The sequence below is a fragment of the Peptostreptococcus sp. D1 genome, assembly GCF_900112955.1.
Lineage (GTDB): Bacteria > Bacillota > Clostridia > Peptostreptococcales > Peptostreptococcaceae > Peptostreptococcus.
Genome location: NZ_FONP01000002.1, coordinates 1 through 114990, shown reverse-complemented (window position 1 = coordinate 114990; position 114990 = coordinate 1). Strand labels below are relative to the sequence as shown.

At 35.1% G+C, this 114990-nt stretch carries 125 protein-coding genes and 8 pseudogenes (1 of these 133 only partly in view); 102 read left to right on the top strand and 31 right to left on the bottom strand.

What is annotated here, in order from left to right:
• The 15 genes and pseudogenes from BM120_RS11095 to BM120_RS03100 all read right to left on the bottom strand — a co-directional run.
• Positions 1-400: the 5' portion of an XF1762 family protein gene (locus BM120_RS11095; protein WP_091993216.1), read on the bottom strand. 41 nt of this gene lie to the left of the window's left edge; the window shows 400 of its 441 coding nt (coding positions 1-400); it begins with the start codon at positions 398-400; its stop codon lies beyond the left edge, outside the window.
• Positions 394-1131 carry a phosphoadenosine phosphosulfate reductase domain-containing protein gene (locus tag BM120_RS03160; protein ID WP_330389327.1) on the bottom strand — a complete coding sequence of 246 codons (738 nt, stop codon included), beginning with the start codon at positions 1129-1131 and terminating at the stop codon, positions 394-396. The genes BM120_RS11095 and BM120_RS03160 overlap by 7 nt, the downstream gene beginning before the upstream one ends.
• Positions 1132-1151: 20 nt before the next feature.
• The gene (locus tag BM120_RS03155; protein ID WP_442956746.1) at positions 1152-3263 is read right to left on the bottom strand and encodes a C40 family peptidase; all 2112 of its coding nucleotides are present in this window, start codon (positions 3261-3263) and stop codon (positions 1152-1154) included.
• Entirely contained in the window at positions 3260-4210 is a 951-nt protein-coding gene (locus tag BM120_RS03150; RefSeq protein WP_091993215.1) for a DNA-methyltransferase, read from the bottom strand. Before BM120_RS03150 ends, BM120_RS03155 begins: the two co-directional genes overlap by 4 nt.
• Positions 4207-6642, bottom strand: coding sequence for a VirB4-like conjugal transfer ATPase, CD1110 family (locus tag BM120_RS03145; protein WP_091993213.1), 2436 nt, complete (start codon positions 6640-6642; stop codon positions 4207-4209). The genes BM120_RS03150 and BM120_RS03145 overlap by 4 nt, the downstream gene beginning before the upstream one ends.
• Positions 6590-6994: a PrgI family protein gene (locus BM120_RS03140; RefSeq protein ID WP_091993212.1), complete on the bottom strand. Its 405-nt coding sequence runs from the start codon at positions 6992-6994 to the stop codon at positions 6590-6592. Before BM120_RS03140 ends, BM120_RS03145 begins: the two co-directional genes overlap by 53 nt.
• Before the next feature lie 40 nt (positions 6995-7034).
• Positions 7035-7904: a VirB6/TrbL-like conjugal transfer protein, CD1112 family gene (locus BM120_RS03135; RefSeq protein WP_091993210.1), complete on the bottom strand. Its 870-nt coding sequence runs from the start codon at positions 7902-7904 to the stop codon at positions 7035-7037.
• 16 nt (positions 7905-7920) lie between these two features.
• Positions 7921-8019, bottom strand: a pseudogene (locus BM120_RS03130) (Maff2 family mobile element protein); the annotation flags it as partial.
• Positions 8020-8170: 151 nt separating this feature from the next.
• Positions 8171-10030 carry a group II intron reverse transcriptase/maturase gene (gene ltrA, locus BM120_RS03125; RefSeq protein WP_091993207.1) on the bottom strand — a complete coding sequence of 620 codons (1860 nt, stop codon included), beginning with the start codon at positions 10028-10030 and terminating at the stop codon, positions 8171-8173.
• 721 nt (positions 10031-10751) lie between these two features.
• Positions 10752-11054 (bottom strand): Maff2 family mobile element protein, encoded by a 303-nt coding sequence (locus BM120_RS11375; protein WP_442956749.1) that lies wholly within the window; start codon positions 11052-11054, stop codon positions 10752-10754.
• Between the two features lie 74 nt (positions 11055-11128).
• A complete protein-coding gene (locus BM120_RS10835; protein WP_177187361.1) occupies positions 11129-11299 on the bottom strand; it encodes a hypothetical protein in 171 nt (56 codons plus the stop codon).
• Entirely contained in the window at positions 11296-13083 is a 1788-nt protein-coding gene (locus BM120_RS03115; protein ID WP_091993205.1) for a VirD4-like conjugal transfer protein, CD1115 family, read from the bottom strand. Before BM120_RS03115 ends, BM120_RS10835 begins: the two co-directional genes overlap by 4 nt.
• Positions 13080-13565, bottom strand: a complete 486-nt coding sequence (locus BM120_RS03110) for a PcfB family protein (RefSeq protein WP_091993203.1) — start codon at positions 13563-13565, stop codon at positions 13080-13082. The genes BM120_RS03115 and BM120_RS03110 overlap by 4 nt, the downstream gene beginning before the upstream one ends.
• Positions 13566-13660: 95 nt before the next feature.
• The gene (locus tag BM120_RS03105; RefSeq protein WP_091993201.1) at positions 13661-13873 is read right to left on the bottom strand and encodes a DUF5348 domain-containing protein; all 213 of its coding nucleotides are present in this window, start codon (positions 13871-13873) and stop codon (positions 13661-13663) included.
• Between the two features lie 14 nt (positions 13874-13887).
• Positions 13888-14814 (bottom strand): DUF6017 domain-containing protein, encoded by a 927-nt coding sequence (locus BM120_RS03100; RefSeq protein WP_091993200.1) that lies wholly within the window; start codon positions 14812-14814, stop codon positions 13888-13890.
• Positions 14815-15130: 316 nt separating this feature from the next.
• Between BM120_RS03100 and BM120_RS11200 the strand changes: the two are divergent.
• From BM120_RS11200 to BM120_RS02985, 27 genes and pseudogenes are all read left to right on the top strand, one after another.
• Positions 15131-15406, top strand: a pseudogene (locus BM120_RS11200) (recombinase family protein); the annotation flags it as partial.
• Positions 15407-16615 (top strand): recombinase family protein, encoded by a 1209-nt coding sequence (locus tag BM120_RS03095; RefSeq protein ID WP_330389343.1) that lies wholly within the window; start codon positions 15407-15409, stop codon positions 16613-16615.
• Between the two features lies 1 nt (position 16616).
• Positions 16617-18134 (top strand): recombinase family protein, encoded by a 1518-nt coding sequence (locus BM120_RS03090; protein WP_091993198.1) that lies wholly within the window; start codon positions 16617-16619, stop codon positions 18132-18134.
• Positions 18135-18305: 171 nt separating this feature from the next.
• Positions 18306-19322, top strand: a complete 1017-nt coding sequence (locus tag BM120_RS03085) for a Fic family protein (protein WP_330389325.1) — start codon at positions 18306-18308, stop codon at positions 19320-19322.
• 121 nt (positions 19323-19443) lie between these two features.
• Positions 19444-19809: pseudogene (locus BM120_RS11195) on the top strand (ATP-binding cassette domain-containing protein); the annotation flags it as partial.
• Positions 19783-21450: an ATP-binding cassette domain-containing protein gene (locus BM120_RS03080; protein ID WP_278335326.1), complete on the top strand. Its 1668-nt coding sequence runs from the start codon at positions 19783-19785 to the stop codon at positions 21448-21450. The pseudogene BM120_RS11195 and the gene BM120_RS03080, both read left to right, overlap by 27 nt.
• Positions 21451-21468: 18 nt before the next feature.
• Positions 21469-22050, top strand: a complete 582-nt coding sequence (locus BM120_RS03075) for an MptD family putative ECF transporter S component (protein ID WP_091993194.1) — start codon at positions 21469-21471, stop codon at positions 22048-22050.
• A gap of 9 nt (positions 22051-22059) precedes the next feature.
• The gene (locus BM120_RS03070; RefSeq protein WP_091993192.1) at positions 22060-23781 is read left to right on the top strand and encodes an ABC transporter ATP-binding protein; all 1722 of its coding nucleotides are present in this window, start codon (positions 22060-22062) and stop codon (positions 23779-23781) included.
• A gap of 14 nt (positions 23782-23795) precedes the next feature.
• Positions 23796-25526: an ABC transporter ATP-binding protein gene (locus BM120_RS03065; protein ID WP_091993190.1), complete on the top strand. Its 1731-nt coding sequence runs from the start codon at positions 23796-23798 to the stop codon at positions 25524-25526.
• Between the two features lie 233 nt (positions 25527-25759).
• Entirely contained in the window at positions 25760-26176 is a 417-nt protein-coding gene (locus BM120_RS03060) for a sigma factor-like helix-turn-helix DNA-binding protein (protein ID WP_091993188.1), read from the top strand.
• Positions 26177-26415: 239 nt separating this feature from the next.
• Complete coding sequence (locus tag BM120_RS03055) at positions 26416-27426, top strand: DUF6076 domain-containing protein (protein ID WP_091993186.1); 1011 nt, start codon at positions 26416-26418, stop codon at positions 27424-27426.
• A gap of 68 nt (positions 27427-27494) precedes the next feature.
• Positions 27495-27686 carry a hypothetical protein gene (locus BM120_RS03050; protein ID WP_091993184.1) on the top strand — a complete coding sequence of 64 codons (192 nt, stop codon included), beginning with the start codon at positions 27495-27497 and terminating at the stop codon, positions 27684-27686.
• Positions 27687-28144: 458 nt separating this feature from the next.
• On the top strand, positions 28145-28675 hold the full coding sequence (locus BM120_RS03045; RefSeq protein WP_207645689.1) for a sigma-70 family RNA polymerase sigma factor: 531 nt from the start codon (positions 28145-28147) through the stop codon (positions 28673-28675).
• A gap of 122 nt (positions 28676-28797) precedes the next feature.
• Entirely contained in the window at positions 28798-28974 is a 177-nt protein-coding gene (locus BM120_RS10830) for a hypothetical protein (RefSeq protein WP_177187360.1), read from the top strand.
• Positions 28937-29245, top strand: coding sequence for a hypothetical protein (locus tag BM120_RS03040; RefSeq protein WP_091993182.1), 309 nt, complete (start codon positions 28937-28939; stop codon positions 29243-29245). The genes BM120_RS10830 and BM120_RS03040 overlap by 38 nt, the downstream gene beginning before the upstream one ends.
• The gene (locus BM120_RS03035; protein WP_091993180.1) at positions 29235-30359 is read left to right on the top strand and encodes a DUF2800 domain-containing protein; all 1125 of its coding nucleotides are present in this window, start codon (positions 29235-29237) and stop codon (positions 30357-30359) included. Before BM120_RS03040 ends, BM120_RS03035 begins: the two co-directional genes overlap by 11 nt.
• A gap of 4 nt (positions 30360-30363) precedes the next feature.
• Complete coding sequence (locus BM120_RS03030) at positions 30364-30936, top strand: DUF2815 family protein (RefSeq protein ID WP_091993179.1); 573 nt, start codon at positions 30364-30366, stop codon at positions 30934-30936.
• 150 nt (positions 30937-31086) lie between these two features.
• Entirely contained in the window at positions 31087-31611 is a 525-nt protein-coding gene (locus BM120_RS03025; protein WP_091993177.1) for an NUMOD4 motif-containing HNH endonuclease, read from the top strand.
• A complete protein-coding gene (locus BM120_RS11280; RefSeq protein WP_330389323.1) occupies positions 31599-32135 on the top strand; it encodes a hypothetical protein in 537 nt (178 codons plus the stop codon). Before BM120_RS03025 ends, BM120_RS11280 begins: the two co-directional genes overlap by 13 nt.
• 48 nt (positions 32136-32183) lie before the next feature.
• On the top strand, positions 32184-33590 hold the full coding sequence (locus BM120_RS03020; RefSeq protein ID WP_330389322.1) for a DNA polymerase: 1407 nt from the start codon (positions 32184-32186) through the stop codon (positions 33588-33590).
• 142 nt (positions 33591-33732) lie between these two features.
• Positions 33733-33951: a hypothetical protein gene (locus BM120_RS03015; protein ID WP_091993175.1), complete on the top strand. Its 219-nt coding sequence runs from the start codon at positions 33733-33735 to the stop codon at positions 33949-33951.
• Positions 33938-34315, top strand: a complete 378-nt coding sequence (locus BM120_RS03010; protein WP_091993174.1) for a DUF7768 domain-containing protein — start codon at positions 33938-33940, stop codon at positions 34313-34315. Before BM120_RS03015 ends, BM120_RS03010 begins: the two co-directional genes overlap by 14 nt.
• On the top strand, positions 34284-36635 hold the full coding sequence (locus BM120_RS03005; protein ID WP_091993172.1) for a virulence-associated E family protein: 2352 nt from the start codon (positions 34284-34286) through the stop codon (positions 36633-36635). Before BM120_RS03010 ends, BM120_RS03005 begins: the two co-directional genes overlap by 32 nt.
• A 267-nt stretch (positions 36636-36902) precedes the next feature.
• Positions 36903-37175, top strand: a complete 273-nt coding sequence (locus BM120_RS03000; RefSeq protein WP_091993170.1) for a VRR-NUC domain-containing protein — start codon at positions 36903-36905, stop codon at positions 37173-37175.
• Positions 37165-38529 carry a DEAD/DEAH box helicase gene (locus BM120_RS02995; RefSeq protein WP_091993168.1) on the top strand — a complete coding sequence of 455 codons (1365 nt, stop codon included), beginning with the start codon at positions 37165-37167 and terminating at the stop codon, positions 38527-38529. Before BM120_RS03000 ends, BM120_RS02995 begins: the two co-directional genes overlap by 11 nt.
• A gap of 56 nt (positions 38530-38585) precedes the next feature.
• Positions 38586-39014, top strand: a complete 429-nt coding sequence (locus BM120_RS02990) for a DUF1492 domain-containing protein (protein ID WP_091993166.1) — start codon at positions 38586-38588, stop codon at positions 39012-39014.
• 152 nt (positions 39015-39166) lie between these two features.
• Positions 39167-39526: an HNH endonuclease gene (locus BM120_RS02985; protein WP_091993164.1), complete on the top strand. Its 360-nt coding sequence runs from the start codon at positions 39167-39169 to the stop codon at positions 39524-39526.
• A 16-nt stretch (positions 39527-39542) separates the two neighbouring features.
• Here the strand turns inward: BM120_RS02985 and BM120_RS02980 are convergent, their stop codons facing one another.
• Together BM120_RS02980 and BM120_RS02975 are read right to left on the bottom strand one after the other, a co-directional pair.
• The gene (locus BM120_RS02980; protein WP_091993162.1) at positions 39543-39860 is read right to left on the bottom strand and encodes a type II toxin-antitoxin system RelE/ParE family toxin; all 318 of its coding nucleotides are present in this window, start codon (positions 39858-39860) and stop codon (positions 39543-39545) included.
• Entirely contained in the window at positions 39841-40113 is a 273-nt protein-coding gene (locus BM120_RS02975; protein WP_091993161.1) for a type II toxin-antitoxin system Phd/YefM family antitoxin, read from the bottom strand. The genes BM120_RS02980 and BM120_RS02975 overlap by 20 nt, the downstream gene beginning before the upstream one ends.
• Positions 40114-40296: 183 nt before the next feature.
• Here BM120_RS02975 and BM120_RS02970 point away from each other — a divergent pair, with 183 nt between their 5' ends.
• The 20 genes and pseudogenes from BM120_RS02970 to BM120_RS11260 all read left to right on the top strand — a co-directional run bounded on the left by BM120_RS02970 (position 40297) and on the right by BM120_RS11260 (position 52451).
• Complete coding sequence (locus BM120_RS02970; protein WP_330389320.1) at positions 40297-40875, top strand: P27 family phage terminase small subunit; 579 nt, start codon at positions 40297-40299, stop codon at positions 40873-40875.
• A gap of 3 nt (positions 40876-40878) precedes the next feature.
• Positions 40879-41661: an S-adenosylmethionine synthetase N-terminal domain-containing protein gene (locus tag BM120_RS02965; RefSeq protein WP_091993158.1), complete on the top strand. Its 783-nt coding sequence runs from the start codon at positions 40879-40881 to the stop codon at positions 41659-41661.
• Between the two features lie 12 nt (positions 41662-41673).
• Positions 41674-42936: a site-specific DNA-methyltransferase gene (locus tag BM120_RS02960; RefSeq protein WP_091993156.1), complete on the top strand. Its 1263-nt coding sequence runs from the start codon at positions 41674-41676 to the stop codon at positions 42934-42936.
• On the top strand, positions 42917-44407 hold the full coding sequence (locus BM120_RS02955; protein WP_091993154.1) for a DNA cytosine methyltransferase: 1491 nt from the start codon (positions 42917-42919) through the stop codon (positions 44405-44407). Before BM120_RS02960 ends, BM120_RS02955 begins: the two co-directional genes overlap by 20 nt.
• A 74-nt stretch (positions 44408-44481) precedes the next feature.
• Positions 44482-45138, top strand: coding sequence for a virulence protein (locus tag BM120_RS02950; RefSeq protein ID WP_091993153.1), 657 nt, complete (start codon positions 44482-44484; stop codon positions 45136-45138).
• Positions 45122-45256: a DUF4314 domain-containing protein gene (locus tag BM120_RS11370; RefSeq protein ID WP_442956745.1), complete on the top strand. Its 135-nt coding sequence runs from the start codon at positions 45122-45124 to the stop codon at positions 45254-45256. Before BM120_RS02950 ends, BM120_RS11370 begins: the two co-directional genes overlap by 17 nt.
• Before the next feature lie 13 nt (positions 45257-45269).
• Positions 45270-45350, top strand: a complete 81-nt coding sequence (locus BM120_RS11365) for a DUF4314 domain-containing protein (protein ID WP_442956748.1) — start codon at positions 45270-45272, stop codon at positions 45348-45350.
• Complete coding sequence (locus BM120_RS02940; protein WP_091993151.1) at positions 45340-45513, top strand: DUF5049 domain-containing protein; 174 nt, start codon at positions 45340-45342, stop codon at positions 45511-45513. The genes BM120_RS11365 and BM120_RS02940 overlap by 11 nt, the downstream gene beginning before the upstream one ends.
• Positions 45514-45667: 154 nt before the next feature.
• Entirely contained in the window at positions 45668-45913 is a 246-nt protein-coding gene (locus BM120_RS02935) for a hypothetical protein (protein ID WP_091993149.1), read from the top strand.
• Position 45914: 1 nt separating this feature from the next.
• Positions 45915-46193 (top strand): Nmad4 family putative nucleotide modification protein, encoded by a 279-nt coding sequence (locus BM120_RS02930; RefSeq protein ID WP_091993148.1) that lies wholly within the window; start codon positions 45915-45917, stop codon positions 46191-46193.
• 86 nt (positions 46194-46279) lie between these two features.
• On the top strand, positions 46280-46576 hold the full coding sequence (locus BM120_RS11360; protein WP_442956744.1) for a hypothetical protein: 297 nt from the start codon (positions 46280-46282) through the stop codon (positions 46574-46576).
• Positions 46577-46600: 24 nt separating this feature from the next.
• Positions 46601-46933, top strand: a pseudogene (locus tag BM120_RS11355) (terminase large subunit domain-containing protein); the annotation flags it as partial.
• Positions 46916-47872: a terminase large subunit gene (locus BM120_RS11350; protein ID WP_442956747.1), complete on the top strand. Its 957-nt coding sequence runs from the start codon at positions 46916-46918 to the stop codon at positions 47870-47872. The pseudogene BM120_RS11355 and the gene BM120_RS11350, both read left to right, overlap by 18 nt.
• A gap of 17 nt (positions 47873-47889) precedes the next feature.
• On the top strand, positions 47890-48531 hold the full coding sequence (locus tag BM120_RS02920; RefSeq protein ID WP_242941546.1) for a type IV toxin-antitoxin system AbiEi family antitoxin domain-containing protein: 642 nt from the start codon (positions 47890-47892) through the stop codon (positions 48529-48531).
• On the top strand, positions 48524-49357 hold the full coding sequence (locus tag BM120_RS02915) for a nucleotidyl transferase AbiEii/AbiGii toxin family protein (protein ID WP_091993145.1): 834 nt from the start codon (positions 48524-48526) through the stop codon (positions 49355-49357). Before BM120_RS02920 ends, BM120_RS02915 begins: the two co-directional genes overlap by 8 nt.
• 121 nt (positions 49358-49478) lie before the next feature.
• On the top strand, positions 49479-49826 hold the full coding sequence (locus tag BM120_RS02910) for a phage portal protein (RefSeq protein ID WP_207645688.1): 348 nt from the start codon (positions 49479-49481) through the stop codon (positions 49824-49826).
• A 72-nt stretch (positions 49827-49898) separates the two neighbouring features.
• Positions 49899-50327 (top strand): ATP-binding cassette domain-containing protein, encoded by a 429-nt coding sequence (locus BM120_RS11275; RefSeq protein ID WP_330389318.1) that lies wholly within the window; start codon positions 49899-49901, stop codon positions 50325-50327.
• Positions 50328-50334: 7 nt separating this feature from the next.
• Positions 50335-50703 (top strand): ATP-binding cassette domain-containing protein, encoded by a 369-nt coding sequence (locus BM120_RS11270; RefSeq protein WP_330389317.1) that lies wholly within the window; start codon positions 50335-50337, stop codon positions 50701-50703.
• Positions 50703-51455, top strand: coding sequence for an ABC transporter transmembrane domain-containing protein (locus BM120_RS11265; RefSeq protein WP_330389316.1), 753 nt, complete (start codon positions 50703-50705; stop codon positions 51453-51455). The genes BM120_RS11270 and BM120_RS11265 overlap by 1 nt, the downstream gene beginning before the upstream one ends.
• Positions 51456-52451, top strand: coding sequence for an ABC transporter ATP-binding protein (locus BM120_RS11260; RefSeq protein ID WP_330389315.1), 996 nt, complete (start codon positions 51456-51458; stop codon positions 52449-52451).
• 390 nt (positions 52452-52841) lie between these two features.
• Here BM120_RS11260 and BM120_RS11090 read toward each other — a convergent pair.
• Positions 52842-52976 (bottom strand): annotated as a pseudogene (locus BM120_RS11090) (IS256 family transposase); the annotation flags it as partial.
• A gap of 203 nt (positions 52977-53179) precedes the next feature.
• Positions 53180-54199, bottom strand: a pseudogene (locus tag BM120_RS02895) (PDDEXK nuclease domain-containing protein).
• A 281-nt stretch (positions 54200-54480) separates the two neighbouring features.
• Here BM120_RS02895 and BM120_RS02890 point away from each other — a divergent pair.
• From BM120_RS02890 to BM120_RS02865, 5 genes and pseudogenes are all read left to right on the top strand, one after another.
• On the top strand, positions 54481-55242 hold the full coding sequence (locus tag BM120_RS02890; RefSeq protein WP_242941545.1) for a transposase: 762 nt from the start codon (positions 54481-54483) through the stop codon (positions 55240-55242).
• A gap of 544 nt (positions 55243-55786) precedes the next feature.
• Positions 55787-55944, top strand: a pseudogene (locus BM120_RS11345) (CD1845 family protein); the annotation flags it as partial.
• A 187-nt stretch (positions 55945-56131) separates the two neighbouring features.
• Positions 56132-56647 carry a hypothetical protein gene (locus tag BM120_RS02880; protein ID WP_091993143.1) on the top strand — a complete coding sequence of 172 codons (516 nt, stop codon included), beginning with the start codon at positions 56132-56134 and terminating at the stop codon, positions 56645-56647.
• Between the two features lie 13 nt (positions 56648-56660).
• Positions 56661-56882, top strand: coding sequence for a hypothetical protein (locus tag BM120_RS02875; protein WP_091993381.1), 222 nt, complete (start codon positions 56661-56663; stop codon positions 56880-56882).
• Between the two features lie 655 nt (positions 56883-57537).
• Complete coding sequence (locus tag BM120_RS02865) at positions 57538-57735, top strand: hypothetical protein (RefSeq protein WP_091993139.1); 198 nt, start codon at positions 57538-57540, stop codon at positions 57733-57735.
• Here the strand turns inward: BM120_RS02865 and BM120_RS02860 are convergent.
• Complete coding sequence (locus BM120_RS02860; RefSeq protein WP_091993137.1) at positions 57730-58773, bottom strand: hypothetical protein; 1044 nt, start codon at positions 58771-58773, stop codon at positions 57730-57732. The genes BM120_RS02865 and BM120_RS02860 overlap by 6 nt on opposite strands.
• 467 nt (positions 58774-59240) lie before the next feature.
• Here BM120_RS02860 and BM120_RS02855 point away from each other — a divergent pair, with 467 nt between their 5' ends.
• The 12 genes and pseudogenes from BM120_RS02855 (at position 59241) to BM120_RS11190 (ending at position 67500) form a co-directional block, all read left to right on the top strand.
• Positions 59241-59723, top strand: coding sequence for a GNAT family N-acetyltransferase (locus BM120_RS02855; protein WP_177187359.1), 483 nt, complete (start codon positions 59241-59243; stop codon positions 59721-59723).
• 73 nt (positions 59724-59796) lie between these two features.
• Positions 59797-60083 (top strand): annotated as a pseudogene (locus BM120_RS02850) (MobA/MobL family protein); the annotation flags it as partial.
• Between the two features lie 126 nt (positions 60084-60209).
• Positions 60210-60371 (top strand): hypothetical protein, encoded by a 162-nt coding sequence (locus tag BM120_RS10825; protein WP_177187358.1) that lies wholly within the window; start codon positions 60210-60212, stop codon positions 60369-60371.
• Positions 60372-61100: 729 nt separating this feature from the next.
• On the top strand, positions 61101-62129 hold the full coding sequence (locus BM120_RS02845) for an Ig-like domain-containing protein (protein WP_091993132.1): 1029 nt from the start codon (positions 61101-61103) through the stop codon (positions 62127-62129).
• Complete coding sequence (locus tag BM120_RS02840) at positions 62093-64246, top strand: Cna B-type domain-containing protein (RefSeq protein ID WP_330389341.1); 2154 nt, start codon at positions 62093-62095, stop codon at positions 64244-64246. Before BM120_RS02845 ends, BM120_RS02840 begins: the two co-directional genes overlap by 37 nt.
• A 325-nt stretch (positions 64247-64571) precedes the next feature.
• Positions 64572-64829, top strand: coding sequence for a TetR/AcrR family transcriptional regulator (locus BM120_RS11085; RefSeq protein WP_242941544.1), 258 nt, complete (start codon positions 64572-64574; stop codon positions 64827-64829).
• A 130-nt stretch (positions 64830-64959) separates the two neighbouring features.
• Positions 64960-65190, top strand: coding sequence for a hypothetical protein (locus BM120_RS11080; RefSeq protein ID WP_242941543.1), 231 nt, complete (start codon positions 64960-64962; stop codon positions 65188-65190).
• A gap of 11 nt (positions 65191-65201) precedes the next feature.
• Positions 65202-65366, top strand: a complete 165-nt coding sequence (locus tag BM120_RS11075; RefSeq protein ID WP_242941542.1) for a hypothetical protein — start codon at positions 65202-65204, stop codon at positions 65364-65366.
• 42 nt (positions 65367-65408) lie between these two features.
• Positions 65409-65588, top strand: a complete 180-nt coding sequence (locus tag BM120_RS11070) for a hypothetical protein (RefSeq protein ID WP_242941541.1) — start codon at positions 65409-65411, stop codon at positions 65586-65588.
• A gap of 13 nt (positions 65589-65601) precedes the next feature.
• The gene (locus BM120_RS11065) at positions 65602-65973 is read left to right on the top strand and encodes an ATP-binding cassette domain-containing protein (protein WP_242941540.1); all 372 of its coding nucleotides are present in this window, start codon (positions 65602-65604) and stop codon (positions 65971-65973) included.
• Positions 65974-66059: 86 nt separating this feature from the next.
• Positions 66060-66893 carry a class I SAM-dependent methyltransferase gene (locus BM120_RS02825; RefSeq protein WP_177187357.1) on the top strand — a complete coding sequence of 278 codons (834 nt, stop codon included), beginning with the start codon at positions 66060-66062 and terminating at the stop codon, positions 66891-66893.
• 481 nt (positions 66894-67374) lie between these two features.
• Positions 67375-67500 carry a hypothetical protein gene (locus BM120_RS11190; protein WP_278335318.1) on the top strand — a complete coding sequence of 42 codons (126 nt, stop codon included), beginning with the start codon at positions 67375-67377 and terminating at the stop codon, positions 67498-67500.
• On the opposite strand, the gene BM120_RS02820 is transcribed toward BM120_RS11190, so the two are convergent.
• Positions 67484-68638, bottom strand: a complete 1155-nt coding sequence (locus BM120_RS02820; protein WP_091993127.1) for a double-cubane-cluster-containing anaerobic reductase — start codon at positions 68636-68638, stop codon at positions 67484-67486. The two genes, BM120_RS11190 and BM120_RS02820, sit on opposite strands and share 17 nt — an antisense overlap.
• Positions 68639-68964: 326 nt before the next feature.
• Between BM120_RS02820 and BM120_RS02815 the strand changes: the two genes are divergently transcribed.
• Positions 68965-70032 carry a uroporphyrinogen decarboxylase family protein gene (locus tag BM120_RS02815; RefSeq protein ID WP_091993125.1) on the top strand — a complete coding sequence of 356 codons (1068 nt, stop codon included), beginning with the start codon at positions 68965-68967 and terminating at the stop codon, positions 70030-70032.
• Positions 70033-70154: 122 nt separating this feature from the next.
• Here the strand turns inward: BM120_RS02815 and BM120_RS11340 are convergent, their stop codons facing one another.
• Both BM120_RS11340 and BM120_RS02805 read right to left on the bottom strand, forming a co-directional pair.
• Complete coding sequence (locus BM120_RS11340; protein ID WP_242941539.1) at positions 70155-70448, bottom strand: ABC transporter permease family protein; 294 nt, start codon at positions 70446-70448, stop codon at positions 70155-70157.
• Positions 70449-70841: 393 nt separating this feature from the next.
• Positions 70842-72029, bottom strand: a complete 1188-nt coding sequence (locus BM120_RS02805) for a CaiB/BaiF CoA transferase family protein (protein ID WP_091993120.1) — start codon at positions 72027-72029, stop codon at positions 70842-70844.
• Between the two features lie 274 nt (positions 72030-72303).
• On the opposite strand from BM120_RS02805, the gene BM120_RS02800 reads away from it, so the two are divergent.
• Positions 72304-72774 (top strand): pyridoxamine 5'-phosphate oxidase family protein, encoded by a 471-nt coding sequence (locus BM120_RS02800; protein WP_091993117.1) that lies wholly within the window; start codon positions 72304-72306, stop codon positions 72772-72774.
• Positions 72775-72882: 108 nt separating this feature from the next.
• On the opposite strand, the gene acpS is transcribed toward BM120_RS02800, so the two are convergent.
• Positions 72883-73260, bottom strand: a complete 378-nt coding sequence (gene acpS / locus BM120_RS02795) for a holo-ACP synthase (protein ID WP_091993115.1) — start codon at positions 73258-73260, stop codon at positions 72883-72885.
• Between the two features lie 280 nt (positions 73261-73540).
• Here acpS and BM120_RS02790 point away from each other — a divergent pair, with 280 nt between their 5' ends.
• The 25 genes from BM120_RS02790 to BM120_RS02670 all read left to right on the top strand — a co-directional run bounded on the left by BM120_RS02790 (position 73541) and on the right by BM120_RS02670 (position 95553).
• Complete coding sequence (locus BM120_RS02790; protein ID WP_091993113.1) at positions 73541-74353, top strand: transketolase; 813 nt, start codon at positions 73541-73543, stop codon at positions 74351-74353.
• A gap of 11 nt (positions 74354-74364) precedes the next feature.
• On the top strand, positions 74365-75303 hold the full coding sequence (locus BM120_RS02785; RefSeq protein WP_091993379.1) for a transketolase family protein: 939 nt from the start codon (positions 74365-74367) through the stop codon (positions 75301-75303).
• A 14-nt stretch (positions 75304-75317) separates the two neighbouring features.
• Positions 75318-76481: a S41 family peptidase gene (locus tag BM120_RS02780; protein WP_091993111.1), complete on the top strand. Its 1164-nt coding sequence runs from the start codon at positions 75318-75320 to the stop codon at positions 76479-76481.
• A gap of 59 nt (positions 76482-76540) precedes the next feature.
• The gene (cobT, locus tag BM120_RS02775; protein WP_091993109.1) at positions 76541-77596 is read left to right on the top strand and encodes a nicotinate-nucleotide--dimethylbenzimidazole phosphoribosyltransferase; all 1056 of its coding nucleotides are present in this window, start codon (positions 76541-76543) and stop codon (positions 77594-77596) included.
• Positions 77597-77618: 22 nt separating this feature from the next.
• The gene (locus BM120_RS02770) at positions 77619-78209 is read left to right on the top strand and encodes a bifunctional adenosylcobinamide kinase/adenosylcobinamide-phosphate guanylyltransferase (protein ID WP_091993107.1); all 591 of its coding nucleotides are present in this window, start codon (positions 77619-77621) and stop codon (positions 78207-78209) included.
• Positions 78210-78223: 14 nt separating this feature from the next.
• Positions 78224-78997 (top strand): adenosylcobinamide-GDP ribazoletransferase, encoded by a 774-nt coding sequence (gene cobS, locus BM120_RS02765; RefSeq protein WP_091993105.1) that lies wholly within the window; start codon positions 78224-78226, stop codon positions 78995-78997.
• 29 nt (positions 78998-79026) lie between these two features.
• Positions 79027-79671 carry a histidine phosphatase family protein gene (locus BM120_RS02760; protein WP_091993103.1) on the top strand — a complete coding sequence of 215 codons (645 nt, stop codon included), beginning with the start codon at positions 79027-79029 and terminating at the stop codon, positions 79669-79671.
• Positions 79672-79686: 15 nt separating this feature from the next.
• Entirely contained in the window at positions 79687-80538 is an 852-nt protein-coding gene (locus BM120_RS02755) for a cobyric acid synthase (protein ID WP_091993101.1), read from the top strand.
• Between the two features lie 82 nt (positions 80539-80620).
• Positions 80621-82006, top strand: coding sequence for a cobyrinic acid a,c-diamide synthase CobB (locus BM120_RS02750; protein ID WP_091993099.1), 1386 nt, complete (start codon positions 80621-80623; stop codon positions 82004-82006).
• Positions 82007-82017: 11 nt separating this feature from the next.
• Complete coding sequence (gene cbiB / locus BM120_RS02745; RefSeq protein WP_091993097.1) at positions 82018-82992, top strand: adenosylcobinamide-phosphate synthase CbiB; 975 nt, start codon at positions 82018-82020, stop codon at positions 82990-82992.
• The gene (locus tag BM120_RS02740; RefSeq protein ID WP_091993095.1) at positions 82989-84077 is read left to right on the top strand and encodes a pyridoxal phosphate-dependent aminotransferase; all 1089 of its coding nucleotides are present in this window, start codon (positions 82989-82991) and stop codon (positions 84075-84077) included. Before cbiB ends, BM120_RS02740 begins: the two co-directional genes overlap by 4 nt.
• Positions 84077-84991 carry a GHMP family kinase ATP-binding protein gene (locus BM120_RS02735; RefSeq protein WP_091993093.1) on the top strand — a complete coding sequence of 305 codons (915 nt, stop codon included), beginning with the start codon at positions 84077-84079 and terminating at the stop codon, positions 84989-84991. Before BM120_RS02740 ends, BM120_RS02735 begins: the two co-directional genes overlap by 1 nt.
• On the top strand, positions 84966-85607 hold the full coding sequence (locus tag BM120_RS02730; protein WP_091993092.1) for a cobalt-precorrin-8 methylmutase: 642 nt from the start codon (positions 84966-84968) through the stop codon (positions 85605-85607). The genes BM120_RS02735 and BM120_RS02730 overlap by 26 nt, the downstream gene beginning before the upstream one ends.
• 116 nt (positions 85608-85723) lie before the next feature.
• Entirely contained in the window at positions 85724-86875 is a 1152-nt protein-coding gene (gene cbiD / locus BM120_RS02725; RefSeq protein ID WP_091993090.1) for a cobalt-precorrin-5B (C(1))-methyltransferase CbiD, read from the top strand.
• A gap of 22 nt (positions 86876-86897) precedes the next feature.
• Positions 86898-87536 carry a precorrin-6y C5,15-methyltransferase (decarboxylating) subunit CbiE gene (gene cbiE, locus BM120_RS02720; protein ID WP_091993088.1) on the top strand — a complete coding sequence of 213 codons (639 nt, stop codon included), beginning with the start codon at positions 86898-86900 and terminating at the stop codon, positions 87534-87536.
• A 30-nt stretch (positions 87537-87566) separates the two neighbouring features.
• On the top strand, positions 87567-88124 hold the full coding sequence (locus BM120_RS02715; RefSeq protein WP_091993087.1) for a decarboxylating cobalt-precorrin-6B (C(15))-methyltransferase: 558 nt from the start codon (positions 87567-87569) through the stop codon (positions 88122-88124).
• Positions 88125-88148: 24 nt separating this feature from the next.
• Entirely contained in the window at positions 88149-88901 is a 753-nt protein-coding gene (locus BM120_RS02710) for a cobalt-precorrin-4 methyltransferase (RefSeq protein WP_091993085.1), read from the top strand.
• A 15-nt stretch (positions 88902-88916) separates the two neighbouring features.
• A complete protein-coding gene (locus tag BM120_RS02705; protein WP_091993083.1) occupies positions 88917-90008 on the top strand; it encodes a cobalt-precorrin 5A hydrolase in 1092 nt (363 codons plus the stop codon).
• A 2-nt stretch (positions 90009-90010) separates the two neighbouring features.
• Positions 90011-90739, top strand: coding sequence for a precorrin-3B C(17)-methyltransferase (gene cobJ, locus BM120_RS02700; RefSeq protein WP_091993081.1), 729 nt, complete (start codon positions 90011-90013; stop codon positions 90737-90739).
• Positions 90736-91500 (top strand): precorrin-6A reductase, encoded by a 765-nt coding sequence (gene cobK, locus BM120_RS02695; protein WP_091993079.1) that lies wholly within the window; start codon positions 90736-90738, stop codon positions 91498-91500. Before cobJ ends, cobK begins: the two co-directional genes overlap by 4 nt.
• 40 nt (positions 91501-91540) lie before the next feature.
• Positions 91541-93127, top strand: coding sequence for a cobalt-factor II C(20)-methyltransferase (locus tag BM120_RS02690; RefSeq protein WP_091993077.1), 1587 nt, complete (start codon positions 91541-91543; stop codon positions 93125-93127).
• A gap of 230 nt (positions 93128-93357) precedes the next feature.
• On the top strand, positions 93358-93768 hold the full coding sequence (locus tag BM120_RS02685) for a universal stress protein (protein WP_091993075.1): 411 nt from the start codon (positions 93358-93360) through the stop codon (positions 93766-93768).
• Positions 93769-94144: 376 nt separating this feature from the next.
• Positions 94145-94690 carry a rubrerythrin gene (rbr, locus tag BM120_RS02680; RefSeq protein ID WP_091993073.1) on the top strand — a complete coding sequence of 182 codons (546 nt, stop codon included), beginning with the start codon at positions 94145-94147 and terminating at the stop codon, positions 94688-94690.
• A gap of 30 nt (positions 94691-94720) precedes the next feature.
• Positions 94721-95119, top strand: coding sequence for a Fur family transcriptional regulator (locus BM120_RS02675; RefSeq protein ID WP_091993071.1), 399 nt, complete (start codon positions 94721-94723; stop codon positions 95117-95119).
• 47 nt (positions 95120-95166) lie between these two features.
• Complete coding sequence (locus BM120_RS02670) at positions 95167-95553, top strand: desulfoferrodoxin family protein (RefSeq protein WP_091993069.1); 387 nt, start codon at positions 95167-95169, stop codon at positions 95551-95553.
• A 185-nt stretch (positions 95554-95738) separates the two neighbouring features.
• Here the strand turns inward: BM120_RS02670 and BM120_RS02665 are convergent, their stop codons facing one another.
• Positions 95739-96869 carry a DEAD/DEAH box helicase gene (locus BM120_RS02665; RefSeq protein ID WP_091993068.1) on the bottom strand — a complete coding sequence of 377 codons (1131 nt, stop codon included), beginning with the start codon at positions 96867-96869 and terminating at the stop codon, positions 95739-95741.
• A gap of 365 nt (positions 96870-97234) precedes the next feature.
• Between BM120_RS02665 and nifV the strand changes: the two genes are divergently transcribed.
• Genes nifV through BM120_RS02650 form a run of 3 tightly spaced genes read left to right on the top strand, consistent with a single transcriptional unit; the run spans position 97235 to position 101436 of the window.
• Positions 97235-98407, top strand: coding sequence for a homocitrate synthase (gene nifV, locus BM120_RS02660; RefSeq protein ID WP_091993066.1), 1173 nt, complete (start codon positions 97235-97237; stop codon positions 98405-98407).
• Between the two features lie 43 nt (positions 98408-98450).
• A complete protein-coding gene (locus BM120_RS02655) occupies positions 98451-100391 on the top strand; it encodes an aconitate hydratase (protein WP_091993065.1) in 1941 nt (646 codons plus the stop codon).
• A 1-nt stretch (position 100392) separates the two neighbouring features.
• The gene (locus tag BM120_RS02650) at positions 100393-101436 is read left to right on the top strand and encodes an isocitrate/isopropylmalate dehydrogenase family protein (RefSeq protein ID WP_091993378.1); all 1044 of its coding nucleotides are present in this window, start codon (positions 100393-100395) and stop codon (positions 101434-101436) included.
• A 229-nt stretch (positions 101437-101665) separates the two neighbouring features.
• Here BM120_RS02650 and BM120_RS02645 read toward each other — a convergent pair whose 3' ends face one another.
• A complete protein-coding gene (locus tag BM120_RS02645; protein WP_091993063.1) occupies positions 101666-102301 on the bottom strand; it encodes a Maf family protein in 636 nt (211 codons plus the stop codon).
• Between the two features lie 136 nt (positions 102302-102437).
• Between BM120_RS02645 and BM120_RS02640 the strand changes: the two genes are divergently transcribed.
• The 5 genes from BM120_RS02640 (at position 102438) to BM120_RS02620 (ending at position 107850) form a co-directional block, all read left to right on the top strand.
• On the top strand, positions 102438-103388 hold the full coding sequence (locus BM120_RS02640; RefSeq protein WP_091993061.1) for a putative ABC transporter permease: 951 nt from the start codon (positions 102438-102440) through the stop codon (positions 103386-103388).
• A gap of 144 nt (positions 103389-103532) precedes the next feature.
• On the top strand, positions 103533-104750 hold the full coding sequence (locus tag BM120_RS02635; RefSeq protein ID WP_091993059.1) for a carboxylate--amine ligase: 1218 nt from the start codon (positions 103533-103535) through the stop codon (positions 104748-104750).
• Between the two features lie 16 nt (positions 104751-104766).
• The gene (locus BM120_RS02630; protein ID WP_091993057.1) at positions 104767-105468 is read left to right on the top strand and encodes a cysteate racemase; all 702 of its coding nucleotides are present in this window, start codon (positions 104767-104769) and stop codon (positions 105466-105468) included.
• 9 nt (positions 105469-105477) lie between these two features.
• Positions 105478-106974, top strand: a complete 1497-nt coding sequence (locus BM120_RS02625) for a UDP-N-acetylmuramoyl-L-alanyl-D-glutamate--2,6-diaminopimelate ligase (protein ID WP_091993055.1) — start codon at positions 105478-105480, stop codon at positions 106972-106974.
• Between the two features lie 168 nt (positions 106975-107142).
• Positions 107143-107850 carry a B3/B4 domain-containing protein gene (locus BM120_RS02620; RefSeq protein WP_091993053.1) on the top strand — a complete coding sequence of 236 codons (708 nt, stop codon included), beginning with the start codon at positions 107143-107145 and terminating at the stop codon, positions 107848-107850.
• Positions 107851-108040: 190 nt separating this feature from the next.
• On the opposite strand, the gene BM120_RS02615 is transcribed toward BM120_RS02620, so the two are convergent.
• The 4 genes from BM120_RS02615 to BM120_RS11060 all read right to left on the bottom strand — a co-directional run bounded on the left by BM120_RS02615 (position 108041) and on the right by BM120_RS11060 (position 110605).
• Complete coding sequence (locus BM120_RS02615; protein ID WP_091993052.1) at positions 108041-108616, bottom strand: HdeD family acid-resistance protein; 576 nt, start codon at positions 108614-108616, stop codon at positions 108041-108043.
• A gap of 110 nt (positions 108617-108726) precedes the next feature.
• Positions 108727-110094: a hypothetical protein gene (locus tag BM120_RS02610; protein ID WP_091993050.1), complete on the bottom strand. Its 1368-nt coding sequence runs from the start codon at positions 110092-110094 to the stop codon at positions 108727-108729.
• 17 nt (positions 110095-110111) lie between these two features.
• Complete coding sequence (locus tag BM120_RS02605; protein ID WP_242941551.1) at positions 110112-110453, bottom strand: RNA polymerase sigma factor; 342 nt, start codon at positions 110451-110453, stop codon at positions 110112-110114.
• A complete protein-coding gene (locus tag BM120_RS11060) occupies positions 110426-110605 on the bottom strand; it encodes an RNA polymerase sigma factor (RefSeq protein WP_242941538.1) in 180 nt (59 codons plus the stop codon). The genes BM120_RS02605 and BM120_RS11060 overlap by 28 nt, the downstream gene beginning before the upstream one ends.
• 328 nt (positions 110606-110933) lie before the next feature.
• Here BM120_RS11060 and ychF point away from each other — a divergent pair, with 328 nt between their 5' ends.
• The 3 genes from ychF to BM120_RS02590 all read left to right on the top strand — a co-directional run bounded on the left by ychF (position 110934) and on the right by BM120_RS02590 (position 113948).
• The gene (gene ychF / locus BM120_RS02600) at positions 110934-112031 is read left to right on the top strand and encodes a redox-regulated ATPase YchF (protein WP_091993048.1); all 1098 of its coding nucleotides are present in this window, start codon (positions 110934-110936) and stop codon (positions 112029-112031) included.
• A gap of 68 nt (positions 112032-112099) precedes the next feature.
• The gene (locus BM120_RS02595) at positions 112100-113251 is read left to right on the top strand and encodes a cell wall-binding repeat-containing protein (RefSeq protein ID WP_091993046.1); all 1152 of its coding nucleotides are present in this window, start codon (positions 112100-112102) and stop codon (positions 113249-113251) included.
• Between the two features lie 157 nt (positions 113252-113408).
• Positions 113409-113948, top strand: coding sequence for a rhodanese-like domain-containing protein (locus BM120_RS02590; RefSeq protein WP_091993044.1), 540 nt, complete (start codon positions 113409-113411; stop codon positions 113946-113948).
• A 68-nt stretch (positions 113949-114016) separates the two neighbouring features.
• Here BM120_RS02590 and BM120_RS02585 read toward each other — a convergent pair whose 3' ends face one another.
• Positions 114017-114742 carry a DUF5714 domain-containing protein gene (locus BM120_RS02585; protein ID WP_091993042.1) on the bottom strand — a complete coding sequence of 242 codons (726 nt, stop codon included), beginning with the start codon at positions 114740-114742 and terminating at the stop codon, positions 114017-114019.
• Positions 114743-114990: the final 248 nt, after the last annotated feature.

The following is a 114990-nucleotide window of genomic DNA, read 5'->3' as shown; positions in this document are numbered from 1 at the left end:
AAAGGTCTGTTGTGGGCTTCCTGCTGCCCGTCCAACGCTTGCCGCCCGCAAGTCCGGCACACGTCCACCCGGCGGCGCGTAAGCTCGCGCCATTTTCGGTGTCAAGCGTATAGGTGATGATTTTCCGATAGCCCATAGCCCGCGCTGCCCGCCATGCTGCGGCATAAAGCATACTGCAAGCGTTTTTTGTCCCGTCTGTGCATAGACGGTTGACTTCAAGGGTCTGTCCGTCGTCAAGGTAGCGGCTAACAGGCCGCCCCACAATGGCAACGCCCACAAGCTGCCTGTCTGCGGTACAGCCAATAGAAAACTTGTGCCCGGTAACGGGCTTATGGTGGCGGTGGTACTGCGCGACAAAAGCATTTGCTTCCGCAAGCGAAACAGGCGTAAGGGTCAGCATGGGGTTTCCTCTCCGTAACGCTCTTTCCATGAATAGCCGCGCCCCAAGCCTTTAACGCTTTTGAGATATGGCATAGCATTTTCTTCAAGGGCAATCGCCCGGTGGAGCAAGTCGGGATAGCGTTCTTTCAATGCTAAAATCTCTTGACGCTTCATGCTCGGACAGAAAAAGCAGGACGATTTTCCCGGCTGCGGCAAGCCTGCCGCTTCAATTTGCCGGATACAATCGTTCCTGCTCCAATGCCATTCTTCAATTAGGGGGTAGCGGTTGTTGTACTTTTTATCGGTTTCGTTGTACTTGCGGGAGTGTTCATAGCGTTTCAATTCCCCCGCGTCATAGCCGATAAAACGAGTGATTTTTTCACCTTGCCGCCATACCTCGCGGCAAGGTGGGTAATTGTTGCAAAACTTTTCCTGCGGTGCGATTTTGTGCTTGTGTGAACAACGCTTATATCCGTATGCAATCGACGGGAGCGTATGAGAGCGCAAGCACTCGGTTTCAAGTGAAAAGCGGTTGCCGTTACGGTCAACCGCTTTCACAACTGTAATTTTTGGCATACCGCGTTCTGCAAGCCATTTTTCCATAACCTCTATGAATTGATAGGTATGGGGGTGTTCCGCGCCTGTGTCAGCGAAAGTGATAAGGTCAACGGGAATGTTGTTTTTGTGTAGCCCAATAAGTAAGGCGGCACTATTTGTCCCGCCGCCAAAAGAAACAATGTTGATAAACATACCTCCTGTTCAAAAAATAGTTAGTTCCAATTCATCAGCCCATAGCCGCGAATAAGGCTGCTCCCAAGCGGGTAGCTCTTGATTTTGCAGGCGTCGCCGGAATTGCCCTCGACGGTATAGACGCGCTCCCCGTCGGTGCCTATCACAATCCCTACATGGTCTGCGTCGCCCGAATTATCCCAATCAAAGAAAATCGCGTCGCCGGGGGCTATGTTCTCATAGTTCCTGTCGCCCCATTGCCCGCGTGAGGTAAACCAGGGCATACCCTGTGAAGTGCAGGCGGCAAAGCGCGGCTCGGATAATCCCGCCTGTCCGTAGCACCAGGACACGAAACAAGCGCACCACTCCACGCGGTAATCAAAGCCGTACCAGCTCCAATAGGGCTGCCCGCCCACGTTGCCGACTTGCGACTTCGCTATATCCACAAGGGCGGTGTTGCCGGGGCGTGTGCCGTTTACAAACTGTACGCCACTTAAATCCTCGGACGGTGTTCCGTCAGACGTGCCGCCGCCGAATATCAGCGGCTTGTTTCCGCTTGTCTGCAAGTACACCCGGTACATTTCAAGCTGCTCCGGCGTCAAAAGCTCCGGCGCAAATGAGGATATGGGGGTATTCGTCAGCTTCACGTTGAGAATGTAGTAGTTGTAGGGTACTTCAACCTCGTAGGTGTCGCTGTGGGTATTCCCGTCCTCATCCGTCCATGTGTCGGTACGGGTTTCCGTCCGATAGCGCACCTCAACCGTTTCCGTTATGGATAGGGTGTACTGCTTATCAAAGACGCGGTTTAATTCTGCCTGTGCGCTCTGCGGGGTGTAGGTCTGCAAAAGGGCGGTGAGATAGGACGCTAATTCATGGGGGTTATGCCCGATATTCGCAAGGTCGTAGCGGTATTCGTCATAGCCCGGATAATCGCGCTCGATATTGTTAATCCGGCTTTGCAGCGCGGTTTCCTTTGCCGCATAGCTGTTTTCCACCGCCACAAGGTCGCTGTCCTCCGACGTGTAAGACGTTCCAATCACGCCGTTTAACGTGCCGGAAAACATAGCCCCACAAGAGGACAAGCCGGAAGCAATCATAATGAACAGCAGCAGCGCGGCAACGGCGATACATACGCCCGCCGGGTGCCGCGCCACAAATGCCGCCGCCTGTCTTGTCTTTTCGGCGGTTTTCTTCGCCGCCTTGCGGGTGTTCTCGGCTGCTTTCTTCGCGGTCTTTACGCCGCCCGTTTTCGCCGCCTTTGCATACTGCCGCTTGATTTGCTGCTTCTGCCAAAAGCGGGAAACGGGGTTGCTTGCAAGCTGCGGGTTGTCGGCAAGGGTCTTATGGTACTGAAAATTGACGTTTGCCTTGAACGCCGCTTTTTCTGCCTTTGCCGCTGCCCGGTAGGGTTTGAGCTTATGGCTGCGGTAGCCCTGTTTCACTTTCCGCGCCCCGTATTTTGCGCCGCGCTCCGCTAATTCCTCGGCTTTGTGCGCCCCCTCCACGCCGGAATTGTCCTTTTCCACCGAATGTATCTTGTTGTGGACGAAAACGCCGACCTCCTGCGCGGGGCGGGATAACGGATTTTTGTGGGGATTGCCGGGTATGGGCTTTTCCTTTTCCTCAAAGCGTAAACGGGTCTTGCTCTTGCCTGTGGCTTCGTCAAAGGTGCGTTCGGTGGTAAGGGTTTTCTTTTTGGGGATAGCCGCCTTTGCAGCGTCCAAGCGGTCGGCGGCTCTGTCGGATTTCTTGATATACTTTTCAAGCTCCGGGGTATTTCGTTCCTCGTCGGTGAATTGCAGCCGGGAAGTTTTGGTCTGCGCGGTGGCTTCCTGCTGCGCCCGCCGCGCCGCTTTTTTCGACGCTTTGCGGGTCTGCGCTGCGTCCAAACGCTCAAAAACACGCTCGGCGGTGGCGGCGTCCTGCTTTGGGGCAAGCCCCGGCGCATGGGGCAGCGGGGCGGCGTCGGACGGTACGCCTTGAAGCTGCGCGGCGTCCTGTGCGGCTTGCTGCTCCGGGGTTTTCAGAAAATCCGCGTCCTGCTCCCGTTTGCTCACGCGCTGGGCGGTTTCCTGTGTTTCGTTTACTTCAATCAGCCCGTTGCGGCTCATTTTCTGCGTGATTTTGTCGCGGGGCTTTAGTGGGTCTTTCAAGTGTTCTCACCTCCAATCCGCGCCCTTGCAAGGGCGCAATACCCGGCGTTCAGTTCAATGCCGATATAGCGGCGGTCAAGGCTTTTCGCCGCAAGCCCCGTTGTGCCGCTTCCAAAAAACGGGTCAAGCACAACGCCGCCCTGCGGACAGCCCGCCAAAATGCACGTTTCCGCTAACTTCGGCGGGAACGCCGCGAAATGCCCGCCCTTGTAGGGAACGGTGTTAATCAGCCAAACGTCCCGCTTGTTCCGCATGGTGGGGATAAGGGCGTCGTCGTAATAGCCGCCGTTTCTCGCCCTGTTGATACCCTGCACCTTGCCCTGTCCGGGCACTTCATCAGCGTACTTTGTATTTGCGCCCCGCCCCTTGCGGTACCGCGCCGCCGTTGTGGGGGCTATCGGCTCGGCAATGGCGGCGGCGTCATAGTAGTAGTGCTTTGATTTCGTAAGCAGGAAAATGTGTTCATAGCAGCGGGTCGGGCGGTCTTTGACGCTTTCGGGCATGGGGTTGTCCTTTTGCCAGATAATATCGCTGCGTAAATACCACCCGTCCCGGCGCAAGGCAAAGGCAAGCAGCCACGGAATACCGATTAAATCCTTTTGCTTGCAGCCCTGCGCCCTGTGGTTGAGGGAAACTTGCTGCCCGTTCCTGCCTTTCGGGTTTTTCGGGTCAAAGTGATTGCCCTTGCTGCCTGTGCCGCAATAGGTGTCCGCGATATTCAGCCAAAAGGTACCGTCAGAACGCAAAACGCGGTGAAGCTCATGGAAAACCGCCACAAGGCTTTTGATGTACTGCTCCGGCGTTTCCTCCCGCCCAATCTGCGCGTCAAGCCCGTAGTCCCGCAAGCCGTAGTAGGGCGGCGACGTAACGCAAGAGTGGACGCTTTCGGTGGGAAGCTCCCGCAAGGCACAAAGGGCGTCCCGGTTGATAATGGTATCTGTCATCATACGCCGCCCACTTCCTCCGGCTTCGTCGTCATTACCTTGTAAAGCTCGGTGTTCTGCGGGAAACGGTCTACAAAGGGCAGCACCACGTTTCCGTAGAAGATAAGCCCCTCGCCCGCTTCGGTGTGGGTAACATACTTCATCTGCTGCGGCGAAATGTTAAGCTGCTTTGCAAGGATAGCCCGGTCGCCGGCGGCTTGATTGAGCATGAGGACAAAATCGCTGTTCTCAAAGATGTTTTCCACCTCGCGGCTCGCCAAAAGGTCTTTGACGTTTTGGGTTATGGCTGTGGGTATGCCGCCCCATTTTCTAAAACGCTTCCAAATCTCAACGGAATAGGCGGCGGTCTGTTCCTCTTTCAAAAGCAAATGAAACTCGTCCATGTAGTAGCGCGTCGCTTTTTTCTCGGCGCGGTTGACCGTTACCCTGTTCCATACCTGGTCTTGCACAATGAGCATACCAAGTTTTTTAAGCTGCTTCCCAAGCTGCTTAATGTCAAAGCAGACAAGGCGGTTTTCAAGCTCCACGTTGGTACGGTGGTTAAAGACGTTCAAACTGCCGGAAACGTAAAGCTCCAACGCCGCCGCGATCCGCGCCGCTTCCGGCTCCGGCTGCTTCAATAGCTCGTCGTAAAGGTCGCCCAAGATAGGCATTTTCGCCGGGTCGGGGTCTGCCAAAAACGGGCGGTAGACGTTGCGGACAGCCCTATCAATGACGGTCTTATCGACGGGCTGCAAGCCCTCCTTGCCGCCAATGACAAGCTCGCAAAGGGAAAGGATAAAGTCGCTTTTGAGTGCTAACGGGTTGTCGTCCTCGCTGTAATTGAGGTTAATATCCATAGGGTTTACATACTGCGGCTTCCCGTCAATGCCCTTGCCCGTAGGGGATAGGCGTATCACTTGCCCGTTCAGCCGCTGCACAAGGGAAAAATACTCGGCTTCCGGGTCGCAAATGATGATGTCGTCGTCGGTGATTAAGAAAGCGTTTGTCATTTCCCGCTTTGCCGCAAAGGATTTTCCGCTTCCCGGCGTCCCCAAGATAAGCCCGTTCGGGTTTTTCAGCCGCTTGCGGTCGCATAGTATCATGTTGCTGCTTAAAGCGTTCAAGCCGTAATACAACGCCGCGCCCGCTTGAAAAAGCTCCTGTGTGATAAAGGGGATAAAAATAGCGGTGCTTGAAGTCGTCAAGCCCCTTTGAATGGGGATTAGGTTTTCCCCGATAGGTACGCTCGACAGTAAGCCCGCTTCCTGCTGATAGTCAAGGCGCGTGAGGGCGCAATTATATTTCTGCGCGATACCCGCCGCTGCGAAAATGTCATTTTCAAGTTTCCGCTTCGTGTCTGCCATGTTCACCACAAGGAACGTGAGGATAAACATTCGCTCGTTGCGGCTCTGTAAATCCTGCAAGAGATTTTTCGCTTCGCTGCCGAATGTGGCAAGGTCGGACGGGATTATATCCATGTCGTAGCCGCTGCGGACAGCCTTTTTCTGCTCCTCAATCTTCATTTTGTCGAGGTCGGTTATCTTGCGCTTGATAGTCTTGATTGCTTCGGTCTGGTCGATACTGCGGATATGCAGATTGACGATAACGCCCGTTTCAAGGTCGAGAATATCCGCAAGCATACGGTCGTTAAGCTCCGGCGCAAGGATTTCAAGGAAGCTCGCCGCGCCGATTTTGCGCCCCATGCGGAATGTGCGCCCGTCGCCAAAGCGGAACGAGGACGGGGCGATAAAATCCTTTGTGGTAAGCCCCGCCGGGGTAAGCAAGTCCCAAGAGAAATGGAACGGCTCGCCCTCCGGGTGGAATACGCCATGCAGGGTTTTCAAGCGGTCATAGCCCGTCATGGGGCGGGCGGACACGCCCAAAACCTTAAAATTGTTGAGTATGTCGGTTTCGATACGGGCAAGCCGCGCCTTTGCCGCGTTCAGATTATCCGCTTCGATACTGAACGTGATGTACTTTGACTTCACAAGCCCGTTGTTGCCCTTTGCAAGCTGTGTTTTGAGCATATCCGCGTACTCGGCGCGAATGGTATTAAATGCGTCGTCCTGCGCGGGGATTTCGATTGCCTTTTCCGCTTCGCCGTTTCGCGCCCCTTGATTGATGAAAGAGAGCTGGACGCTAACGGTAGCGTCAAAGTAGTTGAGAAAGTCGCACCAGTTTTCAAAGATAGCCGTTTTGTCGTCTGCCTGTGCAAGCTGATAGTTGATGTCCTCAAAGGCTACGCTTTTGCTGTATTTCCTTTCCGACACCCTGCAAATCCCGTCGGGGTACATCTGCAAGTAGGGTATGGTCTGCTGCGCGGTATGCGCCTTTCCGTCGCCCTTTGCCTGCCTAATAAGGGCGGCAATCTGTTTCTTCTCGGCGCGGGTGAGCTTTCGTTTAGCCCCTGCGGGTGCGGCTTCCCGCGCCTTTTTGTTTTGTGCCTTTGACAATAGCTGATACCTCCTTTTCAAGTTTTCGTTGCCGTTCCAAAACGGTATAGAAGTTGTCCGTCTGATAGGGTCGTTCTTTCCGTCGGACAAACTTTGTCTGAATGATGTTTTTAATCAGCGTTTCAAGGGGCTGTCCATGCTTTTCATACATAGCAAAGAGGAAGCAGGGCAGCATGACAAGTATCATCACAAACGCCGCAACGCTCGTCCCCGCGCTGTCTTTGAGTAAAAAGAATAGCGGCAATCCCAAAAGGAGAGCCGCCGCAAAGCAGATGATTTGTCTTTTGGTAAGGTTTAATGCAACCTTTGTCTTAACCTTTGATAGGTCTTTCGGTACGGGTACATACGCCAAGTAAAAACCTCCTTTCCGCGCTCTATGTGCGCCCGCCCATTTAGTGGGCGTTAAAAATTGACTTCGCCAACGCGCCGGATTTGAACAGGGAAAAACAGAGGATAACGGTATAGGCTGCAAGGGAAAAAATCGCGCTGTGCAGATTGTCCGCTATTATCATGTCGTTCACAAGTACGGCGTAAATGCCGACGCATATCATTATGAGGAAGCCTTGAAAACCAAGGGCGAAAAGCCCCTTTAGGTAGTTGTTCCCAAGCTGCCCCCATTCCCGGTTTGTCATTGTGGCGAATGGGATAGGTGAAACGGAGCAGTATAGGTAAATCTCAATCATACGCCCGTACAGAATAACCGTTATCAGTACGGACATGATTTTCATGCACAAGCTCACAAGGCTTGTTTCAAGCATGAGTAAGAGTAGTTCGGGGATTTCCATATTGTTTAGTCCGTCCTGCATGGAAGCGAGGGCGGCGGCAACATCAATGTTCGTGTTGCCGCCGATTACCCCCGCCGCACCCGATACGACGTGCTGTGCCATATCGAACACCGCCATAGTTATATCAAAGGTATGCGTTACGATAAACACCGCAACAGCCGCCTTGAAAAACCACTTAAAGAACATGAACGTATCAACGTCGTGCATATTGTTCTTTTCCGTTACCATGCTGATTAGCTCGTAGCATAGCACATAGGTAATGACAAGCCCCGCAATGGGTACTATCACATTTTCCGAAAGGGTCTGTATCATGGAAAAGATGTTAGCGTTCCACCCTTGCGGGGTTTGCCCTACCTCGGCGGCGATTGTGCCGACTTTTTCGTTTACGTCCCCGAACATAGTTGACAGATTACCGTTGATAGCTCCGATTAAGATACCTTTTATCCATTCGTTAATCGCGTCAAGTATGCTCTGCATAGGACATTACCGCCGCTTAACCGAACAGGCCGGAAAGCAGGGGAACAAGGATAAGCCCAATCAAGGCAACGCCGCCGCCCGCCATAAGCTGCTTCATGCCCTGCGATTTAGCCCCCGATAGTGATAGGTAATCCTTTGATATTATCTCCGGATTTTCCCCCACTTCACACCGTGCATGCGACTTTCACCGCACACGGCGTTCCATCACAAGAAAGATTTTCACGTTTTAACTAAGACTTACACACTTCGTAACAAATTATTTTTCTCTAAATTAGTGGCAATCCTGCCATTTTTCTAAGCTTATTACATTTCTCAATCTGCTTGACTGTTAAGCCAAGCTCTTTTATATATTTTTGGATTGTATCTTCTTTTGTTGCATGGATAAGTATATGAACTGCTTCTGTAACAAGAATTAAGTTGCTATAACTGTCTGTACCGCCTTGTTCAAGCGGTATCTTGTGATGGCAATGTATATCGTTTGGTGTAAGTTTTACACCTGTCACTCCACATCTGCCATATTGAGCTGCAAAGAGCGAGATTCTGTTGTCTGCAAACTCTATACTTTTATCAAGCACAGGGTGTTTCATTAACCAAACAAGAGTGTCTACATCAATTTGTAGATTTTTATGAATAAAAGCTCTACCCTTTACAGTGTATTTATTTACAACCTTTTTCTTGTGTTTTGCGTCCTTTGTCCTGATATATCCCACTGGAATTAGCGGATGTCCATTAAGGAAGCGAAGCTGTTTACTTTTTCCATATTTTTCTTTGATAAATCCTTTGTTTAGTGTTCCACTGATTTTAATATCCAGTCTGTTGTTCATCTGTTTTTTAATGTGAAAGGCTATTTTAGCAAAGTCCAAACTCACATTTGTTGCTATTTGGTAATAATTATGCAAGCCTGAAACAGTGGCATTATACTTAGCTATTGCTTTGTACTGCTCCTTTTCATTTGCAGGTCTTTTTATATCCGCAACACATTTAGAAATATTTTCTTTTGCCTTTTTCAGTGCCTTATCACTTATATGCGACTGTACAACAAACTTTTTGCCTTTTGGTTTAACCTTAAGCTTGAATCCTAAGAACTCCGAATACCTTTGTTTTAGATTTGTTATTTTAGATTTTTCTTCACTTACATTTAGTTTTAATCTGTCTTGCAACCATTTTGTAACTGCCTGATAGGTTCTTTTTGCATCGTAGTAATTACGGCAAAATATCTTAAAATCATCAGCATACCTTACAATGTATATTTCTTTTAGGTTGCTTGTTCTTAAAGCTCTGTAGGTATGGCTTTTTATTTCTGTTCCTTGACTGTTCGTTCTCTGTTTATATGGATAATGCGTGGGCATTGTCAGCCATTGAGATGAAACCCACCAATCTAATTCGTTCAAGACCACATTAGATAGTAGCGGTGATAATATTCCGCCTTGTGATGTTCCCTTTGTTGGTGTAATTACCTTTTTATCGGGCATAACAATATCTGCTTTCAGCATTTCCTTAATGATACAAAGTAACTTTTTATCTTGGATTCCCAAATTCCAAAGCTGCCTTATGAGCTTTGTATGATATACGTTATCGAAAAATCCTTGTATATCAATATCGACCGCATAATGTAAGTGCTGTATCTGCATTAGTCTTGCACATTCTGCGATAGCGTGTTCCGTACTCCTGTTAGGTCGAAACCCATAGGAGCTGTCATGAAACTTGGCTTCGCATATCGGCTCTAATATTTGCAAGATACATTGTTGTACGATTCTGTCTACAATAGTCGGTATTCCTAAAGGTCTTATTTTCCCGTTAGGCTTTCGTATTTCCACTCTCTTTACAGGGCGTGGTTTATACCAATGAAACTGTTTTTGTATGAGAGAAATGTATTTTTCTTCATTTAGCCTTGATAGATGTTTTATTGTTCTGCCATCTACCCCGGCTGTATGACTGCCTTTGTTCCCTTTGATACTACGATAGGCAAGTTTAATATTTTCTCTTGAAGTTATCAACTCCATTAAATTTGAAAATACTTTATTCTTACTGCTATCTTCATATAAATCATCAAGGACTTTTTGCAAGTCATAGTATTCCGTATAACGGATTTTGCTTTGTTTCAGTGTTTGTTTCGAAGTGGACACAGTCACCATCTCCTTTCGGATTTGATTTTCTTTGTCATACTCGAAGCTGTGTTTGTCTTAATTTCAGTTCTTTTACTTTCCTGTGACTGGTGGCTATCCCTCCACGAACTTATTATTTTCGCTTCATAGGTACTATGCCACCGCTTTCACCAAGATAAAGAACGGTTATATGCTGTTTTTACAGTCATTTTCCCATTCAACACTTCATTAGCATTAGACTGCTTCCATGCTCTTGGCTTACCACGTTCCGACAATCTTATCTTTGAATACGTTTAGGTTCTTCCTCTAAGCCTGTGTTTAGTTTTCACCATATCGCCTGTAACGATATATGGATTTTCATAACAACCATTCTTACTCATCCACAAACACCCCATCTTTGATGGGAATTGCCGTTAGGCAAATTCAAACGTTTAGACTTGTACATTCGGAAGTACGTCAGTGCTTTGGTATGCACATTCTCACCATGCGTATTCGACACCCGGCATATAGGTAGCACCGTCCACCTCTGAACAGCTTTCGTGTCTGATGTTAATATCAGTCTTACGGCTACTCTCTGCCGACTTCACCGAGCTTTTGACAATGAAATAGTCTAATATTCATTGCCAATCGGAGTATCAGTGTAGGCATTTCAGGGCGTTACCCCTTCATTCTACCTATCAGATTGCCAGTTCTCCTAAGTTTTGAACTTTTAGTTCTTCGACTTAGTGCATAAGCTTTTCACTTATGAACGTGTCGCACGATTGTCGTTGCCGTAGCCCTCAAGCAAGTTGATAACTCCCCAAATGCCAAGCCCCGCCCCAAGAGCGATAACGAGTGTCTGCAAAACGTCTACTGCCGAATTAAAAAAATCCATTAAATGACCTCTCTTTCTGCCGCTTTTGCGGCTGTCAAAATTGTTTGATTTTGTTTTTGGATATGAAAAAAGCCGCCCATGTTCGGCGGCTTGTGTCCCCGCGCTGCGTAGCTGCTGCGCGGCGGTATTCAGTTGTGAAAGGGTACGGCTCCCGGTAGGGGCGCGTACCATGTAGCCCACGTTTACGGTTTTGATTGCTTCATCACCCCCTTTGTGGCTCTGCGGATAGGAAAAGCGCGGACAAGTCAAACGCCTGTCTGCGCCCTTTGCTGCTCATAATATCTGCCGTAAGCGTCTACAAAACGCCGGATTACGGCTTGCCGCCGTTCTTCCTGCCGCCGCGCTTCTGCGACAAGCTCCCGTATCGTCCACGCAAGCCGCTGTTGTTCCTTTTTCTTCTTGATACGCTTATTCATGGCGCGTCCTCCTGCAAATCTGTTTCGTCGATTTCGTAATAGTCAAAAACGGTGTCCGGCTTGATGATTACCGGGCGGCGCTGCCGCTTTAGAAACTGTTCAATGTCAAAGGTATGTTTCTTGTCAAAATCGGAAAGGTACTTGTATTTCGGGTGCCGGGTGATGTCAAACTTATCCGAAAAGAACGGGCGAACGCCGCGCAACTGCAAAATGCACTTGCCCCCGTCCATTACGGCGATTTCGTCCTGCGACATGAGTTCTTTCCCCAACTTCTGATAGTTCAGCCCATGGGAAACGTCCCGCCCCCGGTTTTCAGAAGTGTTGAAGCTGTCAATTGTTTCTTTCCCCAAAACCTCCGATATTTCTTTGAGCGTCGTTTTTTCCTTGCCGCCCAAAAACAGCGTCGTATCGCAATTCCCAATGATTGTGTCGGCGTTTTCCTTGTAGATTGCCTTTAACTGGCTCTGCGCCTGCACCACCAAGCAAGCGGAAATTTCCCTACTTCGGAATACGCTTATAAGCCTTTCGAGATTAGGGATTGTGATATTGGCTACCTCGTCAAGCAGACAACGCACATGGACGGGAAGCCGCCCGCCGTATTCATCATCTGCCTTTGTGCAAAGCAGATTGAAAAGCTGCGATACTATCATAGCCGTAACGAAGTCAAAGGTACTGTCCGTATCACTCGTGATGATGAACAACGCCGTTTTCCTGTCGCCCAACGTGTCAAGCTCCAATTCGTCGCTTTCCATAAGCTCCCGTAGCTCCTTAATGTCAAAGGGGGCAAGCCGCGCCCCGCAAGAAATGAGGATAGAGGAACGGGTCTTGCCCGCGCTTAATAGAAACTTTTTGTACTGCTTCACCGCGAAATGCTCCGGGTCTTTTTCCTCCAAGCGTTCAAACATGAGGTCAACGGGGCTTTGAAACTCGCTGTCGTCCTCGCGGGCTTCCGACGCATTTATCATTTCAAGCAGCGTCGTAAAGTTCTTTTCCGCTTCCGGGGCTTCATAGTGGATATATCCGATTAAGGCGCAATAAAAGAGCCGTTCGGCTTTCACCCAAAAATCCTCCCCGCTTTTTTCCCCGCTGCCTTTGGTGTTGGCAATCAGGGTGTTTACGAGCTTCAAAATGTCCTTTTCGTCGCGGATATACGAAAAGGGGTTGTATTTCATGCTCTTTTTGAAGTTAATCGTATTGAGTACCTTTATCCGATACCCGCCGCGCTGCAAGAGCTTTCCGCACTCGATTAAAACCGTTCCTTTCGGGTCGGTAACAACATAGCTGCTGTGCATTTGCATAAGGTTAGGCTTGACGAAAAACCTTGTCTTGCCGCTTCCGCTGCCGCCGATTACAAGCACGTTTTTGTTTCTCGCATACTTCGGCTGCTTCGGGCGGCTGTTCATCATCAGCCGTTCGGTCTGCGTGAGCAGCACGTTATTTTCAAATGCGGGGTCGATATACGGCTTTATGTCCTCGGCGTTGCCCCACCGCGCCGAGCCGTATTCAACGCCCTTGCGGTATTTCTTCGCGTTCTTGCCTTTCACATAGACAATCAGCCGGATAAGCACCGCGCCCGCAATGCCGACGAGTAAATCAACGGGGTTGAAGCTCGGCGCAAGTGAGGAAAAGGCGGCGGCGAAACCGTCCCCAAGATGTAATATCTTGCCGGATAAATCCATACCCGGCGACAGACGTACCGCCTGTGCCGCTTTACCAAAGAGATAGACAAAGAGCAGATAGGGGATATTCGGAAGCAGCAGCTTTTTTACGTTTACGCTTTTCATAGCTCGATACCCCCTCTTGTCTGATTTTTTACCTTGACGCGCTCGGCGTTAAGCTGCTTCGCCGTTTCCCTAAAGGCGGCTAACGCCTTGCGGATTGAGGGCTTCTTATCCTGTGTCAGCTTCTTTGCGCTAAACTCCTTAAAGGCTGCGGTCAAAACGTCGGCGTCGCGCCCCTTGAAAAATACGAGATAGCGGGGCGGCGTTTCGGTTGTGTCCTTTTTCAGCGCAAAATCAACGCCGTACTTCTTCGCCGTACTCTCAAAGGCTTTGATATTGTCGTCGGTGATTTCGATATTGGAAACGCCCGCGTTCTGCTTCATAAGCTGCTTTAAGGTCTGTTTGCCTTTGGGTACCGCCTGTTTATCAAGCTGCTTTTTTGCCTGTGCAAGCAGCTTTTTCATGGCGGCTTGTAAAAGTGCCGCCGTTAATTTCGTTGCCTTTATGGATATGGCAACTACTTTTTCGTTGACTTCATCTTGCATTTACCGTCCTCCTTTCGCGGTTTGGTGATAGCTGTTAGGGTGGTACGCCGCTTCTGGGCGCAAAAATAGGGCGTCCGTTCTTCACGTCGCCCCGCTTAAATCCGCACCCGCAAGCCGTTCAAATCCTCGGCGCGGATACCGACGAGATACCAGTTTTCGCCCATTTCAATGCGGGTCGGCTTCCACTTGCCGCCTGTGAACACGTCGAAACACTCCCCGCAATGCAAGCCGCCGTAGTAGTCGGCAATGTCAAAACGAATGTCGTAGCGGTCGGTGGTTTCATCAAAAATCAAAGCTCCCTGTTTCATGGTCTGCACTCCTTTCAGATTTTGCCCGTCGCCATATCGTGAGCGACAAGGGAAGTGTAATAGTTGCCGATAGTGGACGGGGCGTTGAACAGCACCGCCCGTAGGTACTGCTTGATGTTGCGGACTTTCGTTGTGTTTTCCCGCATACAATCAAGCACAAAGCGGATATGTTCGCTATCCAGCTTCATAAACTTTGCCTTTACAAGCTCGGCGGGGTAGTCGTCCCCGGCGATACGGATTGTTTTACGCGCTGTGCATACCGTTTCAAGCATGAGGTCTACAATCTCGTCTATGCGGTCTTTATCCAAGCGGTTTTCCCGCAAGAGAAAATCATACTCGATATTGTCCTTGATGATTTCCCGGTATATCTCTACTGCGCTTTGTGTCGCCGCTTCTGTTCCTTTCCGTTCCGGCGGCTCTGCCGCGTCCTCGTCGTAAGGCAGGGGGTTAGGGGAATGGATAGGAATGGAATGGGTACTTGATAAATCCGTATTTGATTTTTCTTTTTTTGGTAGGTCAGTTCTTGATATATCTTTATTTAATTGCGTTGGATTTTCCGTCGTCGGGTTATCCGTCGTCGGATTTTCCAATATCGGATTGCCCGTTGTTGGATTTTCCAATATCGGCTTATCCAATGGCGGCGGGGTCTGCGGCTGCTCATAAATGGTGTACTCAATAGCGGTCATTTTGCCTTTGTCGTCGCGTCCTTGCTGCCGCATGATATATCCGGCTTTTTCAAGCTCCCAAACGGCGGTACGGATAGCGTCGATACTTTCCTTGTTGATGTGGGATAGCCCCGCAAGGGTATAGTCCCAATCCTCCGGCAAGGACAGCATTTGCGATAGTAAGCCTTTCGCTTTTAGCGTCAGCTCCTTGTTGCGTAGGTGGTGGTTGCTCATTACGGTATAGCCCTTGTTTCGTTCCACCCGGAAAACTGCCATAGCTTCATCAACTCCTTTGCTGTGGATTTGTTATGCAGTAGAACGGCGATTTTGAGGGAAAAGGTATATTCCCCTTGCCCGGTCAAAACCGCGCCCGCAAAGCCGCATGATACAAGGCTTTTTTTTGCTCTACTGCGTAACATGAGGGCATAAAAATAGCGGCGTTCCTATCTTCCCGTAAGGGAATTAGTAAACGCCGCCTGTGTGCGTATTCTGTTTTAGTACATTCCTTGCTTGTCCGCTATCTGGAAAACCTTGATTTTTCCTGTGTTTTCAAAAGTAACGCTATCTCACTTCATTATTTAAAAGACCCGGATTTCTTGAAATGATGGAAGATGTAAGAATAGGAAGAATAAATTGTATCATCGTAAAAGATATGTCAAGATTTGGAAGGGAATATTTAGAAATTTCAAACTATATAGAAAAAGTATTTCCATTTTTAGAGGTAAGATTTATTTCCGTAAATGACAACCTTGATACCAAGGATGGTATAAAATCGGATAAGAGTTATGAAATAGCAATAAAAAATATCTTCAATGATTTATATGCCAAAGATATTTCAAAGAAAGTAAAAGCCTCAAAAGAAGTAAAAATGAAACAAGGGTCTTTTATAGGAGCTATGGCTCCGTATGGCTATAAGGTGGAGATAATTGATCGAAAAAGAGTTCTGGTGATAGATGAAAAAGTAGCAGATGTAGTAAGGCTTATGTTTCATTTAGCAAGTCAATGCAAATCCAATATACAAATAGCAAGAGAATTGACTAAAATATATACGACACCTGCTGAATATAAGAGAACAGGAGATGTTTTTAAGGATAAAGAACATGAAAAACAATGGGACATTTCTTATATATCTAAAATGCTTTCTGATGAAGTGTATATAGGAAATTTAACCCAAAGGATATATTCAAATAGGCATAATCCAATGAAAAAAAGTAAGTTTCGTGATAAAAAAGAGTGGATTGTAAAAGAGAATACTCATGAAGCGATTATTTCAAGGGGAGTATTTGATGAGGTAAAGAAAATAAAAGAGGAAAACCTAGGATCACTGCCTTATTATTCGCTAAAAAACATCATAAAAGACGGAAAAGAAAATGTCAGAGTAAAAATTCAAAGAGATCATAACAAAGAAGGAAAGTATGATGGACTCATAAGATGTAGTATTTGCGGGAGAAATTTGAAAAAACAATATGGATCAAGGGGAATTAAAGTTAATGATGAAATTTGCTATTGCTATTATTGTAAAGGCATAGATAGGTTAAATTTAGAAAAATCTCATGTCAGAATTTATGAAACGGATCTGGATAGAATTTTACTTGATACTTTAAAACGACTATTTTTAAGTTTTTATCAAGAGGATAAAGGACTACGCCTTAAAACTTATTTGGAGAAGGTAAGTGCTGAAAAGATAAATCAAATTTCTCTAAAAACAGATACAAATAATAAAAAGATTGATGCTCTTAGAGTTAAATTGCAGGAACAATACGAAAATTATGTTAAGGGCGACGTTCTTTTAAGTGAATTTAAAAAGGAAAGCAATAAAATAGACAGACAGATAAAAACAATAAAAAATGAATTGAAAATCTTGGATGATAAAAAAAGAAATGTGAAGAAAAGAAAAAAGGAACTTAAAAAATTCATAGAAGCTCTATTTTGCTGCTTAGAGGATAAGAGTATAGATGTGGATAAAGAACTGGTTGATACTCTAATTAGTCATATAGAAATCTCAAAATATAAGCAAGTAACCATATACTTTAAATTTAACCTTGATAAAGATATGGAGAAACAGTTGGAGGTATAGAATGAATAGAATAGCTATTTATCTGAGACTTTCAGAGGAAGATTATAAAAAAACGGATGAAAGTATAAGCATAGTAAATCAGAGAGATTATATAAGAAGTTACATTGAAAATGAGAACTCGCTGAAGGACAGTGAAATAGAAGAATATATAGATGATGGATATTCTGCTACTAATACAAACAGACCTTCATTTTTAAGACTTGTTGATGATATAAAGAATGGTAGAGTAGGAACTATAATCGTAAAGGATATGTCGAGGTTTTCAAGAGATTATATTTTGCTTGGAGATTATTTGAGTAATATATTCCCGTTTTTAAAAATACGATTTATTGCTATCAATGATAATTATGATTCCATAAATGAAAATGGAAACGGAATAGATACAGATACACAATTTAAAACTTTGTATTATGATTTATTCAGTAAGGAATTATCTGAGAAGGTGAGAGGCGCTGTTAAACAAATCAAATCACAAGGAAAGAATACGAACTGGGCAGCACCTTTTGGATACATTAAAGATCCTGAAGATAAATATCATATTATTATTGATAAAAAGACAGCTTTTATAGTTAAAGAAGCCTTTGACTTGTTGTTAAAAGGGCATTCTTGCATTCAAATTGCCAATATATTTAATGAAAAAGGCTATATCACTCGCTCTGAACGAAAAGAAGAACTTAAACTTTCGGATTATACCGGAAATTTGGCTACTGGAAGTAAAGTAAAGAAAAGAGTTTGGACAAATCCATCTATATCTCAGCTTACAAGTAATGAACTGTATACAGGTGATTATGTATACAATAAATACAGAGAAACTAAAATAGGTGGAAGAAAAAAATTTTTACTTCCTGAAGAAGAGTGGAAGATAATACCTAACACTCATGAAGCAATTATTTCCAGAGAAGTATTTGATAAGGTAAAAAGAATAAAAGAAAAACGAAGTTTTGGAGGATACACAGGAAAGAAAAATCGTTCTATTTTTTCTAATAAGATTTTTTGTAAAGAATGTGGCAGACATATGAGTTTTCGATGTGACAGTAGACAAAAGAAGAATTCTGATAAAATATGTAAGTACAAAAGTTATTATTGTAATTTATGTAAAGCTGAAAAAACACCAAACAATATCAAAGAGAAAGATATTATTGAACTTATAAAACCTAAATTAAAAGAGTTTAAGATTCAAAACACATTAAAAAAAGACAATATAGATTATGAGAAAGAAAAAGAAGATATTCTAAAGGAAATATCTATATTAAACAGTAATTTACAAAATATTTATGAAAACTACAAAAAGAAAAATATTTCAAAAGATGAGTATTTAAAGGAAAAAACTCTTATCCAAGATAAAAAGATATTATTGGAGAGTAAGTTGGAAGAATTGAAGTCAGAGAAGATTGATTCAAGGAAAGAAACGGATATTGCCATCTTAGATGAAGAAGATTTGCTTAAGGCTTATGTGGACTCTTCAATTGATAAAATAATCGCATCAAGAACTGGAAAAATAGAGATTGTAGAGATATAGATGGATAGTATTAAAAGTAACTCATAATCTCGCCAACTTTAATTTTAATACGCCAAAATGAAAATAATGGCGAGATTATTCTCGCCACTATTGATTTTTCGTAGCCAAATATGATATAATGGCTATGAAAAAGGAGGTGATGTTTTGAGGAAATTTAATTATTTAAAACTTATGAAGCTATCTTTACCCGTTAATATATATCATACTATTGCAAAGATTCATGAATATAAGGGAAAGCAGGAACTCTATGTAGAAAATTATCCGGACATTTTAGAGAAGATGATAGATGTTGCTAAAATACAAAGTACAAAGTCTTCCAATGCTATTGAAGGAATTTATACCAATGATGCAAGACTTAAGGAACTGATGAATAAAAAGACAGAACCTAAAAACAGAAATGAAGAAGAAATTGCAGGATATAGACATGTGCTTGATATTATCCATGAAAATTATGCCTATATAGAATTTAATAAAAATGACATCTTAACACTTCATAATCAGTTATATTCTTATTCCTATATAAATAATAAGGGGAAATTTAAGACTATGGATAACACCATTGTAGAAGTAGATGCTTTAGGAAATAAAAAAATACGATTTCAGCCGGTAAGTAGCTTTGAAACGGAACATTACTTTGATGAAATGGTGGAGGCTTATAATAAAGCGATGAAAGCAAATATTCCACCACTAATTCTAATACCTGCACTTATACATGATTTCTTATGTATCCATCCCTTTGATGATGGTAATGGAAGAATGAGTAGGATACTGACACTTCTTTTACTTTATAAGTTCGGTTATTTTGTTGGAAGGTATATCAGTATAGAAATGCTCATTGAAGAAACCAAAGACTCTTATTATGAAGAATTACAGAACTCCAGTGAAAAATGGCATACCGGAGAAAATGATGAACTTCCATTCATAAAGTATATGCTAGGGGTTTTCTTAAAAGCATATAAAGAATGTGATGACAGATTTAACCTCATTGGAAAAGAAAAATTGACTTCACCTGAAAGAGTATTTTCTGTTATTCAAAAATCATTAGAGCCACTTTCCAAAAAAGATATTATGATTCTTTGTCCAAATATATCACAAAGGACTATAGAACGAGCCCTAAAAGAATTACAGGACAATGAAAAGATAAAACAGGTAGGCAGTGGTCGTTCAACAAAATATGTAAAGATTTAAACTCTAGGTAAAAAAAGTAAAATAGCTAGAATAAAAAGCACTTAAAAATGAGTAAAATTAACCTCAAAAATTTAAGTGCTTTTTTAATATCAATTACTTGACATTGTAGGGTAAATCAACATTACTCAGATGTTTAAATCATTTAATTCCTGAATTTTATGAAGGAGTATTTAAGGGATGCATATTGGTTAATGGTCAGAATATTGGAAAGAAAAATATTGGAGAGGTTGGGGAGTTGGTTTCGTCGGTTTTTCAAGATCCAAGGAGCCAATTTTTTACCATGGAAAGTGAGACAGAAATTTCTTTTGGACTTGAAAACAAAGGAATCAGCCATGAAGCCATAAGAAAAAGAACACAAGATGCTTTTTCAAAATTTGGTTTAGAGTATTTAAAAAACAGAGAAGTATTTAAGCTATCGAGCGGAGAACGTCAGCTCATAGCGATTATGGCAGCTTGGGCGATGGATACGGATATTATTTTATTGGATGAGCCAACTGCAAACTTAGATTATTTAGCCATAGAAAAACTGAAAAATATCTTATTGCTTCTAAAAGAAGATGGAAAAACTCTAATAATCAGTGAGCATAGGCTTTACTATTTGAAAGAGTTGGCTGATGAATATTGGCTGATAAAAAATGGAAGCTTTTATGAAAAGTATGATAAGGACGATTTTAAGATATTTTCTAAGGATGAATTAAATAATTTGTGTTTACGAGTTACGGATTTGAAGCAGATTGAGGTTCAGAAGAAGTGTTCTAATGTTGTCAATTATAAATTAGAGGTAAAAAATATATCCTTTGGATATAAAAAACAACATATTATAAATGATTTGTCGTTTACAGCTTATTTGGGAGAAGTTACCTGCTTGATTGGAAAAAATGGTTCAGGTAAAACTACCTTAGGGAAATGTATATGTGGACTATTAAAACCAAAAAAGGGTAGAGTTTTTCTAAAGGAAAAAGAATTGAGCCAGAGGAGGCTATTGCAGGAAAGCCTCTTTATTATGCAAGAAGCTGAATTTCAATTTTTTACAAATTCTGTATTATCTGAACTAGAGTATGGTGTAAATCGAAACAAATATGACGAGATAGAAGCTCTACTCAATCGATTTGATATGTGGAAATATCGGGATAGACATCCATTTTCTCTTTCAGGTGGGCAAATGCAAAAATTAACCTTAATGATGGCGTATCTTTCGGATAAAAGTGTGGTTATTTTAGATGAACCCACATCAGGAATGGACAAAAGAAGTTTAGATACCGTAGTTGGATTGATAAATGATATGAAAAAGAAAAAAATCGTGATAATTATTAGTCACGACTTAGAGTTTATTTCAGCAGTTGCGGATAAATGCTTGGAAATTGATGATGGAGCGATACAAAGAATTTGTGAGGTAAAAGAGAATAGAGATATTGAAACCATTAAAAGTATATTTGAAAAAGAGTTAGAACATCAATCTCCACCAGAAAGAGAGGAAAATCTTTTAGATTCGAGAACAAATATTTTGTTTTGGCTTCTTTGTATGATAGCAGTAGGAATTGACAATAAAAGTTTGATTTTTGAATGCAATTTATTAGCTCTCGTTTTTTCTCTTGCAAACAGAAGATACAAGACTTTTGGAATTACTTCTGTCATTACAGGACTCATTTACGGTCTTGAAATCATATATCCGAATGAAATTACAATGTTTGCGGCAAATTTGTTTCCTCGATTTATTTTAATATTTCTACTATTTCCTATCATTCTAGGAGGTAGAGGAGCAACAAATATGCTTGCGGGACTTAGAAAAATAAGAATACCTGAGAAGTTATTATTGATTTTTGCAGTTTCTTTCAGGTTTTTTCCGGTGCTAAGGAATGATTTTAAATTGCTTAGACAGGTGCTTAGAAATAGAGGAAGCTGCAAGCATAAAAATATAATAAAAGAAAAGCTGGAGTATATTGAAGCTCTGATTGTTTCACTCATTTTTCGAGTGATAAGAATAGGCGAAACTTTATCAGCTTCAGCAGAAACAAGAGGAATTGCTTTAAATCATAAAAAATCATCTTATGTTACTTTACGGTTTCATTTATGCGATTACATATTGATGATGGGGATGATAGTAATTTTGATGATAAATATTTTATAAAAATAGGAGGACTTAATCATGAACAAAATCAAATTGAAAGCGAAAGATATAATTACAGTTACATTATTATCATTGTGTAACATTTTGATATTTTCTTTAGGGACATTTATGTATGCAACACCAATTACCATACTTTTAACACCGGTGCTTTACTCATTATTACAGGGTATTGTTTTCTTTGTTATCGGAGTGAAAGTGAAAAAAAGAGGAGCGTTTTTTATATATTCTCTTATTCAAGGAGTGATAGCATTCTACCCACCATATATTTTGATGTTTGTAATTTCAGGATTGATAGCAGAGTTTTTACTATATAAAAAAGGTTATGGTAATTTAAAATTTATTGGAATCAGCTATGTTATTCAGCAAACTTTGGCGTCAATTGGAAGTGTAATTTATCCATATACAATAGCCCTGAATAAAACCATAGGAGCCATGAAAGAAAAGGAGTTAGCTTCAAATATTACAGCGGCAGGCAAAATGATTTCTTCTTGGGGAACGCTGATTTTACTTGCCTTAGTTATAGTTTCAGCAATCGCAGGAGCTTATATAGGAAGTAAAGTCGTAAGGAAACATATTTTAGAAAAAGAAGCTAATGCATAGGGTGAAGTCATGAAAAAAGAGAAAGAACCAAACTTTTTTAAAGAAATGGATTCGTTTATAAAGCCATACAAAAAAAGATATATTTTATCTGTTATGCTAAGTATGCTTTCTGTTCTATGCGAACTGTTATCCTATGCTTTTGTTGGAATTTTAGCGGGATATATCTTCAAAGGATTTCATGGAAACAACATGATATATGTCTTGATTTTTACTATAATCTGCAAAATATCAGGGGTGCTGCTTTCAAATATTTCAACACTTATATCTCATAAAGCAGCATACTTAACGCTAAAGGACTTAAGATATGCAATTTGTGATAAATATGTTAGATTGCCGATGGGATATTTTGATATGAATCCTAGTGGAACATTAAAAACGATATTGGTAGACAGGGTGGAAGATATAGAAAAAACATTAGCACATCTACTTCCTGAGATGACTGCAAATTTATTGATACCTATTGCCATGATTGTTTGGATGCTTGCAGTTAATATTAAGCTTACCGGGATTATATTTCTTTGGGTTATATTTGGACTATCAATCGGAATGCTTATGATGATTGGATATAAGAAAAAATATGAGGGACAAGTACAGGCACAAAAGAATATGAATCAAGCGGTTATAGAGTATGTCAAGGGGATTGAGGTAATTAAAACTTTCAATATGAAAGATAGTTCCTATGCTAAATATAAAAATGCAGTCATACGCCATGCGGAGTATGCCATAAACTGGATGAAAAGCTCACAGATCTATGCGTCTCTTTCATATAGTATAGCACCGGTATCTATATTTCCAACAATTGTTGCGGGATTGATATTTTTCAATAATGGCAGTCTTACTGAGAAGAGTTTATTTTTGTTTATGATGATTTCTCTTGGAATATTTAAACCGATTGTTAAGGCATCCGGTTATGTTGACCAATTGGCACAGATGGGAACTGTTGCTAAGGAGATAAAAGGAATATTAGATTATCCGGAACTGAAGAGAAATAAAAATTCTAATTTAAAAGAAAAAATGACATACGACATTTCGTTTGAGAATTTACAATTTTCTTATGACGGGACAAAAAATGATTTAGATGATGTGAATTTAAAAATTAAAGAAAAAACCATGACTGCAATTATTGGTACTTCAGGTTCAGGGAAATCAACTTTAGTGAAACTTTTAGCCGGATTTTGGGATTTTGAGAAGGGGGATATAAAAATAGGCGGTATAGGGGTAAAAGACCTTTCAATGAATGACCTGAATACTCTTATATCCTATGTAGATCAAAATACATTTTTATTTGACGACAGTATTTTAGAAAATATTAGAGTAGGTAAAAAAGCTGCGACTGATGATGAAGTTATAGAAGCTGCCAAAAGAGCCGGTTGCCATGATTTTATTGTCGCTTTGCCTGACGGGTATGAAACCATAGCAGGTGATAGATTGTCCGGTGGGGAAAAGCAAAGAATAGCTATTGCCAGAGCAATTCTAAAAAATGCTCCAATTATCATATTAGATGAGGCAACTGCAAGTACAGATATTGAAAATGAAGAAAAAATTCAAGGAGCGTTACTGGAATTTACCAAAGGAAAAACACTAATTGTTATTACACATAAAATTAAAACTGTCATAAATGCAGATAAGATCATATATATGGAAAATGGGAAAATCATTTGCGATGGAAAACATGAAGAACTTATTAAGTCGTGTTCTGCGTATAAGCATTTATATGAAATAGCAAATTGATTGGAGGTGAGAATATGTTTGAAGCTATAAAAAGTGTATGGAACTTTAGTGAGAAAAGGCAAGGCAGTTTAGTCAAAATTTTAATTCTATCATTTATAGAAGGCATATTCGTTATGCTGAAAATGATAGCAATAATTTTTGCGGTAAATGCCATGTTTAATAGGGATTTGATGTATAATTACATTTATAGAGTCTTAGTAATCGGCATCATATGTATCGCAGGTGTATTTGTGTTTGGTTATTTCACACAACTGGGTTCTGTATCCGTTGGATTTGAGATGGCGAAAGATAAAAGGTTATATTTTGGCTCATTATTTAAAAAACTCTATTTAGGGTTCTTTAGCAAAAATTCAGTAGGAAATATAAACTCAACACTGACTACATCTATTTCAACTGTAGAACAAGTTGCACCAATCATTTTAATTCATGTGATAGGTGGAATTTTATCTGCTATATCAATAGTTTTGGGATTTGCTTACTATGAATGGCAAGTTTCCGTTGTAATATTTGCAGGCATATTAACATATTTGTTTGTAGTTAATTATCAAATGAAAATTTCAAGAAGAGAAGCTCCCAAAAGACAATTAGCACAAACAAAATTAACGGAAAGTGGTATTGAATTTATACAGGGAATAAGCGTAATTAAGGCTTTTAGTATGGGAGTAAAAGATGAAAGAGTAAAAAAAGCTATAAATGGGAGTTGTGTTAACAATATAAATTTATCCGAAAAATCTATTCCCTCAAGCATAGGTGCAGGACTTACGATACAGCTGTTTGAAATTATGATTATTAGCTATGCGTTTTTTATGTGGAATAGTGGAGAAGTTTCTCCTCAAAAAGCTATAAATTTATTGATTATGAGCTTTGTAATATTCCAGTCTGTAAGTCAAGCAGGTTCTATTCTTTCCATGATCGGTCTTTTAGATAGTTCATTAAAAGATATAGGTGGCATGGAAAATGTTGAAGAAATAAAGGTATTATCACCTATTCAAAATATAAAATCTAATGAAATAGAATTTAAAAATGTGGGTTTTTCTTACGGAAAAGGAGAAGTTTTAAGGGGAATATCGGTGGTGCTTAAACCGAACACACTTACGGCAATTATCGGACATTCAGGATCAGGAAAAACAACATTTTGCAAGCTTATACCAAGATTTTATGATGTAAGCGAAGGAGAAATTCTGATTGGTGGAGCAAAAATAACAAATATATCCACCGAAGAATTGATGAAAAATATAAGTATGGTATTTCAAAATGTGTATTTGTTTGAAGATACAATCATGAATAATATTCGTTTGGCAAAGCCAAATGCCAGTGATGAGGAAGTTATATCCGCTGCAAGAAAAGCGGGCTGTCATGACTTTATAAAAAACTTGCCAAAAGAATATGAAACTAAAATTGGCGAAGCGGGTAGCACTTTATCCGGTGGTGAAAAACAAAGAATAGCGATAGCTAGAGCAATACTCAAAGATTCTCCTATTGTGATTTTAGATGAATTTACCAGTGCTTTAGATGTAGAAAATGAACGCCATATTTTGCAAGCCATTGATAATTTAGTACAGAATAAAACAGTTATTATGATTGCACATAGGTTAGAAACTGTTAGGAAAGCAGACAACATCATTGTTTTAGATAAAGGGAAAATAGCACAAGAAGGAACTCATAATGAACTTATAAGTCAAGATGGAATATATAAATCATTCATTTCAATAAGAGAGCGAGCAAATAAATGGAGTTTTAAGTAAATACATCCATTTTGATATTTGACTAAATAAATGAGTATTTAATGGGAGATGACGATGTTTTTTGATAATAAAAGTTTTTGAAAGTAACTTTTCACACAAAAATTAAATAATTCAATAACAATAAGAGTTAATTTGATTGTTATTTTCGGAGGACTTTTTACGCCAAAGTGTAGAAGTCCTCCTTTTTTATTCTCAAAAAGCAAAACAGAGAAAAAGAAAAGGAGGATAACACAATGGCTAATAAAGAATATTACCTTTATGTAAAAGGCAAAGCCGTACCTGTAAGCGAAGAAGTCTACAAAGCCTACTGGAAGATAACAGAACATGAAAAGTATCTCCAAAGAAAAGATTGGAAGCACAATGTCATATCATTTTCAGCACTGGATTATGACGGACACTTTGTAGATAATATTGTTGATGAAAGCTTTGATGTAGAAAAGATTGTTGAAACACAGATGATGATTGAGGCACTCAGAGATGCTATATCAAAACTAAATGATGAGGAAAGGGACATCATAGATCGTTTGTATTTCAATGATGAAACATTAACAGGTGTTGCAAGAGTTAAAGGTGTAACTTACCAGTCTATACAATGGCGAAAGGATAGAATTTTAAGAAAGCTCAAAAAGATTTTAGAAAAATTATTGTAGAAAATACTCTGTATATGAGGACTGATTTTCCTTTATAAAGTGAAGGGGGATCTGTCCTCTTTAATTTTGAAAAGTTTATATGGACCAGTTTTTGTTATCAATCAATAAAGTTGAATTTCAATTGTTGTACTGTTACAGATTATAGGGTATAATGTTATCAATATAAAATATAAACAGTAATTGTTAACGAGTTGTGAAATGAAAAGTAAAATATCAATTGATAACAGGAGGTTAATGTTATGGAGATGGATGGATTAATAGTAGATTTTGATGGAGAAAAAAATGTTGTTATGTATCGTGGTATAAAAGAATATCCGATTGGAGGCATGATTGCTGAATATGCCAGATTATATCCTACAGAATTAAAAGAAGTAATATTGGAGTATTCTCACTTAGAGGAAAAACCGTCGGAGAAGACATTAGCAGAGTTTTTCCCTTGGTTTGTTGATAAACTAAAAGAAAAAATTGGAATAGTTGCAGCAGTTATTATTACTTTTGAATTCATGGATTTAGTTGCAGACATGTGTAAGAAAGAAATGTCAAATCCTGATGAATTTTTCATAGAAATAAAGGAAGAAGATTCTATAGGAAAGTTTATATTTGAAGGTAGTGGATATAGTAAATTGGGAAAATCCACGAATAAGCAGGCATTGCTTTCTGCATATTACTGGTATGCACAGTCATATGTTGCATTTAAACACAGCTTTTTGATGCTTGCCAGTGAAGCTGAATATGATGAAGATCAAGTAAATGCATTTTGGTCTATGTTTAGCGAAAATATAAATTTTCAGCACATTGATTTTCGTATAGCAAATTATGAAGGAAAGTTTCATTCTCTATATACAATCAAATCATCAATGTCATTGCTTTTATTTGAAGCAGCACATTGTATGGACAATGATGTAAAGTTTACGAAATGTGCCAACTGTGGAGAGTACTTTGTTCCTGAAGGTAGGATAGATGCAATTTATTGTGGTTATCCATCTCCGCAAGATCCAAAGAGGTTATGCAGAGATATAGGGGCACAGGTTACACGAGCAAATAAGGAAAAGAATGATATTGCAACTAAAGAATACAGAAAAGTTTATATGAAATATAAGATGATAACAATAAGACATACACAGAATCGTGATGCAAAAGAAAAGCTTTCATATCTTACGTCTGAAGTTAAGATATGGAGGGAAAAAATGAAAAATGGAATTGTCACAACCGAAAGTTTTTTGCAATGGCTGGAGCAGTTTAAAGAGTAATATAAATATGTCCAAATGAAAAGTTATTTTATTTAACTTTAGACTTTTTTAAGAGAGGAGGGTTATTCATGACAAAGACTGATTATCCAATTTATGCTGATGACGGCACTAAATTTTGTATGCGATATCAAGGCGAAGATGGAGATCCTGTTATTGAAGGTCCGAAAGGAAAAAGATTAACAATATCTAATTTTCTAAAACAGGTATATAATCCATCAATTGCTAATAAAAATCGTGGTAAATTTAAGAAAACACGATAACAGATGATACTAGAAATCCCTGCAATATGGCCATAGGACCTATTCGGATTATTCCACCGAAGAAACCTATGCTGGAATGCAAGATTGCAGTCCATAATCATATTGGTAAATCAGAGGAAATCAGTAAAGGAAAATTTAATATATGCGAATACTTAAGAGCAAACCGTGTGGTATGGAAACCATAGCAGAGGGAGCCTGAGTAGTTTAACCATTGGAGAGGTCCATTGATGAAACTACTTAGGCTCTTTTTTTATAAATTGTATTTGATAATCAAAATTTGTCTTAAGGTTCATCGTCTAGCTAACGATGCCCAGAGCTTTGAGACATAAACAACAAAATAAAGTCAACCCACTGGGACGGTTGGCCAGTTAAGAAGCGAGGATTCATTCTTATGGCCAATATTAGGGAAAGTCTCGTGTGGATTCTCACTTCGGTTTTTAGACCGAAGGAGGGTCTGCATGATGACAAATTTAGACAAAGAAAAGAAAAACAGTGATAAGCAGTATTTTATTCCTATGGAAGTTACACCTGAAACCATCAGGGCTTTTAATCTAAAATCAGAGGAAATTGTATGGCAAAAGATAGGGAACAAACCTGTCAGAGTAATTATGATACCCGCTACTAAGGAGCAGTACTATGAATATATGCGCCCTTTATGGAGGGAAGATAAAAAAGAACAAAGACAGCATGAGAAGAGAATGAAGGGAGAGGGAGATATTTCTCTTGATTCTCTTTACGACAATAATGAATTTGAGTTTGCAGATTCATATGATATTGAGGAAGACCTTATGAAAAGGGAACTTTTAGAAGCTCTTAGAAAAGAACTTAGTACCTTGGAAGAAATTGATAGGAAAATTATGAAGTTATTTGGAGAAGGGTATTCAGAATCAGCCATTGGTAGTGAGATAGGTATGAGCCAAAAGGGTGTTAATAAGAGAAAACAAAAGATTTTTTTAAAACTCAAAGATAAGCTTATACCATATAAATAATCTGAAGGTCTGCATCATAAAAAAAGTGGTGCAGATTTTTTATAACTTTGGTACTTAAATAATTTACTCATGTCCTTTTACTAGCAGAGGTGCAAGAAAGCCACTCGGATAGGAGGTCAAACATGACAAACAAATGTAGATCTGAAACTAGAAAATGCGTAAGTGGTATCGATAGAGAAATCGCAGATACACTTCTTACCATTCAGATAGTTACAGAGAAAATCACAAGAAATTTAAGTCAAAGGAAAGGAGATGGTCCATATGGTAAAAGACAAAGAACTATGTGCTCTTGCAGATGAACTTCATAAGTGCGGTGACATTCTAAAAGTAATTTCAGAAAAGCTAAAAGAGGGCTTGGAATCTAAAACTGAAATTGTAGAAACTAAGGCAGAGAAAGAACTAACCTTAGAAGATGTAAGGGCTGTGTTAGCTGAAAAATCACGTAATGGATTTACAAAAGAAATTAAAGAAATTCTGGAAAAACACGGAGCAAATAAATTATCTGAAGTAGATCCAAAAGAATATTCTGAGCTACTAAAAGAAGTGGAGGTTATAGGAAATGCCGGATAAACATGCAGTGCTTTCTGCATCATCTTCAGCAAGGTGGATTGAATGCCCACCATCAGCACTTCTTTGTAAAGAGATAAATGATATTCCAAGTGAATATGCTAGGCAGGGAACGGATGCACATAGCTTAAGTGAATATAAGCTTAGGAAGCTCCTTGGAGAAAAAGTTAAAAGTCCAAAGGATAACCTAAATTATTATGATGAAGAAATGGAAGAATCATCAGAAGAGTATGCTACTTATGTAGCAACCCAGTATGAACAGGCTAAGAGCCTCTGTAAAGATCCAATCATATTAATAGAGCAGCACCTAGACTTTTCTAAATGGGTTCCGGATGGTTTTGGAACAGGAGACTGCATTATTGTATCTGATGAGAAGCTGACTGTAATTGACCTAAAATATGGTCTAGGAATCCTTGTAGATGCAAATAATAACCCTCAAATGATGTGCTATGCCTTAGGAGCACTAGCTATATTTGATGGAATTTATGACATCAAAGAAATTACTATGACTATCTTCCAGCCAAGAAGAGAGCATATAAGCACCTATACCGTCTCAAAAGAGGCTCTTCTTTCTTGGGCAGAGAAAACTTTAATGCCACAGGCAAAACTTGCAGCTATTGGTGAGGGCAGCTTTAAAGCCGGAGAGCACTGTCAGTTTTGTAAGGTGAAAGCTACATGCAGAAAACGAGCAGAATATAATCTTTTGCTTGCAACGTATGATTTCAAGATGCCGGAGAATCTTGAAGATGATGAAATTGAAATCATCCTAGAAAAGGTAGATGACTTAGTAGCTTGGGCAGGAGATATTAAAGAATACGCCCTGAAAAAAGCAGTGGAAGGCAAGAAATGGAATGATTGGAAAGTCGTAGAAGGAAGAGCGACCAGAAAATATGTTGATGAAAAGAAAGTTGCAGAAAAAGTAGAAAAAGCTGGCTTTGATCCATATGAGAAAAAGGTTTTAGGTATTACCGCTATGACAAAGCTACTAGGAAAAACAAGATTTGAAGAATTACTTTCAGGACTTATAAAGAAACCTCAAGGTAAACCAACACTTGTGAAAAGAACAGACAAAAGATTAGAACTTAATTCAGTAAAAGAAGATTTTATGGAGGAATAAAAATATGACAATGAATTATAAGAACCCAACAAAAGTTATTACAGGACCAAAGACAAGATGGAGTTATGCAAATGTATGGGATCCAAAATCTATTAATGGTGGTACACCTAAATACAGTGTAAGCCTTATTATACCAAAGTCTGATACTAAGACAGTTGCAAAGATTGAAGCGGCAATTAAGGCAGCTTATGAAGAGGGGGAATCTAAGCTCAAAGGTAACGGAAAGAGCGTACCTGCACTTAAATCTATTAAGACTCCACTTAGGGATGGGGATTTAGAAAGACCAGATGATGAGGCATATAAGGATAGCTATTTTATTAATGCGAATAGTATAGCTGCACCTGGAATTGTAGATGCCAACCGTGAAGAAATCATTGACCGTAGTGAAGTATATAGCGGTGTATATGGACGTGCGAGTATCAACTTTTATGCCTTTAATTCCAATGGAAACAAGGGTATCGCAGTAGGGCTTAACAATCTGCAGAAGATTTCTGATGGAGAACCTCTTGGTGGAAAATCCAGAGCAGAAGATGACTTTGCAGATGTAGATGAAGATACAGATGACTTTTTATCTTAAGAAAGGGACAGGTGACAACACATGGAAACAGCACGGGCAATTTTGGTAATCGTAAAGAGAATGAACGATTTCAAGTAAAAACAGGTATAAGAAATGACGGTGGGGTGGCAGGAGCAATCTTGCCGCCTTACTTTTTAGGATGGTGATGAAATGGATGAAGTATGGAGAGATATTCCTGGTTATGAGGGGAAATATCAAGCAAGTAATATGGGGAGAATTAGGAGTTTAGATCGATATGTTAGAGGAAGATGCCACTATTCAGGCAATGAATTTAGAAGGAAGGTATCTGGTAGAGTCTTAAAGCCGGGACAATTTTGCAAAAACGGTCATGTTTCGGTTGTGCTAGGTCATGGGGCTATTGGATCTCCTGTGCATCAGTTGGTAATGAGAACCTTCGTAGGAGAAACACCGGAGGGTGTGGAAATCCTTCATATCAATGGGAATCCCAAAGATAATAGACTAGAAAATCTCAGATATGGAACAAGAACTGAAAATATACTCGATGTTTATTATCAAGGCGGAAAATGGAGAAAATTATTTATGGAAGATGTTCAGCAGATACGATTTGGATTATTTGCAGGAATTAAAGGTTCTGAGCTAGCCAGAATGTATGGTGTATCTTCGTCTGTTATAAGTGCAATAAAGAAAAGGAGATCTTATTCATGGCTAGTATAAAAAAATTATCAATCGACATAGAGTGTTATTCCGATGTGGATTTGCAGAAGTGTGGTGTGTATAAGTATGTCCAGTCTCCGAATTTTGAAATCTTACTGTTTGGCTATTCGGCAGATGAACAGGTGGTGCAGGTGGTTGACCTGACACAGGGAGAACGGATCCCGGATGAGATTATAGATGCACTAACCAATGAAAATATTACAAAGTGGGCATTTAACAGTCAGTTTGAAAGAATATGTCTGTCGGAGTATCTGAGACGATATTATCCGCAGAAGTTTATAAGTTACAGCATTGCAGAAGATACGGTGGGGGATTATCTTTCGCCGGTTTCTTGGAAATGCACGATGACTTGGTGTGCGTATATGGGATTACCATTATCATTAGAAAATGCTGGAACAGTACTAGGGCTTGAAGAGCAGAAGCTAAAAGAGGGAAAGGATTTAATAAAATATTTTTGTGTGCCTTGTAAACCTACAAAGACAAATGGCTATAGAGATAGAAATTTACCATGTGATGCTAGGTAAAAATGGAATAGATTTATAAAATATAACATTCGTGATGTTAAGGCCGAGATGGAAATTCAAGCTAGGTTAAAAAAATTTCCAGTTCCAGAATTTGTCTGGAATGAGTTTTACCTAGACCAAGAGATAAATGATAGAGGTATCAAAGTTGATCTTAACATGGCAAAAAATGCCATAGCCTTTGATTCATCTACTAGGCATACTCTTATTTCAAAACTAAAAAGTATAACAGGTCTTGATAATCCCAATAGTGTGATGCAGATGAAAGAGTGGCTAAAAGAACAAGGAATTCTAGCAGAAAGTTTAGATAAAAAATCTGTAGCTAGTCTACTTGAAACAGTACCTAAGAATATAAAAGAGGTCTTAGAAATTAGGCAAAAATTAGCAAAGTCATCGGTTAAAAAGTATCAGGCTATGGAAAATGCAGTATGTAAGGACCAAAGAGCAAGGGGAATGTTTCGATTCTATGGAGCAAGTCGTAGTGGAAGATGGGCAGGTAGGCTCATTCAGCTCCAGAACTTACCACAGAACCATTTGCCATATTTAAAAGAAGCTAGAGACTTAGTGGACATGGGAGATTATGAAGCAATGACCATGCTATATGAAGATATTCCAGATACCTTATCACAACTTATTAGAACTGCTTTCATCCCAAGAGAAGGCATGAAATTTATCGTAGCTGATTTTTCTGCTATAGAAGCAAGAGTCCTATCCTTTTTAGCTAAGGAAAAATGGAGAAGTGAAGTATTTGAAAATAATGGAGATATTTACTGTGCATCTGCATCAGCCATGTTTGGAGTTCCTGTAGAAAAGCATGGGATAAATGCAGAACTTAGGCAAAAAGGGAAAATTGCTGAACTTGCTCTTGGATACGGTGGAGGTACTGGAGCACTAACTTCAATGGGAGCTCTTGAAATGGGACTTTTAGAAGAGGAACTTCAGCCACTTGTAGATTCTTGGAGAGCAGCAAATTCTAATATTGTTAGGTTTTGGTGGGAGGTAGATAAATGCATAAAGACTTCTATAAAAGAAAAGACTACTACTGAAACTAGAAATATAAAATTCATATATCAAAGTGCCATGCTTTTTATTGAACTTCCAAGTGGCAGGAGGCTTTCCTATGTGAAACCAAGAATAGGTGAAAATAGGTTCGGAGGAGAAAATGTTACTTATGAGGGTATAACTACAGGGAAAAAGTGGGGCAGGATAGAAAGCTATGGACCTAAGTTTGTAGAGAATATTGTTCAGGCTATAAGCCGTGATATTTTAGCTTATGCTTTGAATAATTTATCCTACTGCCTTATATGTGCTCATGTCCATGATGAAATAATTATTGAAGCAAGTATGGGTTTGTCAGTAGATGCTATTTGTAAGAAGTTGGGAGAAACTCCTCCGTGGATAGATGGACTCCTTCTTAGAGCAGATGGCTATGAATGTAATTTTTATAAAAAAGATTAGACCTATTGGTTCTTAAAAGCTAGGGTTTTGTCCTTTCACTATTAGAGGGCAAAGCCCTACTTTTATATTTTTTATGAAAGAGTTAATACAAAAAAATATAAGCCTCATATGGAAGCAACTAAGATAAGGGAGGATAAATAGTATGTTTTATGTAAAAGAAAAAATAAGCGATACAGCAGAAACAAAGATTGAAATCAACGATGAGAATGTATTTTGTATATGTCCTAAATGCGGTAGAGAGGTTCAGGTAAACCTTGAAGATGTGATATCTGATGGAGAAGGTGACCTTTGTAGTACGGCCGTACTTTGTGAGGATTGTAGCAAGAAAATGATAGGAGGTATATCCTATGAAGAAAAATAGTAAATTTATGCCCCTTGTATATGTGTGTTCTCCCTTTGCCGGAGACACACATAAAAATATTTTGTCTGCAAGAAAGTATTCAAGGTTTGCTGTAGATGAGGGATACATTCCCATTGCTCCTCATCTTTTGTTTCCTCAGTTTCTTGATGATAGCATTCCAAAAGACAGAAAGCTTGGTCTTAAATTCGGAAACGTATTGATGGATAAGTGTAGGGAAGTTTGGGTCTTTGGAGAGCATATATCAAAAGGAATGGAGTGTGAAATAAAGAAGGCAATTAAAAGAAAGTATAAAATTAGATATTTTTCAGAAGAGCTTAAGGAGGTAGAAAGCAGTGCAGAAACTAAAAATTGCATATGGAAGTAGCTGCTTTGCTAAGAAGTGGACCAATAAAGAGATAAGCTTTGATGATTTATGTAAAAGACTATCTACAACAATTTATACTTCAGAGACAAAAGAAGAATACCCTAAGCTTCCAAAAAGTGAAAAGGATAGGGTTAAGGACAAAGGTGGATTTGTTGGAGGAAGTCTTAAAGGTGGAAGCAGAAAGGGTGAAAATGTAGAATGTCGCTCTATGCTTACACTAGATGTTGACCAAGCTGATATTGACTTTATTGATAGATTTACCATGCTTTGCACTTTCACATCCTGTCTTTATACAACCCATAGCCATACAAAAGAAAAGCCAAGGCTTAGAATAATTGTGCCCTTATCTAGAAATATTACACCAGAAGAGTATGTAGCGGTATCAAGATATTTTGCAAGTGACTGGGAGATAGATATGTTTGATGAATGCTCCTATAGACCACAACAACTTATGTATTGGCCGACCACACCCTCTAATGGTGATTTTGTGTTTGAAAAAGTAGATGGGACTATTCTAAATCCAGATGATATTTTATTAGCTCATCCAGAATGGACTGATCCAACGCTTTTACCAACATCTTCTAGAGAAAGTGTAGCAAGAGGCATTAGCGATAAAAAGCAGGCAGACCCACTTGAAAAAGAGGGAATAGTAGGTGCTTTTAATAGGGCTTTTTATCCCATAAACACTGTAATTGAGGAACTGCTTTCTGATATTTATGAAACATCTGATATGGAAAATAGGTATAGGTATTTTGAATCACAAAGTCAGCCCGGTCTTTTAATTCATGAAGGGAAGTTTTCCTATAGCCATCATGCAAAAGATCCAGCCTATCTTAAACTTTTAAGTGCCTTTGATCTTGTTAGAATCCATAAATTTTATGATGATGATCCGAAAAAATCTTTTAATGCTATGTCCAAGTTTGCTATTACTTTAGATAGTGTGAAACTTCAGATAGCAGATGAAAAGAAAAAGCAAGCGGAAGATGATTTCAAAAGTTTAGATGAAGAAGATGGAGACTGGAGATTAAAGCTGAAATTACAGCCTAGAAGTAAGGTTTTAGAAAATAGCGTCTGGAATGAAATGCTCATATTAAACAACGATCCTGACTTTGCGAATTTTGGATATAACGAAATGGCAAGTAGAATACAGGTCACTGGTTCTGTGCCTTGGGAAAGACCAAGAGATAATAAGTTCTGGAGGGATGCTGATACTGCTCAGATGAAAGCCCTAATTGATGTAAAATATGTAACCTTTTCTACTAGAAATCATGATGTAGCTTTTACAAAAGTTGCAGACGATAGAAGGTTTCATCCTATAAGGGATTATCTGAATGGTCTCTCTGCTTGGGACGGAGTTTCAAGGATTGATACTATCCTTATCGATTATTTTGGTGCAGAGGATACTGATTACACGAGAGCAGTTAGTAGAAAAACACTTGTTGCAGCTGTAGCAAGAATATATAAACCAGGAACTAAATTTGATAGCGTTTTAATTCTAAATGGTGCTCAAGGAATAGGTAAATCCACTTTCTTTTCAAGGCTCGCTGGAGATTGGTTTTCTGACAGTTTGACATTGACAGATATGAAGGATAAGTCTGGAGCAGAAAAACTTCAAGGTTACTGGATACTAGAACTTGGAGAACTTGCCGGCATGAAAAAAGCTGATATCGAGTCGGTAAAATCATTTATTAGCCGTACAGATGACGAGTATAGACCATCCTATGGAAAAACTGTAGAGAGTCATCCCAGACAGTGTATCATTGTTGGGTCTACTAATTCTGAGACAGGTTTCCTTCGTGACATCACAGGCAACCGTAGGTTTTGGCCAGTTAGTGTTAATGGTAAATCAAAGAAAAAATCATGGGAGATAACAAAGGATGAAGTGGAGCAGATATGGGCAGAGGCTGTTCATTTATATAAAATGGGTGAAAAATTATATCTTGAAGGTGATACGGCAGTACTTGCTAGATCTAAGCAAGCGGATGCTATGGAATCTGATGAAAGAGAAGGTCTTGTTCGTGAGTATTTAGACACGCTCCTTCCAGATGACTGGGACGATATGGATCTATATGAAAGAAGGAATTATCTTAGCGATAGCGGAGTATCCGGTATGGCTAAAAAGGGGATTGTGAGAAGGACTACTGTTTGTAATATGGAAATATGGTGTGAGTGCTTTGGAAAAGATCCTTCTGTTATGAAAAAAATAGACTCTTATGAACTAGGTGGTATTATGCAAAAAATTGATGGATGGCAAAAAAGTAATTCAAAAAGAATACCGTTGTATGGAAAACAACGAGTCTATGAAAGGAACGATAGGTAGGAGAGGGAACAAGGCAAAAAATTGTTGTTCTTGTGGTGGAACGAAGAGTAAATGATTATTCATAAGATTGTTCTAAAGTATGTTCCTTTAATTAAGTTAGTAAAATCAATAGTTATAGAAGATGGGAACAAGTGGAACAAGAAGTACCTATATAATTATTTTAGTTAATATATAGCCTATTAGTAGCTTGTTATTACGCATATACGTGCGTATAGGAATATAGAAAAACTTGTTCTACTTGTTACCTTGTTACTGAGAGGATTAAAAATGAGAGAAAAATTTATAGAAAAAAAGCTGGTTTCAGCGGTGAAAAAGCAAGGTGGGTTATGTCCAAAATTCGCAACACCGGGATTTGATGGTATGCCAGATAGAATTATATTAATGCCAAAAGGAAGAATTGCCTTTGCAGAGTTAAAGGCGAAAGGAAAGAAACCAAGACCTCTTCAGTTATCAAGGCATAGACTTTTAAGAAATCTTGGCTTTAAGGTTTATGTGATTGATGATGCAATGCAGATAGGAGGTGTGCTTGATGATATATAAGCCTCATGATTATCAAAATTATGCAAGAGAATATATTGAGTCTCATAAAATATCTGCCGTATTTTTAGACTGTGGACTTGGAAAAACAAGTATCACGCTTACAGCTTTAAATAATCTACTGTTTGACTATTTTGAAGCACATAAAATTTTAGTGATTGCACCTCTTAGAGTTGCAAGAAATACATGGTCAGCTGAAATAAAAAAGTGGGATCATTTAAAAGATTTACAATTTTCCATAGTTGTAGGTACTGAAAAAGAAAGAATATCAGCACTTGAAAGTAAGGCAGATATCTATGTGATAAACAGAGAAAATATTCAATGGCTTATAGAAAAATCAAAAGTTAAATTTGATTTTGACACTGTGGTAATTGATGAACTTAGTTCCTTCAAAAATCATAAGTCTCAAAGGTCTAAATATTTTATGAAAATAAGACCAAAAGTAAGAAGAGTGATCGGTCTTACTGGTACGCCATCACCAAATGGTCTTATGGATTTATTTGGAGAATATAAGGTGCTTGATATGGGAGAAAGGCTTGGTAGATTCATTGGTCAGTATAGAAATGCTTATTTTAAACCGGATAAAATGAACGGTCATATCGTTTATAGCTATAAGCCACTTGCAGGTGCTGAAGATAGTATTTATAAAAAAATATCTGATATTACGATATCCATGAAAGCAACAGACCATCTTAAAATGCCGGAATTAGTTAATTCGAAATATATGGTCTATCTATCAGAAAAAGAAGAAAAAAAGTACAAGGCTCTAAAAAAGGATTTGATATTATCCCTTCCAGATGGAGGAATAACAGCAGCAAATGCAACAAGTCTATCGGGAAAATTATCTCAAATGGCAAACGGTGCAGTGTATGCAGATAATGAAGAAGTTATAGAATTTCATGAGAGAAAACTTGATGCTTTAGAGGATATAATTGAATCTGCAAATGGAAATTCTGTATTAGTAGCCTACTGGTTTAAGCATGACTTTAAAAGAATATCTAAAAGGCTAAAAAAGTTGGGAATAGAATTTGCGAAGGTAGATACCGATGAAAGTATAAGAAAATGGAATGAAGGGAAGATTGCTGTAGGTCTTCTCCATCCAGCATCAGCAGGTCATGGCCTTAATCTTCAAAACGGTGGCTCTATTTTAGTCTGGTTTGGCATTACATGGAATTTAGAATTTTATCAGCAGACTGTAGCAAGACTATGGAGACAGGGGCAAAATAACAAGACAGTCAGCGTAATCCATATTCTTACAAAAAATACTGTAGACGAAAGAATAATGATGTCTCTATCGGATAAAGATATTAGTCAATCGGCTTTAATTGATGCAGTAAAGGTAAATATGAAAATATAAGACAATCAGTGTCAAAAGGTGACAATCCGAGAAGTATAAAATCGGAGGTTATGCTAATGACATCAAAAGAATATCTAAATCAAGCGTACCGTCTTGATAAAAGAATAAAGGCTGATTTAGAAGATGTTGAAAATCTTCGTGCATTGGCATCTAGTGTTTCATCACCAAGATTTGATATAGAGAGGGTACAAACAAGTAGAAACCATGAAGCTTCATTTGTCAGATCGCTTACAAAAATTATGGATTTAGAAGCAAAGATAAATGATGAGCTAACACTTTTAATAAGCTTAAAAGAACAAATGCTTGAAATGATTTCTGAGCTAGAAAATATGGATGAACAAATGGTTCTTAGGTATAGGTACTTAAAAAATATGACTTGGGAAGAAATAGGAAGAGAACTCCATGCAGGGAAAACTACCATCATTAGATGGCATGAAAAGGCAATTAAGAATGCTGTTTTACCCGAAAATCCTATATGGTTATGAATTTAGGGAAAAATGGTACGTTTTGGTACGGTTTGGTATGGTGCGAACCTATGGCTAAATGTGATATTATATAATCAGCAAAAAGTATAAAGAGTTAAGCCTTGGAGGAAATCCTTCAGGGCTTTTCTTATGCTTAAAAGGAGGTGGAAGACTTGCCAAGAAAGCCAAAGAGTCCGTGTTCTTACCCCGGATGTCCTAACTTAACTGAGAGTAGGTTTTGCGAGGAGCATCAAAAACAAGAAAACAAACGCTATGAGAAGTATGACAGGGATCCAGCAGTAAAGAAAAGATATGGGAGAAGTTGGAGAAGAATTAGAGATCGCTATGTTAAAGCACATCCATTTTGTGAGGAGTGCTTTAAGAAGGGAGTTTTAGTCCCAGTAGAAGAAGTACATCACATTAAACCACTAGCAGAAGGTGGAAATCATAACAAAAGTAATTTGATATCTTTATGTAAATCGTGTCATGCGAGAATCCATGCAAGTCGTGGAGATAGGTGGAATAAAAAATAACCATTCCGAAGAATGGCTATTTTAGAAGAGCATCTATGTTTCGTTTTGAGTAAATAAATCTACGGACTTCCATAGTGTCATCAATCACTACATAAAAAATGGAGAAATTTCTCACGTTAATTCTGTAGTATGGATACTTTCTGTTTTTGGCTGACGCATAAGGTGCGAAAATGAGGGGAGAGTCTAATCGTTTCAAGATAGCCTGTTCTACATCGTCTACAAGACGGTGGGCAGCACTTGGATTTTTTAATTTAAGACTTATATAATCCACGACTTCATTTAAGTCTTCTTCAAACAGTGGAAGAAATGTTAGTTTATAGGTTTTCTCTTTCATAGATACGACTCCTTACTTTACTAAAGACATCTGCTTGAGATAGACGAATATCAGTACTTTCAGCAAAGGCATCTGCCTCATCAAGCTTTTGTTCAATGTTATCTGTAAGTTCGGAGTACTGCTCTATACTGAGAAGGACCATAGTTCCATAACCGTTTTTAGTTAAGAAAACAGGTGAATTTGAGTTTACAACAGTTTCCTCGATTTCAGGAAATTTGTTTCTTAAGTCAGAAACAGGACGAATATTAATCATAGTATCTACCTCCTTTTGTTATCAATATAATATCATAATTTTATCTCAATTACAATAGGTAGGGGCGGTAATTATCTCTACGAATCTATCTCTTGTGGAACGGGCGTGGGGTCTCACGCACAAAAAGGGAGGTTCAAACAGGGTATTAAAGAAAATACACCAAATCGGAATAGAAAGGATGTGATGGGAGTGGCAAAAGACGGAACATATAGAGGAGGAAGAAGGGTAAGAGCCGGAGATAAACCAAAGCCTATAGCTGAAAAGATACAAGCTGGGGAAAAAGTAAAACTACTGGCAAATGATATTCCGGATGAGTATTACGCAGACCTTGAATCAGTTGATTTACCAGATGGTGTAGAACTTGAAGGCATGGATATGCCAAAGCCAAGCGAGTACCTATCCGCTAAACAAAAGAGTGGGATTCCGCTTGGAGCAGACCGTATATATAAAGAAACATGGCAGTGGCTTAAGGAAAGAAAGTGCGAAAAACTTGTAAACAAAAGACTGATTGAATCCTATTCACAGGCATTTGCAAGATATATTCAGTGTGAAGAAGCTATCAGTAGATATGGAATGCTTGGAAAACATCCAACAACAGGAGGAGTAATTGCATCTCCATTTATACAGATGTCATCACAGTTTCAAAAGACAGCTAACCTGATTTGGTATGAGATTTATGACATCGTCAAACAAAATTGTACAGAAATTTTTGAAGAGGAAAGTAATGACCCTATGGAAAAACTACTGAGAGGAGGAAGGTAGGACATGATAGAAAAAGTAAATCCAATGCATCCAGATAAAATAGCCGATAGGATAGCAGGAGCAATAGTAGATTTAGCATATAAAAATTGTGATAATCCTAAAGTTGCCGTAGAAGTCTTAATCGGCCATGGCGTGTGCCATGTGATTATAGAAAGCACGGTTAAATTTAAGTATAAAGAAATTAAAGAGACAATATCCCGTATTGCTGGAAATGTTAAAAAAGATATTGTTATTATAAGACAGGATAAACATCTATCTAAAAACCAAGAAGAAACTATCCGATGTGGGGATAATGGTATTTTTAAAGGTATACCCTTAACAGATGAGGATAAGACTTTAAGTAAAATTGCAAGAGAAATATATAGCAGTTATCCTTATGATGGAAAGTATATCCTTGATAGTAATAAGCTAATCGTCTGCCAAAGCCATGCGAATAATGAAGAATTAAAGGAGAAATATCCGAGTGCAATTATCAATCCTCTAGGCTTTTGGACAGGAGGAACAAATGTCGATACAGGAGCTACCAACAGAAAGCTTGGCTCAGATATGGCAGGATCTGTAACAGGTGGCGGACTTCATGGTAAAGACTTATCCAAAGCAGATGTATCAGTAAATATCTACGCTTTTCTTAAAGCACAGGCGGAACAAAGACCGATTGAACTTAGCTGTGCCATTGGTGATGAAGTAGTTGGTGGTAAGCCGTATAGCAAAATCGTAAATATTGCAAGAAAGTATATAGACTCTATTGGCGGATTTGAGAAATTCGCTGAATGGGGTCTTTTTTAATGGGGTGAGCTTATGAAAACAAAAATGGAAATGGTAGAAATTAGTAAACTAGTCCCTTATGTGAATAATGCAAGAACCCACTCCCCAGAGCAGATTATGAAACTTAGATCCTCTTTACGAGAATTTGGTTTTATCAATCCGGTCATCATTGATTCCAAGTTTAATATCATCGCAGGTCATGGAAGGGTTATGGCAGCAAAAGAAGAAAAGATGGAGGAAGTGCCATGTGTTCTAATTGATTATTTGTCAGAAGCTCAGAAAAAAGCATATATTATCGCAGATAATAAAATGGCACTGGATGCCAGCTGGGATGAGGAACTTTTAAGAATTGAGATTGAAGAACTGGAAGGTATGGATTTTGATTTAGACCTTACAGGTTTTGATGGAGCAGAACTTGATGACCTATTTGGAAATTCTGAAAAGGAGACAGTGGAAGATGACAAGTTTGATTTGACATCGGCACTTGAAAAAGCCTCCTTTGTAGAAAAAGGCGATGTGTGGACTGTTGGCAAACACACTCTGATGTGTGGTGATGCAACAAGTAAGGAAGATGTAGATACTTTGATGAGTGGTAAAAAAGCAAATCTCATTATTACCGATCCCCCTTACAACGTAGCCTTTGAAAGTTCCAAGGGATTATCTATCAAGAATGATAAATTGCAAAATGATGAGTTTTATAATTTCCTTCTTCTATCCTTTCAAAATATGGCAGAGCATTTGGAAAGCGGTGGAGCAGCCTATATCTTTCACGCTGATACGGAAGGACTTAATTTTAGAAAAGCTTTTATTGATGCAGGATTTCATCTTGCAGGCTGTTGTATATGGGTAAAGAACTCACTTGTTCTTGGTAGAAGTGACTATCAGTGGCAACATGAACCTGTGCTTTATGGCTTTCTTAAAAATGGTAAGCATTCATGGTATTCCGATAGAAAACAAACAACTATCTGGAACTTTGATAAACCAAAGAGGAATGAAAATCATCCGACATCGAAGCCACTAGATTTACTTTCCTATCCGATTCAAAACTCAAGTCAAGAAAATGCCATCGTCATTGATACCTTTGGAGGTAGTGGTTCAACCTTAATGGCTTGTGAAAAGACAAATCGAATCTGTTTTACGATGGAACTTGATGAAAAGTATGCATCAGTTATTTTAAGACGATATGTGGAAGATACCGGAGATAGTGAAAATGTCTATGTGATTCGTGGTGGTAAGAAATTATTATATAAAGATTTGGTGAAGGAGGTGGAAATAGATGGAGAAAAAACAGAATAAACCTCTTACACTAGGTAGCTTATTTGACGGGAGCGGAGGTTTCCCACTTGGTGGCATTCTTACAGGAATTACACCGATATGGGCGTCAGAAGTGGAGCCATTCCCTATTAGAGTGACAACTAGAAGATTTCCAAATATGAAACACTTAGGTGATGTTTCAAAAATAAAGGGAAATGGAATAGAGCCAGTCGACATCATCACTTTTGGCAGCCCATGCCAAGATATGTCCATAGCAGGTAAAAGAGCGGGGCTTGATGGTTCTCGCTCTAATTTATTTTATGAAGCAACCAGAATTATTAAAGAAATGAGGAAGAAAACAAATGGAACAAAACCAAGATATACGCTATGGGAAAATGTGCCAGGTGCATTCTCCTCAAACAAAGGAGAGGACTTCTTCTCGGTCCTTAAAGAAATCTGTGAAATCAAAGGATATAAAATTGATGAGGCTAGACCTTATAGATGGCAAAATGCAGGACTTATCATGGCAGATGATTTCTCACTCGCATGGAGGGTACTTGATGCTCAGTACTGGGGAGTTCCCCAGAGAAGAAGACGTATCTATCTTGTCTGCGATTTTAATGGAAAAAGTGCCGGAAAAATATTATTTGAGTCCGAGGGCATGCCTTGGCATCTTGAAAAGAGCAAATGCCCGTGGAAAAGAACTGCCGGAGATTCTAAGAATTGCGCTCGAAGTGGGATCGAAAACCTGTGCTTAAATGACCAAGGCGGTCAGAGAATGGATGTTCATGAAGATAGATGTGGAACAATTACTGCGAGTGTAGGAAACCATCCGCCCCTTGTATTTGAAAATCATGGACAAGATTCTAGGTTTAAAGGACCGATTGATATTAGTAATACAATAGGAGCAAGCCTTGGAACTGGTGGAAATAACCAGCCTTTTGTAGTTGAAGATAAAGTGGATATATTTGATGTAAGAATCACATCGGAAAATACGAAAAATCATAGAGCTAATGTCTATGAAACGGATGTAGCAAGAACAATAAACACAGGGCTTAATTCACCGGATGCCAATCAAGGAGGACTTGCTATTGTCTACTCAACAAGTAAAAATTCACATCATACTGAGGCAGTGGAAAATATAGCTAATACTTTAGTTGCAAGTGACTATAAGGATCCTCCGCTGGTAAATGATACAGATGGAAAAAGATATATTGTTAGAAGGCTAACTCCAAAAGAATGCGGAAGGCTGCAGGGTTTTCCGGATGGCTGGTGTGATGACCTTGAAACTAAAAATCCAACAGATGAAGAAATGAAATTTTGGACTGAAGTTTTTGAAACCTATAGAAAAACTGTAACCAAAGCAGGTAAATCTAAAAGTGAAAAGCAGATAAGAAAGTGGCTATCAAATCCCCATACAGATTCAGCAGAATACAAAATGTGGGGTAATGGTGTAGCACTTCCTAATGTATGTTTTGTACTTGCAGGAATTAAGCATTTTTACTTTGAATAAAGAACAGATATAACTTGATAAATCTCTGATAGTACGGGAATATACACATACCAAAACTAAAGGAGGAAAAACAAGTGCAAGTAAAATTTAATGTTACAGGTAAAGAGAGAAAAGAGCTTGTCAAAGGGATAGAAAGAATCACAAATGAAAAATCCAAGTATTTAGGAATGCCAAGCATGGCGTATGAAATTGGAATCTTTACAATTGATAAGACGGGGGCAGTTTTATGTGAAGATGATTTTGCATTAGAAAAATTGGTGCATAATCTTATCGGAGACGGCTTTATACCCGAGGAAGAAAGTAAAAGCGAACACGACGCCACACAAAGCCTTACAGTAGCAATACCAAGGGATAAGGTAGATTTAGCCAAACTCAATAAAATTCTTGAAAATAAGGGAGATTTAATCAAAAAGGCACTGGGAGTTACAAGCCTTGAGATAGAGGAAGATGAAGAAAAGATAAGTTTTCCTTGGTTTGAAAATATCGATAACGAACATCTAATGACATACATAAAATTTATTGCTGCACTTTGTAAGATGAGTATTAATGCCAAACGCATCAACGAATCTTCCAAAGAAGTTATAAATGAAAAGTATGCCTTTAGATGTTTTCTTTTAAGACTTGGTTTTATCGGAGATGAATTTAAGAAGGATAGAAAATTACTTCTTGAAAAACTATCTGGTTCATCAGCTTTTAGAAATGGAGGTCATAAAGATGAGATTTCCAAGTAAAGAGGTTGTTGAAGAATTAAGAAAAAGGTATCCAGTTGGAACTAGAGTAGAGCTTGTCTTTATGGAGGATATCAAGGCACCGCCTATTGGTACAAAAGGCACAGTAAGGGGGGAATGATATTGGCTCTATTATGGTTTCTTGGGATAACGGAAGTAGCCTAAGTGTAGCTTATGGTGAAGATTCCTGTAGGAGGGTTTCAGATGAACGATAAGGTTAAAGAACAAATCCTAGCAGTAAGGGATACAGGACTCACAAATATGTTTGATGTAAATACTGTTCAAAGAATCGCTTACGAAATGGACTTCTATGAACTTGTTGACTTTATTGAAACTGACAAAAAGGCTTATACGAATTTCATTTTATACGGCAAGTAAAATGGTTATTACTATGAAATTTATGCTAATAATGTAAATTTCATTTATCACAGAAATCATAAAAATAAAGCACACATTTCTTAAAAAATGACTTGCTATATCCTTCAAAGTACGGGAATATACACATACCAAAACAAGAGGAGGGAAAAAAACAATGACAAAGCAAGAAATTTTTAGAGAAGCGACAAGAAAGCTAAACGAGAAGAAAGCAGCCCTTTATAAAGGAGATCATGAAAGAAAACTTTATGATGAAGGCAAGATTGGCTGGAACGAATACCTAAAAAGAGCCAAAGCAAGGGAAGAAAAAGAAAGAGAATTCTACAAGGAAAATGAAAACTATGAACTCTACGATGCAGGTCTTATCACCTACGATGAATTCTTAGAATTGGAGGGAAAATAAGATGAGCAAGATGATAGATTTAACTAACAAGTACAAGATACCAACACAGGCAACACCGGAAGATTTAGAAACTAGATGGGGTAAGGTCATAACCTTTGGAGATAGGGTGATTCTTGTAGGACACTACTATCACCCAGATGGAAATTGCTACTTTGCAGCAGTTTATGAATTCCTAGATGATGACCATTCATGCGAAGGTTTTATTGGACTAAGGGAAGTAAGCGAAGAAAGATTTGAAGATGATGGTCACGCAATTGAGTGGGCATTAAAACAAAACTAACAATAATAGAATTTCAGAGTCTAGGCTCTGTTTCTCGTAATAGCAGCCAAAGGGCTGTATTTTTATGCCTAAAAGGGGGTGAGTTGATGGCAAAATACAAGACTACAAAATTTAAATTAAAAGATTCTATTTATAGTAAAGACCATGCAGATTATGCTGTAAATTTCATTGAATGCCTAAGCCATACCAAAGGCACATGGGCAGGTAAGCCATTTAAGTTACTTCCTTGGCAGGAACAAATCATCAGAGATTTATTTGGTGTTCTAAAGCCAAACGGATATAGGCAGTTTAATACAGCCTACATTGAAATCCCAAAGAAGATGGGTAAGAGTGAGCTTGCAGCTGCTGTTGCCTTACTTCTTTGTTGTGGTGATGGGGAATAACGAGCTGAAGTATATGGATGTGCAGCAGATAGACAGCAGGCAACAATCGTTTTTGATGTGGCTGCCGATATGGTTCGTATGTGTCCGGCATTAAATAGAAGAGTAAAGATATTAGCATCACAAAAGAGAATCATATTTCAGCCAACGAATAGCTTTTATCAAGTTTTGTCTGCAGAAGCATATTCCAAGCATGGGTTTAATATTCATGGCGTTGTGTTTGATGAACTTCATACTCAGCCCAATCGTAAGCTTTTTGATGTAATGACAAAAGGTTCAGGGGACGCTAGAACTCAGCCTTTATATTTTTTAATCACAACAGCAGGAACAGATACACATTCCATTTGCTATGAAACTCATCAAAAGGCTAAGGATATATTAGAGGGAAGAAAAATAGATTCTACTTTTTATCCTGTAATTTATGGAGCAGATGAAACTGACGATTGGACAGATCCTAAAGTATGGAAGAAAGCAAACCCATCACTTGGAGTTACTGTTGGAATTGATAAAGTCAAAGCAGCCTGCGAATCGGCAAAGCAAAATCCGGGGGAGGAGAATTCATTTAGACAGCTTAGACTGAATCAATGGGTAAAACAAGCAATCCGTTGGATGCCGATGGAAAAATGGGATGCTTGTTCTTTTATGGTGGATGAAGATGACCTTGAAGGAAGAGTCTGTTATGGAGGTCTTGACCTTTCATCGACAACGGATATTACAGCTTTTGTTTTGGTCTTTCCTCCGACTAATGAGGATGATAAGTATGCGGTACTGCCTTACTTTTGGTTGCCGGAAGAAACACTTGATTTAAGAGTTAAGCGTGACCATGTACCCTATGATATTTGGGAAAGGCAAGGGTATATCCAAACAACTGAAGGAAATGTCGTTCACTATGGCTTTATTGAAAGCTTTATAGAAAAAATTGGAGAAAGATTTAATATCAAAGAGATTGCCTTTGATAGATGGGGAGCAGTACAGATGGTGCAAAATTTAGAGAACATGGGATTTACCGTAGTTCCATTTGGACAGGGGTTTAAAGATATGTCGCCGCCGACAAAGGAACTCATGAAGTTAACACTAGAACAAAAAATAGCTCATGGAGGTCATCCTGTACTTAGATGGAATATGGATAACATATTTATCAGGACAGATCCTGCAGGAAATATAAAGGCTGATAAAGAAAGGTCTACTGAAAAAATTGATGGAGCTATAGCAACCATCATGGGACTGGATAGAGCAATACGCTGTGGAAATAACAATACAGAAAGCGTTTATGATGGCAGAGGCATTTTATTCATATAAAGAGAAAACTTGCTTCTGTGCGTTATTTAGTTTATAATAAAGCACAAAAGGAAGTGAAAATAGTGAATCAAAATAAAATAAGAGAAATCATAAAACAAAATAATGGAGTTATAACGGCAAAGGAAGTATCAGACAATAAAATTGATTCTTGGTATCTTACAAATTTGGTGCAAAAGGGAGAACTTGAAAGAGTGGCAAGAGGTGTCTACTTTGATCCAAATTTTGATAATTATGATGAACTTTACTTTTTTCAACTCCAAAACAAGGCTTGCATTTATTCCTATCAAACAGCACTGTATTTGCATAGACTGACAGATAGATTGCCTTTTACTAATGAGGTAACCGTAAAGCAAGGTTATAATGCATGGCGTATTAAGGACTCTGTGATTGTTCATCAAGTAAAGAAAGAATGGTATGAACGTGGGAAGGTTGAAATTAAAACGGATATGGGAAATTCTGTATATTCTTATGATATGGAAAGGACCATTTGTGATTTGGTAAGAGATAGAAAAAATCAAGATACAGAGATATTTTCTAAGGCTTGGAATCTATATATCAAGAAAGATTCTAAGAATATATGGAAACTGAGAGAGTATGCTAAGGAATTTGGAATAGCACAGCAAATTGAAGAGATACTAGAGGTGATTGTATATGAATAAGGATAGCGTAACACAGAAACTAAGAAATAAAGCAAAGGAGCTCGGCTTAAATTATAATTTGGCATTAAGTAAATTTTTCTTTGATGAATTTTTGAAGCTACTTTCTAATAGTGCACATAGAGAAAATTTTACGCTTAAGGGTGGTATGCTATTAACTTATTCTTTAGGTGTACAAAATAGAGCCACTCAAGACATTGACTTTTTAGTTAAGGGATTTCCATTAGAGTCTGCAGAGATGAGAAAAGTTTTATTAGAAATCATTGAATATAACAAACAATCAGATATATGGTTTGAATTAAACGGAAATGCTGAAGAAATTAGAGCAGAGGATGAATATGGCGGACTGAAATTTCATATCATTGGGCACTTAGCAAATATTAGAATACCGTTTAGTATTGATATTGCCACAGGTGATCCAATTTATCCTTTCCCAAGGGTAGAAAAATATAGCACAATTTTAGGGGATCATATTGAGTTAAAGATGTATCCACTAGAATCCGTACTATCGGAAAAATTACAAACAGTACTGGCAAGAGCGGAAAATAATAGTAGAAGTAAAGATTTTTATGATATCTATGCCATTTTGAAAAATAAATCAGAAGTTATTAATATAAAAGAACTTAAAGTAGCTGTTTCTATGACATTTAGATATAGGAAGACAGATATTTCAAAGGATGAAGCAAAAGTCATTATTACTCACATTAATGAGGATTCTTTGATTAAAGAACGATGGATAAGATATCAAAAGAAAAATCCATATGCGAAAGGAATTGAGTTTAGTGAAATAACTGAAAGTCTAAATGCTTTAGTCGAAATGTCTATGTAAATAATAAAAATAAAAATCCCTTAAATTAATAGTTGTTTTAAGGGATAAATATGAAATTAAGGGAAAGCATCTACTAAGCAAGTAGGTGCTTTTTCTATACAAAAAATTAGGAGGAATGTGAATGGGAATATTAACCGAATTATTCAAGAGTAGGGATAAGCCTAGTAATAGAACAAATGGAAGTGCATATAGCTTTCTAATGGGAGGTTCATCATCTGGAAGAAGAGTAAATGAACGCTCTGCTATGCAGATGACAGCAGTATATAGCTGCGTTCGTATTTTATCCGAAGCAGTCGCAAGCCTACCACTTCATGTATATCTACGGACAGATACAGGAACTGAAAAAGCAATAGACCATCCGTTATATAAAGTCCTTCATGATGGCAAAGTTAAAGATAGTTATTTTTTAGATGGAGAAGGTATAAAGAAAATAAAAAAATATTTTATAAGAGAGGAAGTGAGTCCTTAAAAATGTTAAATACGAAAATGATCGAAGAAAGTATGGAATTGTTAACTCGAAACAACACTTCAAATACCAGTATTGAGTAATTCAAAACAAGATACTGAAATAACAGACTATAATATCAAACTTCAAAATGTTTCTTTTTCATATGATGGAAATATGGCGAACAAAGTGTTATCTAAAATAAATTGTATCTTTGAAAACAAACAATTTATAGCTTTAGTTGGACCATCTGGTAGTGGAAAAACGACAATAGCGAGATTAATAGCAAGATTTTGGGATACTACAGAAGGAAATATTTATATTGGTGGAAAGGATATTAAAGATATACCTATTTCAAAGTTAAATGAATTAATCAGCTTTGTTACACAAGACACATATCTATTTAATTGTTCTGTTAAAGAAAATATTAGATTAGGGAATCAGGAAGCAACAGATGATGAAGTTTTCCAAGCAGCAAAATTAGCTTGCTGTGATGAATTTATTCAAACATTAGAAGACGGATAACACAATTGTGGGAAATGCAGGAAATAAATTATCTGGTGGAGAAAAACAGAGGATTTCTATCGCAAGAATGATTTTAAAAAATTCTCCGATTGTTATATTGGATGAAGCTACTGCATTTACAGATCTTGAGAATGAAAGCAAGTTACAACAATCTTTAGGTGCATTATTGAAAGGAAAGCTATTGTTGGTAATAGCTCATAGGCTTTCTACTATTAAAAATGCAGACAGAATTTTTGTCATAAATAGTGGAGAAATTCAGGCGGTTGGAAAGCATGAGGAATTATTAGATACTAATAATCTTTATAAAAATATGTGGCTTGCACATATTGGGGCAAAAAATTGGTCTGCAAATTCAAATGGGAAGGAGGAGTTGTAATGTTCAGAATGATAAAAAGGCTTATAAATTGGACTGGAAATTTTAAAAAGCGTATCTATATAGGGTTTGTATATGCTTTTATAAATAGTATTTTCACATCAATGCCAATAATTCTTGCTGCATACGGATTGAAATTAATTTGGAATGATTACAATGGTGTTCAACAAATTGATTATAAGCAGATATTATATATAAGCATTTTAATGATTATTGTGGTAGGTGGGAGATTTGTATTTTCTTATTTAAGAGCGTGTTCACAAGAAAGTGTAGGCTGTGAAGCTACTGCAAAGCAGCGTATTCGATTAGGAAATATTTTGAAGCGAGTTTCTCTTGGATTCTTTAATAGCAATAATATGGGAGAAATTTCTTCTGCGGTTACAACAGACCTTTCTTTTATTGAAATGTTATCTATGAATATGATCAATACTGTTGTTAATGGATACATTACAGTTTTCGTGATGATCTTGTTTTTGCTATTTTATTGCCAATTAGCAAGAGTTGTTTCGTTGGTTGGAGTAGTTTTATCTGCGATATTCTTATATATTGCAGCTAAAATTAGTGATAGAAATGCGAGTTTGCATCAGAAAGCTCAAGATGACATCGTGGAAAATACAATTGAGTTTTTAAGGGGTATGCAGACAATAAAAGCATTTAAACAAGAAGGAGTATCAATTAAAGGGATTGAAACAGCATATAAAAATCATAAGGATCTCAATATTAGAATAGAAATAGAAAACTGTCCGTATAATTGATTGCATCAATTTATTCTTAAAGCGGCATCTGTTGGAATAGTGGCAGTAAGTGCGTATTTAACATATGTTGGTAAAATGGATTTTGACATAATGGTAATGATGGATATGTTTTCGTTTGTGATGTTTAGTCAAATAGAGGCTTTGAGTAACGCAATTCATGTTATAGAAGTTGTGAATAAAACATTAGATAAATTGTCCAAGATAGAAAATGCAGAAATCATAGACGAGAATGCTAAAGAGGTTAATTTAAATCATTACGATATAAAATTTTCTGATGTTTGTTTTTCGTATGATAAAAAGCAGATATTAAATAATATATCTTTTGATATTTACGAAGGTAGTACGACTGCTATTGTAGGTCCATCTGGCAGTGGAAAGACAACTATTTGTAATTTGATAGCAAGATTTTATGATGTAAATAGTGGGTCAATCACTATTGGAGGTCATAATATAAAAGATATAACCTGCGATAGTTTATTAAAGAACATATCAATGGTGTTTCAAAAAGTATATCTATTTAATGACAGTATAAAAAATAATATATTATTTGGTAATCCGAGTGCAAGTGATGAAGAAATTATAGAAGCATCAAAAAAAGCACATTGTCATGACTTTATTTCAAAATTACCTAATGGATATGACACTATTATAGGAGATGCAGGGGCAACATTATCTGGAGGTGAAAAACAGCGTATTTCAATAGCAAGAGCTATTCTAAAGGACGCACCTATTGTAATTCTTGATGAAGCAACAGCAAGTATTGATCCTGAAAATGAGCATTTGATTCAAAAAGCAATAAGCTCTCTAACGAAAGGTAAAACTGTCATTGTAATTGCTCATAGGTTAGCAACAATACAAGATTCAGATCAAATATTAGTTATTGATAACGGCAGAGTAGTTCAGCAAGGCACTCATAGAGAATTAGTTTCTCAGGCTGGTACTTATAAAAGATTTATTGATATTAAAGAAAGTGCAGAAGGATGGTGCATTAAATGATTAGGAGGAGTTATGATAGCATTACAATTTTTAGAAATAGTATGTAGATCAAAGAATTGTTTTTGGGATTTGTAATTTATCATATATTCCATTTTTATATCCATGAAAAAATAATCAAATTCTTTCATTACAGAGGACTTCTTATGCCTATGTGCAGGAGTCCTCCTTTTTTGTCTAAAAACGCAGACAAAAAAGAAATGGAGGAAACATATATGCCAAAAGAATATTACCTTTGAGATTAAAGAGAGTATAGAATTTTTTCGAGAGTATAGAATTTTTTCTGTAAAATTGTCTTCTATGGTAATTTTGCCTATTAGACAAATTGATTTCATATTATTATTTATTTTTTTGCATGTCAATAAAAACTGATGATTTTCAGTTTTTTTGATTTTAATATCCTATGTGTTCTTCATACATTATTGATAATTCTCCAAAAATGATTCCCCAATTTCTAGTAGGTTGAGTCCATTTTTTGCTAATCTTGTTTATTGATAAATACAGTGCTTTTTCTAATGACATCTTTGTTCTTGAATATCTTTTGCTGTCTTTATATCATATGTTGATATTAACTCTGCAATTATATTCTTTTTCGCTGGATTCATTGGTTTTCTTTTTTTCTTCCCATATTAAAAAGCCCTCCTATGATAATTATATTTTACCATAGAAGGACTTATTTTTATTTACAGAGTTTTTTGCAAGCTCTCTACTTTTGATAGGCTGACTAATTTTTATTTTTGATATTCTTCTATGACTTTTTTAGCTTCTTTCTCTAGCAGTTCTTTATCAGGAATATAAAGATTATATTTGGATGCAAAGATTGTGTTTGAAATGCCACCTAAAGCATATTCTGCTTGGATATTGTCTTTATCCGTACATAAAATGATTCCGATTGGTTCTTGATCCATCTCATCATTTACTTCTTCTTTGTATTAATTCAAGTACATATTCAGTTGTCCTATTGCTTCTGGCATAAGCTTACCGGTTTTTAACTCTATCAACACATAGCTTCTTAAAATCTTATTGTAAAATACCATATCGACATAGTAATGTGTATTTCCTAGAGTCACTCTTTGTTGTGAGCCAACAAACATAAATCCACGACCAAGTTCCAATAAAAACTTTTCAATATGATTGATAAGAGCTTTTTCCAAATCACTTTCTAATATTGGTTTTTCTTCTGGAATACCTAAAAATTCAAACACATAAGGGTCTTTAATAATATCTTTTGAACTTTGAATTTCTTGACCTTTTAAGGCAAGTTCTAAGACTTTATTTTTATTCTCTTTCCCTTGCGATAGTAATAATCTTTCGTATAAAGATGTATTGATTTGTCTTTTCAATTCTCTTACTGACCAATTAGAATTTTCACATTCTCTTTCATAAAAAGATCTTTTACTATCCTCACTAATAGATAAAAGTTCACTGTAATGAGACCAACTCAATTTTCCAGACACTGTCTGGAATTTTTGGTAAGTTAAGTAGAATCTTCTCATGTTAAACAAATTAGATTTTGAAAATCCCCTACCGAATTCTTTTGTTAATTGTTTTGATAAGTTCTTTAATAAACTTGTTCCATATTCAGCTCTATCTGAATTATTTTGTTCATCTAAAACAATGATTTTTCCAATCTCCCAATAAGTTTTCAATAAAATATTATTTACTTGTGTAACAACTGTATTTCTAGCTTCATTAAGTAATAACTTTATATCTTCATAGGCAGATAGGCTATTTAGTTTATCAATTTCCATAGTATCTCCTCTATTAAATGTATTTCTGTTCGTGATAAAAAATCTTTTTTACATTATACCATTTTTAAGCCTTTTTCTCCAGTAAATCATGCATATAATATAGCGTTGCTATATCGTATTAAAAATTACAATGAAACAATTACACACTCAGATACCGTTAACAGTATCAAAAAGCTTTGCAGACAACACAAAGAATTGACGGATGAAATTGTGGAACACATCAACCGCTTAATCGCTTTTTAGACATTTCCTTTCCGGATTACAAGAAAGTATTTCCAGATTTGCAAGGGAAAACACCTTTGTCTTTGCTTGAAAAATATCCTACTGTACAAGATGTCTTATCTCCTGAAAATAAGCAATACATGATTCAGCTGATAAAAGAAAATTCACACAAAAGCTATTCCTATGCCGAAGCAAAGTATGAAAAACTATTGCAAGCTGCTGAAAAATCGATTGAAGTTTGTATAGTAAACCTTAGTTCAGCAGTACTTATTCAAACAACGGCAAGTGTTATTTTCAGTTTACAGGAAGCTTTGAAAGCAATTAATGATGAAATCAAAAGACTATCTCTGTTAGATGAAAGGTTTCATAAAGAAATAGTGCTTTTACAAAGTATTCCGGGCGTTGGAGAGTATACAGCATGTGTCGTTTTATCAGAGCTTGGAGATGTATCCAATTTCTCGAAGCCGAAAGAATTAGTTGCCTTCTTTGGATTGGATCCAGGAGTATCCCAAAGTGGGACATACAATAGGAAAAACAATAAAATCTCTAAAAGAGGATCACCTCATGTTCGCTTAATTCTCCATATGTTGGCAAAGTCTAATGTATATCCGAACCGAAACAGAGAGTATTTAAATCCTGTTATGCGAGCTTATTTTGAAAAGAAAATAGCTGAAAAACCGTATAAAATTGTAATGTGTGCAATTATGCGAAAGATGGTTCAAATTATTTTTGCTGTTCTTAGAAACCAAAAACCATTTGAATTAAGAACGCCGGAAGAACATCAAAAACTAATTCGTGAAAATAGTAAGTTGGCTGCATAAATTATTAAAAGTGTTGCCTCAAAAAAAAGAAAGTGTATGAGGCTTATTTGCTATGCGTATTTTTAGGTTTTGTAACTAAGCAATATTCTTACAACTTTAAAAAATAACTATTGACTTTCCTTAGTTGGTCTACTAAAAAAATAAGATTTTTGGTTATCACTAGGCAAAATTTTCACTATTAAAGTAAGAGATAAAATTATACTTCTATTTTGTATTTAAAGATCAAAGATCAAAAAATTAAAAATTGGTTGCCACAAGCATTAATTTTTCACTATTAAAGTGAAGGGAAATTTTATCCTAATAAAAAAATCAAAAAAAGTGTTACACGAACCTCCCAAATCTACTTATACAGATAGAGGGTAATTTATCTCTATAAAAAATGTTCTTTGACAACTGAATAGACCAAAGTAGGATGTTATCTATTTATGAAGAATTAGGACTTATACCAAGACCTCTAATATAGCGAGCGATAAATAGGAATACTTAAACATATATGGTGTGTGGAGTTACAAGGAATGAATCAGTAAGTGAGGAATAAGAAATGATAAGATGGGTAATAAAAATAATCTTGTTTCCAATCAGTTTTGCTGCTTAATATCCTTACTGCATTTCTGACATTCCTGCTTGGTATAGGAACGGTACTGCTATATTTGTTGCTGATGTTTTTGCATATTTGGAGCAATAGTATCTTTTTTGCAAAAATAAGTTACCTGTGGAATCTATGCATTTTTTAAGTCTATATTCTATGCAAATTTTAAGAGCTTTGAGGATATGTGTAAAAATTATAAGTTTCAAAAAGGTAAGTTGTAAAAACAGTTTTTGCAGTAGAAAAAATAACACAAAAATGTTATAATTAAAAAAATAAAAGCTTTAGAAAGAAGGTAATAGAATGGGATTATTTGGTTTATTTGGAGGCAGCAAAACAGTTGAATTAGATAAAGTAAAAAGCGATGAAAATAAAAATCGTATAAGAGAAATTTTTGATAATAAAGTAGATAATGGTTCGGAATATAAAATAGTTTATGCTTATTCAGAAGATATAGGTGGAGCAAATTTCGCAGTACTTCGTACTGTTTCCTATAAGTATAGAAGCTTTATACTTGGCTATAGAGAAAATGATTTAAGTTTAGTTTTTCTGGAAGTAAGCCCCGATTTAAATCAGGTTGGCGAAGCACTTGTGTATAGACCACAAGATGTAAAGAAAACTAATTTTACAAAGCTGGTAGGCTCATATTATCTACAGTATGGAAGTTCATTTAAAAAAGAATATTTCAACTTTTTCGTTCCTGAAACTATTGATGAAATCGTTAATCATGATTGGTATGATGAAGATACTTTTACTTACATTGACCAAAGAGAAGAACATAATGGATGGGTAGATTTTTGGAATAAATTTTGCAGATAAAAGGTAAAGTATGATGAGTATGCTACCAAATTATATTTTAGCTTTTATATTTATAGTATTCCTGATATATAGCTTTATAAATATAAAAATTGAAAAAGCTAAGGTTAGTAATGGCTGTCTTTATGGCATAGGAATTCTTATTGCGATATTATTACTTGGAATGTCTATTTATGGGATAATATTTAATATTCCATTGGGACAAGTACAGATGCTAATAGAAAACAGCTTCAAATAAGAAAATATAGATTCGAGAAACAGTAGATTAAAATGCTGGAGATTGTGAAAAAAGTTTGTAAATTAAAATCAAAAGTAGTATTCTGTGGAATAAAAGGCTGTACAATATTTAGCGTTGATGAGAGAAAATAATTTCTCTCTCAATGCTATTTTTTTAAAAAAATAAGAACGCATGTCAAATCCGTTGTATAATTTAAATCACGACAAATAAACAAACAAGGAGATATGACATGTGTTTAATTATTAGTATAACAGAAATATTAGGAATTAACGATAACAATTTAGAAATTTTAAGTAATAAAAAAGTAAAAATTAAATGCTTATGGAAAAGTACAAAATACAAAAAGGCAGCATCCATAACGCTCATTTTGCTATGGATGCTGCCGCATAATTTTATTGATTTAAATTATCATCAGCGTTATTTGACACAGAGCCTATTTAAGCTAATAGTAGAATCTGCTAATATTGCAAGATTCTTCTAAAAAAATCCATAGAAGGCAATTTTACAGAAAAAATTCTATACTCTCAAAAATTTCACACACTCTTTATTTTTGTCTATTTTGTATTTACTAAAAACTTAATTTTTGGTATTATTAAGTTAACGATAACATAACTTTTTATGGTGCTATGTAGTTGAGTGAAAGGGGGGAAATAATATGAAAAAACATGTAAATAATGCTTTGTACTATATATCAAAATACAATACATATGCATTGATTTTTATGTTGTTGCTTTTTATTTCAAAGGCATTCTTTAGTTCTCCATTTTTGTCTTTAATTCTTGCAATCGCAGTTTATTTTGTGATGTTAAAAACTAAATTAATTGTTATAGAATCTGTTTGGAATAGATTATGATTCTTCCAAATTATCCAGATTTGATAGTGAATTATCGTTTTCAGATAAAGAATTATTTACCTTGATTATTTCCTTTATAAATTTGTTATTTACTTCCACATCAACATTTAAACCTCTAAGGTCATCCCCAAATTTTTCATCTAACACGTTATAAAGGTCTTTGTCCCGTTCGTGTTTAATTTTGAGATAGTCAAGTATATATTTTATTATACCTGGATTATCTATTTCAAATAATGGAACTTTGATTTTTCCACCAACAATTGTGTGTATCAGGACTGTGATAAGTATTAGGTACTGCCAATTTTGGGTTATGAGTTCTACAAATCCTTTTGACTGAACATTTATTTTTTGATCGATAGAATCTTCTTTTATGATTCCGTTATCAAAAATAAATTTTTGTAAGTTATAAAAACTTTTACCATTTATAGGCTCATCAGTATTTATATTAATTTTCAGATGTGCAATATTATTTTTAATATAGAAGCTTTCTAGAGTTCTGTCAATAATAAAATCGTATTTATTTGCGTCTACTATTGTGTGATGGGATTGAAAAATTTTATAGAAATTTATATCCAGTGATTTTTTGTTAATAGTTTTTATCCAACGGACATTCCTTCTTTTAACATAATCACATCTGTCTTCATCCTCATCTTCTGGGGTTATAGTATAAATGTACATTTCTGATTCAATTATACCAAATGTGATTGACTCAGAGTTAACACTAGGTATAAAAACCACATCACCTTTATGCATATCTAGCATAAATCTTTTTAATGCTGTTAATGAAGCTCCGGGCATTTTAGTTTCATATTTTTCTTTAATTTCTTCTTTAAGACTAAATTCATCTTTGGATTCAAGTTCTTCAAAAAGCTTTGGATTTATGTACTCGTTAAACCCGATAGCTATATAATTATCGTTTCTAAATTCCTCATATAAACGACCACCATCTGTTCTAACAAACCAATATTGCCTATTATGGTCAATGATTGGGATACCTAATGATTCAATTATTTTTTCTTCATCCATTATGTTTATCAAATAAATTACCTCCTAAATATATAAATTTTAATTACAGACTTATTTTACTATAAGCATGTTTTTACTATCGCTTTTAATTTTTACTTGCTTGTAATCTTTTTGCCTGTTGCTTTCAATTTGCTTTGATTTATTGTTTGATGATTTCATTTTAATATTTCAAATATATAAGGCTCGCTGTTATGCTCGACTTACCTATACTAGTCCTTCTACACAATTCAGCTTGATTTATATTTCTCATATCCATAGAGTCTTTTTCATTCTTTTGGATATTGAGCTAATTTTATTACTCATGTAATAACCTCTTTTATTAACTGATTATATCTTGATTATATTCTTTTTGTTCAGAAAATACAACAAAGATTTACGGAGAAATAAAAAGAGCTCAGAAACACAAAAAAATTGCTGATAAAAATGGTATAATAGAATTAAATATATTTATTAGAACAAAAGAAGGGCGGGTAATAATAATGAGTATAGAAATTATATATGGATATGAAAAGCTGGAAGAAGTAAGAGAGCTATTTTCTGAATATATTCAGCTGTTAATTTCAAATGATAAGTCATTTAAGGAGTATCTTGAAATTCAGAATTATGATGAAGAAGTAAATGATTTAAAGAAAAAGTATGGGACACCTGATGGTAGGTTATATTTACTTTATTACGACAAAGAATTGGCAGGCTGTGTAGGATTGAGAAAGATAGATGATGAAAATTGTGAAATGAAGCGTCTTTATATAAGACAAAAATATAGAGGCAAAAATTTAGGGAATATTTTAGTTGAAAAAGTTATTACGGATGCAAGAGAGATAGGGTATTTTCACATGTTATTAGACACTCTTCCATTTTTGAAAAATGCAATAAGATTATATGAAAAATTTGGTTTTTACAAAATAGAAAGCTATAATAACAGTCCAATGGACAATTCTATTTATATGAAGCTTGATTTGTAAAAAATATAATGATATGATGATTAAATAAAGCAGTAAATCAAATCGGTTTACTGTTTTTTGTTGTTGAAAACCAAGAGGTGAAGGCAAAAGTGCAGTAGCAGCTTCTGCATATCATAGTGGCGAAAAGATAAAAAATGAATATGATGGGATAGTCTATGACTTTACAAGAAAAGCGGAATAGCATATACAGAAATTCTATTACTCCAAAATGTACCACAAGAATTTGTAAATTGTTCTGTCTTATGGAGCAATGTAGAGAAAATAGAAAAAAGTAAAAACTCACGGCTTGCAAGAGAAATAGAAATTGCATTATCCAAAGAATTAGATAGAGAAAAACAAATAGAACTTATTAGAGATCACTTCCCTATCTGAACTACTATCACAGGTAAATAGAAATGAGTTAGAGTTGTAAAACTAAGTGGAAAAATGTTATAATGAATAATAAATTTTTGAATACGAAAATTAAATTTGTGGTGGTGGAAATGTATGAAGTTAAATAAAAACAAATATGTACCAATAGGAATGTTATTTCTTGTATTAGCAATAATTTTGAATAAAGCATCTAATATTAGTGATTTGGTGGTTGGCGTTTTATATGGCATTTCATTGGCTATATTAATCATTGGTATTTTTAATAACAGAAAGTAAAATTCGTAATCTGTTTAGATATGAAAAAACAAATTGGTTTTGAGGAGATAAAATATTGATAGAAAGCAGACCTGAATTTGATAAAATTACATCATTTGATGAATTTAATAAAAACTAACACAGAACAGTAAATCGAAAAAGGTTTGCTGTTTTTTCTTTATCTAAAAAACAGAAAGGAGGACTTATGGAAGAAAAACGGATATGAAATTAAAGTGCTAAATGCTATAAATTTAAAAAAATCTATGCATTATAATACAAAATGATATATGATCGTGAGAGCTTTTTTTAGTTTTACTAGTCTGGAGATTTTAAAATGTATGATAAATATTTTATTAAGGTATCAATATAATATCTAATTTATATAATAAGAAACGGAGGGTATAGATGAAGTATTTGAGAATGGGAGCTAAAGAGCTTAATGTGAGCCAGACTATACAAAATGGTTAAAAGAAAAAGGATACAGAAGAGAAAAATAAAAGAATCCTGTAGAACACAAGATTCATAAGTAAGAGTCAAAATAAAAAGCTGTATAACTGTAAAAAAAAGTAGACTTTAATTTACAGGCAAAAATATATAAGTTAGCATAATCTAATATCTTCCAAAATCCGTTAAATCCATAATAAGTCAAACAACAAACTTATTTTAGTCATTATACCATAAAATGGAATATAAAGTCTAAATTTTTTTCCAGAATTTACAGAAACAAATGGCGAAAGGAGTATAAAGTAAATGAAAAATAATGGAATTATTCAAAAAATAACATCATTTTTTTTGGCTTTTGTAATGTTCTTAGGGGTTTTGATACCAATACAAACTGTATTTGCAGAAGCATTGGAGCGAGTAGAAACGAAAATAACTGAATTTACTGTTACCAAAAGTACAGGAGAAGTGCCACCGGACGGTTTTAAGGTAAGTGACTTTTTGAAATTAAGTATTTCATGGGATGCAAGTTCTTATCAAAATGAATTAAAAGAAGGGGATTATTTTAATATCAAGTTACCGGATGAATTTAGATTCCCGAATAACTATTCAGCTTGTAATTTTGATATCAAAACACCGGATGGGTCAGAAGTAATAGCGAGAGCAGTTGTTATGCCCGGCACACTAGGAGGCGGAAATATTAAGGTAACATTTACAAAATATGTGGAAGATAAATTTAATATCAAAGGGACAATGTATTTAAATGCAAATTTTAATACGACCATTATAAATACTCCGGGCAACCATGAGATTGTTATTGCCATAGGCTCGTATCCTGTTACGATTACCGTTCCGGTAGCTCCGTCTACACAGCAAGAGCCTTTAAATAATGAAATCCTTAATAAATGGGTAGGACAAAGTTTATCAGATGAAGGATATGTCAGATGGACTATTCGAATCAATCATCGAAAAGGAATATTGAATAATGTAGTCATTACTGATCAGTTAACATCAGAAAGTGGCGATATGACAGGAATAGAGTATGTGGCGGACAAATTCAAATTAGAAGAAGTAGAGATGGATGAATATGGTAATATCGGTAAAGTACTTTCGACTACAGATATAAGTGACAAGGTCGTATTATCACCCGACAAAACTAGCTTCACATACAATATGGGCAATATAGAAAATAAGCATTTTATCCTTAGATACAATTCGACCTATCGAGAGGGATTAAAATTAAAAAATACAGCTAAGTTGGAGGCTGATGGTGAAAGTGTAGAAAAAAACAAAGCTTTTCAATTGCTAGTTCCGGCGGTCAAGGCTCCGGAGATTTAACGAGTAAAATCAAGATTATTAAGGTAGATGCAGAATACAATGAAGTTAAACTTTCGGGTGCTGAATTTGTAATAACGAAGTTGGCAGACGGCAGTACCTTTACTTTAACAACAAACACGGATGGAGAAGCAGTATCAAACAAGCTTATTCCGGGTAAATACAAGATTAAGGAGCTTACATCACCTAAAGGGTATCAGCTTAACAGTGAAGAATATGAGGTTGAAGTAGCTTCCGATAAAGCTTGTATTAAAGAAATTGCAAATGAACCTGAAAGGAGAGAGATTAGAGTAGGAAAAGTATGGGTGGGAAAGGAAGGAGAGTCCATTACGGCTGTCCTAAAAGCAGATGGAAAAGTCGTTTCCAAACATGAAATAACTGCTCCGAGTTGGCAATATACTTTTGAAGGACTTAGAAAGTATGATATCGATACAGGAGAAAGAATCAGATATACAGTAGAGGAAGAAAATATACCGGAAGGATATACAGCCAATTATATAGAGGTTCCTGATATTATGGGACATTGGATCATAGAAAATAAGCTGGATAAAACAGAGGTAAAGGTAACGAAAGAATGGGAAAATATAACAGGAGAGAAACCGACCATTAAGCTACAGCTTCTAAAGAATGGCAAAAATGAGGGAAGTCCGATTGAATTAACAAGCGGAACAACTACTTATACTTGGAATGAGCTTGAGAGTACTGACATTCATGGAAATGAATATATCTACACTGTAAAAGAAGTTGGGGAAACAGGTAGCAATATTCAAATTGGAAATGATTGGTATAAAGTAACCTACGGAGGAGATCAGGAATCCGGATTAACTGTTACTAACAAAAAGCTATCATCATGGATGCCGATGACACCACCGACAAGAGATATTAAGGTAACCAAAGAGTGGAAAGATAGTTCAGGAAATAGCTTAGATGCTCCTGTTGATAAGATAAAGGTAGAACTGTATAAAGACGGAGCTGCCACAGGAGATATAAAGGAGCTTACAAAGGATAATGACTGGACGGTAACCTTTGAAAAACTGAAAGCTTATGAATCAATAGAAAATCCTACAATCCATAAGTACACTGTTAAAGAAATAGGGGAAGTTGAATCAGCTATTCAATTCAATGGAAAGTGGTTCGGAGTATCTTATGACGGAACAATGGCAGAAGGCTTTACCGTTACCAATAAGGAAAAGACACCATGGACGCCGATGATACCGCCAACAAGGGATATAAAGGTTACTAAAGAGTGGAAAGATGTTGCGGGGAATAACTTGGAAGCTCCAGTTGAGAAAATCGAAGTGGAATTATACAAAGACGGAGAAGCAACAGGAAAGAAACTTGAACTGACAAAAGATAACAACTGGAGTGGAGAGTTTAAGAATCTTGAAGTAGCAGATGGAGGAAATACCAACTACTATAAGTACACAGTTAAAGAACTTGGGGAAACCACAGGCTTCATTAAACTTGATGGTAAATGGTTTAAGGTAAGCTATACCGGAACTATGAAAGATGGCTTTAAGATAACAAACAAAGAAGAAAAAACATGGATTCCAATGGAATCGCCAAAAAGAGAAGTCAAGGTTACAAAGCTATGGAAAGACCATAGTGGAAATACCATTACAGCTCCAACAGATAAAATAACTGTAGAACTCTACAAGGATGGAAATCCAACAGGAAAAACACTTGAATTAAATGCAAGTAATAATTGGAGCGGCGTATTCAAAAAGCTTGAAGTAGCAAACGGACTTGGCAGTACAGACTACTACAAATACACTGTGAAAGAAGCTGGAGAAGATGGCAATACCATTAAATTTGATGATAAGCAGTACAAGGTAGTCTATGGAGGAAGTATGAAAGAGGGACTTACTATTACCAATGAAAAAAAAGCTCCGCAAACACCTCCAAGTACGCCAACAACACCTTCAAATACATCAACAACATCTGATAGACCTACAGCTTCGCAGAATACTGAAAAACCGAGTATTTCAAATACAAGTATAAGTAAGACCTTACCAAAAACGGGAGATGGGGAAAACCTATCCTTATATGCTTGGTTTATGCTTACATCAGGAAGCTTGCTTGTTCTGCTGGGTATTAGAAAAAGAAAACATGCGAAGTAAAAGGAGAAAAGGAAACAAGAAGAAGGGGAACTTACAAAATACAGAGCGGTACTTGTAGTCTCTAGTTGCTTAAATAACGTTTAAAATTTAGACTAAATTTTTGTGATTTAAATTAGAAATATAACTTTATAGTCGGTGCGTTTTTTTAACTGCATCGACTATTTTATTTTTCTCAAATAAAAATGAACATAGTAATTGGTACAAAGACCTTTTTTTAGCTCTTGTTAAATGTAGCTAACTGATGTATATTATCAATAATAGCATTATCGATAATAGTATTATTTATTATTAAAATATAGTATTTTTTGCAAGAGGAGGAAGGAATATGGCTAATAAAAATCATAAGCTGGATAAACCAATCATAGAAGCTGCTAAAATAGAATTTTTGAAAAATGGATTTCAAACTGCTTCAATAAGTAATATTGCTAAAAAAGCAGGAGTTACAACCGGTGCGATATATACAAGGTATAAGGGTAAGGATGAACTTTTTTATAGTCTAATTGAAGAATTTTTAAAAGCATTAAATATGGAAAGAAAAGAGAATGAGAATTCATATAAGGAGTACTCCATAGATAAATCTTGACCATTTTTTAAAGAGCATAGAGAAAGAAAGGATAGGCTATATAGATATTCTATTTAAATATTATGAGGAGTGTAAGCTTCTGCTTTGCTGTAGCAATGGTAGTTCGGTAGAAGCGATGTTTTGTGAAATGATGAAAAATAAGATATCTAAAACAAAGACATTTATAAAGGAAAACATTGACTCGGATATCAGTGAGATGAAATTAGATTTAGTGGAACTTTTAATGAGTCAGCAATTTAACGCCTATACCTTAATCATTGAAAAAGGATATAGCAAGGATGAAACTATTGAATATTTAAAAATGCTGGGTGAATTTATTGAAGCAGGCTGGAAAAAGCTTTTTAATGAATTTATAAAATAAAGGTTGAACTTATGAGCAGTGTAATTGGCAGAAGTGAAAGTATTGTGGATTTTAAAATAGACTTCGCTTATGAGGGAAAGAAAGAAAAGGCATTAGATAATATAATAGGAAGGATATCAAAAGGAGACTGTATAGTTCTTTGTGGAGAGAGTGGGTGTGGGAAGACAACTTTTTGAAAGCTTATACCGAGATTTTATGATGTACGTGAGGGTGAAATATTGATTGGGGGTGCAAAAATAACAAATATTGAAGCTGGCGAATTGATGAAAAATATAAGCGTGGTATTTCAAAATGTATATTTGTTTGAGGATACAATCTTGAATAATATTCGCTTAGCAAAGCCAAACGCCGGTGATGAAGAAGTAATTTCTGCTGCAAAAAAAAGCAAGTTGCCATGATTTTATAAAAAATATGCCAAAAGGATATGAAACCCAAATAGGAGAAGCCGGAAATTCCTTATCCGGTGGGGAAAAGCAAAGAATAGCGATAGCCAGAGCGATACTCAAAGATGCTCCTATTGTAATTTTGGATGAATTTACCAGTGCTTTGGATGTGGAAAATGAATACCATATTATGAAAGCAATTGATAATTTAGTAAAGAATAAAACAGTTATCATGATTGCTCATAGCTTAGAAAACGTTAAGAAAGCAGATAAAATCATTGTTTTAGATGAAGGGGAAATAGTACAGGAGGGAACTCATAATGAACTTATAGGTCAAGATGGAATATATAAATCGTTCATTTCAATAAGAGAGCGAGCAAATACATGGAGGTTCAAGTGATTTGATCTATATTTTTATAGCAGCTTAGTTTTAACTTATTTTTAAATAAGCAGGACAATTAAATAAGTGTAGGAGGTGAAATTGATATGGGCAAGATAAAGATAAAAAAGAATACCGTTCAGGAAACACTAATTGTACCATTATATGGCAGGAAAATGTGTTCTGAAAAATTTCCTGAGCTTTATACCGATATTTTTGCAAAGAATTTATGTGATAGACTGGATTATGACTTTTCAGAGCTGGAGAAAAAGAACCGTTCATTTTTGTATGAGTTCGGCTCACTTGAAGCGGCAATGCGTCAGTTGGATATTATGTGGGAAATCAAAGAATATCTAAAGATGCATCCAAAAGCTGCTATTGTAAATCTTGGCTGCGGTTTAGATGAGACCGGTAAGGCTTGTGACAATGGAAGCTGTAAAATAGTAAATGTAGATTTTCCTGATGTTATAGAGGTTCGTAATCAACTTATTTCAAATTATGAAAGAGAAAGAAATATTGCCTCTGACTTAAAAGATTATTCATGGATGAAGGAAATAGATGGTTCAAACGGAGTCATTTTCTTTGCGGCAGGAGTATTTCATTATTTTAAGAGAGATGAGGTAAAGGACTTGGTATTAGAGCTTTCTAAAAGATATGCAGGAGGATGCTTAGTTTTTGATAGCGTAGGTAAGCTCGGCTTAAAGCTGATGATATCAAAGACGCTGAAGAATATGGGAATCAAAGATGTAGAAGGGTTATTTTATATAAATAACCCTAAAAAAGACCTTAGCTGGTCGAGTAAAATAAAAGTTGGCTCAAAAGGCTATATGTTAGGCTACTGCGATATGAAAAAACCCGGTATTGGTTTTTCTCATCGTTTGCTTGCAAGGATAGGCGATAACATGATAAAGATGTCTATAAATAAAATGGAATTTGCATAGTTTTTTATGAAAATAAATATAACAGCAGAATCTTTAAACAAAAGAAGCTCAACGGATAGTGAAGTGTAAAGTGATGTCCAAAAGTTGAATTTTTATTTGCTAAGCCATATCATTCATATTTACTTAAGGTACCAAAATAACATTTTAAATGTATAAAACAAAAAAGAGATTAAAAGAAAAGGAATATACAAGAGAAAAATAAAAAAATTGAAAACACAAGATTTATAAGTAGGGGGTGAAATAAAAAGCTATTCAACTGTAAAAAAAGATTTTCAAATATTTACATCAAAGAGGATTTCGTGTGTCAAAATGCCGAAGTCCTCCTTTTTTATGACCAAAATCAAAAAAGCATAAAAAGGAGGCTCAAAGGATATCAGACAAAGGAAGATACATTTATGTCAGAGATAAAAAGATAACTGTATCTGACGAAGTGTATAGAACATATAAAAAAAGAGCTTAATCATGAAGCTCTTTTAAAGGATTGAATAGAAATAATAAGGTATTTTCTTTTGGAGACTTTAATACAAGTATTGTAAATGTTGCAGATAATGCTGTTGATGTTGAAATGATATTTTTTAATGTTTTATTATTTACAGCATTTCAATAAATGCTGCAATACGTGTTTCTATCTGGCCGCTATCAGATGTAGAGTAGTCAGTTTCTAATTTCAAGTATGGGATACCTATATCTTCGACAGCTTTTGCTACTTTATAGGATTCTACATTAAATGTATGGCAAGCCTGAAGAACTAGTTCTATCACTCCATCAGCTTGATATTCTTCAGCCATTCTCAATGTATTTTGAATTCTTTCGTCATTTGGAGTAAACACTGAACAGTTGATTTCAAGATATCTATCAGCTATGGCTCTCATGATGTCATCAGCGTTTTCGTCAATCATCTGAGAGTTAGCTCTTTCTCCGGCACAGTCATCCTTACATACTATTACGCCACCATTGTTTTCAATAACCATACCAACTTTTTGAATGACTCCACCAGTTGGACATCCAGTGATAAGGATTCTTTTGTCCTTTTTTGATACAGGGCGTTCTCCTCTTTCAAAATATGCTTCTTTAGATTCCTTTATCAGAGTTTTTATAGTTTCGATTTGAGTTTCAACGTTTAAGGCAAAATTACCTTTTTCCATTGCGAGCATTATATCTGTACCCTTCATTACAGGAGGAATATTCTTTTGAAGCTGATATAGCTCTAATGTCAATTTTCTTAGTTCATTTCTATTTTTTACAGCATTTCGAAGTCTTTTTTCAGTTATTTCTACACCTAATTTTTCTTCAAGAGTGCTTTTTAGGATATTGCATTCTTCATGCCAGTTGTCGTTTACATAGCTACGAGCCTTACCTTGTGGGAGATGCATTACGTGTACGTCTTTGATTTTGCCAAGCAATTCGTACATTTTCTTTTTTCCATCGCAAGTAGTTTCACCTATTATGATATCAGAAAAATACGTATACGGACATTTTTCAGTCATTGCGAAGCCGTAAGTAGATTTGATAAGCGGACATAGATTTTTTGGCAGAACCTTTTCTGCATCTGGTATTGTTTCTGTACTGGTACCGCAAAGACCAACGTTTGCAATTCCACCAGCATCCAAGATTTCTTGAGGTGTATAGGTACAAAGACATCCTGCTACCTTTCCTCCATTTTTTTTGAAATCCATTATTCTCATAAAACCTTCTTTTCTAGAATCTATATATTGATCGAATTTTTCTGGTAATGTTAAGCTCATAATAAAATCTCCTTGTATGATGATTATTTTTATGATAAGAGTATAGCATATTATTCTGGCAAATAAAATTGTAAGAAAGTATTATAGTTTTTTGTTATAATATTCGATTTTGATATTGAAAATGTCTATATTAAAATTAGAGTCACTAAAACAGTTGTAATCATGATTATTCTCAATATTTATATAAAAATGAAGCTTCTTTATGATATAATTAAAGCATATTCAATAAAAAATAAAACTATTTGCAAAACATATCAAATAAATATTAAAGAAATATATTAAGCAAATATTGAAAAATATATTGAGAGGTAGTTGGAGGTATTATTTTGAAGCTAACAATAAATTGTAAAGATGATATGTTACCTATTGAAAGAGCAAAAGCAATTATGAATGGAAAGGACTACGATAGAGTATCATTTGATCCATATTTGGGGGAAATAAAAGCAAGATATATCGGAAAATCAATAAAGAATTATTGGTTAGATGAGGAAAATTTAGTATCAGCTGAAATTGAAGCATTTAATAAATACGGTATGGATGGAATGTGCATAGGACCAAATGCTATTGGGATTTCTGAAGCAATTGGAGCAGAGATATACTATCCAGAGAATGGTAGACCATATGTGAAATCAAGTGCAATAAAAAGTATTAAAGATATTAAATATATAGATGTAATAAATGAAAAATCAAAAGGAATAGAAAAATATTACAATGCAACTTCTAGAATTAGAGCTATTGGCGATAATATATGTCCGGTGTCAGTTTCATTATCTGGACCATTAACTTTAGCGTCCTTTGTTTTGGGAAGTGAAAATTTTTTAAAATCTACAATAAAGCAACCAGAGGATGCATATGAATTGTTAAGCTATATTTTTGAATGTATTAAATTTATTGTGGATAAATTTTCAACATTAGATGTTTCGTTTTCAATAGCTGATCCGATGGCATCAAATACTGTAATTAGTCCAAGAGTATATAAGAAATTTGCATTTCCATTTACACAAAAAATATGTGAATATGTAGAGAAAAGGTCGGGCAGATTACCATCATATCATGTTTGTGGAAACACAAAAAAATCGTGGGAGCTAATAAAAGAATTGAGTATTAGTGTTTTTAGTATAGATAATGAAATTGATATTTTTGAAGCTTGTAACGAGTTTTCAAACACACATATAATTGCTGGCAATGTGGACCCATTGAATATTATTTGTAAAGGTTCAAAGGAGAGTATTGATTTTGCAGTTAAGCAATCTTTGATGGCTGGTAAAATATGTGGTAAAGGTTTTATTTTGACTCCAGGGTGTAATTTACCTCTTGATACAAGTGATGAAAATATCGAGTTTTTTTTGGATGCAGGTAGAAAGTATAGCTATATTATTAAGAACAGGTATTAGCATTTAACAATACATATCTTAATATTATTTGGCATAGAGCCTATTATTTTTTGAAGAACAAAAAATGATAAGAAAATAGGAATCTTGGGCAAGTAGCATTTTTGACCAAAGATGTTTATTTTCTATCCTTTTACTCCTGAACTAATTATACTATTTATTAAATATTTCTGAATAATAATAAAAATTATTACGGTTGGAATAGTAGATAATACACTCGCTGCCATTTGTGTTTCCCAAGTAGTCTTGTAGAGTGATTGGAAATCAGTTAAAACCATGGATACTGTTCTTAAGTCTGATGACACGATAAAAGATCTTGAGAAAATTAAGTCACCCCATGAAGAAATGAAAGAGAATAGTCCAGTAGTAATAACTGATGGTATTATTATAGGAGCTACTATATGGAAAATTCCTTGCAATCTGTTATAGCCATCAATCCAAGCTGATTACATTAATTATCAATATAATAATTTATAAATAGAAAATGGACTTTATAAAAGTATACCATATGTTAAAAAATAGATAAGTTGTATTATATGCATAGAAAAAAACAATGTTTTGTGTATATAAGAATATAAAAAAGCTATAATATTAAGGAAAATAATAGCTTTTAAACAAATAAAAACTGAATTGAAAAAAATTATACGCAAAAAGTATCCTAGAATTCATTTTTATTCATATGAAATGCAGGATACTTTTTTGCATAGAAAGGATTTTATAACCAATTCTTATTTTTAGAATAAGAAATAAAAATTAGATGAGCTTTACAAAAATATATTTACAATTGCACTATAATTTAAACTCAATGTAAACTATTTTAATGCTCCAACTTCTTCTAATTTCTTTATTTCGTTTTCATTATATCCTAGCTTTGTGAGTATTTCAACTGTATCAAATCCAATTTCTTTCCCGGCGAATTTATATATGACATCCGATTCTGAAAACTTAATTGGCATGGCAAATTGACGGATTTTTTTTATTCCAGCATCTACTTCTACGATCATTTCCCTTGATTTGATTTGAGGATCTTCATAAAAGGATTGTTTGTAATCTAATACAGGTTCAATGCAAGCATCTAGGTTTTTGAACTTCGAATTCCAATATTCAAGAGTATTTGATTTGATTTTTTCGACTAGCTTGGATTTTAATAGTCCACCATCATGTGGAGTGGCACCAGCAGCTACTAATTCTGGAATATCGACTGCTTCTGAAAGCTTTTGTAAAAACTTTGGCTCTAATGAGCCGATAGTTATATATTGATTATCAGAGGTTTGATATATGTCATAGATTCCCTTTCCATTTAGATCAAATTCTTCCCTTTCTTTAAGCTTTCCATCCATCAGATAGGAGATGCCCTCAAATGTGTTCATAGGAATAATGGTATCCAGCATGGAAATATCAATGTATTGTCCCTTTCCAGTGTTATTTCTATAGTTTACTGCTGCTAATATACCTATTATTGAATGTAGAGCGCCACCAGCCAAATCACCAATCTGTGTATTCATAAGAGTTGGACCGGATTGTTTTCTTCCTGAAAGGGATAACAGACCACTTTTTGCCAAAAAATTATTGTCATGACCGGCTCTGTTCATTTCCGGACCTGAATTTCCGTATGCAGAAATTGAGCAGTATATTAGCTTTGGGTTTATCTTTGATAGTTCTTCATATGATAATCCTAGCTTTTTCATAACACCTGGTCTAAACTGTTCAAAAAGGATATCATATTCTTTTATTAGCTCTTTTACAATATCCTTTGCTTCTTGAGTTTTTAAATTTAGAGAAATAGTTTTCTTATTTCTGTTCAACCACAGCTGATTAGCGCTAAGTTGTAAATCTTCATCAAATGCACCCATTTCGTAAACGAGGTCTAGCTTTGATTTTGAACTAACCTTTAGTACATCCGCACCCATATCGGCTAACATTAATGTGGCGTATGGACCTGGCAATAACGTTGTAAAATCAAGGATTTTAAGGTTTTGTAGAGCAGAATTATTTGTCATAGGGACACTCCTTTCGAAAATAAAAATATAAAATTTGATAATTTATTATTAATTTAATTCAATTATACACCAAAAAAATAAAAAAATAACAAAAAAAGAAGCTTTAAATTATCGGAAAATTAAGGCATTTTATATTATTATTTTACAGTGAAAGTTAATTAATTATTTGAAAATTATTTCTGAAAATAGTATAATATTTTTGAAGCTTCCATGAAAAAATATTAAAATTTTTAAAAAAATTAAGAGTGTGTTTAGTCGAAGAGAGGTGTTTTCGTTGAGAAGAAAGGATAGAGAAGTGACTGATCCTAATAAGATAATGAATGTAATAAAAAATTGTTACTGCTGTCGCTTGGGATTTTATGATTGTGGCGATATTTATGTTGTACCCTTAAATTTTGGAGTTGTCGGTGATATTGACAATTTGACATTGTATTTTCATGGTGCATTTGAAGGCAGAAAAGCGGAATTGATAAAGAATAATCCATCTGTCGGTTTTGAGATGGATATAGGTTATCAGCTTCAAATTGCTGATATTCCTTGTGGATACTCTGCGAAGTTTGAGAGTGTTGTTGGTACTGGAAGGGTGTCTATCGTAGAGAACTTTGCTGAGAAGGTGGAGGGGTTGACATCTATTATGAAGCAGGCGACAGGAAAAAGTGAATGGGAGTTCAATGAAAAAATGATAGATGGTGTATGTGTATTTAAATTAGAAGCTGACTCACTTTCCTGCAAAGAACATTTGTAGATAATTTTCTTGATGTCTATTTGTATATAATTTTTTTAGAGGATTTTTACGGCGTTTATTTGTAGAAATTTTCTATTATTACATACATCATTATTTACAGTCAAAATACTATTTTTTTAATGCTATTGCAGTCGCAGTAGCGTAATTTTTTGAATGTGAAATAGTGATTTTTATATCGACAACATTAATTTCTTTCAAAAAATTTCTAAATTTACCAACGGGCACTACTATGGGCATATTTAAATCGTTTCTTAGAATTTGGACATCCTTTAGGTTAAATCCCCTAAGTCCTGTGCCAACCGATTTTACAACAGCTTCCTTTGCAGAAAAGTTACCGGCTACCGATTCAGCCTTGTAGTTTTTTTCTTTTAATACTATTAATTCCTCAGTTGAGAACATTTTGTCCAATAATCTTAAATTTTTGTTTAGAGAATTTTTTATTCTTTCTATTTCTATTATATCTGTTCCTATGCCATATATATCCATTTCCTGAAATCTCCTTGTAATATTTATTTGATTTATTTTTGATATAATCAAATTATAAACGATTTATGATTGTTTTGGCAAATTAAAATGATAAGTATTTTCGTGTTGTAAAATAATTGAAATAGTATGTACTAAAAATATGTGTTATAATATTGGAGATAGAAAAAATAACTTCTGATTTTGCATAAATTGAAAATTGCCAAATATTTGATAAAATTGTATGCTCAGAGCTTTGGCAGGCTTATATGGAATATGTAAATTAGAATAGAGGAGAAAATAAATGGTAGATTATGACAAGTTATCTAAAATGGCAAAGAAAATTAGAAAGCATGTTATAGAAATGATATATAATTCTGGTTCCGGTCATACTGGTGGGTCACTCTCTTGTGTTGATATATTGACAGCATTGTATTTTGAGAGAATTAACGTCGATGTTGACGACCCTCAAAAAAGGGATAGAGATAGATTTGTAATGTCTAAGGGACACTCGTCGCCAGCTATTTACTCAACGCTTTTCGAAAAAGGCTTTTTGCTGGAAGAAGAGTTGAGTGGGTTTAGAAAAATTGGTGGATCGCTTCAAGGTAACCCAGATATGATACAGGTAAACGGGATTGATATGACAACCGGATCACTTGGAATGGGACTGTCTGCTGCTTGTGGAATGGCACTTGCAGCAAAGATTGATAATTTAGACTATAATGTATATGTTCTGTTAGGCGATGGAGAGTTGCAGGAAGGGATGATTTGGGAAGCAGCGATGTTTGCAAATCAGTATAATTTGGATAATCTTATGGCGATAGTAGATATGAATGGGCTACAGATTGATGGTACTACCGATGATGTGATGAGCTTAGGATCTATTTCAAAGAAATTCACATCTTTTGGTTGGTATGTATTGGAAATTGACGGACATGATTTCGATCAAATATTGGGTGCTTTTAGCATTTTCGATAAGGTAAATTCAAAGCCGGTTCTTGTTATAGCAAATACAATAAAAGGAAAGGGTGTTTCGTTTATGGAAAACTCTTGCGAATGGCATAGTAGGTGTATTAGTAAGGAAGAGTATAGGTTAGCCATAGACGAATTAAAGTAATGGGTATTCAAATGGAAAAAAGATCAATAAGAGAAGCATATGGTAGATCACTGATTGAATTGGGTAGGAAAAGCTATAAAGTTGTGGTTTGCGATGCTGATTTATCATTGTCTACAAAAACTATTTATTTTAAAGAAAATTTTCCAGATAGATTTGTCGATGTAGGGATTGCCGAACAAAATCTAATAGGTGTTTCTGCAGGATTGGCAGCTGCCGGAAAGACAGTTTTTGCAAGTTCCTTTTCTGTATTTGAAACTGAGCGAGCATTAGAAGTAATAAGAAATATGATATGCATGTCAAATTTAAATGTAAAAATATGTTCTACTCACGCAGGATTGATGACAGGAGAAGATGGGGCTACTCATCAAAGTCTTGAGGATATTTCTATTATGAGAACATTGCCAAATATGAGGGTTTTAGTTCCTGCTGATTTTGAAGAAGCAAGACAGATGACTCACTTTATCGCTGAAGAAAAAGGTCCCTTCTATATGAGAATGGTAAGAGATGACTTAAACGACATTTATGATGAGAATTATAGATTTGAAATGGGCAAGGCTGATATTTTGCTAGATGGAGATGATGTGGCTATTTTATCATGTGGTCCTATGGTATGGAATTCATACGAAGCTGCAATGATACTTAAAGAGAAAGGCATACATACAAGAGTTATCAATATGTCATCAATAAAGCCCATTGATGAGAATGTAATTATCGACTGTGCAAAGGATGTCGGCTTGATAGTAACTGTTGAAGATCATAGTATTATTGGTGGCTTGGGTTCGGCAGTTTGCGAAGTGATATGTGAAAATTATCCAGCCAAAGTTTTTAGGCTGGGTGTTGAGGATAGATTTGGTATGTCTGGAGCTTCTGCTGAGCTTTATGAATACTTTGGGCTGACTCCGAAATCAATAGCTGATAAAGTTGAGAATATATTCAATAATAAGTACTAAATGAGGGAGAGTATATGAATTCAAATAAGAAGAAAAATATTATAAAAAGTATTGCGTTGGTAGTGGCGTCTTCGATTGTGACTACTTTCGTGATTACACAATTCGGATTTGGAAGAATAATTCCTAGCTCCGAGTATAAAAAATACAAGAAAATGCTGATGTTATCCGATGCTATAGAAAGAGATTTCTATAAAAAAACAGATGAAAATAAACTGGAAACAGGCCTGTATAAAGGTTTGTTTTCGGGCTTAGATGATGAATACTCGTCATATTATACTAAGGAAGAAATGAGCCAGCTTATAGAATCTACTTCTGGAAAATATAAGGGAGTTGGTATAGTCGTTGGTCCTGATAAGTCATCTGGAGCAATTAAGGTGCAACAAGTAATAAATGGTAGTCCTGCTAGTAAATCTGGAGTAAGGGCAGGTGATTTGATAGTAAAGGTAAATGGTAAGGCATACTCTTATCAAGAAATGGATGTAGCTGTCAAGAATATGAGAGGTGAAGAAGGAACTTCTGTTACGGTCACATTTTCAAGAGATGGAGAAATATTTGATAAGAAAATAGAAAGAAAAGAAATAAAGCTGGAATCAATCAAGAGTAAAAAAATAGACAATGACATTGGTTATATCCAAATTGTTGGATTTGATGAAGGTACTGATGAAGATTTCAATAAAGCATTGGGCTCTCTTGAAAAAAATAAAATCAAGGGCTTGGTAATAGATGTAAGAGACAATGGCGGTGGATACTTAGACGTTGTAGAAAAAATTGCTGACAGATTACTTGGAGAATCTGTGATCGTTTATACAAAGGATAATACAGGAAAAAAGGTATACTCAAAAAGCAATGACAAGCAAAAGGTTAATATTCCGATTGTTATTTTGACGAATGGAAATTCTGCTTCGGCATCCGAGATTTTGACAGGTGCAATTTTGGATAACAAAGCTGGAATTTCTGTAGGTACGGTAACCTTTGGTAAGGGATTGGTTCAATCGGTTGTTCAGCTTAGAGATGGCAGTGGATATAAGTTGACTACAGCTCAGTATTTCACACCAAACGGTAACTATATAAACAAAAAAGGAATTAAACCTACCATTGAAGTAAAAGAAGTTGAAAAACAGCTACCAAAGGCTGTTGAGTATCTAAAGAAAGAGATTGAAAAAAATAATACTATTTGAGAATAACCTTCTGCCATGCAGAGGGTTATATCCAAATATAGATAATTTTGGAGGTAGTAATGAATCTGTTGATAAGTATATCGAGGAATATTTATTCACTAGATAACAAAGGTATAGAAAAAGCGAAGCAAAGATGGGATGAATTGATTTGCCCTGAACATACATTGGGTAAATTGGAAGACATAACCTTAAAATTGGCAGGTATTTATGGAAATGCCAAAATTGAGGACAATCCTAAAAAATGTATAATAGCATTTGCCGGAGATCATGGTGTATATGCTGAAGGTGTATCTCAACAGGATCAGTTGATTACCAGAATGCAATTTGAAAATTTTGTAAATGGTAAATCTGCTGTTGGAGCTTTGGCGAAGCATAATCACACTGATGTAGTAGCAGTAGATTTAGGGATAATAGGCAAAAAAAAGATTGCTGGAGTATTGGACTACAAGATAAGAGAGGGTACGGATAATATCGCTAATGGTCCTGCAATGAGTGTTGATGAAGCTGTGAAATCAATCGAATACGGAATAGAGGTTGCTGAGAGATGTATCGTTGATGGTTATAAGATAATCGGTGTGGGTGAAATGGGGATATGTAATACCACACCAGCGACTGCAATTCTTTCAGTTATTTCTGGTAGAGATCCTATAGATATTACTGACATTGGCGCATGCTTGAATCTTAGCTTTGTAAAGAATAAGGCTGATACTATTAGAAAGGCAATAGAGATTAATAATCCAAATCCAACTGATGGAATTGAGGTTCTGTCAAAGGTTGGAGGATTTGAAATAGGGGGAATGGTAGGAGTAATATTGGGATGTAGTGCCAATAGGATTCCAGTAGTTCTAGATGGATTTATTTCTTATTCTGCTGCCCTTCTTGCGTACAAAATAAACCCAAGGTGCAAGGAATATATTATTGTTTCGCATCTATCTGATGAAAAAGGATCAAAGCTTGCATTGGAGCTACTAGACTTGGAGCCTATGATGGCTTTGAATATGAGATTGGGCGAGGGAACTGGAGCTGCATTAGCAATGAATATTATTGATTCTGCGATATATACATACAATCACATGGGTAAAAAAAGTGAAGAGAGTATAGGGGAATTTCTTTAGATAAGGTAGATTAGAGGTGGAAATGGGAAGGATAATTTTTGTAACGGGTGGAGTAAGCTCTGGTAAAAGTGAATTTGCCGAAAGCCTGTGTTCGAGACTTGAGTGTCGTGACTCTGTAGTTTTATATGTTGCAACGAGTACTCCATTTGATTTTGAAATGGAACAAAAAAAAGTCGAACATCAGTTGAGAAGAAATGATAAGAGCTGGTACACCATTGAAGCATACAAATCAATTCCAATAGAGATTAGTGAATTTTGTTCTTTAAATTCGATTGAGAGATCAGTGAGGAAAATAATCCTACTTGATTGCGTTACTATGATGATTTCAAATTTAATATTTGATCAAAATAGGGAATTTGATGTTGATGCTGTGGATGAAAGAGTTTTTGTAGAAAAGAAAGTTATTACGGAGCTTAAAATTCTTCTGAATTTTGTGAAATCAGAAAATATTGATATAATATTTGTAACGAATGAGATTGGTCTAGGAGGAATATCCGAAAATAGATTGGGAAGGTATTTTGCCAATTTAGAAGGTAAAGTAAATAAAATGATAGCATCTGAATCAGATGAGGCATATCTGATTGTTTCGGGAATTCCAATTAAGATAAAATAAAAAGGGAAAAGATTATGAATAAATTTATTAACATACTTCAATTTTTGACCAGAATCACAATTAAAAAAGATGTTCCATACGAGAAAAATATGGGAGGTGGGTTGATTTTTTTTCCAGTTGTTGGAATTATTATAGGGATGATATTACTTGCTGAGTATTTTATTCTGTCTACATTTGTGTCTCCCAAATATTCTATGATTGTAATTCCATTTATCCTTGTTATCTCGGAAATTATTATTACAGGCGGACTTCATGTTGATGGATTCGGCGATACTTTCGATGGATTATTTAGTTATAGGGATAAAGAAGGCATATTGGAGATTATGAAGGATCCAAGATTAGGAACAAATGGTGTTTTATCTGTTGTTTTTTTAGTGCTGAGCAAGATTATTATTATTTTTATTTTAATCGACAGGGATATTTTGTGGCCAATTTTTTTGATGCCTATGATTGGTAGATATGTATGTGTGGTTCTATCATATAAATCTCATCCTGCAAGGGTAAATGGAATGGGAAATATGTTTATCGGAAAATGTGATGTTGGAACCCTGCTAGCGAGTAGTGCTTTTACAGCATTGGTGGTAACTGTGGCTTCAGCGATATTTTCTAAGAGCTTTATACAGGTTATTTTAGACATAGTAATTGTCGGAGTGATGTTTATTTTGACTAATGTATTTGAATATTTAGTTAGCAAAAAGCTAGGTGGACTGACGGGTGATATCCTGGGGTGTGGAATAGAACTTGGAGAGTTGGTATTTTTGCTATGTACTTTGCTAGTAACAATTTAAATCGAATAATATTTTAGAAGGAGCTTGAGATGAAAGAGTTATTTTTAATCAGACATGGGCATTCAGTTGACAATGAGTTTTTTAGATATTCTGGATTTAGCGACTGTGATTTAAGTCAAGTAGGAAGACAACAGGTTGAGAAAATGACAGATTACTTTAAACAGTTTGACGTGGAAAGGATATATGCTTCTACTCTGAAGAGAACTCAACAAACTATTGATGCCTATTCAAAAATAAAGAATCTCCATGTAGAGTGCGTTGATGATTTGAGGGAAATGAACTTCGGTATATTTGATGGCTTGAGTTTTGATGAAATAAAAGTGAAATACCCTGAAGAAACGAAAGAATTTCTTTCAAGCGGTCGTGATTATAGATTTCCAAATGGTGAAACACTGGAGGAAATGTATAATAGAAATACTAGTGCAATTGAGAAAATTATTAAAGCAAACGAGAATGTCGAGAGTGTGGCTGTAGTGTCACACATGGGAACGATAAGAAATTTATTGTCATATTTTATTTCAGGAAGTAGCAAGTATCACTGGAATTTTAAGGTTGGAAATGCTAGCATCACGAAAATAAGCTTCGATGGTAAGTTTCCAATAATCGAATACATGGGATATATGCCATATGAAAGTAGCTTGATTAGGACTTATCCCTCAGAAAAAAACAAATAGAAAAAGGTGATTTTTATGGCGAGTATTATGCTTCAGGGAACGGCATCGAATGTTGGAAAAAGTGTATTATGTACTGGTATTTGCAGAGTCTTGTATGAAGATGGATATTCCGTAATACCGTTTAAATCACAAAATATGTCACTTGATACATATTTTGATAAAAATGGAAAGGCCATGGGAATTGGACAGGCACTGCAAGCCGAAGCTTGTGGCTTGGAGCCGATGGCATATATGAATCCTATTTTGCTAAAGCCTTGTGGAAATCACGTTTCAGAGGTGCTACTATTAGGAGATTTGGTATCAAAAATGTCATCAGAGGAATATAGAGAATATAAGCATTCCTTAGTTTTTGAGTTGGAACGAATATACGAAGAAGTGAAGAAGGATTTCGATATTGTGGTTTTGGAAGGTGCAGGTAGTCCAGCTGAGATAAATATAAACAGTTTGGATTTGTCGAATATGGAAATGGCGAGAATATCTGAATCACCAGTAATTTTAATTGCAGATATTGATAGAGGTGGCGTTTTTGCATCGATTGTCGGTACATTACAGCTTTTAAATCAAGAGGATAGAAAGAGAGTAAAGGGAGTAATAATAAATAAGTTTAGAGGCAATAAAGATTATTTTTTAGATGGAATAAAAATGCTTGAGGAAATAATTTCTATTCCAGTTGTTGGAGTAGTTCCATTTATTGATATTTACTTAGAAGAAGAGGACGGAGCCTGCGGTATCAAGAATAATGTGGTGGCGAAGTCTTCAATAGAAAAAGAGATAGAATTTGAGAAGCTATCCAGACATTTGAGAGAAAATCTGGATTTTAAAAAGATATATGAAATTATTTTTGAATATGAAAAATCAACGGAATAATATTTTTGTTTTTTTATATTAAATGGTTTTTGATATAAAAAATGATATTAGAAAATTTATGATGAGGTAGAGGAAGATAGTTATGAAAAAGATTGTTATCGCTGGAGTGAGTAGTGGCATAGGAAAAACCACGGTTAGTCTGGGATTGATGAAAGCATTGAAAAATAGAAATAAAAATATTCAACCCTTTAAAGTTGGACCAGATTATATTGATCCAATGTATCATAGATTTGTGACAGGAGAATACTCAAAAAATCTTGACTCTTATATGTTAGACGATGAACAGATAAAATATGTGTTTAAAACAGCATCGGAGAATAAAGATATTTCTGTGATAGAAGGTGTAATGGGGCTTTATGATGGAGTTGGCTCAGACATTAATAATTGTTCGACTTCTAATATTTCAAAGCTTCTAAAGTCCCCGGTAATACTGATTATAAATGGTCAAGGCTTGGGAGCCTCTGCAGCGGCGATGGTTTTGGGATATAAAAATCTAGATAAGAATGTAGATATAGTTGGAATTATTATCAATAATGTGAAAAACAAGAGACATTATAGCATTTTAAAGGAAGCTATTGAAAAGTATTGTGCTATTGAGGTTTTGGGGTATCTGCCACCTTGTGATGAAATAAAGCTGGAATCGAGACATTTGGGATTGTTTCCAGCTGACCAAGCAACTGAGCTAGAAAAGAAATTGGACAGATTAGCAGAATTGATGGAAGAGCATATTGACATAGATAGAATCATTGAATTATCTGAGAGCGAAATGATTCATTCGACATTCGAATTGAATATGTTTTATGATGATCCTGAAGTAAGAGCATTGGCGAGAGGTAAAAAAGTTGCAATTGCTTATGATCAAGCCTTTAACTTTTATTATAGAGATAATATTGACTTGTTTCAAAAAATAGGAGTTGAGGTAATAGAATTTTCCCCTCTAAACGACGAAAAAGTTCCGGATGCGGATTTTATTTATCTTGGTGGTGGATTCCCAGAAATTTTTGCAAGAGAACTAGAACAAAATGAGTCGATGAGAAAGAGCATCAAAGAACAGCATGAAGCTGGTAAACCGATATATGCTGAGTGTGGTGGTCTGATGTATTTGGGTGACTATATGCTGGATACTGAAGGAAATAGATTTGAGATGGTAGGAGCATTAGATGGTTATAGTCAAATGACTAAATCATTAAAACGATTTGGGTACTGCGTTGCTACGTCAAAAGAGGATAATTTGATTTCATATAAAGGTCAGCAAATATGTGGTCATGAATTTCATCATTCTGTGTTTGTGTCAGATGAAAAAGCTTCATTTACAGTGCAAAAGTTCTCGGATGGGAAAATAATTGATGAATGGGAGGGTGGATATTTTAAAAACAATACATTAGCTACATATTTACACATTCATTTTTACAACAATTTGAGCATAGTGTGCTATATATTAAGCTGTGTTGAAAAAAATAAAAAATAGGTGAGGAATATATGAGTTTTTATATACTGCCGATCTCAATAGGATTGGCATTTGTTTTAGATTTGATTGTAGGTGATCCATACTGGTTTCCTCATCCCGTTATATATATTGGTAAATTAATTTCGGGATTAGAGAAAGCTGTTAGAAATTCAAGGCTCTTTACAAGTGAAAAAAAACAAAAATTATGTGGTCTTTTGATTTGGGTTTCTACTGTGCTTATAACAGCAATAATTACCTATTTTCTAATGTCTATATTTGCTAGAAATGTCGTGACAATATTATTGGGTAATGCAATAATAATTTGTATTTCTCTATCAACAAAATGTCTTGGTCAAGAGGCAAAAAAGGTCTACCACAAATTGGATAATATTGATGAAGCAAGGCTTCAGTTGTCATATATTGTTGGCAGAGATACTTCAAATCTGAGCGAAGAGGAGATAATTAGAGCAACAGTTGAAACAGTTGCAGAAAATACCGTAGATGGTACGATAGCTCCAATGATGTATGCGTTTATAGGTGGACCAATTTTATCTATGGTTTACAAAGCTGTAAATACAATGGATTCGATGCTAGGTTATAAAAATGAAAGGTTTATTAATATAGGTATGTTTCCTGCGATACTTGACGATATTTTTAATTTTATACCGGCGAGATTTTCATTGGTGTCATTTACAATTGCTAGTTTTTTCCTTGGGTACAATTGGAAAAAAAGCTTTATAATTGGTATTAGGGATAGGAAGAATCATAATAGCCCAAATTGTGCATTTTCTGAAGGTGCCATCGCTGGAGCACTTGGAGTACAGCTTGGCGGAACCAATATATATTTTGGAGAAGAGGTTTACAAACCAACTATCGGTGATAGAAACAGAAATTTAGAGAGAGAAGACATTATAAGCTCAATTAAATTAATGAATTTTGCATCGTTGATTTCATTGATGATTTTCCTAATTATATATATGATATTTATTGTATTGAGGTGTATATGAGTTCACATGGTGCAGATATAGATAAATTAAAAAGAATATATAAAATAAATGAAGAAATAATTGATTTTAGCTCTAATATCAATCCTCGGATGCCGGAATGTGTCGGTAGAGTGATAGCAAGCTCGATTGATGAAATAAATAGGTATCCAGATATTGAATATAGCAGTTTAAGAAAAGTGATTTCTAAGAGCATCAACAAAAGATATAAAACATCTTTTTCATATAAAAATGTCTGTGTCGGTAATGGTGCTACAGAGTTGATTTTTTTGATTTCAAAAATTAATAAATTTAAAAAGATTGGAATAGTATGCCCGACATTTTCAGAGTATAAGAGAGCTGTTGAATCGTTGGGAAAGGATTTGCTTAAATACCACATGATCGTCGATGAGAATACACTTGAAATTAATCAGGATGACGATTATGATGGTTTGGATTTGATGTTTATATGCAATCCAAATAATCCGGATGGTAGGCTGAGAAATTTGGAAAGAGTCATTGAGAAGTGTAGGTCTTCTGGATCTATCTTGGTGGTGGATGAAACCTTTATCGAGTTTTGTGAGGAAGAGCTTTTTAGATCGGCAATTAGATATGACTATGACAGCATAGTTGTGCTGAGAGCAGCTACAAAATTTTATGGAATACCTGGCATTAGGCTTGGTTATGCAATAAGCAAAAATGAAAGTATTATTGAAAATATGTGGTCTATTAAGGAGCCTTGGAGTGTAAATACTTTCGCTGAAAAATTAGGTTTGGAAATATTTGAGGATGATCAATTTTACAGTGATTCAAAGTCTTTTTTTAGAAATGAAAGAATTAGCTTTATAAATAATCTCAAGCAAATTCAAGGCATAGATGTATTTGAAACAGATTCGGCATTTGTTTTGATTAGAATAAATAGTGGAAAAGATAATTTTAAATCTAGTGATCTGAAGCAAAAAATGATGCTTGATTGTGGAATAGTCATTAGAGATGCAAGTGACTTTGATGGATTGGATGACAGGTACATCAGGGTAGCAATAAAAACGAAAAGTGATAATGAGTACTTTGTTGATTCATTGAAAAAAATTTTGAGAGAGGTATTTTGATGAAAAAAGGATATGGTAGTTGTCCAGGTACTTGCGGAGAATTAGTTCAAGGTATATCTGGAAATAAGGAATCCATAAGCTCATATTGTATAGATTTATTTTCACGAGTGATGGTCTGGGATAGTGATGATGGAGCTCCAGTCTATAAAACGAGAAAAAGAAAATCATTGGAGGCAATTGGACTTGTATTTGAGCATTTTGGTTATGATAAAAGCGAATCAGAAAAATTAAATATAATAATAAAATCAAATATACCAGTCGGAAAGGGTATGGCTAGCTCAACTGCCGATATTGGTGCTAGTGTCATGGCAGTGTTGGATTATTTGAATAAAGAGATGAGCTCAGATTTGATATCGAAGCTAGTTGCTAGAATTGAACCAACTGACTCTATTTTTCACAAAGAGGTATGTATTTTTGACCCGATAAATGGGGAAGTAAGAGAAAGCTTGGGTTTTTTTGAGAATAAAAAGGTTTTGGTCCTAGAACCTAATTCAAAAATAAGTACAGTAAGGCTGAGAGGGAATAAAAATTATCAGAGGGATATATTAAAGAATAAGGGGGTGACGGACAAATCCTTTGAATTGCTAAAGCAAGGCTTTGGAAGTGGTGATATTGATTTGATTAGAAAAGCATGTAAGAATAGTGCTTTTGCCAATGAATTAATAAAGGAAACTACTTTTTTAGAAGAGATAATCGAAATATCAGAAAAGCACAGGTTTGATTTCGTAAATATAGCTCATACAGGAACAGTAGTTGGGATGGTTTTTGATGAGGAAAGAGATATAAAAAATGTGATTTATGAGCTGAGAGATTCAAGAATTTCTGAGGAATATAAAAGGATATATGTAAGAAGCGTAATAGATGGTGGCTTGAGAAGAGGTGATTACAGTGGAGGATTACATAAAAGAACCTAAAACAATAGAGGATAAGAGCTTTGAAATAATTCAAGAAATAATAGACGAGATAAATCCTGAATATAGATTCAAGTCTAAATCAGAGGAGATGATTATTAAGAGGGCGATTCATACTACGGCTGATTTTGATTATCTTAATATATTAAAAATATCGGATAATGCGATTGAGACCATAGTGAATGCACTGAAAAAAGGTGCATGTATATATACAGATACTACTATGGCTCTAAGCGGTATAAACAAATCGATTTTAGATAATTTGGGGTGTGAATATAAGTGTCTTGTCTCAGAACAAGGAACAGTTAAGCTTGCAAAGGAGCTGGGTGTTACGAGATCAATGGCTGCTGTAGAATTGGCAAGTCGTGAGCCAAATGAGAAGATATTTGTTTTTGGAAATGCACCAACTGCCTTGTATAAAGCTATTGAGTTAAATCGTCAGGGTAGATTGGGGGCAGATGTAATAATAGGTGTTCCTGTTGGATTTGTAGGAGCAGAGGATTCAAAGGCTTGTTTGATGGGAGAAGATATAGAGTATATAGCATCTCAAGGTCGAAAGGGTGGTAGTAATCTTGCAGCCGCAATATTAAATGCTATACTATATCAATATTTTAGATAAGCATTGTATAAGGTATCAGTTTTTTAAAAAGTTGAAGCTTAAATGTAAAGTAAATGTATTGATGTAGCTGTGAGTTTTTTGCTATTTTTTAAAGTTGTATTTTGAAGGTAAAGTAAATGGATAGCTTTGTATATATTGATGGAAAAAAATATAGACGTGGATTCACAACTGGAAGCTGTGCAGCGGCATCAACAAAGGCATCTCTTATAAAGCTTATAGCTGGAGAGGATATAAAAAGAGTGAATATTGATACGCCAAAGGGAATTAGTATAGAAATTCCAGTCGTCGGTCAAACTAAGGAAAATGAAAGTGTGATTTCCTATGTCATAAAGGATGGTGGAGATGATGTGGACGCCACGAATAAAATGGAAATTTTTTCTAAGGTAGAGCTAATAACCATTGACGAATTGCCGATGATTAGATCAGAAAAATTATTGGAGGGGGTTGAGATAACCTCTGGAGTTGGAATAGGCATTGTCACGAAAAGAGGACTTAGTGTTGATGTTGGCAGGCCTGCAATCAATCCAATTCCATTAAGAATGATCTGTGATGAGATTGAGAATGTATTTGACGATTTTGGTATTGATAGAATGGATTTTCTGGGAGACAAGATTCTGCTGGTCACAATTTTTGCACCAAGAGGAGAGGATATAGCAAAAGAAACCTTCAATTCAAATCTTGGAATTGAAGGAGGAATTTCTATAATAGGCACAAGCGGTATAGTTGAGCCTATGAGCGAAGAAGCCTGGAAAAAAGCTCTTACACTTGAGCTTTCAATGAAACGAGTAGATGGAGAAAAAATTGTATTAGTACCTGGAAATATTGGACTTTCGACAATGGTGGAAATATTTGGATTTGATGAAAATAGGATTGTCAAAATGAGCAATTTTATTGGTTATATGCTGATGGAGTGCAAGCGTCTTGGCTTTAAAGATATTGTCATTGGTGGACATATTGGAAAGCTGATAAAAATGTCTGCAGGAATAATGAATACCCACAGTAGATTTGCTGATGCAAGAAACGAAATTATGGTTTCTAATTTAGCCTTAATGGGTGGAGAGCTTGATTTTCTAAGCAGGATAAACGAATGTGTGACTACAGATGCGATGATTCCAATAATTGAAGCATATGGATATGAAAAAGTATTCGAAATCATAGCCGAAAAATCTGTAAGTCGTGCAAAGAGATTCATTAGAGCTCACGATGAGAATATTGAAATAGAGGTATGGCTATTTTCGATGGATGGCAAGTTACTGGCAAAAAAGTAGGTATAGAAATGCGAGGTGTATTATGATAAGCGTTGTTGGCATTGGACCTGGAAATATTTTTTATACTACGGTTATAGCTATAAAAATAATAAGTGAAGCAAATATAATAATCGGCGGAAAAAGAAATATTGATGCAGTTAATGAAATACTGGTTCAAGGTGAAATTGACTCGAAAGAAATATTTATACTTGGGTCGAATTTTGATGAACTAGAAAGCTATATTTTGGAAAATATTGACAAGAAAATATGTGTTATAGCCTCCGGAGATCCAAATCTATACGGTATTGCCAATTATATTGAGAGAAATTTTGAAAAATTAACTGACATTGAGGTACATTCTGGGATAAGCTCTGTTCAGTATCTTTTTTCAAGGATAAAAATAAATATGAATGATCTTTATATAACAAGCTGTCATGGCAGACTTCCAGATTTTGATTCAATCTTTAGACATGAAAAGGTGGCTATTTTGACTGATACAGAAATAGGTCCCAAAGAGATAGCCAATGAGGTTATAAAAAGGGGCTACGACTATTTATTTTATGTCGGCGAAAATATGTCTTATGACGATGAAGGTATTTACAGTGGGTTGCCTGATGACATATTAAAAAAAGATAAATATGGTTTATCGGTTGTAGTTTTGATAAAAAGAGAAGTTGAATAATAATATAAATGAAGGTCATGAGGTGATTTTATGAAGAATTCTGAGTTTATAACAGATGGAGTGCCGATAACAAAGGAGGAAATTCGAGCTATTTCAATTTCAAAGCTAAATATAAATCATGCGAAGTCATTTTTGGATATAGGATCTGGTACAGGAACAATTACAGTTGAGGTGGCATTGAATAACCCTGATGTTGAGGTATTCAGTATTGAGAAAGACAAGATAGCGTATGAATTGACAAGAAAAAACATAGAAAAATTCGGCTTAAAAAATGTAACTCAAATGTTTGGTGCTGCTCCAATGAAATTTGAGCCAGATAAAAAATTTGATGCCATTTTTATTGGTGGAACTGGAGAGAAATTGATAGACGTGTTGGAGTGGTCATATAGTAATATGAAAAATGGCTCCAGATTTGTATCTAATTTCATCCTTATTGATAATTTTTTTAAATGTAATTTGGCTATGGAGAGAATTGGATTTAAAAATATCGAAATCATCCAGGTTGGGGTATCAAAGCTTGAGGCACTTGGAGGTGGAAAATATTTTAAGCCATTAAATCCTGTATTCGTTGTGAGTGCAGAGAAATAGATAATGCTATGAATGGAGATACACATGAAGAAAATTTATTTTGTAGGAGCTGGACCAGGTGACAAAGAATTGATAACCTTAAAGGGATATAGATTACTTTGTCAGGCTGATATCGTTATATATGCAGGTTCTTTGGTAAATCCAGAGTTACTTGACTATTGCAAAGAGGGCTGTGAAATCTACGACAGTGCTGTTATGGATTTGATGCAAATTATAAAGGTTATGAAAAGTGGTGTCGAAGGTGACAAGCTTGTCGTTAGATTGCAAACAGGTGATATTTCTTTATATGGTTCAATTAGAGAGCAGTCTGAGGAATTGAAAAAGCTTGGAATAGAGTATGAAATCATCGCCGGTGTCAGCTCGTTTTTAGGGGCTGCTGCATCAATGGGGATAGAGTACACAGTTCCTGAAATATCACAAAGCTTGATTATAACAAGGCTGGAGGGTAGAACACCAGTTCCAAAGCTAGAGAAATTGGAGCTATTTGCTAGTCATCAAACATCAATGGCGATATTCTTGTCAGTGCAAAATATAGATAATGTCGTTGATAAGCTGATAGAAGGTGGTTATTCACAAGATACACCCGTTGCAGTTGTTTATAAGGCGACATGGAAGGATGAAAAAATAGTAATCGGTGAGTTAAGCAATATAGCAGAGAAAGTAAAAAGTGAAGACATAAAAAAGACTGCGCTTATATTGGTTGGTAAATTTTTGGGTGATGAATACAATTATTCAAGGTTATATGACAAGCTGTTTAAGCATGAATATAGAAAGTAATTTTTAGGTGAAGATATGAATGTTAGATTTATTTGTATTACGGAAAATTCAATCGATTTGGCACATAAAATTTCAGCCTTGTTGGATAATAATTTTTTTAGTGTGGATATGGACTGCGTTATAGAGGTAATACAGTATTCTGATTTCAAGAAGCATAAGAAACATATATTTGGAGAAAGTGATTTTCTGATTTTTATTATGGCAGCTGGAATTGTAGTCAGAAGCATTGCTTCTCTTTTGATTGATAAATTCAGTGATCCAGGTGTGATAGTGATAGATGAATTAGGAAAAAATGTGATAAGCTTATTGAGTGGACATATGGGTGGAGCAAATGAAATGACGATGACGATTTCAAGGTTGATAAGTGCAAATCCAGTTATAACTACAGCTACAGACGTAAATGGTTTGGGATCATTTGACATGCTAGTAAAAAGGGTTGATGGTTGCGCAAAGAACATAAGAGCACTTTCATTGGAAATTAACTCGAAATTGTTGAAAAGAAAGACGATATACTTGTATGTTCAGAGTGAGTTTAGAAGATATTATAGTGATGATTCATGTGTGAGAGGATTTTGTCTATTTGAAAAGTATGAAGATATAGTTGCAAAGTTCAAAAATTTTAGTAATAAATCCATCAATGAAAGCGGTGCTGATGATATATTGGTTGTTGTTTCTGATTCTGTCAGCTTGGTTAGGGCTTTGCAAGAGCTAAATTTGAGAGTAATACCTGTGATTCCAAGAAAAAATGTAATCGGAGTTGGTTGTAAGAAAGATACCGATACAAATGAATTCGATAAATTTATTGTTAAAGTATTGGTTGAAAATGACATCATTATAGATTCATTATGCTGTATTGGAAGTATTGAATTGAAAGAAGATGAAAGATGCATTTTGGATTTTTCAAAAAAATATGGATTGGAGGCTAGTTTTTATAAGCCAGAAAAAATAGAATCAGTACAAGCTTTTTATGATAAATCTGAGTTTGTAAAAAAACAGGTTGGTGTTTATTCTGTTGCAGAGCCAGTTTGTCATATTATGTGTGACGGAAATATAATTGTTTCAAAGGTTAAGTATAATGGAATTACTATGGCTATTGGGAGGAAATAAAAATGATATTTGTAGTTGGCATTGGTCCTGGTGGAAGAAAATATATGACATCTGAAGCACTAGAAGCAATTGAAAAAAGTGATGTGATTGTAGGTTATAAGACATATTTAAGGTTTATATATGATTTAATTGAAGGCAAGGAAGTTTACGAAAGTGGGATGAAAGAGGAAATAAATAGGTGCAAAAATGCAATAGATTTGTCAAAAAAAGGGAAAATTGTGGCTGTTGTGAGTGGTGGAGATTCTGGGATATATGGTATGGCTGGATTGATTCATGAATTAAACTTTAGGGAGGAAGCAAGACAGGATATTGTCGTTGTTCAAGGTGTTACATCAAGTATTTCTGCAGCATCAGCTCTTGGAGCTCCAATTATGCATGATATGTGTCAGATTAGCTTAAGTGACTTGATGACTCCTTGGGAGGTTATTGAAAAGAGATTGAAATTGGCTGCTGAGGCTGATTTTGTAATTTGCTTATATAATCCCAAAAGTCGTGGAAGAACTGATCAGTTAAAAAAAGCTTTTGAGATAATGTCTGAGTTTAAAGATGCTTCAACAATAGTTGGTATTGTAAAAAATGCAGGAAGAGGCGAGGCATTGAAAAAATATGTCATGACCTTTGACAAAGTGGATTTTGACATTTGTGATATGTCGACAATGGTAATAATAGGAAATAAAGAAACGTATATATATGATGATAAAATGGTAACTCCAAGGGGGTATAGCATATGATTTTGGTGCTTGGTGGAACATCTGATAGTTTGAAAATATGTGATAGACTTTATGAAATTGGGATAAGTGAATTTGTTTTGTCTGTTGCTACCGAATACGGCAAGGAATTGGCAGCATCTCATGCTAAAAAAATAATAAATGGAAAAATGGATAAGGATGAGATGGTGAAATATATTAGTGAAAATGGAATTAGACAGGTAATAGATGCAACACATCCGTATGCGATTGATGTTTCAAGAAATGCAATGGATGCCTGTGAAGAGGCTGATATAAAATATATTAGATTCGAAAGAAAATCATTACTTGAGGAAATTAGATATCAAGGTGAGTTTATTGTTGATTCAATAGAGGAGGCCTGTGATATGGTTATGAAAAATAGCTCTTGGGAAAATGTCTTTATAGCGACAGGTAGTAAAAATCTCGGGACCTATGTAAAGCTATTGAAGTCTAAGAGGTTGGTTGCAAGAGTTTTACCAACTAGTGAGGTTTTAAGGTCTTGCGAAGCTATGGGACTAAATGCTGATAATTTGTTGGCATTAAAAGGACCCTTTAGTAAGGAAATTAATGTTGCACTTCTTAAGCATGCAAAGGTAGATGTTGTTATAACCAAAGAGAGTGGATATGCTGGAGGTTTTCTTGATAAGATTGATGCTTGTGATGAGCTGGGCTTACCAATAATTATCATTAAGAGAAAGACAATTGACTATCAAAGAATGGTTCACGAAATTTCAGAAATTCAAGAAAGTATAATTTTTGGATAATTATTTGTGCTAAAAATTTAGTAGAAAATGGGAGAAATATATGGCAGTAAAAAAAGCGTTATTGGTCGTAAGCTTTGGAACTTCGTATGTGGAAACGAGGAGAAAAACCATAGAAGCCTGTGAAAATAAATTGATTGAAAGGTTTCCTGAGATGGATTTTTTCAGAGCATGGACATCAAGAATGGTTATAAAAAAAATTAAAAATAGGGATGATGAGCATATATTGTTTCCTGATGAAGCCCTTGAAAAAATTTTGGAAAAGGGATATAGAGAAGTGTATGTTCAATCTCTTCATCTTATTTGTGGTGAAGAATATCATAAGCTATTATATGTGATTGAGAAGTATAGAGATAAATTTGATAAGCTTGAAATTGGTAGACCTTTGCTGACAAATTTGGAAGACTATAATGAATTGGCAGCTTTTATTGAACGAGTTTCTATTGATGATTGCGAAAAGGATATTCAGAATAAAATCAAAACGGCAACTGTTTGGATGGGTCATGGAACGGAACATATGTCTCACTCCGCATATGCTGCTCTTGATTACAGATTGAGATTGAAGGAGATACCTGCATATATAGGAACGGTTGAAGGCTATCCTGAGCTAGAGGAAGTGATAGTTTTATTAAAGAAAGCTAAGTTTGAAAAGGTTCATTTGCGTCCTCTTCTTTTAGTAGCTGGGGATCATGCTACGAATGATATGGCAAATAGTAATGAAGAAGATTCTTGGTATAGTATTCTGAAAAGCAATGGTTTTGATGTAGAAGTACATTTGCAAGGTATTGGAGAATTTGAATTTATTCAAAATAAATTTGTTGGCAATCTGTGTGATGAAATCAATGAGAAATCAGATTTGAGCCAAGCTTGTAAAAATAATGAGATGACAGCTTCGAGTCCAATCGGTGAAAATAATGAGAATAATCATGGAGAAGTTCAGTTTTTTGGAATCGGTGTTGGACCTGGAGATAGTGATTTATTGACAGTAAAAGCCATAAATGTGTTGCAATCCTTGGATACGCTTTATGTTCCTCAGGCTAAAAAGGGAAGCGAGAGTGTAGCAAAGCTGATTGTCAACAAATACCTAAAAGCTGATTTGGAAATCAAGGAAAGATATTTTCCAATGAACTATAATGAAGACGAGAAAATATCTTCTTGGAACGAAATATCTAAGGAAATAATTCAAGATACGAATGATGGTAAAAAAGTTGGGTTTGTTACCTTGGGAGATCCAATGGTATATTCCACATATGTATACCTATATAATAGAGTTAAGGACAGGGTGAAAGTAGAGACTATTCCAGGAATTACATCCTTTATTAATATAGCATCATCAAATAATTTTCCTCTTGCAATGGATAAGGAATCCTTGGCGATAATCTCCTGCACTGACGACTACGATAGGATTTCAGATGTATTAGATAGGTTTGAATCTGTAGTTCTAATGAAAGTTTATAAAAACTTTAAAGAAATAATTAAAATAATTGAAGATAAAAGATTATCAGATAAATCTCTAATAGTCTCTAACTCATCAATGGATAATGAGACAGTTTATGGGGGGCTTGAAGAAGTCAAAGAGCTTGATTCCGTTCCGTATTTTACAACCATATTAATCAATAAAAATATGTAGATTTACTTGATAAAATAAATAAATTTTATTAATAAAATATTCTGACAAAAATGCATTATTAAACTAAGGATTTCGCAAAAAAAAATAATATTGATTTGAAAATCGTATTTTTTGATTTTTAAAATATAATCAATCGTCGTTTGACGAAAATCGAATAAAGTAATATAATTTAGGTATAAATATATAAAAGGGACAAGATAGAAGTTTTAGTTTTTAATGGAGGTGTTATTATGAATATCAGAAAAGTATTAATACCGATTGATGGTACTGAGAGAAGTATGAAGTCAATAGAGCTGGTTAAGGAAATGTATTCTCCAGAAAAACTTAAGATTGAAATTATTCATATCAAGGAGCTGGTTTTCATTGATGGGATTTCAATAAGCGATGAAATAAAGATTTCTGAGGAATATGGCAAGAAGCTTTTGGAAAAAGCTAAAGAAAGCATGCCTGGATTTGATGTATCATTGTATTTTGGCTTTGGCTATGCAGGCGATGAAATAGTGAAGCGTGCAGAAGAACAGGATATCGATATTATCGTAATGACAAAATCGACTAAAAAAGGATTCTCAAGAATCATAGGGTCAGTAACTAATTATGTGCTAAAGCATACTGATAGCATAGTGATGATAGTACCAGAATAGATATTTATTTAAGTGAGCTTGTTGTAAATTGGCAGGTTCACTTTTTTATATTACGAATAAAAACTGGTAATATTTAATAGATTGTGATTGGATCAAATTCTTATGCAAAAAACTTTTTGTTTTATCAAGGTTTATTAGGGTATAAAAATAATACAGAATTAGTGAGATTCACTAATTAAAAAATATTATCAATTATGACATTAAATTTAAGTTTTTTATTTGAAATAAATTATTAGTAATAAAATCTTAAGAAATTTTTAAAAATATTTATCTTGACTTTAATCTTAATTGAGAGTATAATTATCTATATAGAATAATAGTAACTATTACTATATTCTTTTTATTAAATATATTTGTATTAAATGGAGGTAAGGGAATGGCTGAATTAAAAGGAACAAAAACAGAAAAGAATTTGAACGATGGTTTCGCTGGGGAATCGATGGCAAGAAACAAATATACATACTATGCTTCTCAAGCGAAGAAAGAGGGATATAATCACATAGCTGATATATTCTTAGAAACGGCTAATAACGAAAAGGAGCACGCAAAACTTTGGTTCAAGGCATTGCATGGTGGAGAGGTGCCTTCTACGGAAGAAAACCTATTGGATGCTGCTGAAGGTGAAAATTACGAATGGACTGAAATGTATGCAGATTTTGCAAAAGATGCAAAAGAAGAAGGCTTTACTGAATTGGCTAGATTATTTGAAGGTGTTGGAGCTATAGAAAAAGCTCATGAAGAAAGATATAGAACTTTACTTCAAAATCTAAAGGATGGTAAGGTGTTTGAAAAGGAAGATGTAGTAGTTTGGGAATGTGCAAACTGTGGTCATTTACATGTATCTAAGAAAGCTCCTAAATTATGTCCAGTATGTAAGCATCCACAGGCATACTTCAAAGTTAAGGATGATAGCTGGAAATAGTAAGTAGATTTATCGGAAAGGTGTGTTGTTATGAAATTTTCAAGACAAAGAGAAATGATATTAAATGAAGTCATCAATAGCAATGCTCACCTTACTGCTGATAATATTTATGAAAATTTGAGAGTTGAAAACCCTAACCTAAGCTTGGGAACCGTATACAGAAATTTGACACAGCTCGAAGTACATGGATATATTAAGAAATTGAATGTTCCAGGAGATCCTGTTCGCTATGATGGTAATTTAAATGAGCATGATCACTTTATATGCGAGAAATGTGGAAATATAATAGATATCGATAGTGGTTTGGTCACATTGTCAGAATCCTTTTTAAATGATTCTGGGATGACTGTCAGCTCTTGTAGTGTTATTTTTAAAGGTGTTTGCAGTGAATGCAGAAAAAAAGAATTAAAGATAGATAATTCTAAGTAAAAGCTTAATGTTTTTGCTGATATGTTAATAAAATATGGAGGAAGAAAATGACAAAGGCTGTTGAATTTTATAAATGTTCACTATGTGGTAATGTAGTAGAAAAAATTATTAATGGTGGCGGAGAATTAGTCTGTTGTGGGCAAGCGATGAATCTATTGAAGGCAAACTCTTCAGATGGTGCTGGTGAAAAGCATGTTCCTGCAGTTGAAGTAAACGGTAATGTTGTTTCTGTAAAGGTTGGTTCAGTAGAACATCCAATGACAGAAGAACATCATATTGCTTTTGTAGTTCTAGTAACAGAAAAAACTGTTCAGAGAGTAGATTTGCCTCATACAGGAAAACCAGAGGCAGTATTTACATTGGCTGATGATGATAAGGCTGTTGCAGCTTATGAATACTGTAATCTTCATGGATTATGGGTTGCTGAAATATAATATTGTTTTTATCATTAAAAAAGGATATTGATATCTCTGTAGGTATATAATAGGTCAGATAAATAATGGGGTTTACATTCTGTGTTCGTAAAGCTGAATGTAAACCCATCTTTTTTATGTATATTTGCCAATGATATATACATTAAAATAATATCATACTATCACGTAGAAAATATCAGCAGTATTTATTTATTCAAATGATTGCACACCTCATCGTAAATATTTTGGTTTTTTTCTGTAATAAATGAATAGGAAATACCTTCCTTTCCTATTCTACCTGTACGACCAATTCTGTGTATATAGTCCTCAACTCTTTCTGGAAAATCATAGTTGTATATATGAGTAATTCCTTCAACATCAAGTCCTCTTGATGAAAGGTCTGTAGAAATCAGAAATTGAATTTTCAAATTCCTAAAATCCTTCATTATTCGTTCTCGTTTTGATTGACTGAGATCACTATGAATTTTTTCGCATTTATAGCCGATTTGTGCCATTTTTAGTTCTAAATTGTCAACTCTTGCTTTTGTTCTGCAAAATACGATCGCCATAAAGGGAGGATCATTTTCGATTGTTTTGCAAAAATCATAAAATTTATTTCTATCTGTAGTGAACACGAATTTTTGTTTAATCGTGCTTGGGACATCTTTTCCATCAACTCTAATAGTAAAAAAGCTGTCTGAGTACCTGTATGCCATCTTTTTTACCTTCGAATCAATTGTAGCTGAAAACAGTAAGATTTGTTTTTTTGATTTTATATTTGAGAAAATAAAGTCTATTTCATTTCTAAAGCCCATCAATAGCATTTGATCTGCCTCGTCGACTACAAAAGAGTCTGTTTTCGATATATCGATTGTTTTTCTATTGATATGATCGATTAATCTACCTGGAGTCGCAATTATTATTCTCTTATTTTGGCTTTTAAGCTTGGAGATTTGAGAATTTATATCCCTTCCACCATAGATAGAAATTATATCTAGCGAAGCTTCCATAATATTATTTTCATCTGAAGCTTTCGTCAATATATCAAATAGCTTGGAAATTTCTGAATATATTTGTATTACTAACTCCCTCGTAGGTGCCAAAATTACGGAGCTTGAAGTGCTACCATATAAAATTTTATTTATTATGGGTATTAAAAAGGACATGGTTTTTCCTGTTCCTGTATTGGATTCCACAATGACATCATTATCTGACAGGATTCGTGGAATAGCTTTTTTCTGAATCTCTGTAGGCTCTTTTATTCCTATTTTTCTCAGGGCGGATATTATCTTTTGATCTATTTCAAACATATTAAAATTATTTGCATTAGTATTCATAGCTATTATTTGAAGGCTAGTTGCCTTTTCCTTTCTTTTAGAAATATTATATTATCAATAAAATTATACCATATTTATAGCAAAATAATGTACAATATAGCGAAATAATATATTCGTAGGAGTTGAAACTTTATTTTATAAAAACTTCATCATAATTTCTTTATCAAAATAATACAATGAAATATAAAATTAAAAACTTGCAAAATATAGTATAGGAAAACGATATTTTGGATTAAAATACACAAAAAATGAAAGTGGTTATATAAAATAATATCAAAAAGTCTTGATTAATGTCTATTGTTAAGATATAATAAAAATATAAAATTGCAAGTTGAATAAAAAATATTGCAGAATGGGAGGGTATTATGTGTGTTATAGATAAAATCAAGGGAAAAGAATTGAAATTTGTAGATACAACACTGAGAGATGGAGAACAGACTGCTGGTGTAGTTTTTGCTAATAGTGAGAAGCTTATGATAGCAGAAATGCTAAGTGATCTCGGTATTAACCAATTGGAGGTTGGTATACCAACGATGGGTGGAGATGAAAAAGATGCAATAAAGCAGATTGTAAAGAAAAATTTAAAATCAAGTATTATGGCTTGGAATAGAGCTGTAGTAAGTGATATAGAGCAAAGTATTGATTGTGGTGTAGATGCGGTTGCAATATCTATATCTGTATCTGATATTCACATTCAAAACAAATTAAAAACTTCTAGAGAATGGGTTTTGGAGCAAATGGTAAAGGCTACTGAATTTGCCAAGAAAAACGGACTATATGTTTCTGTAAATGGCGAGGATGCTTCGAGGGCAGACGAAGATTTCCTAATTGACTTTATTAATACTGCAAAGGAAGCTGGAGCCGATAGATTTAGATTCTGTGATACTGTGGGAGTGATGGATCCATTCACTATAAAAAATAAGATAGAGCGAATATACAATGCGACAAACTTTGATATAGAAATGCATACACACAATGATTTTGGTATGGCTACGGCTAATGCTGTTGGCGGTATCCTAGGTGGTGCAAATTATGTTGGTGTTACTGTTAATGGTTTAGGTGAGAGAGCAGGAAATGCAGCTCTTGAGGAAGTATTGATGGCGTTGACAAGAGTTCTAAAATTTGACTCAAAAATTGATACTAGAAAATTTAAGGAAATTTCAGAATATGTTTCAAGAGCTTCAGGACGTGAGTTACCAGCATGGAAGGCAATTGTTGGAAGCAACATGTTTAGACATGAATCTGGAATTCATGCAGATGGAGCCTTGAAGGATCCGAAAAATTATGAAGCCTTTGATCCTTCAGAAGTTGGATTAGAAAGACAGATAGTTATTGGAAAGCATTCTGGAAAGGCTGCAGTAGTCAATAAATTCTTGGAATATAATATAAAGCTAGATGAAGCTGATGCAAATAAGGTATTGGAAGAAATTAGAAGTACATCTGTAAAATTGAAGAGATCTCTTTTTGACAAGGAGATAGTATCTATATACAGAGATATTTTGAGAGAAAGAGGAGATGTTCTTCATAGAATAGTATAATTTAGGGCAACCATTAAAATAATAATATAAGTAGGTGATTGAATTGGGAAAAAACATAGTTGAGAAAATTTTACAAGAGCATGTGGTTGAAGGTGAATTGGTAAAAGGAAGCTCTGTTGGAATTAGAATAGATAGAACCTTGACACAAGATTCGACAGGTACAATGGCATATTTGCAGCTTGAGGCAATGGGAATAGATAGAGTGAAGACAAAAAAATCCGTTGCATACATAGATCATAATATGTTGCAGCAAGGCTTTGAGAACGCTGACGATCATAAGTATATTCAAACTGTTGCAAATAAATTTGGAATATATTTTTCAAAGCCTGGAAATGGAATTTGTCATCAGGTAAATCTTGAGAGATTTTCTGTTCCTGGAGATACTTTGCTGGGTTCGGATAGTCATACACCGACAGCAGGTGGAGTTGGTATGCTGGCAATAGGTGCGGGAGGACTTGATGTCGCATTGGCGATGGCTGGTGAACCATACAATATCAAAGTGCCAAAGGTTATAAAAGTTGAGCTTACTGGTAAATTATGTCCAATGGTCGCATCAAAGGATATTATTCTTGAGGTGCTGAGAAGAGAAACTGTTAAAGGTGGAGTTGGAAAGATTTATGAATACGGAGGGGAAGGTGTAAGCAGTCTATCAGTTCCACAGAGATCGACAATAACAAATATGGGAGCTGAGCTGGGTGCAACTACATCTATATTTCCGAGTGATGAAAAAACGAGAGAGTATTTCAAGGCACAGGGTAGGCTTGACGATTGGAGAGAATTAAAGGCTGATGATGATGCGGAATATGATGAAATTATAAAAATAGACTTGGATTCATTGGAGCCGATGGTGGCAGCACCACATAGCCCTGATAATATTGTAAAATGTCGTGAAGTATCAGATGTAAGGGTGGATCAGGTGGCTATTGGAAGCTGTACGAATTCTTCTTATGAAGACTTGATGAAGGTAGCAAAGATATTAAAGGGAAGAAAAGTTAAAAATGACGTTAGCTTGGTTATTGCTCCAGGCTCAAGACAGGTTATGGAAATGATAGCTAGAAATGGTGCATTGGCTGATATTATTGCATCTGGTGCCAGGATTTTGGAAAATTCATGTGGTCCTTGTATAGGTATGGGACAGTCCCCTGGAACAGATGCGGTAAGTGTCAGAACTTTCAATAGAAATTTCTTTGGAAGAAGTGGTACAAATTCTGCAAAAGTATATATTTCGAGTCCAGAGGTAGCTGCTGTTACTGCATTGACAGGATATATTACCGATCCGAGAGATATAGATTTTGATATTGATTTTTCAGATATAAAGACAGATGAATTCATGATAGATGATAGCATGATAATTGTTCCAGCTGCTGTATCTACTGAAGTGGAGGTTGTGAGAGGGCCAAATATTAAACCCTTCCCTCTTAACACAGCTTTGGAAGATAAGTTATTAGGAAGGGTGATAATAAAGACTGGTGACAATATTACTACTGACCATATTATGCCATCAAATGCAAAGCTTTTACCATTTAGAAGTAATATTCCGTATTTGGCGAACTTCTGTTTTAGCACAATTGACGAAGACTTTTCAGCTAGAGCAAAGGATAATCCTGGTGGCTTTATAATAGGTGGAGAGAACTATGGTCAGGGTTCGTCAAGAGAGCATGCAGCTTTGGCACCACTTCAATTGGGAATAAAAGGGGTAATAGCAAAGAGCTTTGCTAGAATACATAAGGCAAATCTAATAAATAGTGGTATTATTCCGATGGAATTTGAAAATCCTGAAGATTATGATCTGATTTCACAGATGGATAATATTGAAATTAAGGGAATATTAGAAGGTATAAAAAAAGGTAAGCTAGCTGTTACTGACAAGGATAGAGGCGTTAGCTTTAATGTATCTGTGGTGTTTAATGAAAAAGAAATTGAAATGTTAAATGCTGGTGGAAAGTTAAATAGTATTAAATTAAAGAAGGGAATAGGTGCATAATATGTATAATGTTACATTGATTCCTGGAGATGGTATAGGCTTAGAAGTTACAGAGGCTATGAAAAAGGTGGTAAAGGCCTCTGGAGTAAATATAAATTGGGAAGAAGTCATTGCAGGTGAAAAGGTAATAGCTGAGTATAATACACCATTGCCTGAGTACGTATTGGAAAGTATTAAAAAAAATAAAATTGCTATAAAGGGTCCTATTACTACACCAGTTGGTAAGGGCTTTAGAAGTGTAAACGTAGCTCTTAGAAAAGAATTAAATTTATATGCTAACGTTAGACCTGTTAAGAGCTTTGATGGAATCAAATCAAGATATGAAGACATTGATTTGACAATAATTAGAGAAAATACAGAAGATTTATATGCAGGTGTTGAGCACAAGGTTGGTGATTATGCCGGAGAAAGTATAAAAATAATAACAAAGCCAGCGACTGAAAGGATTGTAAAATTTGCTTGCAATTACACGAAAAATAATGGATATAAGAGATTGTCATGTGTACACAAGGCTAATATAATGAAGATTTCTGATGGCTTGTTTTTAGATATATTCGAGAAAGTATGTGATGAAAATAATATTGACAGACTAAACGGAGTAGACGAAAAGGATGCTTCAGTATATAGAGATGATGTTATTGTAGATGCTGCAGCTATGAATTTGGTATTGAATCCTGAATGGTTTGACGTTTTGGTAATGCCAAATTTGTATGGGGATATATTGTCTGATCTGTGTGCCGGTTTAGTTGGAGGTCTTGGTATTATTCCAAGTGCCAATATTGGTGATGAATATGCGGTTTTTGAGGCTGTACATGGAAGTGCTCCTCAGATTGCAGGTAAAGGAATTTCAAATCCCACTGCAATAATTCAATCGGCAGTGATGATGTTGAGATACATTGGAGAACACGATGCAGCTAATTTGATAGAGTTATCCTTGAAGGAAATATTTAAGGCTGGAAAAATAATCACACCAGATTTAGGTGGAAATTCTACTACTGAAGAGTTCACAAGAGAGCTATGTAGATTGATAGAAAAAAATAAATAATTGCCAATCAATCACTTAATAAAAAGGAGCTAGGAATAGATTTTCTGGCTTCTTTTTTATTAAGTGATTTAACAATAAATCATATTTATTACAATAAATGTAGAATTATATCTACTTAATTTAATAAAATAAAAAAGTATAATAAATTAATTGTAATATAAAAACAAAGACAATACAGATAAAAAATTTAATATGATCATCCATTTATTAGATTATATATTGGATTGGCTTATGTCTCTGAATTATCTATGCTTTTAAGCTCTCTATAAACCGATGATATAGGAAATCCAACAACTGTATAATAGTCACCCTTTATTTCCTTTACTAATAAAGAGCCATAGTCTTGTATGCCATAAGAGCCAGCTTTATCCAATGGAGCTCCTGATTCGACATATTTTTTGATAATATCTTTCGTTTTATCGTCATATTTGTAAAATTCAACTTCAGTATATGATGTAACAATCCTTTTTTTATTTTTTGATAATAAACAGAAAGAAGTATACACTCTATGTTTTTTGCCACATAAATAAACCAAGGTATCATATGCGTCTTGTCTGCTAAGGGGTTTTCCGAGGATTTTTTCTTCGCATACAACTACAGTGTCTGAACCGATTACGACTATATTCTCGCATTCCAAATCATTATCACAGCATATTTCCATCAATGCGGCATTGGCTTTTTCGAATGACAATTTTCTTGTTAAATCGTGTGCCTGCTCGTAAGGTTTTTTTTCGTATATATTTTTTAGTAATTTGTCCTCAATTAATCTTTCGTTAATATTTGAAGTTTTAACGGAAAAATCTAATCCAGCTTGTTTCATTAAATCCTTTCTTCTGGGGGAGTTGCTCGCTAAAATTAATCTCATATTTTTTCACCACTCTTTCATTCTATTAAGAAAAATTATATAGTAAATTAAGATAAAAATAAAGAAAAAATGATACAATTATTCGCATTTACATTACTTATGGTATAATATATTAGTAGATGTTCGGAGGCAATTTATGGATATTATCAAAAATATAGAAATATGGGACTATATGGCATATTTTTTTATCTATTCTTTTAGTGGATGGGTAATTGAGGTTGCTTATCATGCTTTTACAAAGGGGAGGTTTATCAATAGGGGGTTCCTATCCGGAATGGTTTGCCCTATTTATGGATTTGGTGCAATTACCATTGTTTTTTTGCTGGATCCAATTAAAGATAATCTATTGATTCTGTTTATTGGTGCTGTGTTAATATGCACAATATTGGAATATTTAGTAGGATTTTTCTTAGATAGAATCTTTCATAAGCGATGGTGGGATTATTCCGATATACCATTTAACTTGGGTGGATATGTATGTATTCAGTTTAGTGTGTACTGGGGAATAGCAGGAGTTATACTTGTTAGGGACATTCACTTTATGATTGAAAATCTTGTTTCGTTAATAGATTTAAGAATGTTGATAGTTCTTTGTGGACTATCAGTGATTTTGATTTTAGTTGACTTACTGGCTTCTGTTCAAAATGTACTGAAGCTAAATAAAAAGCTTGCTCTTCTTGAGGAAATGCAATTGCAAATCTATGAGCTGAGTAATATGGTTGGTGAAGGTGTTAGTGATACAACACTCGATATAATAAATAGAGTAGATCCAGTGCTTAAGGATTTTTCTGAAAGAAAAAATGCTTTTGGAGAAGCTATCGACAAAGAAATTTCGGATATAAAAGAAAGAAAAGAGGCTTTTGGAGGTATTATCGAAAGAGAGTTATCAGATTTTAAGGAAATTAAGACGGAAGCTCAATTGAGGCTGGAAGATCTAAAAACAAAGAGAAATGAGCTTATCAATAGCTATAGAAGGGGCGAAAAAAGAATCATCACTGCATTTCCCAAGCTAAGGGAAGGTATGTATACAGAGTCTTTTGAAGAGCTTAGACAGCCTATTAAAGAAAAATTAAAAAAATGTAGATGAAAAATGGAAATAGGTATAGAATATCGTAGAAAAATGTGGTCATGGTTATGTAATTGTTAATATATTGTATATATTTAATAATAAGAGCTAAATATGATTTTGATGTAGTTTTAATACAATTTTTAATATATGAAGAGGTGTACTATGAAAGTAAAAAAAATACAGCCAATACTATGTGGTGGAGATTTAAATTGTTATAGTGTTGCTAGGGCGTTTCATGAAGAGTATGGAATAACTTCCATAGCATTCGGTAGATATTTTTTGGGTGCTACTAATCACAGTAAGTTTATTGACTTTAGAGTTAATGAAGAAATTAATAATAAAGATAAATTCGTTCAAGTTCTTCTTGATGAAGCTGAAAGGCATTCGGATGATGAAGTTCTGATACTGATGGGATGTACAGATGAATATGCAGAGCTGATTATTGATAATAGAGATGTTCTTTCTGAAAAATTTGTCGTTCCGTATATTGATTCTGAATTAAAGAATAAGCTGGTTGAAAAGGAGTTGTTCTATTCCGTTTGTGAGGAGTATGGCTTAGATTATCCAAAAACTTATATTTACAACAAAGGGGATTCAACTAGAGATTTTGGCTTCAACTATCCTATAATAGTTAAGGCCTCAGATAGTATATCCTTTTTCCAAAATTCCTTTGAAGGTATGAATAAGGCGTATACCGCAAATAATGAAGAGGAATTTAATAAAATTATCGAAGAAGTATATTCTTATGGATATGAAAAAAGCATGATTATTCAGGATTTTATTCCAGGTGAAGATGAAAATATGAGAGTTTTGACTTGTTACTCAGATCAAAATGGTAAGGTAAAAATGATGTGCTTTGGTCATGTATTGTTAGAAGAACACACTCCAAAGGGCATTGGAAATCATGCAGCTATAATTACCGAATATGAAGAAGAATTGCTGAACAAGTATAAGGAATTTTTAGAAAAAATAGGATACGTTGGTTTTTCTAATTTCGATATTAAATATGATGATAGAGATGGGAAATTCAAGGTGTTTGAGATAAATTTGAGACAGGGACGAAGTAATTTTTATGTAACATCCTCTGGAAATAACATTGCAAAATATGTAGTTGAAGACAGAGTTTTCAACAGAGAGCTTGAATTGAAAATACAAAAAGATCCGTTCTATTGGCATGTGATACCAAATTCTGTGGTGTATGATTATGTGAAGAATAAGAATTTGGTAAAAAAATGCAAGGATTTGGTCGCTAGTGGAAGGAGTGCTAGCTCTTATGGCTACGATTATGATTTGAAAGGAAACTTCAAGAGGAGTTTATATATTTTCCTTTATAATATAAATCAAAAAAAGAAATTCAAGAAATACTGTAAAAAATATTAATTACTAGGAGAATTTTATGGAAAGCTTGTTAGTTGGCGTTCTTGGTGGGCTGGGTCCTATGGCTACAGTGTATTTTTATGATCTTGTTGTAGAAATGACTGACGCAAAAAATGACCAAGAGCACGTAGATATGATAATAATGAATAGGGCATCAACGCCGGATAGAACAGCCTATATAATAGGAAAATCTGAAAGATCACCTCTTGATGTTTTGATAAAAGATGCAAGGAGGCTGGAAAAGGCTGGAGCTAATTTTTTAGTGTTGACGTGTAATACTGCACATTATTTTTATAAAGAAATTTCTGAAGGCATAAGTATTCCACTTTTGAATATGATAGAAGAAACCGTCGATTATGCAATAGACCAGAAGCATAAGAAGATTGGTATATTGGCAACAACTGGCAATATAAAGACGGAATTATATCAGAATATGTGCAGACAGAAGGGTGTTGATTTTTTTGTTTTGGATGAAGAATATCAAAACAAGGTCATGAAGATTATTTATGACGATGTCAAGGCTGGAAAAAAGACAAATATGAAAGAGTTTGATGAAATTATTGATAAAGTAAAAGAAAATGGATGTGATTGCGTCATTTTGGGATGCACAGAGCTTTCAATAATCAAAAAGGATGAAAATTTGGATGATAATTTCTTTGTTGACTCATCTGAGGTTCTGGCTATGAATACAATTATAAAGTCTGGTAGAAAGCTGAAATAGGAGAAAAAAATGAAACTAAGTGATATATTAAATGGTTTAGAGTTTGTTTCAAACAAAACCATGTTGGAAATGGAAATGATAGAAATTGGAGATATAGCTTACGATTCCAGAAAAGCAACAGATGGTACAATTTTCGTTGCAATTAAAGGTGAAACTCTGGATGGTCACGATTATATCGATAGTGCGTATAGCAATGGAGCGAGGGCATTTATTATCAATGACAATTTGGAATTGCCTGAAGATGCCATCAAATTGATAGTCTCTGATAGTAGGGTAGCGCTTTCGAGGATGTCTTCAAATTTTTTCGGAAATCCATCTTCAAAGATGAAGATTATAGGCGTGACTGGTACAAAGGGAAAGACAACTATTACCAACTATATAAAAACTGTCTTGTGTGAATCGGGCTTAAATACTGGTGTTATCGGCACAAATGGAGTGTTTTATAATGACATTGCTGAAAAAACAATAAATACTACTCCTGAAAGCTACGAACTACATAAAACTATGAGAGCTATGTTGGACGCAGGCGTTGAGTGCGTTACGATGGAGGTATCTAGTGGTGGGCTTATGATGCAAAGAGTGGATGATATTGATTTTGATATTGGTGTATATACGAATCTTTCTCCCGATCATATAGGACCAAAGGAACATCCTACCTTTGAGCATTATAGAGAATGTAAAGCCAGATTATTCTCCATGTGTAGACATGGTGTAGTAAATCTTGATGATGAAAACGCACAATATATAATAGACAATGCAAAATGTGATATTACAACTTTTTCAATTGACAAAGAATCAGACTTGCAAGCTAGTGACATCGTATTGACAAGAGATGAAAAGTCTTTGGGGGCAAGCTTTAATTTTAAAAGAAAGAATGGGAACGATTTGGAGGCTGTAAATATGCATATTTGTTCGCCAGGTAAGTTCAGTATTTACAATGCTCTTGCTGTAATTGCTACCTGTGAATCTCTGGGAATTGATAGAGAAAAGTCACTAAAAGCATTATCAAAGGCTCAGGTTGATGGCAGGGTAGAGGTTTTGCCAGTATTGCCGTATGCAACAGTCGTACTAGACTATGCCCACAATGGCATCAGTCTTGAAAATGTATTGAATACACTTTTGCAATATAAGCCGAATAGACTTATTTGTGTTTTTGGTTCTATTGGTGGTCGATCTGCGATTAGAAGAAAAGAATTGGGAGATGTTGCTGCCAAGCTTTGTGACGTGAGCGTAATTACAACTGATAATCCAGATGCTGAGGAGCCGATGAAGATTATTGAAGATATTGCTGAATCTTTTGTAGATTCAAAATGCGAGGTATATAAAATAGAGGACAGAGCAGAGGCAATACTGAAGGCTATGGAATTGGCTGTTGAAGGCGATATGATAATCATTGCAGGTAAAGGACATGAAAAATACCAGTATGTGAAAGGTCAGCGTATTTTTTACGATGAAAAAGCAGAGGTAATTAGAGCCGCGGAAATTGTTTCCAATAATGGAATTTAAAAAATTTTATTAGTTTTGAAATATGTATCATCACTAAAAACTGAAATATATGCTAAATGATTCATACATCGGAATATAATTATTTTATGAAAAATCATAAAAGCTGTGTTGTTATTTTTTTAAAAAGGAGTATAATGGTAATTATATTTCAAGCTTTGGAGGTAGATTATGAAAAAATTTCTTGTAGACAATGAAGTATTTGAGGTATTTCCAAATTATTGTGTTGGAGTTGTAATAGCAAATGGCATTGATAATTCAACGCCTCTTGATGGTCTTGGAGATTTGCTTCAGAATGAGATTGATAAATTTACACAAGAAAATATCGATAATAATGTTAGGGAATTACATTATGTGAATCTATATAGAGAGGCATTTAGAAAGCTTAGCATCAATCCAAATAAGTATATGTGTTCAATAGAATCCCTGCTTAAAAGGACTCAAAAAAATAAAAAATTACCAGAGATTAATCCAGTGGTTGATTTAGGTAATTTTTTCTCTATTAAATATCAATTGCCTTTGGGAGCTCATGATATAGATAAATTGGTTGATGATTTGGAGATTAGATTTACTAATCAAGATGATAGATTTTTGCCTATGGGTGAAACGGAGATTGAAATACCAGATTCTGGTGAATTTGTATATGTAAGTGGTAATACTGTTAAAACTAGGAGATGGATGTGGAGACAGAGTGATGATGGAAAAATTACAGAAGAATCATCGAATATTTTCTTTCCTATTGATGGCTTTATTGGTGAAAATGAAAAAGACGTTATAAAATTGAGAGATGAGCTGTCTGAATTTATAAGAAAAGCATATAATTGTGAAGTAAATGTTGGCTTTGTGGATAAAAACAACAGCTCATTTATAATTGAGTAAATAAAAAACACTGGGAAAACAGGATAATTTATGTATTCTCAGTGTTTGTTTTATTGCAATATTTTTATAGAATATTATTTTAAGTTGTCTTACATTATTTTACTTTATTTCAGCTTGCTTCATCTAATACTGCTTAATACCAAAGCCTTATAATATAATGCGGGATGATTTGTTATTTCATTTTCTATATCTAACGGAGGTTTCTGCTTGATTTTTCTTCTTTTTTGTCGATAGCTGTAAGTGATCGAATCAGGTACATTATTCCTGAGATAAGCAGTGTTATTCCCAATGCGATAGACAATGATACTATTGTAATCCATGGGTTGACTATAATTATGGTCGCTCCAATTAATATCAAAATATTTGAGATAATACTCAAAATGAATAGATTAGGATTTGCACTCTTTATTTCTCCTATTGAAATAAAGCTGCTAATTGCATCGTATATAAACCAAATTGCAATTATATATGTAAAGATATTATTAGCAAAGATTGGCTTTACAACAAATATAATTCCTGCAACTATCAGTATTATTCCAAAAACTAGTATGGTGTTTGCCCTAAGTTTAAATTCATTTCTCAGCTTGAAATATAGATATATAAAGTGAATTCCTTTTGTCATACATACAATTCCCAATATATATGACAGCATTAGAAATGTACTAACAGGCTTAATAAATGTGAAGATTGAAGTAACAATCAGTATGATTCCAATTAATAAGCTCACTATATTTCTATTTTTCAATTTATTCTTTTTTTCACTCATAAAATCACCTCCATTTCATCTAATTATACCATAATAAAATAGTTAAATAAATGAAATAGAGGCAAAAATATTATTATCGAAAATGTATATTGCTCAAGCAGTGATTATATCTATTGCTGAGGATATTCTGACATATTTACACTCATTATGTTTGCTGTCAATATACGATCGTCATTTAGAAGCCTTAATAGTTCATTTTTTTGTAACGTTGCAGTGAATGAATACGTTTGAAGCTTATTAGATTTTCTGATATTTTCCAAATATTCGTTAAAAGTGTAGTAGTAATGATCAGTAGTTCCTCTTTTTACATTATCGTATAGCTCTTTATCGGAATTGAATTCAAAACCAACTGAATATGCTGTACCAAAAGAGGAATTAACTTTTTCGTAGTGTGGTATAATTGACGAAAAGTCAGAAAAAGTAAAAAATAGTATAGGATTATTAACTATTTTATTTAAATTATCTAAGTAAATATCTTTAATTTTTTCTTCACTATAATTTGCAATTTGATCATACAGGCTATTTAAATTGGATTGATATTTCATTTGGCTATCGACGCTTATTCCAAGCTGGAAAATTCTGTAATCCTCCAAATTCTCAGACTTACTCTTATAAATATTTTCAATTTTATTATAAACAGCCGTATCTACTACTGGCATCCAAAACATATTTACCAAAGGATAGTTTTTTTTCATATATATAGTGATATCTCTAACTGATTCCACATTTTTGGTAAAAATAGAAGCAGAAACAACTGCTGAATCAGGAAGCTTTTTTATCGATTCTATTATTTTTTTATTATGCTCATTATCATTGGCTTTATTGTTTTCTGTCAATGTCTCATAGTATGATGCTGGAAAATAGAAATCGGAGTAATAATTGTTATTAGTGTCCTTAATCGTGTTACCTCGTTTAAACTGAATTACATTTGATCTGCTATTACTCATTGAGCTTACATTAGGTGAGATAGTATTTACAATGAATTGATAGTCGCCAAAATGATTGTCGATGACCTCAACCAAGCCTGACCGAGTGAATGGCTGAGTTGTATTGTAGAAGACATATACAAGCTTTGAAAGCTTATCAGGCTCATCGTATTTATTAAAGTCGTTCGGCATTGTTTTGAAAATCCAGTATTGTATATTATCATATAAACTGGCATTTTTTAAATACTTCTTTTCACTTGATGTTGATAAACCTACGAAATCAGGATACATTGATTTTACGACAGGATTGATAATAAAGACCAATGCTACTGCAATGATAGCTATAACTGCTATCGTCTTTAATACTGTTTTGCGTATTCGTTTTTTTATTTCCTTTGTGATTTGGTTATAAAGCTTTGATTCAGACTCTAAAGCGCTTTCTGAAAATATTTCATCATTTTCTGATTTAGTGTTGCTTTTTCCGTTGGTATTAAATTCTTTTTTTAGTTTCTCGATTCTGTTGTCGAGTTTTTTTTCTTTATCATTATTCATACTAAAACCTCCCAACATTATTTAGATAGTATTTCACTTAATTTTTTTCTAGCTCTATGTCTTATTTTTCTCACATTAGATTCGCTTGTATTCAGCAATTCGGCAATTTCAGTATCGTCAAGCTGCATATACACATTATACATGATAACCATTTTGTATTTTTCTGGAAGAAGTGATATTGCATTCGCGATTTCTTTTATATTTTCGTTTTGTATTAAAATATCAATGGGATTTTCATAATCGTTGTATTTTGATTTACTTGTAGTGAAAACCTCATCAGGGTTATCAATGAATTTTGCATTGTGCCGGAGTGTATTTAGGTATTCATTTTTCAGCACCTTTGATAGCCAAAATTTGATGCTTCCAGTATTTTTATAGGATAGAATTGCTTTAGAAAGGTTGATTGTACCAATGCTTCAGCATCGTTGAGATTCCCGGTCAATGAAACAGCGTATAGTATTAAATTTTTATAGTATTTTTTATATATTTTTTCTATTTCGCTATTATTCATAGCAATACACTTCCTCCTTCCTAATTATTAAATAAGCTTATATTAATATAACACATTAGAATTTGTTTTGTTCCACATATTTACAAAAAAATATAGATTATCATTTGATTTTGCCACTATGATACTATATAATATAATTTGTATTATTATGCAAAAAATATAGTAATAATAAAATATAAGTAATAATGAGATATTAGTATTAAGAATAAATAATGAATATTTCAATAATAAATAGCTGATATTAAGTAGGAGAAAAAAATTTTATTATTTGTATTAGAGTAAGGCTATAAGCTTATATTTATGAGATGATAAATTTTGGAGGTTAAAAATGAGATTAGGTATAGTTGGTTTACCAAATGTTGGAAAAAGTACGCTTTTTAATGCGATAACACAGGCTGGTGCAGAATCTGCGAATTACCCATTTTGTACAATAGATCCAAATGTAGGAGTGGTATCTGTTCCAGACAGAAGATTGGATATATTGAAGGATTTATATGATTCTAAGAAGATAGTTCAAACTGCAATTGAATTTGTTGACATTGCGGGTTTGGTAAAAGGGGCATCAAAGGGAGAAGGACTTGGAAATAAGTTTCTTTCAAATATAAGAGAAGTCGATGCAATTGTTCACGTTGTCAGATGCTTTGAAGATTCCAACGTTGTCCATGTAGATGGAAGTATAAATTCATTGAGAGATATTGAAACTATCAATCTTGAATTGATTTTCTCTGATATGGAAATACTAGATAGAAGGATATTAAAGACAACAAAGGCTCTAAAAGCAGATAAAAAATTGCAGTCTGAGCTGGATATCCTTAATCAAGTAAAAGCGACTCTTGAAGAGGGTAAAAGCATTAGAACTATGGAGCTTTCTGATGATGAATGGGCTTATGTAAATACTCTGGATTTATTGAGTTCAAAGCCTGTGATATACGTGTCAAATGTATCTGAAGAAGATTTGTCAAATGATGGTGCTGATAATAGTATGGTTGCAGCGGTTAGAGAGTTTGCGAAAACAGAAGCATCTGATGTGGTTGTGATATGTGCTCAAATCGAAGCTGAAATATCTGAGCTTGAAACTGATGAGGAAAAGAAAGAGTTTTTGGAAACTTTGGGACTGGAGCAGTCAGGCTTGGATAAATTAATTCAGGCATCTTATCATCTTCTAGGATTAATTTCTTTCTTGACAGCAGGTCCACAGGAAGTTAGGGCATGGACGATAAAAAAAGGCTCAAAGGCACCTCAAGCTGGTGGGAAAATTCACTCGGATATAGAGAGAGGATTTATTAAGGCTGAAACGATAGCATTTGATGACCTTGTAGAACATGGAACTATGTCAGCTGCGAAAGAAAAAGGTCTTGTGAGATTAGAGGGTAAAGAATATGTTGTTAAGGATGGGGATGTAATCCTATTTAAATTCAACGTTTAAAATAGAATAATAGTATACTGCATGAATTTATGTTATAATTAATATAATGTATTCGGAGGTGGTTCTTTATGAAAAAATTAATATCAATAGCATTAAGCTTAGTTGTTTTATCATCCGCTTCGAGAATTGTTTTTGCTGACGAAGCTGTTACCACAAACAATATAGAGCTTAATACGGGATTGAACAACGATGCGAAAGAGACAATAGTTGAAAAAAAACAGTTAATTACAGTTGATCACAAGCTTGATATTAGAAGAATTAGCGGTAAAGATAGATATAGCACTGCTCTTGAGATTAGCAAATATTATTTTAAGGAATCTAATATTGTTGTAGTAGCGAGTGGGAAAGACTATATAGATGCTCTTGTGGGAGGATCTTTGGTTTCACAAATTAAAGTTCCACTGCTGTTAGTAAATAAGGATAATGTTAGAGACGATGTTCTTCAAGAGATAAAGAGATTAAATGCCAAAAATGTGATTATTTTGGGTGGAACTAACACAGTTTCAATTGCAGTTGAAAAGAAATTTTCAAGCCATGGATATAATGTTGAAAGATTAGCAGGAGAAAATAGGTATGCAACAGCGCAAAAAATAGCTTATGCCAGATATTACTATAATGGAGCAAATACTAGTAATCCAATGGGTGAACAATTTGTTGGAATAAATTCGAAAAATTATCCTGACGCCTTGATAGCTGGTGCTATTGTGGGACAAATTAGAGGGAGCATTCTTTCATACATTGTGCCAAATTCGACTAATTTGATTCCGAGTAATCCTTTCTGGCTGGTATTCGGTGGAGTAAATTCTGTTCCAAAGGGACCAGCAGAGCAAAAGAGAGTTGATGGAGTAGATAGATATGAAACATCTGTAAGAGGTGCAAGAATGTTTGAAGAATTAACTGGAATTCCTCTAAAGACGATAATTTTGGCGGATGGAAGAAATTATCCTGATGCGTTGGCTTCATCAACAATAGCAGGTTTAAAAAATGCCACTGTTGTATTAACAAGAAATAATAGATTGCCAAGCTCAGTTACTACTTTGTTGAATGAAGGTAATATTGACAACGTGATAATCGTTGGAGGAGAGAATTCTGTTAATAAATCGATTGAAGAACAGTTGAAAAATATGGTTATTAAGAAACAAAAAGAAGTTGTTATAACTCCAGAAAATTCTGCAAAGATATCAACTGAGAAAATAGAGGATACAGCTTCCGCTCAATAGTAGGATTTCATGCCAACCTTATTATTATTCGACAAATCAATTTATCGAAACTAGATAATAGAAAAATACTATAACGTTTTCACAATGTATAATTGAATCCTATTTTCTTATTTGATATAATTTTTATAAGAATAATTTATTTTAAAGGAGAATGGGTATGAAAAAATTGACAAAAGTATGTGCATTATTCTTTGCATTGGCACTTTCTTTAAGTGCATGTTCAGGAGGAAATCAAGCTGCAGCTCCAGCTAAAAATAGTCCTGGTACGGCTAAGGATGGAAATGAACTGACAATTGAGCAGGCATCTATGCAGTTGGTTAAAGCTGTTGATGAAGGTAAGTACAAATTGGTTAGCACTGAAGACTTAAAGGCTTGGATAGACAAAAAAGAAGATATGATAATTGTGGACACAATGCCCGCAAAGAGCTATGACAAGAATAGAATTCCAGGTGCTGTAAATGCTGAATTGCCAGTAAAATTGGATGAAACTACTCCAGAGCAAAAGGACGCTTTTATCAAAGCTCTTGGAACTGATAAGAACAAAAAGATTGTTCTTTATTGTGGATTTGTTAAATGTGAAAGATCTCATGTTGGTGCTTTGATTGCCAAAGAAGCTGGATTCACAAATGTTTACAGACAGCCAGGTGGAATAATAGCCTGGATTGATGCTGGATATGAAGTAGAAGGAAGTAAATAGTCTTAATACCAAATAAATTCTTAATAATAATTTTTTATATTGACTGAAAATGCTATGCTATGAAAATATCATAGCATTTTCAAATTCTTTATTAAGAAAAACGGACAGTTAATCTTTATACATTCTTTATTTTTATTTTTGTATGTACAGCTTGGGCGTTCATTTTCATAATTGAATAGTTTTTTGTTCATTTCTCTATCTAAAAATTCGCTTGCTTTAATTATTGAATACCAACCATTTCTTTTACAGCATCTCGGTCCTCCAATTTCACCAAGCTCAGTTAGAACAAATCCAGTCATTTTATTTGCAAATCCCCAAGAATCTGTAGTCAATGGAGTTGCCTCTGATATAATGGATGCAAATATTCCTGACTCGATTCCAGCACCACAAGAGCCATAAAATCCACAGAAACCTCCTGGAATGACGCTAGCTCTTTCTTTTGCTATTTTTAGTTTTTCGATTTTTTGCTCTTGAGTTTCAAATTGATTGCAATATGCAGTTATTAGGGCAGCTGGTATCAAATAATGATGCTCTGGTCCATGAAGATATATATGAGGATTATCCATCAATTTTATTGAAATTTCAAGTGGATTAATTTCATTACATCCAACACAGTAGTTTTCAATTATATCTAATGCATTGGTACTGTGACATGAATCACAAACATAGTGTCCTTTTTGACACCTTACATTCGAACTAAATGATTTTTCGCATATTGAACATTCACATTCAGAATATTCCTTTGTATAAACTAGTTCTTCTCCACAAATCATACATCCCTGATAGTATCTCATAGTCAATTCTCCAATTTCAAGTTAAAAAATAAAAAAAATTATTTATTTAATATATTTTTTATTATATATCAAACAAGTATTTATTATATACTAACAATATATTATTTTTATGCTGACAATGTATTCTTGTATATTAAAAATATACTCTTGTAAATTAACATTATATTTTACATATTAACAATATCTTTTTGCATATCAACAATATATTTTTGTATATCAACAATATATTTTTGTATATTAACATTATA

What these genes read in the sequence shown, in the direction of transcription:
- BM120_RS03160 (WP_330389327.1), bottom strand. Translation starts at nt 1,131, where the DNA reads ATGTTTATCAACATTGTTTCTTTTGGCGGCGGGACAAATAGTGCCGCC.
- BM120_RS03150 (WP_091993215.1), bottom strand. Translation starts at nt 4,210, where the DNA reads ATGATGACAGATACCATTATCAACCGGGACGCCCTTTGTGCCTTGCGG.
- BM120_RS03135 (WP_091993210.1), bottom strand. Translation starts at nt 7,904, where the DNA reads ATGCAGAGCATACTTGACGCGATTAACGAATGGATAAAAGGTATCTTA.
- BM120_RS11375 (WP_442956749.1), bottom strand. Translation starts at nt 11,054, where the DNA reads ATGGTACGCGCCCCTACCGGGAGCCGTACCCTTTCACAACTGAATACC.
- BM120_RS10835 (WP_177187361.1), bottom strand. Translation starts at nt 11,299, where the DNA reads ATGAATAAGCGTATCAAGAAGAAAAAGGAACAACAGCGGCTTGCGTGG.
- BM120_RS03115 (WP_091993205.1), bottom strand. Translation starts at nt 13,083, where the DNA reads ATGAAAAGCGTAAACGTAAAAAAGCTGCTGCTTCCGAATATCCCCTAT.
- BM120_RS03110 (WP_091993203.1), bottom strand. Translation starts at nt 13,565, where the DNA reads ATGCAAGATGAAGTCAACGAAAAAGTAGTTGCCATATCCATAAAGGCA.
- BM120_RS03105 (WP_091993201.1), bottom strand. Translation starts at nt 13,873, where the DNA reads ATGAAACAGGGAGCTTTGATTTTTGATGAAACCACCGACCGCTACGAC.
- BM120_RS03100 (WP_091993200.1), bottom strand. Translation starts at nt 14,814, where the DNA reads ATGGCAGTTTTCCGGGTGGAACGAAACAAGGGCTATACCGTAATGAGC.
- BM120_RS03095 (WP_330389343.1), top strand. Translation starts at nt 15,407, where the DNA reads ATGAAACAAGGGTCTTTTATAGGAGCTATGGCTCCGTATGGCTATAAG.
- BM120_RS03090 (WP_091993198.1), top strand. Translation starts at nt 16,617, where the DNA reads ATGAATAGAATAGCTATTTATCTGAGACTTTCAGAGGAAGATTATAAA.
- BM120_RS03085 (WP_330389325.1), top strand. Translation starts at nt 18,306, where the DNA reads ATGAAGCTATCTTTACCCGTTAATATATATCATACTATTGCAAAGATT.
- BM120_RS03080 (WP_278335326.1), top strand. Translation starts at nt 19,783, where the DNA reads ATGGATACGGATATTATTTTATTGGATGAGCCAACTGCAAACTTAGAT.
- BM120_RS03075 (WP_091993194.1), top strand. Translation starts at nt 21,469, where the DNA reads ATGAACAAAATCAAATTGAAAGCGAAAGATATAATTACAGTTACATTA.
- BM120_RS03070 (WP_091993192.1), top strand. Translation starts at nt 22,060, where the DNA reads ATGAAAAAAGAGAAAGAACCAAACTTTTTTAAAGAAATGGATTCGTTT.
- BM120_RS03065 (WP_091993190.1), top strand. Translation starts at nt 23,796, where the DNA reads ATGTTTGAAGCTATAAAAAGTGTATGGAACTTTAGTGAGAAAAGGCAA.
- BM120_RS03060 (WP_091993188.1), top strand. Translation starts at nt 25,760, where the DNA reads ATGGCTAATAAAGAATATTACCTTTATGTAAAAGGCAAAGCCGTACCT.
- BM120_RS03055 (WP_091993186.1), top strand. Translation starts at nt 26,416, where the DNA reads ATGGAGATGGATGGATTAATAGTAGATTTTGATGGAGAAAAAAATGTT.
- BM120_RS03050 (WP_091993184.1), top strand. Translation starts at nt 27,495, where the DNA reads ATGACAAAGACTGATTATCCAATTTATGCTGATGACGGCACTAAATTT.
- BM120_RS03045 (WP_207645689.1), top strand. Translation starts at nt 28,145, where the DNA reads ATGATGACAAATTTAGACAAAGAAAAGAAAAACAGTGATAAGCAGTAT.
- BM120_RS10830 (WP_177187360.1), top strand. Translation starts at nt 28,798, where the DNA reads ATGACAAACAAATGTAGATCTGAAACTAGAAAATGCGTAAGTGGTATC.
- BM120_RS03040 (WP_091993182.1), top strand. Translation starts at nt 28,937, where the DNA reads ATGGTAAAAGACAAAGAACTATGTGCTCTTGCAGATGAACTTCATAAG.
- BM120_RS03035 (WP_091993180.1), top strand. Translation starts at nt 29,235, where the DNA reads ATGCCGGATAAACATGCAGTGCTTTCTGCATCATCTTCAGCAAGGTGG.
- BM120_RS03030 (WP_091993179.1), top strand. Translation starts at nt 30,364, where the DNA reads ATGACAATGAATTATAAGAACCCAACAAAAGTTATTACAGGACCAAAG.
- BM120_RS03025 (WP_091993177.1), top strand. Translation starts at nt 31,087, where the DNA reads ATGGATGAAGTATGGAGAGATATTCCTGGTTATGAGGGGAAATATCAA.
- BM120_RS11280 (WP_330389323.1), top strand. Translation starts at nt 31,599, where the DNA reads ATGGCTAGTATAAAAAAATTATCAATCGACATAGAGTGTTATTCCGAT.
- BM120_RS03020 (WP_330389322.1), top strand. Translation starts at nt 32,184, where the DNA reads ATGGAAATTCAAGCTAGGTTAAAAAAATTTCCAGTTCCAGAATTTGTC.
- BM120_RS03015 (WP_091993175.1), top strand. Translation starts at nt 33,733, where the DNA reads ATGTTTTATGTAAAAGAAAAAATAAGCGATACAGCAGAAACAAAGATT.
- BM120_RS03010 (WP_091993174.1), top strand. Translation starts at nt 33,938, where the DNA reads ATGAAGAAAAATAGTAAATTTATGCCCCTTGTATATGTGTGTTCTCCC.
- BM120_RS03000 (WP_091993170.1), top strand. Translation starts at nt 36,903, where the DNA reads ATGAGAGAAAAATTTATAGAAAAAAAGCTGGTTTCAGCGGTGAAAAAG.
- BM120_RS02995 (WP_091993168.1), top strand. Translation starts at nt 37,165, where the DNA reads ATGATATATAAGCCTCATGATTATCAAAATTATGCAAGAGAATATATT.
- BM120_RS02990 (WP_091993166.1), top strand. Translation starts at nt 38,586, where the DNA reads ATGACATCAAAAGAATATCTAAATCAAGCGTACCGTCTTGATAAAAGA.
- BM120_RS02980 (WP_091993162.1), bottom strand. Translation starts at nt 39,860, where the DNA reads ATGAAAGAGAAAACCTATAAACTAACATTTCTTCCACTGTTTGAAGAA.
- BM120_RS02975 (WP_091993161.1), bottom strand. Translation starts at nt 40,113, where the DNA reads ATGATTAATATTCGTCCTGTTTCTGACTTAAGAAACAAATTTCCTGAA.
- BM120_RS02970 (WP_330389320.1), top strand. Translation starts at nt 40,297, where the DNA reads ATGGGAGTGGCAAAAGACGGAACATATAGAGGAGGAAGAAGGGTAAGA.
- BM120_RS02965 (WP_091993158.1), top strand. Translation starts at nt 40,879, where the DNA reads ATGATAGAAAAAGTAAATCCAATGCATCCAGATAAAATAGCCGATAGG.
- BM120_RS02960 (WP_091993156.1), top strand. Translation starts at nt 41,674, where the DNA reads ATGAAAACAAAAATGGAAATGGTAGAAATTAGTAAACTAGTCCCTTAT.
- BM120_RS02955 (WP_091993154.1), top strand. Translation starts at nt 42,917, where the DNA reads ATGGAGAAAAAACAGAATAAACCTCTTACACTAGGTAGCTTATTTGAC.
- BM120_RS11370 (WP_442956745.1), top strand. Translation starts at nt 45,122, where the DNA reads ATGAGATTTCCAAGTAAAGAGGTTGTTGAAGAATTAAGAAAAAGGTAT.
- BM120_RS11365 (WP_442956748.1), top strand. Translation starts at nt 45,270, where the DNA reads ATGGTTTCTTGGGATAACGGAAGTAGCCTAAGTGTAGCTTATGGTGAA.
- BM120_RS02940 (WP_091993151.1), top strand. Translation starts at nt 45,340, where the DNA reads ATGAACGATAAGGTTAAAGAACAAATCCTAGCAGTAAGGGATACAGGA.
- BM120_RS02935 (WP_091993149.1), top strand. Translation starts at nt 45,668, where the DNA reads ATGACAAAGCAAGAAATTTTTAGAGAAGCGACAAGAAAGCTAAACGAG.
- BM120_RS02930 (WP_091993148.1), top strand. Translation starts at nt 45,915, where the DNA reads ATGAGCAAGATGATAGATTTAACTAACAAGTACAAGATACCAACACAG.
- BM120_RS11360 (WP_442956744.1), top strand. Translation starts at nt 46,280, where the DNA reads ATGGCAAAATACAAGACTACAAAATTTAAATTAAAAGATTCTATTTAT.
- BM120_RS02915 (WP_091993145.1), top strand. Translation starts at nt 48,524, where the DNA reads ATGAATAAGGATAGCGTAACACAGAAACTAAGAAATAAAGCAAAGGAG.
- BM120_RS02910 (WP_207645688.1), top strand. Translation starts at nt 49,479, where the DNA reads ATGGGAATATTAACCGAATTATTCAAGAGTAGGGATAAGCCTAGTAAT.
- BM120_RS11265 (WP_330389316.1), top strand. Translation starts at nt 50,703, where the DNA reads ATGTTCAGAATGATAAAAAGGCTTATAAATTGGACTGGAAATTTTAAA.
- BM120_RS02880 (WP_091993143.1), top strand. Translation starts at nt 56,132, where the DNA reads ATGGGATTATTTGGTTTATTTGGAGGCAGCAAAACAGTTGAATTAGAT.
- BM120_RS02875 (WP_091993381.1), top strand. Translation starts at nt 56,661, where the DNA reads ATGAGTATGCTACCAAATTATATTTTAGCTTTTATATTTATAGTATTC.
- BM120_RS02865 (WP_091993139.1), top strand. Translation starts at nt 57,538, where the DNA reads ATGAAAAAACATGTAAATAATGCTTTGTACTATATATCAAAATACAAT.
- BM120_RS02855 (WP_177187359.1), top strand. Translation starts at nt 59,241, where the DNA reads ATGAGTATAGAAATTATATATGGATATGAAAAGCTGGAAGAAGTAAGA.
- BM120_RS10825 (WP_177187358.1), top strand. Translation starts at nt 60,210, where the DNA reads ATGAAGTTAAATAAAAACAAATATGTACCAATAGGAATGTTATTTCTT.
- BM120_RS02845 (WP_091993132.1), top strand. Translation starts at nt 61,101, where the DNA reads ATGAAAAATAATGGAATTATTCAAAAAATAACATCATTTTTTTTGGCT.
- BM120_RS11085 (WP_242941544.1), top strand. Translation starts at nt 64,572, where the DNA reads ATGGCTAATAAAAATCATAAGCTGGATAAACCAATCATAGAAGCTGCT.
- BM120_RS11080 (WP_242941543.1), top strand. Translation starts at nt 64,960, where the DNA reads ATGAAAAATAAGATATCTAAAACAAAGACATTTATAAAGGAAAACATT.
- BM120_RS11075 (WP_242941542.1), top strand. Translation starts at nt 65,202, where the DNA reads ATGAGCAGTGTAATTGGCAGAAGTGAAAGTATTGTGGATTTTAAAATA.
- BM120_RS11065 (WP_242941540.1), top strand. Translation starts at nt 65,602, where the DNA reads ATGCCAAAAGGATATGAAACCCAAATAGGAGAAGCCGGAAATTCCTTA.
- BM120_RS02825 (WP_177187357.1), top strand. Translation starts at nt 66,060, where the DNA reads ATGGGCAAGATAAAGATAAAAAAGAATACCGTTCAGGAAACACTAATT.
- BM120_RS02820 (WP_091993127.1), bottom strand. Translation starts at nt 68,638, where the DNA reads ATGAGCTTAACATTACCAGAAAAATTCGATCAATATATAGATTCTAGA.
- BM120_RS02805 (WP_091993120.1), bottom strand. Translation starts at nt 72,029, where the DNA reads ATGACAAATAATTCTGCTCTACAAAACCTTAAAATCCTTGATTTTACA.
- acpS (WP_091993115.1), bottom strand. Translation starts at nt 73,260, where the DNA reads ATGGATATATATGGCATAGGAACAGATATAATAGAAATAGAAAGAATA.
- BM120_RS02790 (WP_091993113.1), top strand. Translation starts at nt 73,541, where the DNA reads ATGGTAGATTATGACAAGTTATCTAAAATGGCAAAGAAAATTAGAAAG.
- BM120_RS02785 (WP_091993379.1), top strand. Translation starts at nt 74,365, where the DNA reads ATGGAAAAAAGATCAATAAGAGAAGCATATGGTAGATCACTGATTGAA.
- BM120_RS02780 (WP_091993111.1), top strand. Translation starts at nt 75,318, where the DNA reads ATGAATTCAAATAAGAAGAAAAATATTATAAAAAGTATTGCGTTGGTA.
- cobT (WP_091993109.1), top strand. Translation starts at nt 76,541, where the DNA reads ATGAATCTGTTGATAAGTATATCGAGGAATATTTATTCACTAGATAAC.
- BM120_RS02770 (WP_091993107.1), top strand. Translation starts at nt 77,619, where the DNA reads ATGGGAAGGATAATTTTTGTAACGGGTGGAGTAAGCTCTGGTAAAAGT.
- cobS (WP_091993105.1), top strand. Translation starts at nt 78,224, where the DNA reads ATGAATAAATTTATTAACATACTTCAATTTTTGACCAGAATCACAATT.
- BM120_RS02760 (WP_091993103.1), top strand. Translation starts at nt 79,027, where the DNA reads ATGAAAGAGTTATTTTTAATCAGACATGGGCATTCAGTTGACAATGAG.
- BM120_RS02755 (WP_091993101.1), top strand. Translation starts at nt 79,687, where the DNA reads ATGGCGAGTATTATGCTTCAGGGAACGGCATCGAATGTTGGAAAAAGT.
- BM120_RS02750 (WP_091993099.1), top strand. Translation starts at nt 80,621, where the DNA reads ATGAAAAAGATTGTTATCGCTGGAGTGAGTAGTGGCATAGGAAAAACC.
- cbiB (WP_091993097.1), top strand. Translation starts at nt 82,018, where the DNA reads ATGAGTTTTTATATACTGCCGATCTCAATAGGATTGGCATTTGTTTTA.
- BM120_RS02740 (WP_091993095.1), top strand. Translation starts at nt 82,989, where the DNA reads ATGAGTTCACATGGTGCAGATATAGATAAATTAAAAAGAATATATAAA.
- BM120_RS02735 (WP_091993093.1), top strand. Translation starts at nt 84,077, where the DNA reads ATGAAAAAAGGATATGGTAGTTGTCCAGGTACTTGCGGAGAATTAGTT.
- cbiD (WP_091993090.1), top strand. Translation starts at nt 85,724, where the DNA reads ATGGATAGCTTTGTATATATTGATGGAAAAAAATATAGACGTGGATTC.
- cbiE (WP_091993088.1), top strand. Translation starts at nt 86,898, where the DNA reads ATGATAAGCGTTGTTGGCATTGGACCTGGAAATATTTTTTATACTACG.
- BM120_RS02715 (WP_091993087.1), top strand. Translation starts at nt 87,567, where the DNA reads ATGAAGAATTCTGAGTTTATAACAGATGGAGTGCCGATAACAAAGGAG.
- BM120_RS02710 (WP_091993085.1), top strand. Translation starts at nt 88,149, where the DNA reads ATGAAGAAAATTTATTTTGTAGGAGCTGGACCAGGTGACAAAGAATTG.
- BM120_RS02705 (WP_091993083.1), top strand. Translation starts at nt 88,917, where the DNA reads ATGAATGTTAGATTTATTTGTATTACGGAAAATTCAATCGATTTGGCA.
- cobJ (WP_091993081.1), top strand. Translation starts at nt 90,011, where the DNA reads ATGATATTTGTAGTTGGCATTGGTCCTGGTGGAAGAAAATATATGACA.
- cobK (WP_091993079.1), top strand. Translation starts at nt 90,736, where the DNA reads ATGATTTTGGTGCTTGGTGGAACATCTGATAGTTTGAAAATATGTGAT.
- BM120_RS02690 (WP_091993077.1), top strand. Translation starts at nt 91,541, where the DNA reads ATGGCAGTAAAAAAAGCGTTATTGGTCGTAAGCTTTGGAACTTCGTAT.
- BM120_RS02685 (WP_091993075.1), top strand. Translation starts at nt 93,358, where the DNA reads ATGAATATCAGAAAAGTATTAATACCGATTGATGGTACTGAGAGAAGT.
- rbr (WP_091993073.1), top strand. Translation starts at nt 94,145, where the DNA reads ATGGCTGAATTAAAAGGAACAAAAACAGAAAAGAATTTGAACGATGGT.
- BM120_RS02675 (WP_091993071.1), top strand. Translation starts at nt 94,721, where the DNA reads ATGAAATTTTCAAGACAAAGAGAAATGATATTAAATGAAGTCATCAAT.
- BM120_RS02670 (WP_091993069.1), top strand. Translation starts at nt 95,167, where the DNA reads ATGACAAAGGCTGTTGAATTTTATAAATGTTCACTATGTGGTAATGTA.
- BM120_RS02665 (WP_091993068.1), bottom strand. Translation starts at nt 96,869, where the DNA reads ATGAATACTAATGCAAATAATTTTAATATGTTTGAAATAGATCAAAAG.
- nifV (WP_091993066.1), top strand. Translation starts at nt 97,235, where the DNA reads ATGTGTGTTATAGATAAAATCAAGGGAAAAGAATTGAAATTTGTAGAT.
- BM120_RS02650 (WP_091993378.1), top strand. Translation starts at nt 100,393, where the DNA reads ATGTATAATGTTACATTGATTCCTGGAGATGGTATAGGCTTAGAAGTT.
- BM120_RS02645 (WP_091993063.1), bottom strand. Translation starts at nt 102,301, where the DNA reads ATGAGATTAATTTTAGCGAGCAACTCCCCCAGAAGAAAGGATTTAATG.
- BM120_RS02640 (WP_091993061.1), top strand. Translation starts at nt 102,438, where the DNA reads ATGGATATTATCAAAAATATAGAAATATGGGACTATATGGCATATTTT.
- BM120_RS02635 (WP_091993059.1), top strand. Translation starts at nt 103,533, where the DNA reads ATGAAAGTAAAAAAAATACAGCCAATACTATGTGGTGGAGATTTAAAT.
- BM120_RS02630 (WP_091993057.1), top strand. Translation starts at nt 104,767, where the DNA reads ATGGAAAGCTTGTTAGTTGGCGTTCTTGGTGGGCTGGGTCCTATGGCT.
- BM120_RS02625 (WP_091993055.1), top strand. Translation starts at nt 105,478, where the DNA reads ATGAAACTAAGTGATATATTAAATGGTTTAGAGTTTGTTTCAAACAAA.
- BM120_RS02620 (WP_091993053.1), top strand. Translation starts at nt 107,143, where the DNA reads ATGAAAAAATTTCTTGTAGACAATGAAGTATTTGAGGTATTTCCAAAT.
- BM120_RS02615 (WP_091993052.1), bottom strand. Translation starts at nt 108,616, where the DNA reads ATGAGTGAAAAAAAGAATAAATTGAAAAATAGAAATATAGTGAGCTTA.
- BM120_RS02610 (WP_091993050.1), bottom strand. Translation starts at nt 110,094, where the DNA reads ATGAATAATGATAAAGAAAAAAAACTCGACAACAGAATCGAGAAACTA.
- BM120_RS11060 (WP_242941538.1), bottom strand. Translation starts at nt 110,605, where the DNA reads ATGAATAATAGCGAAATAGAAAAAATATATAAAAAATACTATAAAAAT.
- ychF (WP_091993048.1), top strand. Translation starts at nt 110,934, where the DNA reads ATGAGATTAGGTATAGTTGGTTTACCAAATGTTGGAAAAAGTACGCTT.
- BM120_RS02595 (WP_091993046.1), top strand. Translation starts at nt 112,100, where the DNA reads ATGAAAAAATTAATATCAATAGCATTAAGCTTAGTTGTTTTATCATCC.
- BM120_RS02590 (WP_091993044.1), top strand. Translation starts at nt 113,409, where the DNA reads ATGAAAAAATTGACAAAAGTATGTGCATTATTCTTTGCATTGGCACTT.
- BM120_RS02585 (WP_091993042.1), bottom strand. Translation starts at nt 114,742, where the DNA reads ATGAGATACTATCAGGGATGTATGATTTGTGGAGAAGAACTAGTTTAT.